Annotated in this window: 80 protein-coding genes, 6 tRNA genes, 3 pseudogenes and 1 riboswitch; of the genes and pseudogenes, 63 read left to right on the forward strand and 26 right to left on the reverse strand. The window is 66.3% G+C overall.

Features of this window, described 5'->3' with window-relative positions:
* Positions 1-258, forward strand: a pseudogene (locus AC1DR1_RS15055) (alpha/beta fold hydrolase); the annotation flags it as partial.
* Between the two features lie 33 nt (positions 259-291).
* Here AC1DR1_RS15055 and def read toward each other — a convergent pair.
* The 4 genes from def to orn form a co-directional block, all read right to left on the reverse strand.
* Positions 292-864, reverse strand: coding sequence for a peptide deformylase (def, locus tag AC1DR1_RS15060; RefSeq protein ID WP_476992826.1), 573 nt, complete (start codon positions 862-864; stop codon positions 292-294).
* Between the two features lie 39 nt (positions 865-903).
* Positions 904-2,058 carry an acyl-CoA dehydrogenase family protein gene (locus AC1DR1_RS15065; RefSeq protein WP_476992827.1) on the reverse strand — a complete coding sequence of 385 codons (1,155 nt, stop codon included), beginning with the start codon at positions 2,056-2,058 and terminating at the stop codon, positions 904-906.
* 135 nt (positions 2,059-2,193) lie between these two features.
* Positions 2,194-2,266, reverse strand: a tRNA-His gene (locus AC1DR1_RS15070).
* Positions 2,267-2,467: 201 nt separating this feature from the next.
* On the reverse strand, positions 2,468-3,100 hold the full coding sequence (gene orn, locus AC1DR1_RS15075; RefSeq protein ID WP_476966616.1) for an oligoribonuclease: 633 nt from the start codon (positions 3,098-3,100) through the stop codon (positions 2,468-2,470).
* A 169-nt stretch (positions 3,101-3,269) separates the two neighbouring features.
* On the opposite strand from orn, the gene mptB reads away from it, so the two are divergent.
* On the forward strand, positions 3,270-4,895 hold the full coding sequence (gene mptB / locus AC1DR1_RS15080; protein ID WP_229994492.1) for a polyprenol phosphomannose-dependent alpha 1,6 mannosyltransferase MptB: 1,626 nt from the start codon (positions 3,270-3,272) through the stop codon (positions 4,893-4,895).
* Here mptB and AC1DR1_RS15085 read toward each other — a convergent pair.
* Positions 4,892-5,575 (reverse strand): DNA alkylation repair protein, encoded by a 684-nt coding sequence (locus AC1DR1_RS15085; RefSeq protein WP_476992828.1) that lies wholly within the window; start codon positions 5,573-5,575, stop codon positions 4,892-4,894. The genes mptB and AC1DR1_RS15085 overlap by 4 nt on opposite strands.
* 77 nt (positions 5,576-5,652) lie before the next feature.
* Between AC1DR1_RS15085 and map the strand changes: the two genes are divergently transcribed.
* Complete coding sequence (gene map / locus AC1DR1_RS15090; RefSeq protein ID WP_229994494.1) at positions 5,653-6,420, forward strand: type I methionyl aminopeptidase; 768 nt, start codon at positions 5,653-5,655, stop codon at positions 6,418-6,420.
* Here the strand turns inward: map and AC1DR1_RS15095 are convergent.
* Together AC1DR1_RS15095 and AC1DR1_RS15100 are read right to left on the reverse strand one after the other, a co-directional pair.
* A complete protein-coding gene (locus AC1DR1_RS15095; RefSeq protein ID WP_476992829.1) occupies positions 6,383-7,066 on the reverse strand; it encodes a GNAT family N-acetyltransferase in 684 nt (227 codons plus the stop codon). The genes map and AC1DR1_RS15095 overlap by 38 nt on opposite strands.
* A gap of 25 nt (positions 7,067-7,091) precedes the next feature.
* Positions 7,092-7,550: a LapA family protein gene (locus tag AC1DR1_RS15100; RefSeq protein WP_476992830.1), complete on the reverse strand. Its 459-nt coding sequence runs from the start codon at positions 7,548-7,550 to the stop codon at positions 7,092-7,094.
* 193 nt (positions 7,551-7,743) lie between these two features.
* Here AC1DR1_RS15100 and AC1DR1_RS15105 point away from each other — a divergent pair, with 193 nt between their 5' ends.
* Positions 7,744-8,760 (forward strand): magnesium and cobalt transport protein CorA, encoded by a 1,017-nt coding sequence (locus AC1DR1_RS15105; protein WP_476992831.1) that lies wholly within the window; start codon positions 7,744-7,746, stop codon positions 8,758-8,760.
* A gap of 64 nt (positions 8,761-8,824) precedes the next feature.
* On the opposite strand, the gene AC1DR1_RS15110 is transcribed toward AC1DR1_RS15105, so the two are convergent.
* Positions 8,825-8,897, reverse strand: a tRNA-Arg gene (locus AC1DR1_RS15110).
* A gap of 243 nt (positions 8,898-9,140) precedes the next feature.
* On the opposite strand from AC1DR1_RS15110, the gene AC1DR1_RS15115 reads away from it, so the two are divergent.
* Together AC1DR1_RS15115 and ettA are read left to right on the forward strand one after the other, a co-directional pair.
* Positions 9,141-9,719: a single-stranded DNA-binding protein gene (locus tag AC1DR1_RS15115; RefSeq protein ID WP_476966622.1), complete on the forward strand. Its 579-nt coding sequence runs from the start codon at positions 9,141-9,143 to the stop codon at positions 9,717-9,719.
* A 459-nt stretch (positions 9,720-10,178) separates the two neighbouring features.
* A complete protein-coding gene (ettA, locus tag AC1DR1_RS15120) occupies positions 10,179-11,861 on the forward strand; it encodes an energy-dependent translational throttle protein EttA (protein ID WP_229993392.1) in 1,683 nt (560 codons plus the stop codon).
* A 97-nt stretch (positions 11,862-11,958) separates the two neighbouring features.
* Here ettA and AC1DR1_RS15125 read toward each other — a convergent pair whose 3' ends face one another.
* A complete protein-coding gene (locus AC1DR1_RS15125; protein ID WP_476992832.1) occupies positions 11,959-12,939 on the reverse strand; it encodes an acyl-CoA thioesterase in 981 nt (326 codons plus the stop codon).
* Positions 12,940-13,036: 97 nt separating this feature from the next.
* On the opposite strand from AC1DR1_RS15125, the gene AC1DR1_RS15130 reads away from it, so the two are divergent.
* Entirely contained in the window at positions 13,037-13,696 is a 660-nt protein-coding gene (locus AC1DR1_RS15130) for a DUF8185 domain-containing protein (protein ID WP_476966623.1), read from the forward strand.
* A gap of 22 nt (positions 13,697-13,718) precedes the next feature.
* Here the strand turns inward: AC1DR1_RS15130 and AC1DR1_RS15135 are convergent, their stop codons facing one another.
* On the reverse strand, positions 13,719-14,177 hold the full coding sequence (locus AC1DR1_RS15135) for a globin (RefSeq protein WP_476966624.1): 459 nt from the start codon (positions 14,175-14,177) through the stop codon (positions 13,719-13,721).
* A gap of 4 nt (positions 14,178-14,181) precedes the next feature.
* Entirely contained in the window at positions 14,182-14,841 is a 660-nt protein-coding gene (locus AC1DR1_RS15140) for a mechanosensitive ion channel family protein (RefSeq protein ID WP_229993389.1), read from the reverse strand.
* Between the two features lie 136 nt (positions 14,842-14,977).
* On the opposite strand from AC1DR1_RS15140, the gene AC1DR1_RS15145 reads away from it, so the two are divergent.
* Complete coding sequence (locus AC1DR1_RS15145; RefSeq protein WP_476992833.1) at positions 14,978-15,994, forward strand: NAD-dependent epimerase/dehydratase family protein; 1,017 nt, start codon at positions 14,978-14,980, stop codon at positions 15,992-15,994.
* A gap of 18 nt (positions 15,995-16,012) precedes the next feature.
* Here AC1DR1_RS15145 and AC1DR1_RS15150 read toward each other — a convergent pair whose 3' ends face one another.
* A complete protein-coding gene (locus tag AC1DR1_RS15150; protein ID WP_476992834.1) occupies positions 16,013-16,498 on the reverse strand; it encodes an OsmC family protein in 486 nt (161 codons plus the stop codon).
* Between the two features lie 85 nt (positions 16,499-16,583).
* Positions 16,584-19,139, reverse strand: coding sequence for an aminopeptidase N (gene pepN, locus AC1DR1_RS15155; protein WP_476992855.1), 2,556 nt, complete (start codon positions 19,137-19,139; stop codon positions 16,584-16,586).
* 804 nt (positions 19,140-19,943) lie between these two features.
* On the opposite strand from pepN, the gene AC1DR1_RS15160 reads away from it, so the two are divergent.
* From AC1DR1_RS15160 to AC1DR1_RS15170, 3 genes are all read left to right on the forward strand, one after another.
* Positions 19,944-20,945: a hypothetical protein gene (locus AC1DR1_RS15160; protein ID WP_229993385.1), complete on the forward strand. Its 1,002-nt coding sequence runs from the start codon at positions 19,944-19,946 to the stop codon at positions 20,943-20,945.
* A 150-nt stretch (positions 20,946-21,095) separates the two neighbouring features.
* A complete protein-coding gene (locus AC1DR1_RS15165; protein WP_364743976.1) occupies positions 21,096-21,587 on the forward strand; it encodes a ribose-5-phosphate isomerase in 492 nt (163 codons plus the stop codon).
* Positions 21,587-22,525 carry an Fpg/Nei family DNA glycosylase gene (locus AC1DR1_RS15170; protein ID WP_364743973.1) on the forward strand — a complete coding sequence of 313 codons (939 nt, stop codon included), beginning with the start codon at positions 21,587-21,589 and terminating at the stop codon, positions 22,523-22,525. Before AC1DR1_RS15165 ends, AC1DR1_RS15170 begins: the two co-directional genes overlap by 1 nt.
* A gap of 130 nt (positions 22,526-22,655) precedes the next feature.
* On the opposite strand, the gene AC1DR1_RS15175 is transcribed toward AC1DR1_RS15170, so the two are convergent.
* Positions 22,656-22,726: transfer RNA gene (locus AC1DR1_RS15175), tRNA-Gly, on the reverse strand.
* A 131-nt stretch (positions 22,727-22,857) separates the two neighbouring features.
* Here AC1DR1_RS15175 and AC1DR1_RS15180 point away from each other — a divergent pair.
* The 8 genes from AC1DR1_RS15180 to AC1DR1_RS15215 all read left to right on the forward strand — a co-directional run bounded on the left by AC1DR1_RS15180 (position 22,858) and on the right by AC1DR1_RS15215 (position 30,896).
* Positions 22,858-22,932 (forward strand) — tRNA-Pro (locus tag AC1DR1_RS15180).
* Between the two features lie 68 nt (positions 22,933-23,000).
* The gene (gene tig / locus AC1DR1_RS15185) at positions 23,001-24,392 is read left to right on the forward strand and encodes a trigger factor (RefSeq protein WP_229993383.1); all 1,392 of its coding nucleotides are present in this window, start codon (positions 23,001-23,003) and stop codon (positions 24,390-24,392) included.
* 298 nt (positions 24,393-24,690) lie between these two features.
* Entirely contained in the window at positions 24,691-25,329 is a 639-nt protein-coding gene (locus tag AC1DR1_RS15190) for an ATP-dependent Clp protease proteolytic subunit (RefSeq protein WP_229993399.1), read from the forward strand.
* A 38-nt stretch (positions 25,330-25,367) separates the two neighbouring features.
* Positions 25,368-26,027, forward strand: coding sequence for an ATP-dependent Clp protease proteolytic subunit (locus tag AC1DR1_RS15195; RefSeq protein ID WP_026266422.1), 660 nt, complete (start codon positions 25,368-25,370; stop codon positions 26,025-26,027).
* Between the two features lie 133 nt (positions 26,028-26,160).
* Positions 26,161-27,441, forward strand: a complete 1,281-nt coding sequence (clpX, locus tag AC1DR1_RS15200) for an ATP-dependent Clp protease ATP-binding subunit ClpX (RefSeq protein ID WP_229993382.1) — start codon at positions 26,161-26,163, stop codon at positions 27,439-27,441.
* Between the two features lie 127 nt (positions 27,442-27,568).
* Positions 27,569-28,174, forward strand: coding sequence for a mycothiol-dependent nitroreductase Rv2466c family protein (locus tag AC1DR1_RS15205; RefSeq protein ID WP_364744040.1), 606 nt, complete (start codon positions 27,569-27,571; stop codon positions 28,172-28,174).
* 354 nt (positions 28,175-28,528) lie between these two features.
* Positions 28,529-30,448, forward strand: coding sequence for a glycoside hydrolase family 15 protein (locus tag AC1DR1_RS15210; RefSeq protein ID WP_476992835.1), 1,920 nt, complete (start codon positions 28,529-28,531; stop codon positions 30,446-30,448).
* Positions 30,449-30,602: 154 nt separating this feature from the next.
* A complete protein-coding gene (locus AC1DR1_RS15215; protein ID WP_364743966.1) occupies positions 30,603-30,896 on the forward strand; it encodes a putative quinol monooxygenase in 294 nt (97 codons plus the stop codon).
* Positions 30,897-30,997: 101 nt separating this feature from the next.
* Here the strand turns inward: AC1DR1_RS15215 and valS are convergent, their stop codons facing one another.
* The gene (gene valS, locus AC1DR1_RS15220; protein ID WP_476992836.1) at positions 30,998-33,616 is read right to left on the reverse strand and encodes a valine--tRNA ligase; all 2,619 of its coding nucleotides are present in this window, start codon (positions 33,614-33,616) and stop codon (positions 30,998-31,000) included.
* 95 nt (positions 33,617-33,711) lie between these two features.
* Between valS and AC1DR1_RS15225 the strand changes: the two genes are divergently transcribed.
* From AC1DR1_RS15225 to AC1DR1_RS15235, 3 genes are all read left to right on the forward strand, one after another.
* Positions 33,712-34,089: a DUF488 domain-containing protein gene (locus AC1DR1_RS15225; protein WP_476992837.1), complete on the forward strand. Its 378-nt coding sequence runs from the start codon at positions 33,712-33,714 to the stop codon at positions 34,087-34,089.
* Between the two features lie 27 nt (positions 34,090-34,116).
* Positions 34,117-34,908, forward strand: coding sequence for an SDR family oxidoreductase (locus AC1DR1_RS15230; RefSeq protein WP_476966633.1), 792 nt, complete (start codon positions 34,117-34,119; stop codon positions 34,906-34,908).
* A gap of 166 nt (positions 34,909-35,074) precedes the next feature.
* Positions 35,075-36,139: a glycerophosphodiester phosphodiesterase gene (locus AC1DR1_RS15235; protein WP_476992838.1), complete on the forward strand. Its 1,065-nt coding sequence runs from the start codon at positions 35,075-35,077 to the stop codon at positions 36,137-36,139.
* On the opposite strand, the gene AC1DR1_RS15240 is transcribed toward AC1DR1_RS15235, so the two are convergent.
* Positions 36,136-37,197: an endonuclease/exonuclease/phosphatase family protein gene (locus AC1DR1_RS15240; protein WP_364743961.1), complete on the reverse strand. Its 1,062-nt coding sequence runs from the start codon at positions 37,195-37,197 to the stop codon at positions 36,136-36,138. The genes AC1DR1_RS15235 and AC1DR1_RS15240 overlap by 4 nt on opposite strands.
* A 429-nt stretch (positions 37,198-37,626) precedes the next feature.
* On the opposite strand from AC1DR1_RS15240, the gene ileS reads away from it, so the two are divergent.
* From ileS to ndk, 4 genes are all read left to right on the forward strand, one after another.
* A complete protein-coding gene (gene ileS / locus AC1DR1_RS15245; RefSeq protein WP_476992839.1) occupies positions 37,627-40,977 on the forward strand; it encodes an isoleucine--tRNA ligase in 3,351 nt (1,116 codons plus the stop codon).
* A gap of 3 nt (positions 40,978-40,980) precedes the next feature.
* Positions 40,981-42,339 (forward strand): bifunctional folylpolyglutamate synthase/dihydrofolate synthase, encoded by a 1,359-nt coding sequence (locus tag AC1DR1_RS15250; protein ID WP_229993373.1) that lies wholly within the window; start codon positions 40,981-40,983, stop codon positions 42,337-42,339.
* A gap of 3 nt (positions 42,340-42,342) precedes the next feature.
* Positions 42,343-42,798, forward strand: coding sequence for a DUF4233 domain-containing protein (locus AC1DR1_RS15255; protein ID WP_229993372.1), 456 nt, complete (start codon positions 42,343-42,345; stop codon positions 42,796-42,798).
* 83 nt (positions 42,799-42,881) lie between these two features.
* The gene (gene ndk / locus AC1DR1_RS15260; protein ID WP_090578496.1) at positions 42,882-43,295 is read left to right on the forward strand and encodes a nucleoside-diphosphate kinase; all 414 of its coding nucleotides are present in this window, start codon (positions 42,882-42,884) and stop codon (positions 43,293-43,295) included.
* A gap of 97 nt (positions 43,296-43,392) precedes the next feature.
* Here ndk and AC1DR1_RS15265 read toward each other — a convergent pair whose 3' ends face one another.
* A complete protein-coding gene (locus tag AC1DR1_RS15265; protein ID WP_229993371.1) occupies positions 43,393-44,064 on the reverse strand; it encodes a vitamin K epoxide reductase family protein in 672 nt (223 codons plus the stop codon).
* A gap of 478 nt (positions 44,065-44,542) precedes the next feature.
* Here AC1DR1_RS15265 and AC1DR1_RS15270 point away from each other — a divergent pair, with 478 nt between their 5' ends.
* The 20 genes from AC1DR1_RS15270 (at position 44,543) to AC1DR1_RS15365 (ending at position 65,067) form a co-directional block, all read left to right on the forward strand.
* A complete protein-coding gene (locus AC1DR1_RS15270) occupies positions 44,543-47,776 on the forward strand; it encodes an Rne/Rng family ribonuclease (RefSeq protein ID WP_476992840.1) in 3,234 nt (1,077 codons plus the stop codon).
* 78 nt (positions 47,777-47,854) lie between these two features.
* Positions 47,855-47,951: riboswitch (TPP riboswitch) on the forward strand.
* On the forward strand, positions 47,934-49,643 hold the full coding sequence (locus tag AC1DR1_RS15275; protein ID WP_476992841.1) for a bifunctional hydroxymethylpyrimidine kinase/phosphomethylpyrimidine kinase: 1,710 nt from the start codon (positions 47,934-47,936) through the stop codon (positions 49,641-49,643). (Overlaps the previous riboswitch by 18 nt.)
* A gap of 403 nt (positions 49,644-50,046) precedes the next feature.
* Positions 50,047-50,355: a 50S ribosomal protein L21 gene (gene rplU, locus AC1DR1_RS15280; RefSeq protein ID WP_018773353.1), complete on the forward strand. Its 309-nt coding sequence runs from the start codon at positions 50,047-50,049 to the stop codon at positions 50,353-50,355.
* 62 nt (positions 50,356-50,417) lie between these two features.
* Complete coding sequence (gene rpmA / locus AC1DR1_RS15285) at positions 50,418-50,681, forward strand: 50S ribosomal protein L27 (RefSeq protein WP_009372867.1); 264 nt, start codon at positions 50,418-50,420, stop codon at positions 50,679-50,681.
* A 117-nt stretch (positions 50,682-50,798) separates the two neighbouring features.
* Positions 50,799-52,388: a GTPase ObgE gene (gene obgE, locus AC1DR1_RS15290; protein WP_229993369.1), complete on the forward strand. Its 1,590-nt coding sequence runs from the start codon at positions 50,799-50,801 to the stop codon at positions 52,386-52,388.
* On the forward strand, positions 52,378-53,550 hold the full coding sequence (gene proB, locus AC1DR1_RS15295; RefSeq protein ID WP_229993368.1) for a glutamate 5-kinase: 1,173 nt from the start codon (positions 52,378-52,380) through the stop codon (positions 53,548-53,550). The genes obgE and proB overlap by 11 nt, the downstream gene beginning before the upstream one ends.
* 26 nt (positions 53,551-53,576) lie before the next feature.
* On the forward strand, positions 53,577-54,974 hold the full coding sequence (locus AC1DR1_RS15300) for a glutamate-5-semialdehyde dehydrogenase (RefSeq protein ID WP_476992842.1): 1,398 nt from the start codon (positions 53,577-53,579) through the stop codon (positions 54,972-54,974).
* Positions 54,975-55,054: 80 nt separating this feature from the next.
* The gene (locus AC1DR1_RS15305) at positions 55,055-55,294 is read left to right on the forward strand and encodes a hypothetical protein (protein ID WP_229993366.1); all 240 of its coding nucleotides are present in this window, start codon (positions 55,055-55,057) and stop codon (positions 55,292-55,294) included.
* Between the two features lie 55 nt (positions 55,295-55,349).
* Positions 55,350-56,033, forward strand: a complete 684-nt coding sequence (gene nadD / locus AC1DR1_RS15310; RefSeq protein WP_229993396.1) for a nicotinate-nucleotide adenylyltransferase — start codon at positions 55,350-55,352, stop codon at positions 56,031-56,033.
* A gap of 7 nt (positions 56,034-56,040) precedes the next feature.
* Entirely contained in the window at positions 56,041-57,252 is a 1,212-nt protein-coding gene (locus AC1DR1_RS15315) for a hypothetical protein (protein ID WP_229993365.1), read from the forward strand.
* A 166-nt stretch (positions 57,253-57,418) separates the two neighbouring features.
* Positions 57,419-57,820 (forward strand): ribosome silencing factor, encoded by a 402-nt coding sequence (gene rsfS / locus AC1DR1_RS15320; protein ID WP_364743944.1) that lies wholly within the window; start codon positions 57,419-57,421, stop codon positions 57,818-57,820.
* Positions 57,821-57,974: 154 nt separating this feature from the next.
* Positions 57,975-58,047: transfer RNA gene (locus tag AC1DR1_RS15325), tRNA-Ala, on the forward strand.
* Positions 58,048-58,235: 188 nt separating this feature from the next.
* Positions 58,236-58,311, forward strand: a tRNA-Ala gene (locus AC1DR1_RS15330).
* A 208-nt stretch (positions 58,312-58,519) separates the two neighbouring features.
* On the forward strand, positions 58,520-59,341 hold the full coding sequence (locus AC1DR1_RS15335; protein ID WP_229993363.1) for an amino acid ABC transporter substrate-binding protein: 822 nt from the start codon (positions 58,520-58,522) through the stop codon (positions 59,339-59,341).
* Between the two features lie 36 nt (positions 59,342-59,377).
* A complete protein-coding gene (locus AC1DR1_RS15340) occupies positions 59,378-60,043 on the forward strand; it encodes an amino acid ABC transporter permease (RefSeq protein ID WP_229993362.1) in 666 nt (221 codons plus the stop codon).
* Positions 60,030-60,866: an amino acid ABC transporter ATP-binding protein gene (locus AC1DR1_RS15345; protein ID WP_290369346.1), complete on the forward strand. Its 837-nt coding sequence runs from the start codon at positions 60,030-60,032 to the stop codon at positions 60,864-60,866. The genes AC1DR1_RS15340 and AC1DR1_RS15345 overlap by 14 nt, the downstream gene beginning before the upstream one ends.
* A 71-nt stretch (positions 60,867-60,937) precedes the next feature.
* Positions 60,938-61,303 carry a zinc ribbon domain-containing protein YjdM gene (locus AC1DR1_RS15350; protein ID WP_229993361.1) on the forward strand — a complete coding sequence of 122 codons (366 nt, stop codon included), beginning with the start codon at positions 60,938-60,940 and terminating at the stop codon, positions 61,301-61,303.
* A 13-nt stretch (positions 61,304-61,316) separates the two neighbouring features.
* Complete coding sequence (locus tag AC1DR1_RS15355; RefSeq protein ID WP_476992843.1) at positions 61,317-62,471, forward strand: NAD(P)-binding domain-containing protein; 1,155 nt, start codon at positions 61,317-61,319, stop codon at positions 62,469-62,471.
* Between the two features lie 106 nt (positions 62,472-62,577).
* Positions 62,578-63,708, forward strand: a complete 1,131-nt coding sequence (locus AC1DR1_RS15360; protein WP_229993359.1) for a class I SAM-dependent methyltransferase — start codon at positions 62,578-62,580, stop codon at positions 63,706-63,708.
* Between the two features lie 156 nt (positions 63,709-63,864).
* A complete protein-coding gene (locus AC1DR1_RS15365; protein WP_476992844.1) occupies positions 63,865-65,067 on the forward strand; it encodes an ROK family transcriptional regulator in 1,203 nt (400 codons plus the stop codon).
* Between the two features lie 52 nt (positions 65,068-65,119).
* Here the strand turns inward: AC1DR1_RS15365 and AC1DR1_RS15370 are convergent, their stop codons facing one another.
* Positions 65,120-65,323 (reverse strand): hypothetical protein, encoded by a 204-nt coding sequence (locus tag AC1DR1_RS15370; protein WP_229993357.1) that lies wholly within the window; start codon positions 65,321-65,323, stop codon positions 65,120-65,122.
* 429 nt (positions 65,324-65,752) lie between these two features.
* On the opposite strand from AC1DR1_RS15370, the gene AC1DR1_RS15375 reads away from it, so the two are divergent.
* Entirely contained in the window at positions 65,753-66,760 is a 1,008-nt protein-coding gene (locus AC1DR1_RS15375) for a methylenetetrahydrofolate reductase (RefSeq protein ID WP_364743932.1), read from the forward strand.
* Positions 66,761-66,805: 45 nt separating this feature from the next.
* Positions 66,806-69,139, forward strand: a complete 2,334-nt coding sequence (metE, locus tag AC1DR1_RS15380) for a 5-methyltetrahydropteroyltriglutamate--homocysteine S-methyltransferase (protein ID WP_476992845.1) — start codon at positions 66,806-66,808, stop codon at positions 69,137-69,139.
* A 148-nt stretch (positions 69,140-69,287) separates the two neighbouring features.
* Here the strand turns inward: metE and AC1DR1_RS15385 are convergent, their stop codons facing one another.
* Positions 69,288-69,794 carry a DUF2004 domain-containing protein gene (locus AC1DR1_RS15385; protein ID WP_476885153.1) on the reverse strand — a complete coding sequence of 169 codons (507 nt, stop codon included), beginning with the start codon at positions 69,792-69,794 and terminating at the stop codon, positions 69,288-69,290.
* Between the two features lie 98 nt (positions 69,795-69,892).
* On the opposite strand from AC1DR1_RS15385, the gene AC1DR1_RS15390 reads away from it, so the two are divergent.
* A complete protein-coding gene (locus AC1DR1_RS15390) occupies positions 69,893-71,287 on the forward strand; it encodes an aldehyde dehydrogenase family protein (protein WP_476992846.1) in 1,395 nt (464 codons plus the stop codon).
* Here the strand turns inward: AC1DR1_RS15390 and AC1DR1_RS15395 are convergent.
* Positions 71,284-71,505: a hypothetical protein gene (locus AC1DR1_RS15395; RefSeq protein WP_229994505.1), complete on the reverse strand. Its 222-nt coding sequence runs from the start codon at positions 71,503-71,505 to the stop codon at positions 71,284-71,286. The genes AC1DR1_RS15390 and AC1DR1_RS15395 overlap by 4 nt on opposite strands.
* Positions 71,506-71,589: 84 nt before the next feature.
* On the reverse strand, positions 71,590-72,510 hold the full coding sequence (locus AC1DR1_RS15400) for a LysR family transcriptional regulator (RefSeq protein ID WP_229994507.1): 921 nt from the start codon (positions 72,508-72,510) through the stop codon (positions 71,590-71,592).
* A gap of 322 nt (positions 72,511-72,832) precedes the next feature.
* Here AC1DR1_RS15400 and AC1DR1_RS15405 point away from each other — a divergent pair, with 322 nt between their 5' ends.
* The 11 genes from AC1DR1_RS15405 to AC1DR1_RS15455 all read left to right on the forward strand — a co-directional run bounded on the left by AC1DR1_RS15405 (position 72,833) and on the right by AC1DR1_RS15455 (position 84,891).
* The gene (locus AC1DR1_RS15405; protein ID WP_476992847.1) at positions 72,833-74,236 is read left to right on the forward strand and encodes an NAD(P)/FAD-dependent oxidoreductase; all 1,404 of its coding nucleotides are present in this window, start codon (positions 72,833-72,835) and stop codon (positions 74,234-74,236) included.
* Complete coding sequence (locus AC1DR1_RS15410; protein WP_476992848.1) at positions 74,233-74,979, forward strand: DUF1365 domain-containing protein; 747 nt, start codon at positions 74,233-74,235, stop codon at positions 74,977-74,979. The genes AC1DR1_RS15405 and AC1DR1_RS15410 overlap by 4 nt, the downstream gene beginning before the upstream one ends.
* Positions 74,976-76,439 (forward strand): class I SAM-dependent methyltransferase, encoded by a 1,464-nt coding sequence (locus AC1DR1_RS15415; protein ID WP_414645463.1) that lies wholly within the window; start codon positions 74,976-74,978, stop codon positions 76,437-76,439. Before AC1DR1_RS15410 ends, AC1DR1_RS15415 begins: the two co-directional genes overlap by 4 nt.
* Before the next feature lie 492 nt (positions 76,440-76,931).
* Positions 76,932-77,177: a glutaredoxin-like protein NrdH gene (gene nrdH, locus AC1DR1_RS15420; RefSeq protein ID WP_476992849.1), complete on the forward strand. Its 246-nt coding sequence runs from the start codon at positions 76,932-76,934 to the stop codon at positions 77,175-77,177.
* An 89-nt stretch (positions 77,178-77,266) separates the two neighbouring features.
* Entirely contained in the window at positions 77,267-77,764 is a 498-nt protein-coding gene (gene nrdI / locus AC1DR1_RS15425; RefSeq protein ID WP_476992850.1) for a class Ib ribonucleoside-diphosphate reductase assembly flavoprotein NrdI, read from the forward strand.
* A 62-nt stretch (positions 77,765-77,826) separates the two neighbouring features.
* Positions 77,827-79,947 (forward strand): class 1b ribonucleoside-diphosphate reductase subunit alpha, encoded by a 2,121-nt coding sequence (gene nrdE, locus AC1DR1_RS15430; RefSeq protein ID WP_364744034.1) that lies wholly within the window; start codon positions 77,827-77,829, stop codon positions 79,945-79,947.
* Between the two features lie 37 nt (positions 79,948-79,984).
* Positions 79,985-80,779, forward strand: a complete 795-nt coding sequence (locus AC1DR1_RS15435; protein WP_364743917.1) for an NUMOD3 domain-containing DNA-binding protein — start codon at positions 79,985-79,987, stop codon at positions 80,777-80,779.
* Entirely contained in the window at positions 80,776-81,750 is a 975-nt protein-coding gene (nrdF, locus tag AC1DR1_RS15440; RefSeq protein ID WP_223916933.1) for a class 1b ribonucleoside-diphosphate reductase subunit beta, read from the forward strand. Before AC1DR1_RS15435 ends, nrdF begins: the two co-directional genes overlap by 4 nt.
* Before the next feature lie 458 nt (positions 81,751-82,208).
* The gene (locus AC1DR1_RS15445) at positions 82,209-83,966 is read left to right on the forward strand and encodes a hypothetical protein (RefSeq protein ID WP_476992851.1); all 1,758 of its coding nucleotides are present in this window, start codon (positions 82,209-82,211) and stop codon (positions 83,964-83,966) included.
* Positions 83,963-84,094 (forward strand): hypothetical protein, encoded by a 132-nt coding sequence (locus AC1DR1_RS15450; protein ID WP_364743911.1) that lies wholly within the window; start codon positions 83,963-83,965, stop codon positions 84,092-84,094. The genes AC1DR1_RS15445 and AC1DR1_RS15450 overlap by 4 nt, the downstream gene beginning before the upstream one ends.
* 395 nt (positions 84,095-84,489) lie before the next feature.
* Positions 84,490-84,891 (forward strand): hypothetical protein, encoded by a 402-nt coding sequence (locus AC1DR1_RS15455; protein WP_476992852.1) that lies wholly within the window; start codon positions 84,490-84,492, stop codon positions 84,889-84,891.
* Between the two features lie 155 nt (positions 84,892-85,046).
* Here AC1DR1_RS15455 and AC1DR1_RS15460 read toward each other — a convergent pair.
* A pseudogene (locus tag AC1DR1_RS15460) lies at positions 85,047-85,771 on the reverse strand (IS1595 family transposase); the annotation flags it as partial.
* 1,631 nt (positions 85,772-87,402) lie between these two features.
* Between AC1DR1_RS15460 and AC1DR1_RS15465 the strand changes: the two are divergent.
* The 3 genes from AC1DR1_RS15465 (at position 87,403) to AC1DR1_RS15475 (ending at position 90,181) form a co-directional block, all read left to right on the forward strand.
* A complete protein-coding gene (locus AC1DR1_RS15465; protein WP_364746453.1) occupies positions 87,403-87,876 on the forward strand; it encodes a hypothetical protein in 474 nt (157 codons plus the stop codon).
* Between the two features lie 487 nt (positions 87,877-88,363).
* Entirely contained in the window at positions 88,364-88,789 is a 426-nt protein-coding gene (locus tag AC1DR1_RS15470) for a hypothetical protein (protein ID WP_364746455.1), read from the forward strand.
* Positions 88,790-89,368: 579 nt separating this feature from the next.
* Positions 89,369-90,181, forward strand: coding sequence for a hypothetical protein (locus AC1DR1_RS15475; RefSeq protein ID WP_476992853.1), 813 nt, complete (start codon positions 89,369-89,371; stop codon positions 90,179-90,181).
* Between the two features lie 225 nt (positions 90,182-90,406).
* Here the strand turns inward: AC1DR1_RS15475 and AC1DR1_RS15480 are convergent.
* From AC1DR1_RS15480 to AC1DR1_RS15495, 4 genes and pseudogenes are all read right to left on the reverse strand, one after another.
* A pseudogene (locus AC1DR1_RS15480) lies at positions 90,407-90,894 on the reverse strand (aldo/keto reductase).
* Between the two features lie 335 nt (positions 90,895-91,229).
* Positions 91,230-91,853, reverse strand: a complete 624-nt coding sequence (locus tag AC1DR1_RS15485; protein WP_364746459.1) for a G1 family glutamic endopeptidase — start codon at positions 91,851-91,853, stop codon at positions 91,230-91,232.
* Between the two features lie 370 nt (positions 91,854-92,223).
* Positions 92,224-92,421, reverse strand: a complete 198-nt coding sequence (locus tag AC1DR1_RS15490) for a zinc-binding dehydrogenase (protein WP_364746461.1) — start codon at positions 92,419-92,421, stop codon at positions 92,224-92,226.
* 3 nt (positions 92,422-92,424) lie between these two features.
* Positions 92,425-92,874, reverse strand: a 450-nt coding sequence (locus tag AC1DR1_RS15495; RefSeq protein ID WP_476992854.1) for a zinc-binding dehydrogenase, incomplete at its 5' end; no start/stop codon positions are given.

Genomic DNA, 92,874 nt, shown 5'->3' on the forward strand with positions numbered 1-92,874 from the left:
GCCCAGGACGCCCAGGACCGGCAGGAGCTCAAGGACGAACGCCGTTTCGAGGTCCCGGCCACCGTCATCGCCTGCGAATTCCCGTCCTCGATGCTGAGAGAAATGATTGCCGGGGGCCACCCGTACGTGGCGGAGCTCGCACGGATCCGCGACGTCGACTACGTGGACCTGCCCACCGGCCACTGGCCGCAGTTCACCAAGCCGGCCGAGCTCGGCGCCGCCCTCCTGGCCGCCGTCGACCGCACTTCGGGGAGCTAGCCGGCCGGGTCGCCCAGTCCGGCGGGAAATTCGTCAGTGGCCGAACGGGTCCGGGTCCACGCCCGGCATCCAGGTCAGGCCCGGAACGCCCCAGCCGCTGCGCTTGGCCTGCTTCATGGCCTTGCGCGAATAGCGGTCGATCAGCCGGTTCACGTAGAGCTTGCCGTCGAGGTGGTCGTACTCGTGCTGGATGACCCGGGCGAACCAGCCGGTTGCCTCGAATTCCACCGGCTTCCCGTCACCGTCGAAGCCCTGGACCCTGGCCCACTCTGCCCGCTTGAGCGGATACTGGCCGCCCGGGAAGGACAGGCAGCCTTCCTCTTCCTCGTCGGGGTCCGGCAGCGCGCCGGAAATCTTGGAAAGCGTCAGGACAGGATTGACCACGACGCCGGTGGGCGGGGCGCCGTCGTCGTTGTCGTACTTGTACACGAAGAGCCGCCTGCCGACCCCCACCTGGGGAGCGGCCAGCCCGACGCCGTTGGCGGCGTCGTTGGTCTCGAACATGTCGGCGATCAGTGTGCGGAGCTCGTCGTCGAAGACGTCGACTTCCGCGGCCCGGCGGTGCAGCACGGGCTCGCCCCAGATCGTAATGGGCAGGACGGTCATGTCAGGGGGTTCCTCAGGTGCTGTTCGAGACGCGGCGTCTCAGCCGGCAATGGTGCGGCCGACGACGTCGCGCATGATTTCGTTGGTGCCGCCGAAAATCGTCAGCAGCCGGGCGGCGAGGTAGGCCTGGGCCACCGGGTATTCCAGGATGTAGCCGTAACCGCCATGCAGCTGCAGGCAGCGGTCCGTAACGGACTTGGCGCGCTCGGACGCCCACAGTTTGGCGCGGGCAGCGCCCGCGGCGTCGAGTTCCCCGGCGTTGAAGGCGAGGATGGCCTGGTCCACGTAAGTTTCGGTGACCTCGACCTCTGTCAGGATGTCCGCGAGTTCGAAGCGGCTGTTCTGGAAATCGATGACCCGCTCGCCAAATGCGTTGCGGTCCTTCGTGTAGCGGACGGTTGCCTCGTAAATGGCGCGCACGACGGCGGAGCTGGCCACGGCGATCGCCAGACGGCCCTGGGGGAGCTGTTCGGCCGCGTACTGCAGGCCCTTGCCTTCCTCGCCCACCAGATCGGCGTGCGGGACGCGGACGTTGTCGAAGAACAATTCGGCCGTGTCGGAGGCTTTGAGGCCCATCTTGTCCAGCTGTTTACCGGTGTTGTAGCCCTCGCCTTTCTGGACCATGAACAGCGAGAACGAGTCGTGGTTTCCGCGTCCGGTGCCGCCGTCGGTGCGGGCCAGGACCAGGGAGGCGTCACCGGAGATGCCGTTGCCGATAAACGTCTTCTGGCCACTRATGAGCCAGTCGTCGCCGTCGCGGACGGCCTTGGTGCGGATGCCGCGCAGGTCGGAGCCGGCCCCCGGTTCGGTCCAGGCGACCGAGGTGACCTTGTCGCCGGAGACCATTCCCGGCAGCCAGCGGGCTTTGAGGTCATCGGAGCCGTAGGCCAGCAGATGGGGGAGGACCATGTCGTCGTGGAGGTGGAACGCCAGGCCGACCGCGAGGTGGTTGCTCTTGGCGAATTCTTCGTCGAGCACTGCCCGGAACCGGTAGTCGGACATCCCCATGCCGCCGAACTCTTCCGGCACGGCGAGGCCCAGCAGGCCCTGCTCGCCGGCTGCCGACCACAGTTCCCGGGACATCATGTGGTCCTCGTCCCACTGCGCGTAGTGCGGGGCAATCGCGCGCACGTTGAACTCGGCGGCCATCTCACGGAACATCTCGTGGTCTTCTTCAAAGAGCCTGCGCTTCACTGCGTTTCCTTCCAATGACAGATCCGGGATAACTGCGCCGTGCGGTCAAAAACTCGGTACAGACAACAAAGGCCGCACCGGATATCCGGTGCGGCCTTTGGAAAAGGTCGGACAATCACTGCCGTCCTTCATGAGGGTGAGCGACGGGGGTTGAACCCGCGACCTCCTGGACCACAACCAGGCGCTCTGCCAACTGAGCTACGCCCACCATGTGCCGTATCACGCCCTCCGGCGAACCGGCTGGCTGGAAAGGCAACGACAAATAGCTTACCTGTTGTTTGGGGGTGGTTTTGCCACTTTTGCGATTTTCACCAAAATTTCCGCGAAACGTGGCGCAGATTACATTCCTGCGCCACGTTTCGCGGCGGTGCCGGCGGGGTGCCGGCGGTTGGTTTCCGTCAGTGTGCCGCTACTGCGCCGGATTGGCGGCGGCTGCCTCGCCGCCCATGACGCGTTTGGCGATCCGCTGCGCCGTGGCACTGTCCGGGCCCGGCGCCGGGACAAACACGGCCTCGCGGTAATACCGGAGTTCGTCAATCGAGTCCTTGATGTCGCCGAGGGCCCGGTGCCCGCCCAGCTTGGCGGGGGACTGGAAGTAGGCCCGGGCAAACCAGCGGCGGGAGAGTTCCTTGATGGTGCTCACATCGATGACCCGGTAATGCAGGTGCTCCACAACTTCGGGCATATCGCGGACCAGGAACACGCGGTCGGTGCCCACGGAGTTGCCGCCGAGCGGGGCCTTCCGGGGGTCCGGCACCCATTTCTTGATGTAGTCGAGCACCGCTGCCTGCGCTTCGGCCATGGTCTTGCCGTGCGGGAGCTCCTCAAGGAGGCCGGACCGGGTGTGCATGTCGCGGACAAAGTCGTTCATCTGGGCCAGCGCGGCGTCGTCAGGCTTGATCACGACGTCGACGCCGTCACCCAGGATGTTGAGCTCCGAATCTGTCACCAGGGCGGCCACCTCGATGAGGGCGTCATTCTTGGTGTCCAGGCCGGTCATTTCGCAGTCAATCCAGACGATGCGTTCGTTAGTAATAGGCACCCGCCCAGCCTACCGTTCCGACGCCACAGAGCCGTCCGGTGCTAGGATTTCGGATACGCGGCCGTCGAATTATTTCGTCAACCGATTTCTTCAACGCGGCGCCCCGGGCCGGACAATGCGGCTAGCTGTGGGCGGAAATATGGCCCACAACAGATTGGACGATCCTGACATGACGGCGCCTGTGCCTGCGGCGGGGGGAACGGCTGCCGGTACGTCCCGCACGTCCACGTCCCGCCCCTCTGCGTCCGGCCGGTCTGCGCTCGGCCCGGCTGAGCTCACCCCATTGGGGGACGGTGCCGTTGGCGACGTCGACAACCCCCGGTCCCCAATCCTTGCCGGGTTCCTGGGATCGCTGTTCATGACGATCGGTTCGATGGGTGTCGGCTGGCTCGCCCCCGCGTCCGAGCTCCGGCGTGTTCCGCTGTTCATCTGGATGCGCACCGAGGCCCTTGGCGTCGCCCTGTCCATTGTCCTGTTGGCCTTCGGCGGTATGCTGCTGGTCCGCGCCTGGCTGCGGCTCGGCCAGCGCGTCCGGGTCTGGGGAGCCGGCGCCCGCAAAGCCACGCTCCAGGCGACGGTGGCCTGGGGCCTGCCGCTGATGTTCTCCGTCCCGCTGTTCAGCCGCGACGTCTACGCGTATATCGGCCAGGGCCGGCTCATGGTGGAGGGCTTCAACCCCTACGAAAACGGCATCTCTGCGCTGTCCAACTACTTCCAGCTGGGCGCCGACAGGATGTGGACCGAGGCCCCCGTCCCGTACGGCCAGCTGTTCCTGTGGATCGAACAGTTCGTGGTCTGGGCCACCAATGTGCACCCCGAAGGCAGCATCATGCTGTTCCGGCTGGCCGCACTCGTGGGCGTCGTCCTCTGCGTGATCTACGTGCCAAAACTGGCCGAGCTGCACGGCGTGAACCCGAACCGGGCCCTGTGGCTGACGGCAGCCAACCCGCTCTTCCTCACCAACTTCATCGCCAGCGTCCACAACGACGCCCTCATGATCGGCCTTGCCCTGGCCGGCCTGTATTACTGCGCCACCCGCCGGGTCATCCTTGGCATCGTGCTGGTCACGCTGTCCATCTCGGTCAAGCCGATCACGGTCGTCTTCCTGCCGTTCATCGGCCTGCTCTGGGCTGGCAAGGGCGCCAGCTGGCCGCGCAAGTTCGTCTTCTGGGCCCTCACGGCCGGCATCAGCCTGGCCCTGCTGTACCTCATGAGCCGGGTCAACGGCTTCGGTTTCGGCTGGATCAACGGGCTGTCCGCGCCGGGCAGCATCTGGATCTGGTACGCGCCCGTTGGCCTGGTGGGCCTGATCGTGGCCTCCATCTCCAACGCCTTCGGGCTCGACGGCTGGGGACTGGCCAAGTGGGTGTTCGACGCCGGCAAGCTGCTCGCCGTCGGGATCGTGGCCTGGCAGATCTTCCGCGGTGACTACGACCGGCTGATGCGCCGGCTCACCCTGGCGTTCGCCGCCGTCGTGCTCCTGTCCCCGATGATCCAGTCCTGGTACATCGTCTGGCTCATCCCGCTCTTTGCCGTCACCGGCATCCGAGATGACTGGCAGGTCAAGGCGCTCTACTTCATCGTGTCCTTCTTCATGGTGTACGCGATCTCGGACCAGCTGGACGTCTTCCCGTACCTGCAGACCGCGGACCTCGGCCTGGCCCTGGCGCTGGCCCGCAACGCCGCCGCGATCATCGCCCTGCTGTTTGCCCTGTACCTGATCTTCCTGGACCCGAAGACCAAGCTGCTGTTCAGCAAGTCGGACGAGCCGGTCACCACGCGCCCGATCATCTAGGCCGGCAGGTTCCTGAGCGCTTCCTTGCGGGAAAGCGGGCTGAGATCGTCCCAGTGCCGCTGCACGAACGCCCGCACCCAGGCCGGATCCGTCCTGGCGTACTGGCGCAGCGCCCACCCGATGGCCTTGCGGATGAAGAACTCCGGATCATCGAGGTTGGCCTCGATTACTGCGGCCAGGAGGGCCGTGTCAGTGGCCGCCTTCGCCCCCAGCTGCGCCGTAATGGAGGCCCTCCGGACCCAGAAGTCGTCGTCCCTGCTCCAGCGCCCCAGCACCGGCGTCAGCTCTGCCCGGTGCGCCTGCAACAGCGTGCCCAGCCGGTGCGCCACCCCGTCCACCAGGTCCCACCAGGCTCCGGTGCGGATGATTTCCTCGTACAGCGCCAGCATGCTCAGCTCCCCGGCGGCGAGTTTGAGCCCCGTGAGCTCGATCGCGGCATAACGTTCCTCACGGCAGCTGGCGCTCCGCCACAGCGCGAGCACGGTGGACTGCAGCTCCGCCAGGCCGCCCGGCGGATGGGCCGCCGCCTCGGCTCGGACGATCCTGCGGACCTCGGGAACGCGCACGCCCAGTGAGGGCATCTGCGATTTCATGTAGGCCTGCGCCCCCGCGGCGCGGCCAGGATCGGCCGCCGCCTGCAGCCGGCCGCGGATCGCGTCAATCAGTTCAGTGGTGACCATGCGGCCACTGTAGACATCCTGGGGCGGGCTCTAGAGTTGAACCCAGCAAGCCGCGGCTCCGCGTCGGAAGGAAACCCATGTCCATGATCAAGAGTCCTGAAGAGATCGCACTGATGCGCGAGGCCGGCCGGGTGGTCGCCAACACGCTGGGGCGGGTCCGGGAGGCCGCCGCCGTCGGCGTCTCGCTCAAGGAACTGGACGAGGTCGCCGCGGCGTCCATCGCCGACGCCGGCGCCACGCCGGCGTTCCTGAACTACCGGCCGCGGTGGGCGTCAGTGCCGTTTCCCGGGGTCATCTGCGCGTCCGTCAACGACGCCGTGGTGCACGGCATCCCCAACGAGTACCGGCTGCAGGACGGGGACCTGCTGAGCGTGGACTGCGGCGCGTTCCTGGACGGCTGGTGCGGCGATGCCGCCGTCAGCTTCATTGTGGGGACCCCGGACCCGGTGGACCAGGCCCTCATCGACGCCACCGACGCCGCCCTGGCCCGGGGGATCGAAGCGGCAAGGATCGGGAACAAGATGGGGGACCTCGCCTACGCGATCGGCGGGGCAGCGCGGCGGGCCGGCTACGGGCTGCTTGCCGATCACGGCGGCCACGGGATCGGCCGGACCATGCACGCCGAGCCGCACGTACCCAACGACGGGCGTCCCGGCCGCGGCATCAAACTGACCGAGGGCCTGGTCATCGCCATCGAGCCGATGCTGATTCTCGGCCGCAAGGACGACTACTACCATGACGACGACGAATGGACCCTCCGCTCGGCGAACGGTCGCCGCGCCGCGCACAGCGAGCACACCGTGGCCATCACCGCGGACGGGCCTGTGATCCTGACGCTGCCCTAGGGCTAGGGCTAGGGCTAGGGCCCGCGGTGGGCTCCAGTCGGGGTGCGGCCAGGCGGACGACGGCGCGTCCCGGCACCGCGTCGCTGACCACTGTGAAGCCGGCCGCCAGGAAAAGCCCCAAGGTGCCGTGATAGAGGTCTGCCGGGCCCGCCTTGGGCCGTCGCGCGGGATCAACCGGATAGCCCTCCACCACGGTGGCGCCGTGCGCGAAGGCGTGCTCGACGGCGGCTGCCAGCAGCGCCCCCGCCACACCGCTCCGGCGCTGGCCGGGGGAGACGACGAAACAACTGACTGACCACACCGGGTTCCCGCCGGGATCCCGGGCCACGTCAGGGGCCGACGTCAGGACCCTCGAGCGCAGGATCCTTGGATAGCACCCGCGGGGCTCGACGGCGCACCAGCCCACTGGATTCCCGTCGCGGAAGGCCAGGACACCGGGCGCCGGCTGGCCGCCGTCGAACTTGTCCCGCAACTGGCTCTTGCGGTCCTCCGGCGTCGACGCGGACCACTCGCTGCCGGTCACGGCGAAGAACCGGCACCAGCAGCGTGACGGTTCGCCGCGGACGCCAAAAAGACGCTCGACGTCGGGCCAGTCCGCCGCGGCGGTGGTAATGGCCGGCTGGCTCCGGGGGTCTGCTTCGCCCATGAATAGAGGGTAGCGCCCGGCGGCTTTAGCGCGTGCGCGTGCCCGGGCCGGCCTGTCGGCGGACACGATGCGCGGCGAGCCGCAGTTGAATGATGCGGGCCGCTCCGGCGATCGCGACCAGCACGCCGCCGCCGACGGCCGCGATGAACAAGGCAACGCCGAGCGGAACCGACCCCTCGAGGCCAAAGAACTTCACCTGCACATATTCCTGGTTCTGCAGGATGAAGGCGATGAGCACGATCAGCACCACCAGCGCACTGGCAACCGCGGCCCAGACCATTCCCGCGCGGGTGACCTGGCGCGTTTCCGGGGCAGGGACCGGTGCCGCGGGTGGCTGTGCCTCTGGACGGGAAGTTTCAACCTCGGAGGTCCCGGAGCCGGAGTTGGACCCGGACCCGGATGTGGCGTCGGCGGTCCCCGGGTACTGGGTGGTCAGGGCATCGTCGGGATTGTTGGGGTCGAATCTGCGGGGTGTCTCGGTCATGGCGGCCGTGCCTTTCGATTGCGGGCAGGGCGCACAGACTTTCCCTGGCGCCCTGCCGGTCCACTCAATACTAAGCGTGCTGATGGCCGGCGGGGTGTCCGGGCGGTTGGGCGCGCGGTTCGGGCTGTTGGCACCGGCCCGGGCACGGTATAACGTCACAGCCAAGGGATTGCCTTGACGAGGAGGCGCGGCCGTGACCATTATCGACATCGCCGTCTATGTGGACGGTCACCGGACCGCCGACCCGGAAGGCCTCGAGGAAACGTATTTTCTCCTGCGGCAGCGCCAGGGCATGGCTTGGATCGGGCTCTACCGGCCGGAACCTGAGGAGCTGCGCTCGGTGGCCGAGGAATTTGACCTGAGCCACCTGGCCGTGGAGGACGCGCTCGCCGGCCACCAGCGGGCCAAGCTGGAACACTACGGCGAGACATTGTTCCTGGTGCTGCGGCCCGCCCGGTACCTGGACGAAGTGGAGAAGGTCGAGTTCGGCGAGATCCATGTGTTCGCCGGCCCGGACTTTGTGGTGACTGTCCGCCGGGCAGAGTCTCCCGATCTGGCCCGGGTGCGCCGGCGCATGGAATCCGAGCCGGAGTTCCTGGCGCTCGGTCCGGACACGGTGCTGTACGCGATTCTGGACCAGGTGGTGGACGAGTACGAGCCGGTGGCCGCGGGGCTGGAAAACGACATCGATGAAATCGAAGATGACCTGTTCGCCGCCGATCCCGGCGTATCGCGCAGGATCTATGAACTCTCCCGCCAAGTCATCACGTTCCAGCGTGCGACAGCCCCGCTGGCCGGAATCCTGCAGACCCTTATGGGCAGCGGACCGGACGGGGTGCCGGACCCCGAACTGCAGGACCATTTCCGCGACGTCCTGGACCACGCCATCAGGCTGGGGGAGCGGGTGTCTGCCTTCCGGGCACTGCTGCAAAACGCGCTGGCCGTCAACGCAGCCCTCGTCGCCCAGCGGCAGAACGACGAAATGCGGCTCCTGACCGAATCGAGCTTCGCCCAAAATGAGCAGGTCAAGCGGATATCGTCGTGGGCTGCCATCCTGTTCGCCCCGACGTTGATCGCGTCGATCTACGGCATGAACTTCCGCGACATGCCCGAGCTCGACTGGATCTTCGGCTATCCGATGGCACTCGCGCTCATGATCGGCATGGGCGGTGCGCTGTTCCTGACGTTCAAACACAACAAATGGATTTGAGGATCCGGCTGAAATAGGAAGCGGCTCTGACCTTGCGTTGTCGCAGGTCAGAGCCGCTCTCTTGTGCCCCAGGAGGGAATCGAACCCCCGACCGGCGGATTAGAAGGCCGCTGCTCTATCCCCTGAGCTACTGGGGCACGGTGGCACCCGCCGGCCGCTGCCGGGGGATGCCTCAAAAAGTTTACAGTGCCGGAGCGCCGGTGGGGGTCAACGATGGCCGGTGGACGGTCCTGCGGCCCGGACCACTCCCCAACACTGCCCACGCTGCTGCCGGCAGCCGGTTTTCCACATGGCACAGCCGGGCCCTCCCCCGACGGCTGTTCGCGGCGGGATGCTGGAACTGCCCGGCAGGGCACGACAATTCGAGACAGGACATGAGAATGAGCGACAACATTACGGTCCGGGGCTTCGTCGCCTCGGAGATCAGAAGTTCGACCACCCCCGGCGGCGTGCCCACGGCGTCCTTCAGGCTCGGCGCCACCGAGCGCCGCTACGACCGCGGCTCCAGCACCTGGGTGGACGGCAACACCAACTGGTTCACCGTCCAGGGCTACCGGCAACTGGCCGGCAACATCGGCTGCAGCATCAAGAAAGGCCAGCGGGTCATCATCGTTGGCAGGCTGAAGATGCGCAGCTGGGAAAAGGACGGCAGGGTCTACCACGTCGCCGAGATTGACGCGGAGTCAGTCGGCCACGACCTCATGTGGGGCTCTGCCAACTTCACCCGCTCGGCCGCAGCAGGAAGCCAGCCGGCCGCAGGACCTGGTGCCGCTGGTGCGCCTGGCGGCGGAGACGGCGACGACGCCGGACCCCAGACCCAGTCCGGGGATACGGGCGGGGATACCGGCGGGGACGGCGACGGCGGTGCCGATGACCACACGACCTTCATCAACGACGCAAGCGGCGAGGAAGAGGAGGTGGACCAGGAGACCGGCGAACTGAAAGGGGCCGCCGCCTGAATCCCGGGCACCGGCGGGCAATGCCGGGCACCGGATTGGAGCACCACCGCGTGGCAGAATTGCCGATGCAACATGCAAGGAGCGCTGCGGGACGCGCCGCGGCCTCTGCAGGTGCGGTACCGGCGGCCGGTACTACCGCCGGGGGCGGCGCCGCCCGTCGCCGCGGCCGGGCCGTTCCGGCGGCCACAACCGTGGCGCTCCTGCTCGCAGCGTCCGCCTGTTCGATGCCGGCCGGGGGCAGCGGGGCCCAGGCCTCTGGCCCCGGGCGGCTGCCTTGTCGGCGTCCGGGACTGAACCGAACCGTCTGCGGCCGGGCACGGTTGCGGGTGCAATCGGCGCCACTGAGGCAACGCCAACTGCAAGGACAACGGCAATGGCTCCTGCAACAGGGCCTGCCAGGGGGCGCAGCGCGGCTCACGGAATGTGAGTTATCCCGGCCGAACCACTAGATTTGTAGGCATGGCGGAATTTATCTACACAATGACCAAGGCCCGTAAGGCTGTCGGCGAAAAACTCATCCTCGATGACGTAAGCATGTCCTTCTTCCCGGGGGCCAAGATTGGCGTTGTCGGCCCGAATGGTGCCGGTAAGTCCACCATTCTCAAGATCATGGCAGGCCTGGACACTCCCTCCAACGGCGAGGCCCGGCTCAGCCCCGGCTACACGGTGGGCATCCTGCTGCAGGAGCCGCCGCTGAACGAAGACAAGACCGTTCTGGGCAACGTCCAGGAAGGCGTCGGTGAAATCTACGGCAAGATCCTGCGCTTCAACGAGATCTCCGAGGAAATGGCCAGCCCCGACGCTGACTACGATGCCCTCCTCGAGGAAATGGGACAGCTGCAGGAAGCGATCGACGCGGCTGACGCCTGGGATATCGATTCCCAGCTGGAACAGGCCATGGACGCACTGCGCTGCCCGCCCGCCGATGCCGATGTCACCCTGCTCTCCGGTGGTGAGCGCCGCCGCGTCGCGCTGTGCAAGCTCCTGCTGCAGAAGCCGGACCTGCTGCTTCTCGACGAGCCCACCAACCACCTCGACGCCGAGAGCGTGCTGTGGCTCGAACAGCACCTCTCCAGCTACTCCGGCGCCGTCCTGGCCGTCACCCACGACCGTTACTTCCTTGACCACGTGGCCGAGTGGATCGCCGAAGTGGACCGCGGCCACCTCTACCCGTACGAGGGCAACTACTCAACGTACCTGGAGAAGAAGCGCGCCCGCCTGGAAGTCCAGGGCAAGAAGGACGCCAAGCAGGCCAAGCGCCTGACCGAAGAACTCGAATGGGTCCGGTCTAACGCCAAGGGACGCCAGACCAAGTCCAAGGCCCGTCTGGCCCGCTACGAGGAAATGGCTGCGGAGGCGGACCGCACCCGCAAGCTCGACTTCGAAGAGATCCAGATCCCGCCGGGACCGCGCCTGGGCGGACTCGTTCTGGAGGCCAAGGATCTCCAGAAGGGCTTCGACGATCGCACCCTGATCGACGGACTGTCCTTCACCCTGCCCCGCAACGGCATCGTTGGCGTCATCGGCCCCAACGGCGTCGGCAAGTCCACGCTCTTCAAGACCATCGTGGGCCTGGAACCGCTCGACGGCGGCGAACTGAAGATCGGCGATTCCGTCAAGATCTCCTACGCCGACCAGAGCCGCGGCGGCATCGACCCCAACAAGACCCTGTGGGAAGTCGTGTCCGACGGCCTCGACTACATCCAGGTCGGCCACGTCGAAATGCCCTCCCGCGCCTACGTGGCCGCCTTCGGCTTCAAGGGTCCGGACCAGCAGAAGAAGGCCGGGGTGCTCTCCGGTGGTGAGCGTAACCGCCTCAACCTTGCGCTGACCCTCAAGCAGGGTGGCAACCTGCTGCTGCTCGACGAACCGACTAACGACCTCGACGTCGAAACCCTCAGCAGCCTCGAAAACGCCCTGCTCGAATTCCCGGGCTGCGCCGTCGTGGTCTCGCACGACCGCTGGTTCCTGGACCGGGTGGCCACCCACATCCTGGCCTACGAAGGCGACGAGGAGAACCCCTCCAAGTGGTACTGGTTCGAGGGCAACTTCGAGTCCTACGAGGAGAACAAGGTCGAGCGACTGGGCCCGGACGCGGCCAAGCCGCACCGCGTAACGCACCGCCGCCTCACCCGCGACTAAGCCCACACGGCTTCAGCGCCACGAAAAAGCCGGCTCCCCGCGGGGAGCCGGCTTTTGTGTGCCGTGGTGTCTAAGTGCCAGCGGGCGGCCGGGCGGGCTAGCTGCGCTCGGCCTTGCGCATCTGGTGCTGCAGCACCTTGGACTGGACGGCGCCCTTGACCTTGTTCTTCAAATCGTTCGGGACGCGGACCATGCCTTCCTGGGCCACCGTCGCCACGTGCCGGCCGTCCCGGCTGAAGATCTTGCCGGTGGCGAGGCCCCGTGCGCCCTGGGCGCTGGGCGATTCCTGGACGTACAGGAGCCATTCGTCGACCCTGACCGGCCGGTGCCACCACATGGCGTGGTCCAGGCTTGCCACGGACATCCCGGGCGTAATCCAGCTCATCCCGTGCTTGCGGAGGATGGACTCCAGCAGCGTGTAGTCGCTCGCGTAGGCCAGGGCGGCCCGGTGCACGCCGGCGTCGTCGGGCATCGGACCGAAGGTCTTCATCCAGACGGCGTTGCGTGCGTCCTTGGGCCCCTTGGCCGAGACATACAGCGCCGGATCGACGTGGCGGATATCAAACGGCCGCTCGTACGCCCAGTGCCGGGCCACGGGGTGATCGAACTTGCCCAGCAGGTCGGCAGTGCTGGGCAGCGATTCGGGGTCCGGGATCCCGGCGGGCATCTCGGACTGGTGCTCGATCCCCTCGTCCTCGGCCTGGAAGGACGCGATCATCGACAGGATGGGCATGCCCTCCTGGTAGGCGTGGACCCGGCGGGCCGAGAACGACCGGCCGTCGCGCAGGCGCTGCACGCCGAACGTGATCGGCTTGTTGGCGTCTCCTGGCCGGAGGAAATAGCCGTGCATGGAGTGCACACTGCGGTCCGGATCGACGGTGCGGCTACCGGCTATCAGGGACTGCGCCAGCACCTGGCCGCCGAAGACGCGGTGCCTGGGCTGCTGCTGGGAGGGGCCCATGAAGATGTCCTCGTCCGTCCGCGCGCCCTCAAGCTCGCCGAGGTTGAGGAGTTGGATGAGCGAGGAGGTGGGATCCTGGGTCGGGAGCCCCAGCAGTCCGRCTTCGGCTTCAGTCATGGTCTGACTCTAGACGGCACAGTCACACTGCTCAAAAGGGACACTGCTCAAAAGGCGGCGCGGCTCCCGAGAGGCCGCAGCCGGTAGAGTCGGTAGTGTGTCTGATGTCCTAACCCAGCCCCTGCAGTTCTCCGATCCCCGCGACCTCGACGACCTGCGCACCTTCGCCACGCGCGCCAAGTCCATTGACGACGGCGCCATCCGGCTCCAGGCCGCGGGCCCAGTCCTGGCCGCCTACGTCTGCGTCCTGCGGCCCCGGCTCCTGGGCGAATCCACCCCCACCATCCTGGGCCTGCGGACCATGGCGCTGGCGCAGCCGGCGGACACTGACGTCACCGTGCCGCTGTCCGCCGTGCTGGACCGTTTGGCACGGGCGGGGGAGCACGACGTCGAACTTCCTGTCCCGCCGGTGACCGTCAGCGAGTCGTGGGCGGGGATCGGGGCGCCGCGGGCCGGCTGGGAACTGCTCGGCACGGTTCAGGACACCGTCCTGCGGGCCGCCGCCGAGGCCGGCATCAGGGAGATCGCCGCGATCATCCCGGACAAGCCGGGCGCGCTGATCGTCAATAACGCCCGGGCAACGGTCTGGGGCCGGGAACTGCCCGACGCCGCCGGGCTGCCGGCCGGCGCCGCGTTCGCCGCCCTCACCCTGGGCTTCCTGGCCGACGGCGAACAACGGCTCTACCGGGCCGGGCGCTGGTTCCGGCTCAGCGGCACCCGCGGCCACGTGCTGGTCCGGACCGGCACCGGGCTCTAGGAAGCTTCCCGGCACCCTCCGCTCAGGCCTCCGACGGGCTGTTCACCATGGAAAGGGCTGCCCGCTCCATGTAGTCCCAGAGCGTTCCCTCGTACAACTGCGGCAGCTCCAGGGCATCCACCGCGGCGCGCATGTGGAACAGCCAGCGTTCCTTGGCCTCCGGCGTCACCCGGAACGGCATGTGGCGCATCCGCAGCCGCGGGTGCCCGCGCTCCTCGCCGTACGTGGTGGGCCCGCCCCAGTACTGTTCCAGGAACATCAGGAAGCGCCGCTTGGCCGGGCCGAGGTCCTCTTCCGGGTACATGGCGCGCAACAGCGGATCGGTCGCGACGCCGTCGTAGAAGACGTCGATGAGCTTCACAAAAGTCTCGTGGCCGCCCACGGCGTCATAGAAGTTGTCTGTGTAGCCGGGCTGGCTGAATGGATCGTTTTGCAGCAGCTGCCTGGGCTGGCTGGGTTCGCCGGCGCTGGGAATCGTCATTTCTCTATTCTCCGGCCTTCTGCTGGGGTGCGCTGTCGGCCTCGTCCGCCGGCGGTGTCTCCGGCGGAATGTAAGTGCCCTGGGAGCGGTTGCCCACGCGCAGGATTTCGCCGTTGCGCAAGTACCAGATGGTGCCGTCGTCGGACCGGACCCGGGTGATCCGCAGGTTCATGGCCTCGACAGTGCCCACCACCTCGGAGGTCTCGATGATGTCGCCAATGCCGTACTGGTCCTCGATCGTGATGAAGATGCCGGCGAGGAAGTCGCGGATCAGCTGCTGGGCGCCGAAGCCGATGGCCACACCGAGGATGCCGACGCTGGTCAGGATCGGGGCAATGTCCACGTTCAGGTTCTTGAGCACATACACGATGGTGAGGACGGCCACCAGGACGCCGACCACGCTGCTGAGCAGTGCGCCGATTGTCTGTGCCCGCTGGACCCGGCGCTCATGGTCCAGGGCGCGGAAGGCCGGAGCCACCCAGCGGAAGTGCGGCTTCTTGAAGAGCGTGCTGCCCGAGGCGACGCGCTTGGTGATGACGGAGATCACGAAGGATGCCACCAGCCACACGGCGACGCCGATCCCCAGGCTGATCAGGGCACCCGGCAGGTTGACGGCCGCGATGTCTTGGGCGGTGATTGGTTCGATGGTGGTAAGGCTGATCATCGGCGGGGGAAAACTCCTTGTTGCTGCGTCCCTGCTGCCGGCCGGCAGCGGGGCTGGGCGTCCGGATAGGCGGCCGGCGTTCGCCGGGCGCATAACACTCTGGTCTACTTCAACATTAGCGCCGTAGCGTGGCTCCATGCGCATCCTGGTACTCGGCGGAACGGTCTTCCTGTCAGCAGAAATAGCCCGGCAGGCCCTGGCCGCCGGCCACGACGTCACCTGCCTGGCCCGCGGTAACGTCGCTGCGCCGCCCGACGGCGCTACCTGGCTGCGCGCGGACCGCTCCCAGGGGAAGGCCGCCTACGAGGAGGCCGCCGGCAGCGGCGGGTGGGACGCCGTCGTCGACGTTTCGCGGGATCCTGACCAGGCGCGGGAGGCGCTCGAGGCGCTGGCCGGCTCGGCCCGGCACTGGACCTTCATCTCCAGCTGCTCCGTCTATGCCGACCATTCGGTGGCCGGCGCCGCCGAAGACGACGCTCAGGTGCGTCCGCCGCTGGCTCCGGGCACGGAACTGAGCATCGATAACTACGGCGAGGCCAAGTCCGCGATCGAGCAATGGACCCGCCAACTGGCAGGGGACAAGGCGCACCTCTGCCGCGCCGGCCTAATCGGCGGACCCGGGGACGGCTCCGACCGCTACGGGTACTGGCCGGCCCGTTTCGCCCGGGACAACGATCCCGTCCTGGTCCCGGACATCCCCACCGACGCGACCCAGATCATCGACGTCCGCGACCTCGCGGCCTGGATCCTCACCGCCGCCGAAAAGGGGATCACCGGGGCACTGAACGCCGTCGGCGAACCGGTCCCCTTTGCCGCCTACCTTGAGGAGTCGCGTCAGCTCGCCGACGCCGACTCCGAGGCCGTTGTCGCTCCCGAGGACTGGCTGGCGTCCCACGGCGCGAACTACTGGGCCGGTCCGGACTCGCTGCCGCTGTGGCTGCCGCCCGGCCATGATGGCTTCGAGACCCGCAGCAATGACGCTGCCCGGGCAGCCGGGCTGTCCATCCGGCCCTGGATGGACACGCTGCGGGACACCCTGGCGGATGAACGCCGCCGCGGACTCGGCCGCGAGCGCAAGGCCGGGATGAGCCCGGAGACGGAACGCCGGATCGTGTCCGAGTACAAGGCAGAGGACTCAGCCGGGCCCGGCTGACGGTGCCGGCTGACCTGTTCAGTCAGTCTGGCCCTGGACCACAGCCGTGGGCTCGTGCAACACCGGGAAGTTGACGCTGCGGGCAATGAAGCAGAGTTTGTTGGCCTCGACGTGAAGCTCCTCCAGAACATCCGGGGCCGCCGCTCCCGCCACCGTCACCGTGGGCTTCAGCGTGACGGATTCGAACTGCCCGCTGCCGTCCCGGTTGGTCCGCATCAGGCCCTCGGCCCGGTCCTCATAGGCTGTCACCACCACGCCGTGCTTCACGGCCACGTGCAGGAAGGAGAGCATGTGGCACTGCGAGAGCGCGGCCAGGAGCAGCTGTTCGGGGTTGTAACGCTGCCGGTCCCCGTGAAAGGTCGGATCGGCGGAGCCGCGCAACACCGGCAGCCCGGGGATCTCGACGTCGTGGTCGCGTGAGTAACCGCGGTACGTGGACGTCCCGGACCCGAGGTTCCCAGTCCAGCGGACAGTCAGCGCGTAGCGGTGTTCGTCAAGGCTCATGCGGCCAGTCTAGAACGACGGAACCCCGGCGCCGCGCGGGGGCGGCACCGGGGTTCCAGGATCGTCGGGGCAGGCTGTTGGCGTCCTAGCCGACGTCGGCCTGGCGGGCCCGCAGGGAGCGGGCCACGCCGTCGCGGTTCTCCAGCATCATCCGGCGCAGCGCCGAGCTTTCCTCCGGCAGCGAGGCCAGGAACTCATCCGTGCGGTCCACGGTGGCCTGCGTGGTCAGCTGGGCCGGGTAGAGCCCGACGACGATCTGCGAGGCCAGCGCGTGGGTGCGGTTGGCCACGATGCCCGGGACGGCCTCGAAGTACTTCTCGGCGTACGGCTCCAGCAGGGAGGTGTCCAGGACCCGGGTAAAACCGGTCACCGCGGAGCCCTGCAGGGCGTTGGACAGATCGCCCTTGACCACAATCGATTCCCAGGCTTCGGCCTTGGCCTCCGGAGTGGGGATGGCGGCCTTGGCCAGGGCCGCTGCGTTCTGGCCGTTGGAGGTGTTGTCGTGCGCCAGTTCCTCGTCGATCCGCTCCTGCCCGGCGCGGCTGCCTGCCACGAGGGATGCCAGCAGCTCCCACCGCAGGTCCTGGTCCACGCTCAGCCCGTCGAGGGTGAGCGAGCCGTCCAGCAGCCCGGACACCGTGTCCAGCTGCCCGGCGCTGCGGGCCAGCAGGGCGTAGGACTTCACGAACTGCAGCTGTGCGTCCGAGCCGGCAGGCACCGCCGAGGCGAGCTCCCAGAGCTTGTCGGCCGCGGCTACGGCAGTGGCCGCCTGGTGCTCCTCGGCCACGTAGAAGGTCAGCGTGGTGGCAAGCTGGCGGAGCTGGACCATGATCACGGAGGAATCGGATTCCTCGGCAATGTTGGCCAGGATCAGGTCCACGTACCCGCGGGCCGGGGATTCGCCGTCGCGCGCCGCGTCCCAGGCCGAGCCCCACACGAGGGTGCGCGGGAGGCTCTGGCTGAAGTCCTTCAGGTGCGCCGTTGCGGTGGCGAGGGACTTCGGATCCAGGCGGACCTTGGCATAGGCGAGGTCGTCGTCGTTGAGCAGGATCAGGTCCGGCTGGGCCAGGCCGGCCAGGGCCGGAACTTCGGTGCGCTCGCCGTCGACGTCGAGCTCCTCGCGGTGCACCCGCTCCAGCCTGCCGGCGCCGTTGAGGTTGTAGAAGCCGACGGCGAGGCGGTGCGGCCGCAGCGTCGGTTCGCTCTCGATCGCCGACTGCACGATGGCGAAGGAGCCGATGGTGCCGTCCGCGTCCGCCGAGATCTCCGGTGTCAGGGTGTTGACGCCGGCGGTTTCCAGCCAGAGCTGGCCCCACCTTTCGAGGTCACGGCCGCTGGCCTTCTCGAGTTCGGCCATGAGGTCGCTGAGCTCGGTGTTCTGCCAGGCGTGCTTGCTGAAGTACTCGCGCACCCCGGACATGAATTCCTCCGGGCCCACCCAGGCGACGAGCTGGCGCAGCACCGAGGCGCCCTTGGCGTAGGTGATGCCGTCGAAGTTCACCTCAACGTCCTGGAGATCGTTGATCTCGGCAAAGATCGGGTGCGTGGTGGGCAGCTGGTCCTGCCGGTACGCCCAGGACTTCTCCACGGACGCGAAGGTGGTCCAGGCGTGGTCGAACTCGGTGTTCTCCACGGCGGCCAGGTGGGACATGTATTCGGCGAAGGACTCGTTGAGCCAGAGGTCGTTCCACCAGCGCATCGTCACGAGGTCACCGAACCACATGTGCGCGAGCTCGTGCAGCACGGTGATGGCGCGGCGTTCCACCTGGGCATCGGTGACCTTGCCGCGGAAGACGTAGCCTTCAAGAATGGTGACGGCCCCGGCGTTTTCCATGGCGCCGGCGTTGAACTCCGGCACGAAGAGCTGGTCGTACTTCTCGAACGGGTACGGGCAGCCGAACTGGGCCTCGAAGAACTCGAAACCCTGCCGGGTGAGCTCGAAGATGTTCTCGGCATCGAGGTACTGCATGAGCGACTTGCGGGCGAAGATGCCCAGCGGAGTGACCCGGCCTTCCGCCGACGTGACTTCGCTGCGCACCGACTGGTACGGCCCGGCGATGAGCGCGGTGACATAGGAGGAGAGCCGCGGAGTGGGGGTGAACTCCCAGACGGAGCGGGCGCCCCCGTCCGCGCCCGGGATGGTCTCCACCGGCACCGGTGTGGGGGAGTTGGACACGAGGTCCCAGTGCGAGGGGGCGGTGACGGTGAAGGTGAAGCTGGCCTTGAGGTCGGGCTGTTCGAAGACGGCGAACATGCGCCGCGAGTCCGGGACCTCGAACTGCGTGTACAGGTAGACCTCGTTGTCCACCGGATCCACGAAGCGGTGCAGGCCTTCGCCGGTGTTCATGTAGGGCGCGTCGGCGACCACGAGCAGGTGGTTCTCGGCCGCCAGGTCCGGGAGCTGGATCCGGACGCCGTCGGAGACCTCGCCCGGGTCCAGTTCGCGGCCGTTGAGGCTCACGCTGTGCACGGCGTGGGTCACGGCGTCGATGAAGGTCGAAGACCCAGGCTTGGCCCTGAACTTCACGGCCGTGGTGGACCCGAAGACTTTCTCGCCACGCGTCAGGTCAAGGCTGACCTCGTAGGAGTCGACGTCGATCAGGGCGGCGCGCTCGCGGGCTTCGGCGCGGGTCAGGTTCATACCGGGCAAAGGGGCCTCCAGAAGAAGATGGATACTGCCGGCCGGCCGCAGCCGCCGGCGATACTGTGAAATTATTCTTTCACGTCAGCGGCCTATGGCAAGTTAGCCCGATCACAATGTCCGGCGCCAACGCCCCTGCACCGAGTCCACGATTTGCCACRAATGGCCGCTAAGCCGATGCCCTTGGCGGCCATTCGTGTCAGATGAGTGCGGTGGGGCGGCGCGGCGTGGCGGGCACGTTGAGGTTGCCCCGGCTTCGGACCCGGGCACGGGCCTTCGGAACCGGGGCGTGTGGTTTGCCCGAGTGCGCTTGAACTTCGATCCGGGTGCTTCCCGGAACTCCGCCGGAGCTCTCTCCTCGATTTGCCGCAGATGGCCGCTCTGCCACCGTGCTTAGCGGCCATTCGTGTCAAGTGAGTGCACTGGGGGGCGGGTACGTTGGCGTCGCCCCGGCTTCGGTCCCGGACTTGAACCAGGGCCGGGACTCCAGCCGCGCTCCGTCAGCGCCGCGCGCACGCGGGTAAACGCGGCCGGCTCCATCCCAGGGGCGAACGGGGTCAAGTGCCATTGGGTCAATACGACGACGCGCCACCCGGCATCCCTGGCGTTCTCATCCCGGAAGATGTCGCTGCGACGCTGGGCCGGACTGGCGTGATGCCCGCCGTCGTACTGAATCGCGATCTCTTCTTGCTCGTGGGCGGGTCCTGTACAACGTGCCTGATCCCACGTTTCCCTCCCGTCGACCTCCTGACCTGCGCGCACGTCCCCAGATCCCTCAAGGTGCGGCGGGGGTAGCGTTGGGGTATGGGAAAGATCCGTTACTCAGTCGATGCCAGGGCGCTGCGCTTTGCCATCGGTTTCCCCCTGATGCTGGCGGCCGGATTCGTGGTGTGCGCGCTTCTGGTGCGCCCGGATTTGCCCGAACCGCTGGCCGTCCGCTGGACTGGTGCCGGTGCCGCCGACTTCGCGCCGTTCACCGCCGTCACGGGAGCAGGTGCCGCGCTGATCGTGGTGATCGGCTGGGCCGTGCTGCTGCAGGCCGTTCCGCTGTCCCGCCCCGTGATGATGCGCCGCATCATGATGGGCGCCGGCCTGGCCATGAGCCTCTTCGTCACCACCGTCCTGGCAGCCGTGCTCGTGGGCCAGCTGGGATTGCCCGATGCGCGGGGATCCCATGTGGACGCCTCCGTTCTGGCCCTCGGCAGCGGCGCGGCCCTCGCCCTGGGCGTCGTCATGGGTTTCGTGTTCAAGGCCGACGAACGCTGGTCTGTCGATGACGACCTCGCCGTCCGCCAGGCCCTCGAGCGTGAACAGGATCCGGAACTGGCCAGGGACCGGGTCAGCCTCTGGGTCCACGCCCGCAGCTCGATCTTCGTCATGCTCGGCATCGCGACGCTTCTGCCCGCCGCCCTCCTCACCATTGCGGTGCCGTGGCTTGCTGCCCTCCTGGTCGCCGCGGCCCTGGTGGCCGCGGCGTTCCTGGTGGCCCGGATCCGGGTTGACCGCGGCGGCCTGCACGTCTTCGCGGCAGGCTTCGTCCGGGTCATGGAAGTTCCGGCCGCGGCCATCGACGCCGCCACGCCCCGGGACGTCACGGCGGCGGACTATGGCGGGTGGGGATACCGGATCCACGGCAACACCACGGCGATGCTGGTCAGCAGCGGCCCCGCCGTGGTCATCGACCGCTCGGACGGGCGGCGGCTGGCGGTGAGCGGCGGAAGCGCCACCGCGGCGGACAACATGGCCCAAACGCTTTCCCGGGTGGCGGACAGGGCCCGGCGGAACGGCGGGACACCCGCGGTGTAACTCGTCCGTGTAAACAGCCGTGTAACACGAGAGCCCCGTGAGGCATCCGGCCAGCTAGAGCACCGCTCCGGAAGGCTCGGCCTAGTACGCTTGGACCAGACCCCAACCGCACCCGGCCGCCGCCCGGCGCCGCAACCGAACGGAACAGCCGTGACCATTTCTGACTTCCCCCGCGTGCACATCGCCACCGACCACGCCGGCATGGAGCTCAGCGCCCACCTCGTCAGCCACCTCAGTGCCAAGGGCTACGAGGTGCTGGACCACGGACCCAAGGTCTACGACGCCCTGGATGACTACCCGTCGTTCTGCATCAACGCCGCCCTCGCGGTCGTCGCGGACCAGGAAGCCGGAACCCACGCCCTGGGCATCGTCCTCGGCGGCTCTGGCAACGGCGAACAGATTGCCGCCAACAAGGTCAAGGGCGTGCGTGCCGCGCTGGCGTGGAACCTCTCCACGGCGCAGCTTGCCCGCGAACACAACGACGCCAACGTCGTCGCCGTCGGCGGCCGCCAGCACAGCGTCCAAGAGGCCACGGAAATCATCGAGGCCTTCCTGACGGAGCCGTTCAGCAACGACGAGCGCCACGTCCGCCGGATCGGCAAGATCGCCACGTACGAGCGCACCGGCGAGGTCATCGACTAGTGCCGGAAGGGCATTCCGTCCACCGGCTGGCCCGCCAGTTCGGTGACGTTTTCGCAGGCGAGAGGCTGACAGTCTCGAGCCCGCAGGGCCGGTTCGCGCCCGGCGCCGCACTGCTGGACGGCCACGTCATGACAGCCGCGACCGCGCACGGCAAGCACCTCTTCCTCGAGTTCGAGCACGGGCTGGACCTGCATGTCCACCTCGGCCTCTATGGCGCCTGGAATTTTGGCGGCGACGCCAGCTTCCGCGGCGCGTCCAGCATCGGCGCGCCCCGGAAGGTGGGGGAGCGGGAGGTCTACGACGACGACAGCGCGGCTGAGCCGGCCGACGTCGTCGCCGCCTCGTCTGCATACGCAGGGCCGCCCGCGCCGGTGGGCGCCGTCCGCGTCCGGCTGGTGAGCAGGCACGGCTGGGCCGATCTCCGCGGCGCAACCACGTGCGAGGCAATCACGGAACCGGAGGCGGCGGCCGTGCTGGCGCGGCTCGGCCCGGACCCGCTGCGCAACCGGTCAGGGGACCGGGACGCCTTCATCGCCACGGTGGCGGGCAAACGCACACCGCTGGCGGGCCTGCTCATGGACCAAAAGGTGATTGCCGGCATCGGGAACGTCTACCGGGCCGAACTGCTGTTCCGGCAGCGCCTCAACCCCTGGCTGCCCGGGGCTGAACTGTCAGTGGACGCGGCCCGCCGGCTCTGGGACGACACCGTGGCCATGATGTCCGACGGCGTCCGGGACGGACGGATCATCACGACGCCGCCGCGCTACTGGAATGGCGCCGGTGCCGGCGCGTCCCGTCGCGTGCTGCCGGAACCGGATGAGGCACACTTCGTCTACCGCCGGCACGGGCTGGACTGCCGTGACTGCGGCACGCCCGTGGCGCTCACGGAGTTGGGTGCGCGGAAGCTGTACTGGTGTCCGCAGTGCCAGCAGGCCTGAGCAGGCATAAACGCCGCAGGCATGAAGCAGGCATGAAAGACGCATGACAGAGGCATGAATCGGGCATGAAAGATGCATGAGGGCAAGAAAAAAGCCCCTCCGCAGAGGGGCTTTTTTCGTCATATTTCCGAGGGGACGACGGGAATCGAACCCGCGTAATCAGTTTGGAAGACTGAGGCTTTACCATTAAGCTACGTCCCCGGGAACTTGCTGGAACTCCAGCATAACTTCCGGTCGGCTGTGCAAGCCGGATACAACTAAACCCAATTCAGGGCCCCGGTGTCAAATGTGCAAATCGGCAGTGTATGACCGTAGACTGTTCTGTGCACTTACGGGGTGTAGCTCAGCTTGGCTAGAGCGCCTGCTTTGGGAGCAGGAAGTCGCAGGTTCAAATCCTGTCACCCCGACTCTGCAAGCACTGCCAGCACGTGGCAATGCAGAACCCCATACCCCCCAAACCAGGAGTACTTAGACTGTGAAGAGCGCTGTCGAGAACCTCACCCCCACGCGGGTCAAGCTCAATGTTGAGGTCCCCTTTGAGGAATTGAAGCCCAGCATCGCAGAGGCATACAAGACTGTTGCTTCGCAGATCCAGGTCCCCGGTTTCCGCAAGGGCAAGGTCCCCTCCAAGCTCATTGACCAGCGCGTTGGCCGCGGCTACGTCCTGGAGACGGCCATCAACGAAGGTCTCAACGGCTGGTACCAGGCCGCCGTGCAGGAAACCGGCATCCGCCCCCTGAGCCGTCCCGAGGTCGAGATCACCGAGGTTCCGGACCCGTCCGCCACCGACGGTGAGCTCAAGTTCCACGCCGAGGTTGACATCCGCCCCGAGATCGAGCTGCCTGACTACGCCGGCATCAAGGTTGAGGTCGCCGCCGCCGAGTCTTCGGACGCCGACGTCGACAAGGCCCTGGACGAGCTCCGCGGCCGCTTCGGCACGCTGAAGTCCGTAGACCGTCCGGCCGCCGATGGCGACTTCCTGACGATCGACATCGCAGCCTCGATCGACGGCGCAGACGTTGACTCCGCCTCCGGCCTGTCCTACCAGGTTGGCGCCGGCACCATGCTCGAAGGCCTCGACGAGGCCGTCACCGGCCTCAGCGCCGACGAGGACGCCATCTTCGACACCACGCTGGTTGGCGGCGAGCACGCCGGCGAGTCCGCCCAGGTCAAGGTCACCGTCAAGGCCGTCAAGGAGCGCGAACTCCCCGTCGCCGACGACGACTTCGCCCAGCTCGCCAGCGAATTCGACACCCTGGCCGAACTCCGTGAGGACCTCGCCAAGCAGGCCGCCGAGTCCAAGGTTGTGGACCAGGGCGTCGAGGCCCGCGACAAGGTCCTGGACAAGCTCGTTGAGCTCGTTGAGGTTCCCGTCCCGGCATCGATCGTTGAAGAGCAGCTTGAGCAGCACTTCAACGCCGAAAACGCCCACGGTGAAGGCGAGCACGACACCGAGGAGCACCGCGCCGAAGTCAAGGCCAACACCGAGCGCGCCTTCCAGAACGAGATCATCCTTGACGCAATCGCCGAAAAGGAAGAAGTCAACGTCAGCCAGAACGAGCTGATCGACTACATCGTCACCACCGCCAGCCAGTACGGCATGGACCCGAACCAGTTCGCCCAGATCATCGATCAGAGCGGCCAGGTTCCCATGATGGTTTCCGAGGTCCGCCGCCGCAAGGCACTGGCCGTCGTATTGGGCCAGGCCGAGGTTACCGACTCCGAGGGCAACAAGGTTGACCTGAGCGATTTCGTCCGCCCCGGCGACGAGGCAGCCCCGGCCGCCGAGCCCGTTGAGGAAGCAACCGCAGAGGATGCAGCCACCGAGGCCACGCCGAGCGATGACCCCGCAGCAGTGAAGTTCTAGCATTGCCGCTGACGGCCCCCGGATCACCGATCCGGGGGCCGTTCGTTTTAAGCCCCCCGCCTGCCGGCCGTGTCCTGTTGACGCAGCCAGTTAAGCGCCGCGAAGGCCGTGCCTCCGGGACCCGGCTTGCGCGGTCCCGGCAATCGTGCGCCGTCAGCGAACAGCCCGGCGCCAGCGAACAAAGCGGGCGTGAAAACGGTTAGTGTCGCTGTAGGAAAGTTCAGTGATGTCGTCCAATGGCGTCACCGTCGCCAGCGAGAGGTAAGTACATATGTCACAGCAAGCAGGGGCACCCCGGATGGCCACGGTCGATCCGGCAGCCCAGGATAACTACATTTACAACCGCCTGCTGAAAGAGCGCATCATCTGGCTCGGCTCCGAGGTCCGCGACGATAACGCCAACGCGATCTGCTCCCAGCTGCTGCTGCTCTCGGCGGAAAATCCTGAAAGGGACATCTACCTTTACATCAACTCACCCGGCGGCTCCGTCACCGCCGGCATGGCCATCTACGACACCATGCAGTTCATCCCGAACGATGTTGTCACGGTTGCCACCGGCCTCGCCGCGTCCATGGGCCAGTTCCTGCTCTCCTCCGGCACCAAGGGCAAACGCTACGCCACCCCCAACGCCCGCATCCTCATGCACCAGCCCTCCGGCGGCATCGGCGGCACGGCGTCGGACATCAAGATCCAGGCCGAGCTGATCCTGCACATGAAGAAGGTCATGGCCGAGCTGACCGCTGACCAGACCGGCCAGAGCGTGGACACCATCCTCAAGGACAACGACCGCGACAAGTGGTTCACGGCCCCGGAAGCCCTCGAATACGGCTTCTTCGACAAGATCGCGGCGCACGCCGGATCCGTGGCCGGCGGCGGCGGAACCAACGCCAATGGCTCCGGCAACGCCGGCGGCGCTGCGACAGCCACCGAGAACTGACCGGCAGGTAGACAGCAATGAATTCAGGAGCAATGAACATGAACTACAACTTCGGTTCGACTGCCGGCAACCTGCCGAGCAGCCGCTACGTGCTGCCCCAGTTCGAAGAGCGCACCCCCTACGGCTTCAAGCGCCAGGACCCGTACACCAAGCTGTTCGAGGACCGCATCATCTTCCTCGGCGTCCAGGTCGACGACGCCTCGGCCGACGACGTGATGGCCCAGCTGCTGGTGCTCGAGTCCACGGACCCGGACCGCGACATCACGCTCTACATCAACTCCCCGGGCGGCTCCTTCACCGCCATGACCGCGATCTACGACACCATGACGTACATCCGGCCCGAGATCCAGACCGTCTGCCTCGGCCAGGCGGCCAGCGCCGCCGCCGTGCTGCTCGCGGCCGGCACGCCGGGCAAGCGCCTCGCGCTGCCGAACGCCCGCGTGCTGATCCACCAGCCCTCACTGTCCGGCGGACAGGGCGGGCAGGCCTCGGACCTGGAGATCCAGGCCGCCGAGGTCATGCGCATGCGGTCCTGGCTTGAGGACACGCTGGCCAAGCACTCCGGCCGAACGCCGGAACAGGTCAACAACGACATCGAGCGGGACAAGATCCTCACGGCCGCCGAGGCCATGCAGTACGGCCTCATTGACCAGGTCCTCGATTCCCGCAAGATCAAGCCCCAGGCAATCGCGCGCTAATCAGCAATTCGCGACGCGCCGGTGCGGCACTTTCACTTGGCCGCACCGGCGTCCGCTTTCCACCCAACAGGCCCAAAGTGACCTAGAGTGGAACATGTCACAGGCAGCAGCAAGCTACTAAAGGGGTTCACACATGGCTCGGATTGGCGAGAGCACTGATCTGCTGAAGTGTTCTTTCTGCGGAAAGAGCCAGAAGCAGGTCCGCAAGCTCATTGCCGGGCCCGGCGTCTACATCTGCGACGAGTGCATCGAACTCTGCAACGAGATCATCGAAGAAGAACTCGCGGAAGTAGCTGACCTGGGCAGTTTCGAGCTGCCCAAGCCCCGCGAGATCTTTGATTTCCTGCAGGAATATGTGATTGGCCAGGAACCCGCCAAGCGGTCGCTTGCCGTCGCGGTGTACAACCACTACAAGCGGATCCAGGCCGGCCACGCGCCGAAGAGCGGCAGCCTCGCCGACGGCGTGCACCACGACGACGTCGAGATCGCTAAGTCCAACATCCTGCTGATCGGCCCCACCGGCTGCGGCAAGACCTACCTGGCCCAAACCCTGGCCCGCCGCCTCAACGTCCCGTTCGCCGTGGCCGACGCCACGGCCCTGACGGAGGCCGGTTACGTCGGTGAGGATGTTGAGAACATCCTCCTCAAGCTGATCCAGGCCGCCGACTATGACGTCAAGAAGGCCGAGCAGGGCATTATCTACATCGATGAGATCGACAAGATCTCACGCAAGAGCGAAAACCCGTCCATCACCCGGGATGTCTCGGGCGAGGGCGTGCAGCAGGCGCTCCTGAAAATTCTCGAAGGTACTGTGGCCTCGGTCCCGCCGCAGGGCGGACGCAAACACCCGCACCAGGAATTCATCCAGATTGACACCACCAACGTGCTGTTCATCGTGGCCGGAGCTTTCGCGGGGCTCGAGGACATCATCGGTTCGCGTTCCGGACGCAAGGGCATCGGCTTCGGCGCCCCGCTCAACGAGGTCAAGAACACCACGGATTCCTACGGCGAGGTCATGCCGGAAGACCTGCTCAAGTTCGGGCTGATCCCGGAATTCATCGGCCGGCTGCCCGTCATCACGACCGTCTCGAACCTGGACCGCGCCGCGCTCATCCAGATCCTGTCCACGCCGAAGAATGCCCTCGTCAAGCAGTACCAGAAGATGTTCCAGCTCGACGGCGTCGAGCTCATCTTCGAGGACGAGGCCCTGAACACCATTGCCGACCAGGCGCTGGAGCGCGGCACCGGAGCCCGAGGGCTCCGCGCCATCATGGAGGAAGTGCTGCTCCCGGTCATGTTCGACCTCCCCAGCCGTGACGACGTCGCGAGCGTCGTAATCACGGAAGAGGTCGTGACCAAGAAGGCAGCGCCCACGATGATCGCCCACGACGTCAAGCGCCGCAAGTCCGCCTGATCCGGACCAGGCCAGCACGGGAATAAACAACCCGTACCGGTCGCTATGATCCTTGGCGCGCCGTGTAGGTGATCTGCCTCAGCGCATCCCCCAGACTTCCTTAAGGAGAACACCTGTGCCTGAAACCATGACCAACAAAGCCGACTTCTGGTTCGACCCGATGTGCCCGTTCGCCTGGGTTACCTCCCGCTGGATCGGCGAAGTGGAAGAAGTCCGTGACATCAAGACCGAGTGGCATGTGATGAGCCTCGCCGTGCTCAATGAGGGCCGCGAGGAGCTGCCCGAGCAGTACAGGGAGTTCATGAAGAAGGCGTGGGCTCCCGTCCGCGTCATCACTGCCGCCGCTGAACAGCATGGCGCGCAGTACATCAAGCCGCTCTACGACTCCATGGGCACCAAGATCCACAACGAGGGCAACAAGGATGTCGACGAGGTCATCGCCAAGTCGCTGGCCGAGGCGGGACTGCCGGCCGAGCTTGCGGCCGCCGGCCAGAGCGACGAATTCGATGCGCAGCTCCGCACCAGCCATGAGGCAGGCATCTCCCTGGTCGGACAGGACGTGGGCACGCCCGTCGTCGCCTTCAACGGCACGGCCTTCTTCGGCCCGGTCCTGACCCGCATCCCGCGCGGCGAGGAAGCCGGACGGATCTGGGACGCCACCGTGACCCTGGCTTCCTTCCCCTACTTCTTCGAAATCAAGCGCAGCCGGACCGAAAGCCCGGTCTTCAACTAGGCCTGAAGACACCGCGCCGGGTACTCTGCCCGGCCTGCCAGGAGCCCCGGCAGAACTACTCCGATGTAGTTCTGCCGGGGCTCTTGTGTATGCCAGACGGGGGGACAACAATAGAACTTACCCACTTCGAAAGAAGAGGGACGCAGGAACCAAAGATTCAGTGACACTCATCCGACGCAGCCTTCGGCAAAGTCAGATGATGGCTACCAGTGACGAGGTAGGAAGACCTGAAAGTCTAAGGATCCCGCCAGATTGTCTAAGACGTCACGTGACAATCGAAAAGTCGAAGCCCCACCAACGGCTAAACGCTGATGGGGCTTCCCCTTTGCCCAAAAACTGGCCAGAGTGTGCCCCATGAGCAGTTTCCAGAGCGGTGAACCAATCGCGGACTACGCACTCCTGTCCGACTGCCGCTCCGGTGCTCTGGTCAGCGCGGCGGGTTCTGTGGACTGGCTTTGCTTCCCCCGCTTTGACAGCCCCTCCGTGTTCGGCCGGCTCCTCGGCCCGGACGCGGGATTCTGGTCGATCCGGCCCGCCGGCGCCCACACCTCGACAAGGCGCTACCTCGGACCCACGCTGGTCCTGGAAACCACCCACATCACCGCCGGCGGGTGCATGACCGTCACAGATGCCCTCGCCCTCGGGGACGGCCGGCGCGGCCACGAGCTCGGGGCGGACTCCCCGGGCACCCTCCTGCGCCAGGTGTCCTGCACGCAGGGTTCCGTCGACGTCGACATCGTCCTGTGCGCCCGACCCGACTACGGCCTCGCGAGGCCACTTCTCACCGCGGCCGACGGCGGTCTCCTCATCCGCGCGGGGGATGTGGTCCTGTCGGTCTCGACCCCGGCGGCGTTCCGGCCGGGCACCGACACCAGCACCGGCGCCGGCGCCGACACCAGCACCGACGCCGGCACCGACACAGTGCACGCACGACTGAGCCTCCGCGCCGGCGACGTTGCAGGCTTTGCCCTCCACTCCCGGGCCCACCACTCCGGGTCCGGAGACTTCCATCCCGGCGGGCACGGTGCCCCCGTGTTCTGGAGCCAGGATGAGATTGGGYGCAGGCTCGAGGACAGCGTGCAGGGCTGGACCAGCTGGTCCGGGATGCACCAGAACTACCGCGGCCCCTGGCAAGAGCTCGTGGCCGGCAGCGGAAGGGTCCTGCAGGCGCTGAGCTACTACCCGAGTGGCGCGATCGTCGCCGCCCCGACCACGTCGCTGCCGGAGGTGGCCGGCGGCACGCGCAACTGGGACTACCGCTACAGCTGGATCCGGGACGCCAGCATGACCCTGCAGGCCCTCTGGGTGGCGGCCTGCCCGGACGAGGCCGGGAAGTTCTTCCAATTCCTGGCCACCGCGGCGGCCAGCCAGCTGGCCGGAGGCGAGGAACTGCAGATCATGTTCGGCATCGGCGGGGAACGTGAACTCCCCGAACGCGCGCTCGGCCACCTGCCGGGGTGGCGCGCCAGCACCCCGGTCCGGGTGGGCAACGGCGCCTGGAACCAGCGCCAACTCGACGTTTACGGCGAACTTCTCGACGCCGCCGCCACCTTGCCGGAATACCTCGCGGAACTGGCACCGGAGACACGGAAGTTCCTTGCCGACGCCGCGGACACTGCCGCCGCGCGCTGGAAGTCCACCGATCACGGCATCTGGGAAGTCCGCGGGGAGCGGCGCCACTACCTGCACTCCAAGCTCATGTGCTGGGTTGCCGTGGACCGCGCCATCTCCCTCGCCGGCATCCTGCAGTCAACAGAAAAAGTTCCGCACTGGACCGAGGCGCGGGACGCGATCGCGGCGTCCATCCGCACTGAGGGATGGAGCGAAGCAGCGAACGCCTACACCCAGGCCTACGGATCCGACGATCTCGATGCTTCTGCCCTGATGCTCGCCATCGTGGGATTCCTGCCGGCGGACGATCCCGGCATGATCGCCACGATTGAGGCTATCGAGGAGCGGCTCACGGACCCCCGCGGCCTCGTGTACCGCTACCTCGCCGACGACGGCATGGCAGGGGAAGAGGGCACGTTCCTGCTGTGCACCTTCTGGCTGGCGCACGCCCTGGCCCTGGCCGGACGCACCCAACACGCCCGGGCTGTCTTCGAACGGGCGGCCGCGTTTGCCACCGACCTGGGCCTGATGGCCGAAGAGGTCGCCCCGGACAGCAGCGAGCTGCTGGGCAACTTCCCGCAGGCGTTCAGCCACATCGGCCTCGTCAACGCGGCCTGGGCGATCAGCGAAGCGGAACGGCACAGCCGGGAATCCGGCGTCTAGCAGCGGAAGCCGGCCGGCGGATCGGGACCGAAGGAACAAGCCCTGTGGCAACGGTGTTGCCTCTGTTGGCAGGCAGCGGTCCGGGTGCCGTGATGTGAAGCATCCCGCCTGGCGGCGTCCTGTGTCCTGAGCCCACCCCGATCATTGGAGCACCATGCCCATCACCGCCCATTTTGACCTGAACTTCAAAACCGAAGCCGTGTCCACGGCCGCGGCCGTGCTCCGCGACATCCTTTCCGCTACCCGGGCGTTTGACGGCTGCCTCGGCGTCGATGTGCTGGTTGACAGCACGGATCCGGCGCACGTTCTCGTGGTGGAACAGTGGGCGTCGCTGGAGCACGACGAGGCCTACCGCACCTGGCGGGCCGGCGACGGCGCGAGCGGGCTGGGAGAGCTCCTGGCCGCTCCGCCGGTGCTGACGCGCTTCGAGACGTCCTTCAAAATCTGAGGCGCCCGGACGGCAAAGACCTGGTAAACAAAAGAGAACCCTCGGCCCGGCCTGGGCCGGGCCGAGGGCCCTCTTCCTCGGTATCGATGTGGCCGCAGGCCTTACGCCTGGGCCGGCGGCTCGGCCGGAGCCAGTACGACGTCACTCACACTGAGTTCTCCCTCACCGGCGACCAGCGCCAGCTCGCGCGCGTTGGCGGCGGCCTTGAGGTCGCCGAGACCGGCCTTCAGCTGCGTCGTGAGGGATTCCGAGGCCGTGATCGTCGCTGACAGCACCTCGGTGCGCTGCTTGACCTTCGCCTCGGACTTGGCCTTGCGGATGCCGCTGAGCGCGGTGCCGACCGTGGCCAGGAGGGTCGTGTCGCCGTCGACCGCGACGGCGGACGGCCACTGGGCGCGGTGCACGGAACCGGTGCGCCACCAGCTCCAGACCTCCTCCGTGGCGAACGGAAGGAACGGCGCGAAGAGCCGCAGGAGGGTGTCCAGGCTTGTCGCCAGCGCGGCCAGCACGGACGCCTGCTGCTCCTCGCCGGCCGCACCATAGGCACGGTCCTTGATGAGCTCCACGTAGTCGTCCGTGAAGTTCCAGAAGAAACTCTCCGTGATCTGCAGGGCCCGGGCGTAGTCGTAGCCCTCGAACGCCTTGGTGGCCTGGGCGACAACATCGGCGAGCTGGGCCAGGACGGCCCGGTCCAGCGGGTTGCTCAGCACGGACACGTCGCCGGAAACGACGGAGTCCTCGGTGGCACCGAGGTTCAGGACAAACTTGGAGGCGTTGAGCAGTTTGATGGCCAGGCGGCGGCCGATCTTCATCTGCGCGATTTCGTAGGCGGTGTCCGCGCCGAGTTTGGCCGATGCCGCCCAGTAGCGCACCGCGTCCGAGCCGTACTCCTCGAGGACATCGGTGGGCACGATGACGTTGCCCTTGGACTTGGACATCTTCTTCCGGTCCGGGTCCAGGATCCAGCCGGAGATGGCCGCGTGCTTCCACGGCGCCGTGTTTTGCAGCGCATCGGCGCGGACGGCGGAGGAGAAGAGCCAGGTCCGGATGATGTCGTGCCCCTGCGGGCGCACGTCGAAGGGGTAGACCTTGGCGAACAGTGCCTCGTCGGTGCTCCAGCCGCCCACGATCTGCGGCGTCAGCGAGGACGTGGCCCAGGTGTCGAGGACGTCAGCGTCGCCGGTGAAGCCGCCCGGCACATCGCGCTGGGCTTCTTCGTAGCCCGGGGCGGCGTCCGCCGCGGGATCCACGGGGAGCTGCGCGTCGGACGGGACGATCGGGGCGTCGTATTCGGGGTTGCCGTCGGCATCCAGGGGGTACCAGACCGGTACCGGCACGCCGAAGAAGCGCTGGCGGGACACGAGCCAGTCGCCGTTGAGCCCCGAGATCCAGTTCTCGTAGCGGGAGCGCATGAAGGCGGGGTGGAACTCGATCTCGTTGCCGCGGCCGATCAGCCGTTCGCGGCGGTCCTCGTCGCGGCCGCCGTTGCGGATGTACCACTGGCGTGAGGTGACGACCTCGAGGGGCTTGTCGCCCTTCTCGAAGAAGTTCACGGGGTGCATGATCTTCTTGGGCTCGCCGTCGAGCAGTTCCGCGGCGGCCAGGAGCTCCACCACGCCTTCCTTGGCGCTGAACACCGTCTTGCCGGCGATAGCCGCGAAGTTGGCGCGGCCTTCTTCGGTGGTGATCCAGTCCGGGGTCTCGCCGATGATGCGGCCGTCGCGGCCCACGATGGCGCGGGTGGGCAGCTGCAGTTCGCGCCACCAGGTGACGTCGGTGAGGTCGCCGAAGGTGCAGACCATGGCGGCGCCGGAGCCCTTGTCCGCCTTGGCGAGCGGGTGGGCCTTGACCTCTACCTCGACGCCGAACAGGGGGGAGGTGACCTTCTTGCCGAACAGCGGCTTGTAGCGCTCGTCGTCGGGGTTCGCCACGAGCGCGGCGCAGGCGGCCAGCAGCTCGGGGCGGGTGGTCTCGATGTAAATCTTCTCGCCGTCTTCGGTGAAGAACGGGTAGCGGTAGTAGGCGCCCGCGACTTCGCGGTCCTCAAGTTCGGCCTGGGCCACCGCGGTGCGGAACGTGACATCCCACAGCGTAGGCGCCTCGGCCATGTAGGCGTCGCCGGCGGCCAGATTGGCCAGGAAGGCCCGCTGCGAGATCGCGCGGGACTTGTCATCGATGGTCCGGTAGGTCAGGTCCCAGTCCACGGACAGGCCGAGGGTCCGGAAGAGGTGCTCGAAGACCTTCTCGTCCTCGACCGCGAGCTCTTCGCACAGCTCGATGAAGTTCCGGCGCGAGATGACGTCGAAGTCGCGCTGGTTCTTGGCCGGCTCGGCCGGGGGGCGGTAGCCGGCGTCGTACGTGACGGTGGGGTCGCAGCGCACGCCGTAGTAGTTCTGCACGCGGCGCTCCGTGGGCAGGCCGTTGTCGTCCCAGCCCATGGGGTAGAACACGTTCTTGCCGGTCATGCGCTGGTAGCGCGCCAGGACGTCGGTCTGCGTGTACGAGAACATGTGTCCGACGTGAAGGGATCCCGACGCCGTGGGCGGGGGAGTGTCGATCGAGTAGACCTGCTCCCGGGTGGTGTCCGGGTTGAACTTGTAGGTCCCTTCGTCAAGCCAGCGCTGCGTGAGCGCCTCTTCCAGCCCCTCCAAGGCGGGCTTGTCCGGAACGTTGATGGGGGCGGTGGTGGGCGTGTCTGTACCCTGATTGTCTTCAGCCATGGGTCAATTCTTGCAGTTCTTTTCAGTCCCGACTGCAGTCCACTGCAATGAACCGCACTATGCGAGGGCAATCCACTGCACTAATGTCCAGCACTATGGAGAAATCTGGGGCCAGATTTGCGATCAAGCGCATCTATGATGACCCTTCCGACGACGACGGCTGCCGGGTCCTGGTGGACCGGCTCTGGCCGCGGGGAGTCAGCAAGGAACGGGCCCAACTGGAGCTCTGGCTCAAGGACGTGGCACCGTCCCCGCCGCTGCGCAAGGAGTTCGGGCACATGCAGGAACGGTTCGCGGACTTCCGGGCGGCCTACGAGGCGGAGCTGGAAACCAACCCCGCCGTGCAGACGCTCTACGGACTCGCGGCCGAGCACGGGAAAGTGACCCTGCTGTTCGGTGCGCGGGACCCGGAGACCAACCATGCCCGGGTGCTGCAGGAGTTCCTGGAGCACAGCAGCAACAGTAGGAAATGAGCCCGGCGTTGCCGTTAGGGTGGTGCCATGACTGAGGGAATCGACAACAGCGCAAAAGAAGTCAGCGCAACAGCAGCCAAAGCAGCAGTAGTCACCGGCGCCAGCACCGGAATCGGCGACGCCACGGTGCGTGCGCTCCGCAAGGAAGGCTGGACCGTCTTCGCCGTCGCCCGCCGCGCCGACCGGCTCGAGGCGCTCGCCGCCCAAACCGGTGCCATCGCGCTTCCCGCCGACGTGACCGACGACGCCGATGTGGCCCGGCTGCTCGAGGAGGTGACCCGGGCCGGCGGCATCGACACGTTGATCAACATCGCCGGCGGTGCCCGCGGCGCCGACAAGGTTGCCGGAGCCAAGACCGAGGACTGGGAATGGATGTTCCAGGTCAACGTGCTGGGCAGCATGAAGCTCATCCGCGCGTTCCTGCCCATGCTGCGTGCCTGCGGCGAGGGCACCGTGCTGAACCTGACCTCCACCGCCGGGCTCTCGGCCTACGAGGGCGGCGGCGGCTACAACGCGGCCAAGTTCGCCCAGCACGCCCTGACCGGCGCCCTGCGGCTCGAAGAGGCCGAGCACAACCTCCGCGTGATCGAGGTGGCCCCCGGCCTGGTGCAGACCGAGGAGTTCGCCCTCAACCGCCTCGGCGACCAGGACGCGGCAGCCAAGGTCTACGCGGGAGTCGAGAAGCCACTGACGGCCGCCGACGTCGCCGATGTGGTCCGCTACGCCGTCGTGGCGCCGCACCACATCAACCTGGACCAGATCGTGATCCGCCCGGTGGCCCAGGCGGCCAACTACAAGCTGATCCGCAAGAGCCAGTAGGGCAGGTCTGGGCTTAGGTCCAGCCGCGTGGGCCGGGACGTCCGGCGGCGACTCCGGCCGTTCACCGTGGCGTCGTGTGCCGGTCAGGCTGCGCTGGTCCGGAGTTGGCCGCGGCGGGGCAGGGTGGCCCGTGCAACTGCACACCACCAGAGTGGAGAACTTTCCCATGCGAACCCCGACGAAGCTCGGCGCTGCCGTACTCAGCGCAGCCCTGCTGCTCGCCACCTCGGCCCAGGCAAACGCGGTCCAGGCCCCCGCGGCCGACACCAACGCCAACGGCCAGGACAACCACTTCGATCTCCAGGCCCACCGCGGCGGCATCGGCCTGACTGTCGAGTCAACCCTGGCGTCCTTCGCCAAGGGGATCGAGACCGGCGTCTCCACCCTCGAGCTTGACCTCCAGATCACCAAGGACGGCCACGAGGTCATCACCCACGACCGCAAGATCAGCGGCCAGAAGTGCCTGGACACGGCTCCTGTCACACCGAACGACCCCCAGTTCCCCTACGTCGGCAAGTACGTCAGGGACCTGACGTTCGCGCAGGTCCGCAGCCTGGACTGCGGCAGCCTCACGCTTCCCCAGTTCCCGGGCCAGGTTGCCTCCCCGGGCGCAAAGATGCCCACGCTGGCCGAGGTCTTCGCGTTGGCGGACTCCTACCGCGCCAGCCAGGTGAAGTTCAACATCGAAACCAAGGTGGAGGCCGGCGCGCCGCAGGAAACCGCACCGCGCGAGCAGTTCGTCGACGTCGCTCTCCGCGAAATCACGGCAGCCCACATGCAGAGCCGTGTCTCGATTGAGAGCTTTGATTGGGGTGCATTGCGCCTGGTCCAGCAGCGCGATCCGCAGATCCGCACTGTGGCCCTGACCAACAAGGACTTCCTCCAGGCGGGCCAGCCCGGCAAGTCGCCGTGGCTGGGCGGAATCGACGCCGATGACTTCGGCGGTGACCTCGTCGCGGCGGCCTCTTCCCTTGGCTTCGACGCAGTCTCTCCGGTGCACGGCACGCCGCAGAACGGCGCCGTGACGGATCCGGGCTATGTCCCGTACGCCACCGCCGACATGGTCCGCCGCGCCCACGCGGCAGGCATGCAGGTCATTCCGTGGACCGTCGATGACAAGCCCACCATGCGCGCGCTCATCGGTGCGGGTGTGGATGGGCTGATCACGGATTACCCGGACCGGCTCCGGGACGTGATGGCCGAGTCCGGCATGAAACTGCCGCGCAGCTAGTCCTCCGCCGGGACGGACAGCGTGGCCAGAACCGCCGCGTGGTCCGTCCCGGCTACCGGCAGCACGGAATAGCCGCCGCTGCGAACCTGCGGGCCAGTCACGATGTGGTCGATCACCACGCCCGGCAGCGGGGGGCCATCCATGGGCCAGGTCGGAACCAGGCGGGCCAGGGCCGCTGCCCCGGCGTCGACGAGGGGGCCGCCAGGCCCGGCCCCCTCCGGCCCCTGAAGCATCTGGCGGAACTCGGCGTGGTCGAGGGTGGCGTTGAAGTCGCCCAGCAGCAGCAGGTTGCCCCGACGGGCGGCAAGGCGGCCCAGGGCGGCCAATTCGCTCCGCCACTGCCCGGCCCGGCCCCAGACCGGAGCCTTGGTGTGCACGTTGGTCACGGCAAGGGAGACCGGCCGGCCGCCGGCGTCGAGCTCCAACTGCACCGTGGGCGTGTGGAAGGCGGAACCGTCCACGGAGTCCAACGGAACGATCGGGCGGGAGGAGTACACGGCTCCGCCGCCCGCGCCGTCCCTCGAGCGGCTGATCCGGTGCGGAAGCAGCGCGCCCAGCCCCTCAGCATCCAGCCGTTTTTCCAGGGCCGGGGAGAGTTCCTGGACGGCAAGGAGCGAGACGCCGTTTTCCCGCACCAGCCGAACCACCTCCGCGGCGTCCGCCTGGCCCTTCCAGGCGTTGAGGGTCATGACCTTCAGTTCCGCCGCCGGCGGGCGTGTCGCGGCCTGTTCCTGCCCTGTGCTCTGTTGCTCTCCATGCGGCGGATCGGCCTGCCGGGCCAGGAACCGGTCCGCCACCCGGTCCGGCGGGAACAGCCAGAGCAGCTGGAGGGCCAGGAGGGCACCGGCCGGGAGGGCCGCCCAGGGACGCCGTGCCGGCAACGCCAGCAGGAGGGCGGCGCCGGCGGGGAGCACGAACCAGGGTGTGAAGGCCACGAGCTGGACCACAGGCGCCGGCCACGGCGCCGGGACCGCCCGGAACACGGACACCACCACCACGGGCGCGGCGCAGAGGGCGGAGGACAGGTGCCAGCGGCGGCTTGAGCTGCGGCTCTTCACGGGTCGGCCCGAGGCGGCGGGACGGTCATGGCACGAGTCTATGTAGTCGGGCCGCCGGCGTCGCCCCTGGCAGCGGAGTTTGCTGCGCTGTGAAAGCCCGTATTTTCTCCGGTACCATCGACTTAGCAGCTTTGACCCGGCCATCACCGGTGAGCTTCCGGAAGAACACCCCCGCGTGCGGTGCAGACTCAGTCCCACTGAGCGTGCCAGGGCCAGTAGAACCGGACGGGTAAGCCCGTCACAGCAGTAATGAGCGGCCGACGCCGGTGCAGCCCCTTTCTCGAAAAGGTGCGGTCCGGTGGCGGTAAGTGAGGTGGTACCGCGGTGCCGGTGTTGTCGAAAGACAGTTGTTGTCAAAAGACAGTGCAGGGGCCGTCCTCGCATCCTGAATGAATACATGTGTTCACCAGCTCAACCCAGGATGTCGAGATGACTTATTACCCCAAGGCCGCCGCCGCAGGCGCCGGCTCCACCACCTCCGCTTCCCACACCTCTGGTGTTCCGGCCTCCGTGAAGTTCCCGGAGATCGAAGAGCGCATCCTCAAATACTGGGACCAGGACGGCACCTTCCAGGCCAGCATCGACCAGCGCGATGCTGGCAAAGACGGCAGCAACGAATTCGTCTTCTACGACGGTCCGCCCTTCGCCAACGGCCTGCCGCACTACGGCCATCTCCTGACCGGCTACGCCAAAGACCTCGTGGGCCGCTACCAGACCCAGCGCGGCCGACGCGTCGAGCGACGCTTCGGCTGGGACACGCACGGCCTTCCCGCCGAGCTGGAAGCCATGAAGCAGCTTGGCATGACGGACAAGACCCAGATCGAGGCCATGGGCATCGACAAGTTCAACGACGCCTGCCGCGCCTCCGTCATGAAGTACGCCGACGAGTGGAAGAGCTACGTCACCCGCCAGGCGCGCTGGGTGGACTTCGAGAACGACTACAAGACGCTCAACGTCGAGTACATGGAGTCCGTGCTGTGGGCTTTCAAGCAGCTCCACGAAAAGGGCCTCACGTACAACGGCTACCGCGTCCTGCCGTACTGCTGGAAGGACGAGACGCCGCTGTCCAACCATGAGCTGCGCATGGACGACGACGTCTACAAGAACCGCCAGGACCAGACCGTCACGGTCACGTTCCCCATCACGGCGGGTGAATCGGAGCTGTCGCGGCAGCTCGCCGGGGTGCAGGCGCTCGCCTGGACCACCACGCCCTGGACGCTGCCCACGAACCTGGCGCTCGCCGTCGGGCCCGACATCAGCTACGTGGTCCTGCCGGCCGGCCCGCACGGGATCAAGGCCGCGGCAGCCGAAGCGCCCGTCACGGGCAGCTTCCTGCTCGCCGCTGACCTCCTTGGCGCCTACGCCAAGGACCTCGGCTACGGTGACGGGGCCGAGGGCGCCGCCGCCGCGGAAGCCGCCATCACCTCCCGCCACACCGGCGCCGAGCTCGACGGCCTGAGCTACGAGCCGCTCTGGGACTACTTCCACGACGCCGAAAAGTACGGCACCGAGAACGCCTGGCGCTTCCTCGAGGCCGACTACGTCACCACCACCGACGGCACCGGCATCGTCCACCAGGCACCGGCCTACGGCGAAGACGACCAGAAAATCTGTGAAGAGGCCGGCATCCCGGTGGTCCTCTCGGTCGACGAAGGCGCCAAATTCCTCCCGCTCTTCGGCCACGGCGACCTCGCCGAAATCGCCGGGCTGCAGGTGTTCGAGGCCAACAAGCCCATCACCCAGGTGCTCCGCGCCCAGGGCCGCCTGGTCCGCCAGGCCAGCTACGAGCACAGCTACCCGCACTGCTGGCGCTGCCGCAACCCGCTGATCTACCGCGCGGTGTCCTCCTGGTACGTCGAGGTCACCAAGTTCAAGGACCGCATGTCCGAGCTCAACCAGGACATCAACTGGATCCCGGGCAACGTCAAGGACGGCCAGTTCGGCAAGTGGCTCGCCAACGCCCGCGACTGGTCCATCAGCCGCAACCGCTACTGGGGCAGCCCCATCCCGGTCTGGCAGTCCACGGACCCCGACTACCCCCGCACCGACGTCTACGGCTCCCTGGCCGAGATCGAAGCCGACTTCGGCCGCCTGCCGCTGAACAAGGCCGGCCAGGTGGACCTGCACCGACCCTTCATCGATGAGCTGACCCGCCCGAACCCGGATGACCCCCGCACCCCGGAGGAGGGCCAGTCCGTCATGCGCCGGGTCGAGGACGTCCTGGACGTCTGGTTCGACTCCGGGTCCATGCCCTACGGCCAGGTGCACTACCCGTTCCAGAACGAGGAATGGTTCGACACCCACAACCCGGCGGACTTCATCGTCGAGTACATCGGCCAGACCCGCGGCTGGTTCTACATGCTGCACATCCTCTCCACCGCGCTGTTCGACCGCCCGGCCTTCCGCAACGTCATCAGCCACGGCATCGTGCTGGGCTCGGACGGGCAGAAGATGTCCAAGAGCCTGCGCAACTACCCGGACGTCTCCGAGGTCCTGGACCGCGACGGCTCCGACGCCATGCGCTGGTTCCTGATGTCCAGCCCCATCCTGCGCGGCGGCAACCTTGTGGTCACCGAGCAAGGCATCCGCGACGGCGTCCGCCAGGTCATCCTGCCGCTGTGGAACGTGTACAGCTTCTTCACGCTGTACACGAACGCTTCCAACGGCGGGACAGGGTATGACGCCAAGCTCCGCTATGACGGCTACGCCGACACCCTGGACCAGTACCTCATGGCCAACACCGGGGACCTCGTCCGGAACATGACCGCCCAGCTGGACAGCTACGACATCTCCGGCGCCTGCGACGAACTGCGCAGCTACCTTGACATGCTCACCAACTGGTACGTCCGCCGCAGCCGCCAGCGCTTCTTCGACGAGAGCGTTGATGCCTTCGACGCGCTCTACACCGCACTGGAAACCGTCTCCCGCGTGGCCGCGTCCCTGCTGCCGCTGGTTTCCGAGGAGATCTGGCGAGGCCTCACCGGGGGGCGCTCCGTGCACCTGGCCGACTGGCCGGACGCCGGACTGTTCCCGGCCAACCCGGGACTGGTCGAAGCGATGGACCGTGTGCAGCAGATCTGCTCCACCGGCTCCTCGCTGCGCAAGGCCGCGAACCTGCGCGTGCGCCTGCCGTTGCAGGAACTCACGGTCGTGGCTCCCGGCGCGGACGCGCTGGGAGGCTTTGCCGCCGTCGTCGCCGATGAACTGAACCTGCGCTCGGTCCGCCTGCTCGACGCCGATGCCGCCTCCCCGGAGGAGTTCGGCATCGAGCAGAAGCTCGTGGTCAACGCCCGGGCCGCCGGCCCGCGCCTGGGCAAGAACGTCCAGCAGGCCATCAAGGGCTCCAAGTCCGGTGACTGGTCGGTCAGCGAAGCCGGGGTGGTCACCGCCGGCGGCCTCGAGCTCGAGCCGCAGGAATACACCCTGGAAACCGTCGTGGCTGAAGCCGCGGAGGGAACCGGAGCTGGTCCTGCCACAAGGGCCGCCGCAGTGCTTCCCGGCGGCGGGTTCGTGGTCCTGAACACCGAGGTCACCCCGGAACTGGAGGCCGAGGGCCTGGCACGCGACATGGTCCGCGCCATCCAGCAGGCCCGCAAGGACGCCGGACTCAATGTCAGCGACCGGATCAGCACCTCCGTCACGGCCAAGCAGGACGTCGTCGAAGCCCTGCTGGCCAACGCGGCGCTGGTCAAGACCGAAACCCTGACCATCGAGCTGGAAACTGTGACGGCCGACATCAAGGAACCGCTGGTCAGTGTTGCAAAGAAAGTTGGGGCCTAAACCATGACCGACGAATTCTCCGTAGAAAGCGTCTACGCCGAGCTGCTGGGCCGGGCGCCGGAAAACAAGATGGAACCTCGGCTCGCCCCGCTGCACCGTGCCATGGAAATCCTGGGGGAGCCGAACAAGGCGTTCCCGATCATCCACGTCACCGGCACCAACGGCAAGACGTCCACGGCCCGGATGATCGAGGCCGGGCTGCGGGCCCACGGCCTGAGCACGGGCCGGTACACGAGCCCGCACCTGTCCAAGGTCACCGAACGGATCAGCATCGACGGCGCCCCGGTGCCGGATGAGACGTTCGTCCGGATCTGGGACGAGATCCGGCCCTACCTGCAGATCGTGGACAGCGAACTCGAGGCGGCGGGCCAGCCCCGGCTGACCTACTTCGAGTGCCTGACCATCTTGGGCTTCGCGGTCTTCGCCGACCAGCCGGTCAACGTCGCGGTGATCGAAGTGGGCCTCGGCGGCATCACCGACGCCACGAACGTCGGCGACGGCCAGGTGGCCGTGGTCACCCCGATCTCCCTGGACCACACCGATTTGCTGGGCGACACCACCGGGGACATCGCCTTTGAGAAAGCCGGCATCATCAAGCCCGGCGGCTTCCTCATCAGCGCGGCGCAGCCCGTCGACGCGGCCCAGGTCCTCCTGGAGAAGGCCAAGGAGGTCAACGTGCCGTTCCGCTTCGAGGGCGTGGAGTTCGGCGTTGAATCCCGCACCGTCGCGGTGGGCGGCCAGATGGTCACCATCCAGGGCATCGCCGGCCGCTACGAGGACCTGCTGGTGCCGCTGCACGGCGCGCACCAGGCCGAGAACGCCGCCGTCGCAATTGCCGCGCTGGAAGCGTTCTTCGGCGGGGAGAAGGCGATCGACGCCGAGATCCTGCAGGAGGCCTTTGCCTCTGTCACGTCCCCGGGGCGGCTCGAGGTGGTCCGCACCTCACCGACCATCATCGTGGACGCGGCGCACAACCCGGAGGGCATCCGGGTCTCCGCCGAGGCCATCCACGAGGCCTTCAACTTCACCAAGCTGGTGGTGGTGGTTGGCGTGCTGCGGGAAAAGGACGCCGAGGAGATCCTGCGCCAGCTCAAGGAATCCCTGGGCGGCCTGGCCACCGAATACTGCTTCACCGAGTCCAACTCGCCCCGCGCCGTCCCGGCCGAGGACCTGGCTGAGGTCGCCATTGATCTTGGCTTCGGCGAGGACAACATCCATGTCGCTGCAAAGCTCGACGACGCCATCGAATGGGCCGTGGAACGCGCCGAAGCCGATGACGAACTCGCCGGCGGCGTCCTGGTGACCGGGTCCATCACGCTCGTCGCGGACGCCCGCATCCTGCTCGGAAAGGCGGACGCGTAAGCGATGGCGAAACTCACCAAAGCCCAGCGCGAATGGCGTCCGGGCATGCCCAAGAAGCGGCGTTCCACGAAGGTCATGTTCGCCTCCACGGTCCTGTTGCTGGAAGCTTTCGTGGTGCTCTTCGGAACACTGGCCGTCTTTGGCCTGCACCGGAACGAATATCCTGCGGCCCTGGTCTTCTCCGTGGGGATCGGCCTGTGCCTGGTCTTCATCTTCACCTGCGCGGTCCTCTCCAAGCCGTGGGGAGTGGCCCTGGGCTGGATCCTGCAGCTCGTCCTGATACTGGGCGGCCTCGTGGAGCCTGCCATGTACCTCGTCGGCGCGCTCTTCGCCGTGGCCTGGTGGTACGGGGTCCGGACCGGCATCCGGATTGACCGGGAGGCCGCGCAGCGGGAGCGCGAGCAGGCTGAATGGGATGCGGCCCATCCCCAGGGCCCCGCGCCCGGCAACGGCGCCTGAACCAGCGACTGAACCTGCGCCCGGCGCTTGGGCCGCACCCCGTAGACTTGACCCGAACCCCACCCCAACACATTGGAGCAGCTGTGAGCATTGAGCGCACCCTCGTCCTGATCAAGCCCGACGGCGTCGCCCGCAACCTGTCCGGCGCCATCCTGAGCCGGATCGAAGCCAAGGGCTACACCCTGGCCGAGCTCAAGAAAGTCGATGCGAACCGCGAGCTGCTCGAGCAGCACTACGAGGAGCACGTCGGCAAGCCGTTCTACGAGCCGCTGGTTGAGTTCATGCTCAGCGGCCCGGTGGTCGCCGCAATCTTCGAGGGCCACCGCGTGATTGAGGGCTTCCGTATCCTCGCCGGGACCACGGACCCGACGACGGCGGCGCCCGGCACCATCCGCGGCGACTTCGGCCGCGACTGGGGCCTGAAGGTACAGCAGAACCTGGTCCACGGCTCGGATTCGGTGGAATCCGCCGAGCGCGAGATCAAGATCTGGTTCTAGGAATTTCCTGGACCCTCGCCTCACCGAGGTGACAGATAAGGCCAATGTTCACGCTGAACATTGGCCTTAACTGTTATCTCGCGGCGTTCGGGAGTGCTTAGTAGCCGGAGGTCCCGATGAAGACCTGGATGAAGGCGAAGAAGATTGTCGCGATGACGGCGACGTACAGCAGCGCCGTGATGATCCAGCCCGAGTCGCCGATCACCTTGGTGGGACCGGCGGGCAACGCGATCACCCCGTGGGAGATGTTGCGGACGCTCACCCAGACGAACAACGGGATCATCACGGCCCAGACGATCATGCAGAACGGGCAGAGGATGTGGATGGCGTACAGGGCCTGGGACCAGAGCCAGATAACGAACGCGAAGCCCAGCGTCACGCCCGCCTGCAGCCCCAGCCAGTACCACCGGGCGAATCTTGCGCCGGCCAGGATGCCCATGGCCGTGGTGATGATCACGGCGAAAGCCACGATGCCGATGAACATGTTCGGGAAGCCGAACACAGAACTCTGCGGCGTCTGCATGACCTGGCCGCAGGAGATCCACGGGTTCACGTCGCAGACCGTGACGTGGTTGGGGTCCTTCAGGACCTCCAGCTTCTCCAGCACCAGGGCGCCGGAAGCGAGCCAGCCAACGACGCCGGTGATCAGCAGGAGCCAGGCGAACGGGCGGTCGCGGGTCATCGTGGGAAGGGAGCGGTCCGCGGGCGCCGGGCCGGAACCCGGGTGCTGTACGGTCGCGTCACCGGCAGTGCTGGAGATGCTGGGCATGGAATATGAGTCCTTTGATCGTCTTGACCGTGTTCTTCTGGCCCGATTCTAACGCCGCAGGCTGGGCAGCGGCGGAGAACGGCCCCTGCCGCCCTGCCCAGCCGCTCCGAAAGCACTTCAGGCCCCGCCTACGCCAGCTTTGGCGGCTCCTGTGAGACAATGATCGTGGCTGGAACCCGATCCACATCCGGATTCCGGTCCGGCGATTTTGTTTCAAGACCGCCAATGATGAGCAGGGAGCTGCGGATCCTCTGATTCCAGCTGTCCCGCAATGCCATTGGACGGCACCTGGTTGTGGCGTGTAGGTCAACGGGTTCCAAAACAATCTCGCCGGCCCTCCAGGGCTGCCGCACCCCACTGCCGGTGCGAACCTGAGGGTATCCAATTGACTTCTGTCAATGCCTGCGGGTGTTGACGCATATTTGCCCCAACGGGCGCCGAATGTGGCGGCGCATCAGGGGCAGGAGTGTCGCCACAGATGGATAATGACCAGGTTGTAGCCGGTAACGAAGAACTAGTAGCCGCCGGGGAAGCAGAAGCAACTGCGGAAGCGGAAGCTCCGGCAGCGCCGAAGAGGGCCGTCCGGACCCGCCGGAAGGCGCCCGTCGCAAAGGTCAACGCCGCGGCCGCCGCGGAGGCCGTGGCTGAAGCCGCGGTGCTGGCCGAAGCGGCCGGCTCGGATGAGCCCGTCGCCGCGCGCCGCAAAGCAGCCGACGCCGAAACCGCCGTACCCGAAACTGCTGCCCCCGAAACTGCTGTAAAGGCGCCCGCACGGCGCACCCGTGCCCGCAAGCCTGTTGCCGACCCGGAACCGTTGCCTGCCTTCGCTGAAGAGCCCGAAGCCAACGCGCCTGCCGCGGCAGAGGCTCCCGAGGCGGCCGCTGCTTCCGACGACGCCGCCGTCACGGAGACGGCCACAGAGAAGGTCGCAGAGACGGCCCCAGAGAAGCCGGTCCGGCGCCGCGCCAGCCGTGCCAAGGCCGCACCGAAAGCCGAAGACGTACCCGCAGCAGCGGTCCCGGCCGAAGAAGCCGAGCCGGCAGAAGCCGCCACGGCGGCCGAACCTGCGCAAGCCCCCGCCGCGGCCCAGCCCGAAGAGCCGGAAGCCCTGCCCGAGGAAAGCCCGGCCACGTCGCTGTTCATGGAACCGGGTGCCCTCACTTCCGTGATCTTCCAGGCCCCCGACCTCAGCACCGTGGTGCGCCCGGTCCCCGTTGCCGCAGCAGCAGCGGAGCCCGAGGAGGAAGAAGGCGACGAGGACGAGGACGCCGGCAGCCGCCGTCGACGCCGCAGCCGTGGCCGGCGCGGGCGCACCCGTACGTCCGCCGAGTCCGACACCGAGTCCGAAGGCGCCGAGGACGAGGGCGACGAAGGTTCCGAGGCAACCCTTGAGGATGGCGTGACGTCGCGCCGCCGCCGCCGCCGTCGCCGCGGCGACCAGGACCTGGAACTGACCGGTGGGGAAGGCGACGATCCGCCCAACACGGTGACCCGCGTCCGTGCGCCGCGGGCCATGGCCGAGGCGCCGGTCAACAACCGCGTCACGTCCGTCAAGGGCTCCACCCGCCTGGAAGCCAAGAAGCAGCGACGCCGCGAATCCCGCGACACCGGCCGCCGCCGCACCGTCATCACCGAGGCCGAGTTCCTGGCCCGCCGCGAGTCCGTGGACCGCCAGATGATCGTCCGCCAGCGCGACGACAGAATCCAGATCGGGGTCCTCGAAGACGGCGTCCTGGCCGAACACTTTGTGTCCAAGACCCAGCAGGATTCCCTGATCGGCAACGTCTACCTGGGCAAGGTCCAGAACGTGCTGCCGTCCATGGAAGCCGCATTCGTGGACATCGGCCGCGGCCGCAACGCCGTGCTCTACGCCGGCGAAGTGAACTGGGAGTCCGTCAACCTCGAAGGCAAACAGCGCAGGATCGAGAACGCGCTGAAGTCCGGCGACTCCGTGCTGGTCCAGGTCACCAAGGACCCGGTCGGCCACAAGGGGGCCCGCCTCACCAGCCAGATCTCGCTGCCCGGCCGCTACCTTGTGTACGTGCCCGGCGGCTCCATGACCGGCATCTCCCGCAAGCTGCCCGACGTCGAGCGCAACCGCCTCAAGCGGATCCTCAAGGACCGCCTGCCTGAGGACGCGGGCGTCATTGTCCGCACCGCGGCCGAGGGTGCCTCCGAGGAAGAGCTGACGCACGACATCAACCGGCTCCGCGCGCAGTGGGAGGGCATCGAGAGCCAGTCGACGTCGACCAAAATCCTCGCCCCCGAGCTGCTCTACGGCGAACCTGACCTGACCATCAAGGTGGTCCGCGACGTCTTCAACGAGGACTTCTCCAAGCTGATCGTCTCCGGCGAGGAAGCCTGGGACACCATCGAGGCCTATGTCACCTACGTGGCACCGGACCTCGTGGGCCGGCTCGAGAAGTGGACCAAGGACACGGACATCTTCGCTGCCTGGCGCATCGACGAGCAGATCCACAAGGCCCTGGACCGGAAGGTCTTCCTGCCCTCCGGCGGTTCCCTCGTGATCGACCGCACCGAAGCCATGACCGTGGTGGACGTCAACACCGGCAAGTTCACCGGCTCCGGCGGCAACCTCGAGGAAACCGTCACCAAGAACAACCTGGAAGCGGCCGAGGAAGTCGTCCGGCAGCTGCGCCTGCGCGACATTGGCGGCATCATCGTGATCGACTTCATCGACATGGTGCTCGAATCCAACCGCGACCTCGTGCTGCGCCGCATGGTGGAGTGCCTGGGCCGGGACCGGACCAAGCACCAGGTGGCGGAGGTAACCTCGCTGGGCCTCGTGCAGATGACCCGCAAGCGGATGGGCACCGGGCTGCTGGAAGTCTTCGGCGAACAGTGCGAAACCTGCGCGGGCCGCGGCATCGTCACCCACGACGAGCCGGTGGAACACCGCCGCGCAAACACGGTTGCCGCGGAGCACTATGTGCCGCGCGCCGAGGCCCAGCCTGCTGCCCGCACGGAGCGCAAGAGCCGTCGCCGCGGCAGGGGAGGCCAAGGGCAGGAGACGGCACCGGCCGCACCCGCAGCCGTCCACGCCGAGCCCACCGAGGCCGAACGCCACGCGAAGGCTGAAGCCACCCGGGCCGCGCTGGCCAACATCGCCGCCGCGGCGCACGCCGCGCACCTGCACGACGGGGAGGCAGCCGCTGCCAGCGACGCCGGGGCCCGCAAGGCCGCCGTCGACGCCGTCACGCAGCTCGCGGCCGCCGAAGAGGCAGCCGGACGTCCCGCGACCGTGCTGACGTTTGGCGGTGAGCAGGTGGCCCTGCCGTTCGTCGAGCACGCCGAGGACACGCCGGAACCGGCCCTGACCCTGGACCTGCTGACCGAGGCCTTCGCCAACCTGGGCGACGCCGAGGCCGGCAAGCCGGCCGGGATGGACGCCGTCCAGGCCCCGCTCTCCGCGGCCACCGAGGCACCCGCAGCCGTGCGCACTGCGGAGGCACCGGCTTCGCGGACAGCGGACACCACGGCTCGTGGCCGCCGCGGGCGCCGCAACCGGAGCGCCAGCCGCGCCCAGGGCGCTGCGAACGAGACCTCCGTGGAGCATCGCGAGGCGACTAGGCCGGCCGCGGCCGGATCGGTTCACGAGGCCAAGGCACCCGCCGCGGCCAGGCCGGCGTCCATCCCGGCCGGCAACGAGCCGATCATTCTCGGCGTGGGCGTACCGGCGTCGGAGCTGTAGTCCGCCGCGACTGATCGCTTCCCCGACCGGTCCCGCTCCTGCGTTAACGGGGCAGCCCGGTGGCAACGGCTAGGCTGGAACACTGACACGGGGTGCCGCGCATCAGCCGGCTGAGATCCAGACCCGTTGAACCTGTCCGGTTAGCACCGGCGAAGGGATGTCTGACTTGTCCGCGAGATCGAATCAGTCCGAGTTTCTGCCCAGCGATTGTCAGCCGGCAGGGCCGTCCCCGTCCGTGCCGACCCCGTCCGCACCCCCGCGCATTCCCCGCGTGCTGGCCATCGCCGGCTCCGACCCCTCCGGCGGGGCCGGGATCCAGGCCGACCTGAAGAGCATCGCAGCGAACGGCGGCTACGGCATGGCCGCCATCACGGCCCTGACGGCCCAAAACACCCAGGGCGTGCGCGCCGTCCACGTGCCCCCGGCCGCGTTCCTCACGGCCCAGCTGGACGCCATCAGCGACGACATCGGCATCGACGCCGTCAAGATCGGCATGCTCGGCGACGCCGCGGTGATCGACGCCGTCCGCAGCTGGCTGGAAAAGGTGCGCCCCGACGTCGTCGTCCTGGACCCGGTGATGGTCGCCACCAGCGGCGACCGGCTCCTGCAGGAATCGGCCGAGGCCGCCCTGCAGGCCCTCCTGCCGCTGGCGGACCTCATCACGCCGAACCTCGCCGAACTCGCCATCCTGCTCAAAGAGCCCGCCGCGGCCGACTGGGCTGAGGCCTTGGCGCAGGGCAAACGACTGGCGGCCCTGACCGGCACCACCGTGCTGGTCAAAGGCGGGCACCTCAAGGACGGACACTCCCAGGGCGGCCAGCCCGGGGACGGACCCGTCGACGGCGGCGATGCCGCGGAGGGCGGGAACGGCGCGGGCGCCGGCTGCCCGGATGCATTGGTGAACACCGGGGGCCTGCTCGGCCGGGAAACGGTGGTGGTGCCGGGGGAGCGGATCGCCACGCGCAACAGCCACGGCACCGGCTGCTCCTTGTCCTCGGCCATGGCCACCGTGCAGGCCCGGGTGGGGGACTGGGAAGCGGCGTTGCGGGAGGTCAAGCCGTGGCTGCTGGGCGCGCTCCGCGAAGCCGCGGCCCTGGACGTCGGCTCCGGCAACGGTCCGGTCCATCACTTCCACCACATGCAGCAAACTGGCGATGTGCACGCCCTCAAAGACGACCAACGCGGCCAGGGCAGCCTCGACGGCCACGGTCCGGCGGAGGGCGAGTTCGCCGCTGCCTTGCGCGCAGGGGCCGCGGGCGATCTTGACGCCATCTACGCCCTGGACTTCATCCGCGGGCTGGCCGACGGGACCTTGCCCGAGCACGAGTTCGCGTACTACCTCGCCCAGGACGCCATCTACCTCAACGGCTACTCCCGGGTCCTGGCCCGTGCCGCCGCGATCGCCCCCACCGAGGCGGAGCAGCTGTTCTGGGCCCGTTCCGCACAGACCTGCCTGGAGGTCGAATCAGAGCTGCACCGTTCCTGGCTCAGCACCCGCCCCACTGCCCCCAACCTGGGCCCGGTGACGAAGTCGTACGTGGACCACTTGCTGGCCGCCTCGGTGGCCGGCAGCTACGCGATCCTCGTCGCGGCGGCGCTCCCATGCTTCTGGCTCTACGCCGAGGTCGGGGCCACCCTGCACCGGGAATTCCTTGCCGGCGGCGCCCCCGTGGCACACCCCTACGCCGACTGGCTGCGGACGTACGCCGATGAGGACTTCGCCGCCGCGACCCGGCAGGCCATCGCGTACACGGACACGGCGGCCCGACGGGCATCCGGGAGCGAGCGGGAGGCCATGGCCCTGGCTTTCCGGCAGTCATCGGGCTACGAAGTGGCCTTCTTCGACGCGCCGCGGCTGTACGCCTGACACGACCTGGCCCGCACAGCCGGTACGATGGTGGGGCACGGTTCCGGAAGTCGTTGCGGCAGCACAGCATCAAGACGGTCGAGATCACGGTCAAGAACATTGACACGGTCTTTGCTTCAAGACGTTGTGGCGCCTATCACGGACTACCAGCCGGAACCAGCCTCATTTGCGGCCGAAGGCAAAATTAGCGTATTCTAGATCTTCGGTGCTTACGCCAACACTTGGGTTATGACCCTGAGAACAGCCTGCTTGGAATTCCAAGTGGATTTGTTCCGGGGATAGCTCATGGGTTCCCCCGGGGAATCCACCGGCGTTGAGGCACAGCGTGAGCCGGTCCAAACAATTTGGCCCCAGGTTCCGCACGCAAATCTAGTAATAAACGTCGAGAGAAGTGAGTTCCCCAGTGGTGTACGCGATTGTCCGCGCAGGCGGCCGCCAAGAGAAGGTTTCCGTTGGAGACTTCGTTACCCTGAACCGCGTCCCCGGTGGAGCCGGCAGCACCTTTGAGTTGCCCGCACTGCTCCTGGTGGACGGTGACAAAGTCACGTCTGCTGCTGCGGACCTGGCCAAGGTAACGGTTACGGCTGAGATCCTCGAAGACCTTCGTGGTCCGAAGATCGTCATCCAGAAGTTCAAGAACAAGACCGGTTACAAGAAGCGTCAGGGCCACCGTCAGGAACTGACCAAGGTCAAGATCACCGGTATCAAGTAACTCTTCGTTACTGTTCAGGTTCCAGCAGATTCCCCAGAATTTTTTGAAGGCAGGCATTCCAAATGGCACATAAAAAAGGCGCGAGTTCCACTCGCAACGGTCGTGACTCCAACGCCCAGTACCTCGGCGTCAAGCGCTTCGGTGGCCAGGTAGTTTCCGCAGGCGAGATCATCGTCCGCCAGCGCGGCACCCACTTCCACCCGGGCGCCGGCGTCGGCCGCGGCGGGGACGACACCCTGTTCGCCCTGACCCCCGGTGCTGTCGAATTCGGCACCCGCCGTGGTCGCCGCGTTGTGAACATCGTGGCTGCTGCAGCTGCAGAGTAACAAAACGTTCTAAATCGGTGGGGCGGGCCATTAGGTCCGCTCCACCGGTGTTTTAACCGCATTACAATCATCTTGGGCCCCTTTGTGGGTCCGGGGAACAGCACTGAGGAGATCCACGTGGCGAGCTTTGTAGACCGGGTAGTACTGCACGTATCCGGCGGTACCGGCGGCCACGGCTGTGTCTCCGTTCACCGCGAGAAGTTCAAGCCCCTCGGCGGTCCCGACGGCGGCAACGGCGGCAACGGCGGCGACGTCATCCTGCGCGTCGATCTCCAGACCACCACCTTGCTCGACTACCACCACGCACCCCACCGGCACGCCACCAACGGCGGCCCCGGCATGGGCGACTGGCGCGGCGGCAAGAACGGCGAAACCCTGATCCTTCCGGTGCCCGTAGGTACCGTGGTGAAGTCCAAGTCCGGTGAGGTCCTCGCCGACCTCGTGGGCGAAGGCGACGAATACATCGCCGCCGCCGGCGGCATTGGCGGCCTCGGCAACGCCTCGCTGTCCTCCCAGAAGCGCCGCGCGCCCGGCTTCGCGCTGCTCGGCATCGAGGGTGAATCCAGCGACGTCGTCCTGGAGCTGAAGTCCATCGCTGACATCGCCCTCGTCGGCTTCCCCTCCGCCGGCAAGTCCAGCCTGATCGCCGCCATGTCGGCCGCGCGGCCCAAGATCGCCGACTACCCCTTCACCACCCTCATCCCGAACCTGGGCGTCGTCCAGGCCGGTGAGGTCCGCTTCACCATTGCCGACGTCCCCGGCCTGATCGAGGGCGCCAGCGAGGGCAAGGGCCTCGGCCACCACTTCCTGCGCCACGTCGAGCGCTGCGCAGCCCTCGTGCACGTACTGGACTGCGGCACGCTCGAATCGGACCGCGATCCGCTCTCCGACCTCGCCATCATCGAGGCCGAGCTGGAGAAGTACGCCGTGGACATGAGCTACAGCGGGTCCGACGGCGAAGTGGTTCCGCTGAACCACCGCCCCCGCCTGGTGGCCCTGAACAAGGTGGACCTGCCCGACGGCAAGGACATGGCCGAGTTCGTCCGCCCCGAACTGGAATCCCGCGGCTACAAAGTCTTCGAAATCTCCGCGACGAGCCACGAAGGCCTCCGCCAGCTCGGCTTCGCCATGGCCGAAATCGTCCAGGCCGCCCGCGACGCCGTCGCCGCGACCCCGCCGAAGGTGCAGGCCCCCGTGCTGCGCCCCCGCGCCGTCAACGAGACCGGCTTCACGATCCGCCGCGAAGAGAAAAACCTCGAGCCGCTCTTCCGCGTCCTCGGCGACAAGCCCGTGCGCTGGGTCAAGCAGACCGACTTCACCAATGAGGAAGCGATCGGCTACCTCGCGGACCGCCTGGCCAAGCTCGGCGTCGAAAATGAACTCTTCAAGCAGGGCGCCACACCGGGCGACACTGTGGTCATCGGCGAGGACGACGGCGTCGTCTTCGACTGGGAACCGACCATGATGGCCGGCGCCGAACTCCTCGCCTCACCGCGCGGCACCGACGTGCGCTTCGCCGACATCGGCGACCGCCCGACGCGTGGCCAGAAGCGCGACGAACAGCAGGAGCGGCGCGACGCGAAGGCCGCCGCCCGTGCGGAGCTCGAAGCCGAACGCAAGGCCGGCATCTGGACCGAGTCCGTCAGCGGACGCCGCGCGCGGCAGCCGCTCAAGGAGAGTGGACTGGGCGCAACAGATGACGAGTAAGACCGTCGTCGAGCACCGGTCGCAGCCCCTCAAGGCCCACACCCTCAGCGCCCCGGACCGCAGTGCGCTGTCCGGGGCCCGCCGGATCGTCGTCAAGGTGGGCTCGTCCTCGCTGACGTCCATCAAGGGCGGGATCTCCGAAGAGGCCCTGACCGGCCTCGCCGACGCCTTGGCGCACCAGCGCAACGCCGGCACCGAGATCATCCTGGTGTCCTCGGGCGCGATCGCAGCCGGCCTCGCCCCGCTGGGACTCGAGAAGCGCCCCCGCGACCTCGCCACCCAGCAGGCCGCTGCCAGCGTGGGCCAGGGCCTGCTGATGGCCCGGTACACCCACGCCTTCGGCGCGCACGGCGTCACCGTCAGCCAGGTGCTGCTGACCGCGGATGACCTCATGCGCCGCAGCCAGCACACCAACGCGTTCCGCGCGCTGAACCGGCTCCTGAACCTCGGCGTCGTCCCGGTGGTCAACGAAAACGACACCGTGGCCACCCACGAAATCCGCTTTGGCGACAACGACCGGCTCGCCGCCCTGGTGGCCCACCTGGTCCGCGCCGACGCACTCCTGCTGCTCTCCGACGTCGACTCCCTGTACGACGGCCCGCCGTCGCACGGCGCCAAACGGATTGCGCACGTCTCCGGCCCGCACGACCTCGACGGTGTCTCGATCGGCAGCACCGGCAAGGCCGGCGTGGGCACAGGCGGCATGGCCACCAAGGTCGAAGCCGCCAGCATGGCCGCCGGTTCCGGCATCCACGCCTTGGTCACGTCCACGCCGAATGCGGCTGCGGCACTGGCCGGCGAGGACGTGGGCACGTGGTTCTCCGTCAATGGCGCGCGCAAGCCGATCCGGCTCCTGTGGCTGGCCCACCTGGCCACCGTGCACGGCACCCTGGTGCTCGACGACGGCGCGGTCAAGGCCGTCCGCGACCGCCGCACCTCGCTGCTGCCTGCCGGGATCGCCGCGGTGAAAGGCCACTTCGAGGCCGGCGACGCCGTGGAGATGGTGTCTGTCGACAACACCGTGATTGCGCGCGGGCTGGTCAACTATTCCGCCGCCGAGCTGCCCCAAATGCTGGGCCGCTCCACGCGGGAATTGGGCAAGGCGCTGGGCCGCGGATATGACCGCGAAGTTGTTCATGTTGACGACCTGGTGCTGGTCTAGGTCCACTGGACGCCTAAACTGGAAGCATGACTGAGGCCCTGACTTCCGCCGCCGTGCCCGCCGCCGTGTCTGACGTGCCTGCCGGCACCGTTCCCGCCGGCACTGCCGTACCCACCCAGGGTTTCGGCGCGGCGCCGGATCCGGCAGGGACGCCGGCCACGGCAACGGACATCGAAGCTGCCGTCCACGCGATCGCTGACCGCTCGCGCCACGCTGCCCGCAAGATGGCGCACGCCAACCGGGCCTGGAAGGACCGGGGCCTGCGCGCCATCGGCAAGGCGCTGGTGGAACACAAACACCAGATCCTGGCCGCCAACGCCAAAGATGTCGCGGCAGGCCGGGCCGCCGGCACGAGCGCCGCCCTGCTGGACCGCCTGACGCTGACCGAATCACGCATCACGGCCCTCGCCGCGGCGCTGGAAAACCTCGCCACGCTGCCCGATCCCGTTGGAAACGTCGTGCGTGGCCAGACCCTCCCCAACGGGCTGCGCCTGCGCCAGATCAACGTACCCATGGGTGTGGTGGCCGCGATCTATGAGGCCCGCCCGAATGTCACGGTCGACATTGCCGGACTGGCCCTTAAGAGCGGCAACGCCGTCATCCTGCGCGGCGGGTCCGCCGCTGCCGCCACCAACGCCGCCCTGATCACCATCCTCCGGGATGCGCTGGAATCGGTGGGCCTGCCCGCCGACGCCGTCCAGACTGTGGACCAGTACGGCCGCGACGGCGCCAACGCCCTCATGCGGGCGCGCGGCCGGGTGGACGTGCTCATTCCCCGCGGCGGCCGCGAGCTGATCCAGGCCGTTGTGACGAACTCGTCCGTAGCGGTCATCGAGACCGGTGAGGGCAATGTCCACATTTACCTGGACGCTTCCGCCGGCGAGGAAATGGCCGTCGACATCCTCCTCAACGCCAAGACCCAGCGGCCCAGCGTCTGCAACACGGTCGAAACGCTCCTGGTGCACTCCAAGTCAACCGTCCTTCCCGCCGTCGCTTCGGCATTGCGGGCAGCCGGGGTCACCCTGCACGTGGACCAGCGCATCCGCGCCGCACTGCCGGCCTCGATCCAGACGGTGCCTGCCACGGAGGAAGACTGGGCCACCGAATACATGAACCTGGACCTGGCAGTGGCCATGGTGGACAGCCTGGACGAGGCCGTCAGGCACATCCGGAAGTGGACCACCGGCCACACCGAAGCGATCCTGACCAACGACCTCGCCAACGCCGAGCGCTTCATCTCCGAGGTCGATTCGGCCGCCGTGATCGTGAACGCCTCCACCCGCTTCACCGACGGCGGCGAGCTCGGCCTCGGCGCCGAGGTGGGGATTTCCACCCAAAAACTGCATGCCCGCGGCCCCATGGGACTGACGGAACTGACCACCACGAAGTGGATCGTGCAGGGCGAGGGCCAGGTCCGGGGCTAACAACGCTGTAACATGGAACGGAAGACCGGAACGGCGGACACCTCCGCCGTCGTCAAATTTTGAACTCACTAGGGGAGAACATGCTGTCGCAGCAGATCGCCACTTTCGTCGCCGCCGTCGGCGAATCGGGCCACGAGGAACTCGCACCGCTCATCGCACCGCCGTTTGTCATTGGCGGCTCCCTGTTCGTGATTCTGGTCGTCTTGCTGTTGATCACGCTGTCCTACTCCAACCTGGGCAGGCGCCACGTGGCTGTCGAGGAGCACTCGGATCCGCACCGCCAGCACCCGAACAAGCACGATCACAGCCAAGGTCACTAATATTTCCGCCACCATGAGGCAGCGCGGCGCCCAGCGCCGCCTGCGTCTGGGTGTGATGGGCGGCACGTTCGATCCCATCCACCACGGACACCTTGTCGCGGCCAGTGAGGTCGCGGCCAAGTTCGACCTCGACGAAGTCGTGTTTGTGCCCACCGGCCAGCCCTGGCAGAAGATGGCCAAGAAAGTCAGCGAAGCCGAGCACCGGTATCTCATGACAGTCATCGCCACGGCCTCGAACCCCCGCTTCACCGTCAGCCGGGTGGACGTGGACCGTCCGGGACCGACTTACACGATCGACACCCTGCGTGACCTGCACACCCTGCGACCGGACGCCGACCTGTTCTTCATCACCGGCGCGGACGCCCTGGCCCAGATTTTGTCCTGGAAAGACATCGATGAACTCTGGTCCCTCGCTCACTTCGTGGGCGTAACCCGGCCTGGCCACGTTTTGGACGGCATGGGCCGCAAAGACGTCAGCCTCCTGGAGGTCCCGGCCATGGCCATCTCCTCCACGGACTGCCGCACGAGGGTGGCCGAAGGCAATCCGGTCTGGTACCTCGTGCCGGACGGGGTGGTCCAGTACATCGCCAAGTACGGCCTGTACCACGCCAGCACCGACTCAGTCCGCCCCGATTCCGAACACGCTGAGGCCACCAACGCCGGCAACGGCGCGGCAGGGGTCGACCCCGCACAGCACGATCCCACCTTCGAGATAACCCAACCAGCCAGCACTGAATGAGTTTGCCATGAGTCAGGAACAGCCTCCCATCCGCAGCCGCCGCGAAATGCGACAGGCCAGAGATGAACGTCTGGACACTCAGGGACCGGGCGAACCGACCGAGGCCGAAATCACCGGCCGGAGCCGTCGCGTTGCCGACGCTCCCGTGGACTCTGTGCGTGGCGGTGCCGAACGGTCCTCTCAGGTCCGGGCACGGGACCGTGCCGCCTTGCGGACCATCAAGGAACTGGCTGAGAAAGAAGGCCAGCTGGCGCAGGGAGGGCCGCCCACCCGGCGCCAGCTGCGGCTTTTGGAGCTGGCGACCGAAACCGCCCCGGCCACCCAGGCCAACACCATCGTCCCGGTGTCGCCGCGGACCCGGGCCACCCCCGTGGTTTCCCCCGCTCAGAAGGACGCTGCCCCAAAGGATGCCGCCCAGAAGGGCGCGGTTCCGGCTGTGTCAGCATCCCCGGCTCCCAATGCTCCCGCGCCGGACAGCGCCGGACCCGGCCGGCAGACGCCCGAGGGGATGACCGTGGAGCAGGCGCTAGCCGCGCGCGAACTCCTCGCGGAGCAGGCCAAGAACCAAGTGGCCAAGATGGAGCACATCGCGGCCACGGATCCCGACGCCGTTGATCCGGCCGTCCTGGCCGAGCAGATCGCCCTGGCTGAGCGCGCCGCGATACTGAACCGCCGTGCCGCCGCCAAGCAGAAGCTCGCGGAACAAAACAGCCAGCCGGCGGTGCCCCGCAACGATCCGACCACGGCCAACAACCTGGCAATGGTCACGCCCTTGGAATTTGAGAAGGTTCCCGGCGTGGAGCGGCCCGTCATGAAGCGCCCTGCCACGTCGTATGTTCCGGTTGTCACCAACCCGGGTCCCCGGGTGGACGCGCCACGGAAACCCGGCGCGCGGCGTCCGGGCGTGTCCCGCCAGCGGCCCGCAGGCCCGGCTGGCAGCCGGGCAGGCGTCCTGGCCCGCGCAGAAGAAGCCGCCAAGGCCGGAACGGCGCGGCCGGCAAGCGCCGCGGCGAATTCCGCGGGGGAGACGGACGAGCGGTTGGTGGGCGGGGAGCCCGTGGCCGCGAATTCGGCCTACGGACTGGAACCCCTGGATGCCGCTACCGCCGGGCTGGGCCGGGCGCGGCGCCTCCGTCTGCTCCAGCTCGGCGTCCTGGCCCTGGGGATCGTCGCCCTCATCGCCGGCATCACCCTGATCGTCACCGGTCTGGCCCGCTAGGCCGGGGGCCCGTCCAATGGCACCCCACTAAGAACGGCACCGCGGCTGTTCTGCTGTTTCCCGCCGCAGCGTTCGCCCGACGGCCACCCAAGTTCAGCTTTTGACCCCACAGTTTTCATTCCAAGCATTTTTCTTCACCATAAATTTCATCACTACAAGGAGTCCCGTGTCTGCAACCGATTCATCCATCATTACCGCCCGCCACGCAGCCCGCGCTGCCTCGGAGAAGCTTGCCGAGGACATCGTGGCCCTGGACGTCAGCGAACGGTTGGCCCTGGCCGACGTGTTCCTGATCGCCTCGGCCCCGAGCGAACGCCAGGTCAATGCGATCGTGGACGGCATCGAGGACGAGCTCGCCAAGTTTGACCAGAAGCCCGTCCGCCGCGAGGGCCGCTCCGGCGGTCGCTGGGTCCTGCTGGACTACTCCAACGTCGTCATCCACGTCCAGCACGAGGAAGACCGCATTTTCTACGCCCTCGAGCGCCTGTGGAAGGACTGCCCCGTCGTCGATCTGCAGCTGGGCGAGGACGCCTCCGCCAAGGCAGCCGCCGCCACGGACACGGAGTAGCAACCCGCGCACCGGCCACGCCCATTGGGGCGAATATGCCCGATTTGGAATTTTCCGAAGGGCTGGTCTAAGATATTTGAGTTGCTTCGGAGAGATCCGGACAAAGAACCGGAACTTTGCGCGTCAGCAGGCGTGCTCGGAGCAGCGAAAATTCGGGGCTGTGGCGCAGCTGGTAGCGCACCTGCATGGCATGCAGGGGGTCAGGGGTTCGAGTCCCCTCAGCTCCACCGGATAATCCGCCGGAATCGAAAGATTCCGGCGGATTTTTTTCTGCCCGGATCCAGGGTGCGGGGCTGCTCCAGGGCGTGCCGGGCGAGCAAATTCACGGGCCGGGGTGCCGATTAGCGCGAACGCGATTTGTGGTTTAAGCTAATCAGGTTGCTTCAGGGAAGAYAAGAACTTCCARGGCAAATGAGGGGCTGTGGCGCAGCTGGTAGCGCACCTGCATGGCATGCAGGGGGTCAGGGGTTCGAGTCCCCTCAGCTCCACCAACCAAGGGAACCACCGTCAGACGGTGGTTCCCTTTTTCGTACCCCCCGCAGGTGTGCAGCCGGTCAGAAAGCGCGTCCGTCAAGACCGGACGTCACAAACTGTCATTTAAGCTCTCCACCCTGAGCTGGACCTTGCTATCGTCGCTAGGAGACGGCCGCCATGCGGCCAGCTGGAAGGCCATTTCCGGCTCCACGACTAAGGACCATCATGAAGCGCACACGACTTTCCGTTATCGGCCTCATTGCAGCAGCTGGACTCGCCCTGGCTGGCTGCGGCTCGGCGTCCACCACTCCGGCCAGCTCGGCGCCGGCCGCCGGTGCGGACACCTCCCTCAGCGACGTCAAGAGCTCGGGCGTGCTCAAGGTCGGCACGGAAGGCACCTACAGGCCGTTCACGTTCCACGCCAACGGCAGCGGTGAACTGACGGGCTACGACGTCGAGATCATGAACGCCGTCGCCGAGAAGCTGGGCGTCAAGCCGGCCTACCAGGAGACGCAGTTCGACGCCATCTTCGCCGGCCTCGACGCCAAACGGTTCGACGTCGTCGCCAACCAGGTTTCCATCACGGACGAGCGCAAGGCCAAGTACGATTTCTCCACGCCCTACACGGTGAGCACCGGCGTCGTCGTCACCAAATCGGACAACAACAGCATCAATTCCTTCGAGGACCTGAACGGCAAGACCACGGCGCAGTCGTTGACGAGCAACTGGTACAAACTGGCGCAGCAGAGCGGTGCGAACGTCGAGGCCGTGGAGGGATGGGCGCAGGCGATCACGCTGCTCAAGCAGGGCCGCGTCGATGCGACCATCAACGACAAGCTGACGTATCTGGACTACCAGAAGACCGACAACGACACCGCCATCAAGGTTGCCGCCGAGACCACTGACAAGTCACTGAGCGCCTTCGCCCTGCGCAAGGGATCGACCAGCCTGACCGACGCCATCAACAAGGCCCTCGGCGAGCTGGCGGCCGACGGCACCCTGACGAAGATCTCCCAGAAGTACTTCGACGCCGACGTCACGAAGTAGCCCTGTGACAGCCGCCGAGAAACGCCGCGTCCGGGTATGAGCATCAACTGGGAACTCGTGTGGTCATCGCTGGGCCCCCTCCTGTCGGGTGCAATCTTTGGCACTATTCCCTTGGCGCTGGCGTCGTTCAGCCTGGGCCTCCTACTGGCCCTGGTAGTTGCCCTCATGCGGCTGAGCCGCAACCGGCTCATCTCCGCGGTGGCGAGGATCTACATCTCCGTCATCCGCGGAACCCCGCTCCTGGTCCAGCTGTTCGTCATTTTCTACGGGCTCCCGTCCGTCGGAATCACCATCAGCCCCTGGCCCAGCGCCATCATCGCGTTCTCCCTGAACGTCGGCGGCTATGCCGCGGAGGTCATCCGGGCGGCCATCCTGTCCGTTCCCAAGGGCCAGTGGGAGGCCGGCCACACCATCGGAATGTCGCGCCACCAGACACTGGTGCGGATCATCCTGCCGCAGGCGGCGCGGGTCTCGGTCCCGCCGCTGTCCAACACCTTCATCAGCCTGGTCAAGGACACCTCGCTGGCGTCGCTGATCCTCGTCACCGAACTGTTCCGCGTGGCGCAGCAGGTGGCGGCTTTCAGCCAGGAGTTCATGCTGCTGTATCTGGAGGCGGCCGTGATCTACTGGATCATCTGCCTCGTCCTCGCCAGCGGACAGTCCGCCCTGGAGAAGAGATTGGACCGCTATGTCGCCCACTGAACCGCTTCCCCCGGAACCGCTTGAACCGCCGCCCCCTGGGAATACGCTTCCGGACGCCGCTGTCCCGGTGGACGCCCTGCTGACCGTCACGGGCCTGCGCAAGGCGTTCGGCCACCATGTTGTGCTGAAATCCATCGACCTTGAAGTCCGCCGCGGCGAAGTGGTTACGTTGATCGGGCCGTCCGGGTCGGGCAAGACGACAGTGCTCCGGTGCCTGAACGGCCTCGAAATGCCCGACGCCGGCGTTGCCGAGTTCGCGGGGCAACTGACCGTCGACTTTTCCACTCCGGTGGCGAAGAAGCAGGTGCTCGCCTTACGGGACCGCAGCGCCATGGTGTTCCAGCACTACAACCTCTTCCCGCACAAGACCGTCTTGGAGAACGTGATCGAGGGCCCGGTCCAGGTGCAGAAGCGGCCCAAGGCTGAGGCGATCCAGGAGGCACGGGAACTGCTGGAGCGCGTCGGCCTGGCCGGCAAGGAGAACAGCTATCCGTTCGAGCTCTCCGGCGGCCAGCAGCAGCGTGTCGGGATTGTGCGTGCCCTCGCCCTGCGCCCGCAGCTGCTGCTCTTCGACGAGCCGACCTCGGCGCTGGACCCCGAACTCGTGGGCGAGGTGCTGACCGTCATCAAGGAACTCGCGGACGAAGGCTGGACCATGGTGGTGGTCACCCACGAGCTCGCGTTCGCCCGCCAGGTGGCCGACGAAGTCATCTTCATGGACGGCGGCGTGGTGGTCGAGCGCGGCCACCCCGACACCGTCCTGCGGGACCCGCGGGAGGAACGCACGCGGCAGTTCGTGGATCGCCTGCTGAACCCGTTCTGAGGCAACCAGCCAGCGGCGGCCAATAGCGGCCAGCAAAGCGGCGACCCAAAGCGGCGACTAAACTTGGACGCGTGAACGATACCCTGCCCCCGTGCCCCGAATGCTCCAGCGAATACACCTATGAAATGGGGGCGCTCCTGGTCTGCCCGGAGTGCGCGCACGAATGGTCCGCGTCCGCGGAAACTGACACAGACGCCGGCGGCGCCGCCCCTGCCGACGCCGTCGTCAAGGACGCGGTGGGCAACGTCCTCGCCGACGGCGACACCGTCACAGTGGTCAAGGACCTGAAAATCAAGGGCAGCTCCACGGTCATCAAGGTCGGCACTAAGGTCCGCGGTATCCGTCTGGTCAACGGTGTGGGCGACCACGACATCGACTGCAAGGTGGACGGCGTGGGCCCCATGCAGCTCAAGTCCAGCGTCGTCAAAAAGATCTGACCGGGGCCGGAGCGTGACTGTGGAGACGGCGCGCCGGGCCGACGTCGTCGTGGTCGGCGCCGGGCAGGCGGGGCTGTCGGCGGCCTACCACCTTCAGCGCCGCGGCTTCATCCCGGCCGGCCCTGCCGGGGCCGGCACGGGGCAGACCGCGGCAGAAGGACCAGCAGCGGCGGAGGCCCCGCCTGCGGGGACGTATGTCGTGCTCGACGCCGAGGACGGGCCCGGCGGCGCCTGGCGGCACCGCTGGAAGAGCCTGCTCATGGCCACGGTGAACGGCATCAGCGACCTCCCGGGAATCCCACAGCCCGACGTGGATCCCGCCGAGGCCAGCTCCAGTTTCCTCACCCGCTATTTCGGCGGGTACGAACACGACCTCGGCCTCGCGATCGAGCGGCCCGTTAAAGTGCAGTCGGTGACCCGGGAAGACGCTGATCCCGCCGGACGGTTGACCATCACCACTTCCAGCGGCGGGTTCTCTGCCCGCGCCGTGATCAACGCGACCGGCACCTGGACCCGGCCGTTCTGGCCCATCTATCCGGGCAAGGCCAGCTTCCGCGGCCGGCAATTGCACGTTGCCGACTACGTTTCCGCCGGCGAATTCCGCGGCCAGCATGTCATCGTGGTCGGCGGCGGGATCTCGGCTGTCGGGCTGCTCGATGAAATCTCCAAGTTCACCAGCACCACGTGGTTCACGCGCCGGGTACCTCTCTGGCGCGAGGCCGCCTTCGACCGGCAGGCGGGCCACGACGCCGTCGCCCTCGTTGAGGAGCGGGTGCGCCAGGGCCTCCCGCCGCAGAGCGTCGTCTCCGTGACGGGCCTGATCTGGACCCCGGCCCTGCGCGCCGCCGCGGCGCGCGGCGTCCTTGACCGGCACCCCATGTTCACCGCGATCGAGCCCGACGGCGTGCGGATGGCTGACGGCAGCTTCCTGGCCGCCGGGGTAATCCTGTGGGCCACGGGATTCCGGGCCGAACTCGAACACCTCGCCCCGTTGCACCTGCGCGGACCTGGCGGCGGCATCGCGATGGACGGCACCCAGGTCGCGGCCGAGCCGCGGGTCCACCTCGTCGGCTACGGGCCGTCCTCGTCCACGATAGGCGCCAACCGTGCCGGCCGGGCCGCCGTGGCGGGCATCGTCACACTGCTGGCCCGGACCGGTATAACGTAAAACGTAAAACGTAAAACACTGCAGTGCAGTACCCAGGGCCCACGTACCGGGTCCCGGCACCCCAGCCAAATTCCCAAGCCCAAGTAGAAACGGCGGCACAACGCGCGTGACGGACAACAACTTCGAATCGCTCTTTGCCCGGCTGGGACGATTCCCCGACGTCGAGGCCGCCAACCTGCAGGCCTGGGATGCCACGGACAAGCTCCTGCTGGAGGCCGCCGCCGGCCTGCTGCAGCCCGGGGGACGGCTCACGGTCATGGGGGACCGGTACGGCGCCCTGACACTCGGGGCGCTGACGCTCGGGGCGCACCCTGTCCGGGTCCACCAGGACCTCATCACCGGTGAACGGGCGCTGCGGGCGAACGCCGAGGCCCTGGAGATCGACGCCGGCTTCGAACACCTCCCGTTGGGCGCCGGCCTGTTGGAGGGCGCGTCACTGGTCCTGCTCCAGTTGCCCCGGTCCCTGGCGGAACTCGAGGAGATCGCCGACGCCGTCGCCCGCTACGCCGCTCCCGACGTCGTGCTGCTGGCGGGCGGACGCGTCAAACACATGAGCCTGGGCATGAACGCCGTGCTGGCGCGCTACTTCGAGGACGTCCAGCCCCAACTGGCCCGGCAGAAATCACGGCTCCTGCTGGCCCGGCGCCCCAAGCCGGTCCCGGCCGCGCTGCCCTTCCCGGTCACTGAGGTCAATGACGAACTGGGCCTCACGGTCTGCGCACGCGGCGCCGTGTTTGCCGGCACCGGGCTGGACATCGGAACCAGGTTCCTGCTGGACTTCCTGCCCCGGATGCCGCACGCCACCCGTGCCGTTGACCTTGGCTGCGGCACCGGAATCCTCGCCGCGATGTACGCCCGTGCCAACCCCGGCGCCCGCGTCACCGCCACGGACCGGTCCGCGGCCGCCGTCGACTCTGCCCTCGCCACGTCCCGGGCGAACGGCCTGGACGGCCGGATCGACGTGCTCCAGGACGACGCCATGAGCTCTCTGCCGGACGCCGGCGCGGACCTGGTCCTGCTCAACCCGCCTTTCCATCTTGAAGCGGCCGTCCACTCCGGCGCAGGGATCAAGCTGATCGAAGCGGCAGGCAGGGTGCTCGCCCCGGGCGGGGAGCTCTGGACCGTGTTCAACAGCCACCTGCACTACCGGCCGGCACTCGAACGCCTGATCGGGCCCACCCGCGAGGTCGGCAGGAATCCGAAGTTCACCGTGACGGCAAGCACCCGGCGGCCGTAGCGGCAGAAACATTGTGTCTGAAAAGCGCAAGTGTGGGCGCAGGCCTGCACGTAACGTACGATTCTGACAACTGCTGTGCGTGGCCAAAGACGTTTAGAGGTATCAGTGACCGAGTTCCGGCAACCCTCTCCGAGGCGAGGGACCAACCTACCGAAGATGGGTGACTTCAACCTCACGGTCATCTTGGACGCCATCCGCCGCGCGCCGGGCGGCTTGAGCCGGGTGGAGCTCGCCCAGATAGTCGGACTCTCGCCGCAGACCATCTCCAATATTTCCCGCCGCCTGCTGGACCAGCACCTGATCGTCGAGGCAGGCAAGGAGGGCACCGGACCGGGCAAGCCAAGGACCATGCTCCGGCTCAATCCCGCAGGAATGTATGCGGTGGGCGTGCACCTGGACCCCGCCGTACTCACGTTCGTCGTGCTGGACCTGCTCGGCGCCGTCGTCAGGCACTCACGGATCATCACCCCGCCCGGCACCGACCCCCGGGCGGTCATTGACACCATCTCGGACGAAATCAAGCGGCTCATCATGGACTCCGGGGTGGACCCGGAACGGATCGCCGGGCTCGGGGTTGCCTCACCGGGCCCCATCGACCTCAACGACGGCGCCGTCGTGGACCCGCCGCTGCTGCCGGGCTGGGACCACGTGGGGCTGCGGGATGCCCTGGCCGAAGCCACAGGCCTGTCCACGATCATGGACAAAGATGTGACCGCCGCAGCCGTGGCCGAAACCTGGGCCGGCGGCCCCAGCGGCGAGGGCAGCTTTGTCTTCATGTACATGGGGACCGGGATCGGCTGCGGGATCGTCCTCAACGACGAAGTGGTCCGCGGAACCTCGGGCAACGCCGGGGAAATCGGACACATCATCGTGGACCCGGGCGGCGCCCTTTGCGACTGCGGACAGCGCGGCTGCGTGAAATCCTCCGCCATTCCGCAGGTCCTCGTGGCGCAGGCCGAGGCGGCCGGCGTACTGGATGGATCGCTCCAGGAAAGGAGCGCGCCGGCGGTCCAGGAGCGGTTTGCCCAGTTGTGCGCGATCGCCGACGCCGGCAACGAAGAGGCCAAGGAAATCATTCGACGGTCCGCCGTGCTTGTGGCCCGTGCCGTCTCGGCCATCACCAACGCCCTGGACGTGGACCGCGTGGTCTTTGGGGGCCCGTTCTGGACGTGCCTCTCAGCGGCCTATCTGGAGCTAATCCCGGCCCTGGTGGACGCGAACAGCGCCACCCGGAAGATCCACGGGATCGAAGTGGTGGGCACAGGAGTGGGCGAGGACGTCGGCGCCGTCGGTGCCGCCTGCCTGGTGCTGGAACACACGCTTGCCCCGCGCTCCCAGCGCCTCCTCCTCGAAGGATAGACGTCGCTGGTGGGCTGACCCGGCCCGGCCGCCTCAGCGGGCCAGCCGGGCGTCAGTCGATGTCCTCAACGACCGTCCCATAAGGAATAGTGTCGTCCAGATGCGCCTGGTGGCCGGTGGGGCCGCGGTTGTAGGAGACCCGCACCCCGTGCGACTTATCTGCGGCCGACTGCATGAGGACGGGCCGGACCGTGTTGATGAAGCTCTCGCTCTTGCCGGCGAGGTACTCCTTGTAGCTGGCTGGAAGCTGAATCATGGCAACAGGATAGTCCTGACCGCGTGCGTTGGGGAGAGCGGCCGTGCCGGCCGGAAACCGCCCCTTCGGCGAACATAATTCTGCCCGGCACCGCAAACGGCCGTAAAGGTGCGTCTTAATTCGGACGCCGACTTGAAGGGCCCCGCTGCCCGGCCTTAGAGTTCTATACAAGTTACCTCAGTAACGTGTCAGCGATCCTCCGCTGAAGGCTGCCCCCAAGGCAGCCCAGGAGGGTGTGGGTGCCCCCATGTGGGCCTGACATTTGCTCACGGACAACTTCGTATCAGGCGTAACAGTCGCGGCTGCGCCCTGCTGAAGTTCCCTCCGTGTTCCCCAAACTCAATTCACTGCCGACGGTGTTTCCGTATCTGTATCCGGTCATCCGGGTTTCCGGTCTCCTGACGGCAGTGTTCACAGCCAAGGACGCAAATGTCACCACCAAGCCTTATCGACACCCATCCCAATCTTGGCGGCGCAGCCCCTGTTGCGCTGTCCTACGAGCTGTTTCCGCCGCGGTCGCCCGCGGCCGCCGAATCCCTCTGGACCACCATCGGCGAACTGGAAGCCACGGACCCGGACTACGTCTCCGTGACCTACGGCGCCAGCGGCTCCAACCGCAGCACCGCCGTCGAACTCATCAACCGGCTCGTGCAGGAAACGACGCTCCGGCCCCTGGCCCACCTGACCTGCGTCGGGAACTCCCCGCAGGAACTGGCGGAGATCATCGGCGAACTGCTCGACGTCGGTGTCCGCGGCATCCTCGCCCTGCGCGGTGACCGGCCCAAAGACGGCGCAACCCCGCCGCCGGGATCGCTCCGGTACGCCCAGGACCTGATCGAACTCATCCGCCGCGTGGAGCAGCGCCGCTCGGCACTGCTGTGCGCCGGCAAGGTGGCGGTCGGCGTCGCCGCCTACCCGACCCGGCACCCGGAATCCCCGAGTGAGGCGCACGACATCGAGGTGCTGCTGGCCAAGCAGCGCTCCGGCGCCGACTTCGCAATTACCCAGGTCTTCTTCCACACCGAGCAGTACGCCGACCTCCTGACCCGGGCACGCCGGGCCGGGGTCACCATACCGATCATTCCCGGGGTCATGCCGCTGACCAGCCTCCGGCGGCTCGCCCGCCTCGGCGAGCTGACCGGCGTGGAACCGGCCCCGGAACTCATCGAACGCCTCGCGGCCGCCGATACCGACGCCGAACGGACCCGGATCGGGGTCAGCGCCACGGTGGATCTCGCCAACGCGGCCCTGGCCGCCGGGGCCCCCGGCATCCACCTTTACACGTTCAATGAGCACGCCGCCGCCCTGGACGTGCTGGACAAACTCGCCCTGCCCCGGCCGCGAAGCGGCAACCGCGGCAACCGGCAGGGCGGCAACCGGCACGGCGCCGGCCGCATCAGCGCCTCCCGGCGTGCCGCCAGCCAGCTCGCCAGCTGAGCACCCACCTCCGTCATCTGTCAACGACAACTTCAAGGACTTCCCATGACTGAACTTCTCACCACCCCCTTCCCGTCCGCCTCGATCCTCGGCTACCCGCGAATCGGCCGCCGCCGCGAACTCAAGAAAGCCGTCGAGGCCTACTGGGCCGGCAAGATCGACGCCGCAGCCCTGGACGCCGCCGCCAAGGAAATCCAGCTCGGCACCGCCAAGCGCCTCCAGGGCCTTGGCCTGACTGAAGCCGCGGCCGTCCCCGGCACCTTCTCCTACTACGACCAGGTGCTCGACGCCGCCGCCCACCTCGGCGCCGTGCCGGCCCGGTTCGGGAACCTCCTCAACGCTGAGGGACAGCTCGACATTGACGGCTACTTCACCCTGGCCCGCGGCAACAAGGAACAGCAGCCGCTGGAAATGACCAAGTGGTTCGACACCAACTACCACTACCTCGTGCCGGAAATCGGCCCGGAGACCAACTTCGCGCTGACCTCCAACCGGATCGTCGAGGAATTCGAGTACGCCCTCGCCAACGGCGTGGAAACCCGCCCGTACATCGTCGGCCCGGTCACGTTCCTGCTGCTGAGCAAGGCCTCCGACGACGCCCCGGCCGGCTTCAGCCCGCTGTCCCGCCTCGAGGACATCCTCCCCGTGTACGCCGCACTGCTTCAGAAGCTTGCCGCCGCCGGCGCCAGCTGGGTCCAGCTCGACGAGCCCGCCCTCGTGGTGGACCAGGACACCCCGGCCGTGGAAATCCAGGCCGCCGTCGCCCGTTCCTACGAGGCCCTCGCCGCCACGGCCCAGCGCCCGCAGCTTTTCGTCTCCACCCCGTACGGCGCGCTCAACGGCCAGCTCGGCACGCTCGCCGCCACCGGCATCGACGCCCTGCACCTGGACGTCTTCAAGGGCGAGGTCCCGTCCGCCGCGGCCCTGGCCGCGCTGGGCAACAAGACCCTCGTCGCCGGCGTCGTGGACGGCCACAACATCTGGCGCAACGATCTCGCCGCCTCCGCGAAGAAGATCGCCGAACTGAAGAAGTCGGTGGCCAAGCTCGCCGTCAGCACCTCCACCTCCGCCCAGCACGTCCCGCACGACGTCGACGAGGAAGTCCAGCTGTCCGAGCAGCTGCGCAGCTGGCTGGCCTTCGCCGACCAGAAGGCCGTTGAAGTTGTCACCCTCGCCGGTCTGCTGAGCGACCCCGAAGCCGTCCAGCCCGCCATCGACGAGGCCACCCGCGTCATCGCCTCCCGCGCCGAGGCCGAGGGCGTCCGCCGCGGCGACGTCCGGGCCCGCACCTCCGCCCTGACCGACGCCGACTTCAACCGCTCCGCCTACGCGGTCCGCGAGGCAGCCCAGGAGAAGGCGCTGCACCTGCCGCCGCTGCCCACCACCACCATCGGATCCTTCCCGCAGACCTCGGAAATCCGCACCGCCCGCGCCCGCGCCAACCGTGGCGACCTCACCACGGAGCAGTACGAGCAGCTCATGAAGGAAGAGATCAAGCGCGTCGTGGAGCTGCAGGAAGAGCTCGGCTTCGACGTCCTGGTCCACGGCGAGCCCGAGCGCAACGACATGGTCCAGTACTTCGCCGAGAACCTCGAAGGCTTCGACGTCACGGTGCACGGCTGGGTCCAGTCCTACGGCTCGCGCTGCACCCGCCCGTCCATCCTGTGGGGCGATGTCACCCGCAGCGCCCCGATCACGGTGGAATGGGCCAAGTACGCGCAGTCCCTGACCAACAAGCCGATGAAGGGCATGCTCACCGGCCCGGTCACCATCCTCGCCTGGTCCTTCGTCCGCGATGACCAGCCGCTCGGCGAGACCGCCAACCAGGTGGCCCTGGCCCTCCGCGACGAGATCGCCGACCTCGAAGCGGCCGGCATCAAGGTCATCCAGGTGGACGAGCCGGCCCTCCGCGAACTCCTGCCGCTGCGCAAGGCCGACCAGGCCGCGTACCTGGACTGGTCCGTGAAGTCCTTCCGCCTCTCCACGGCCGGTGCCGCGGACGCCACCCAGGTCCACACCCACCTGTGCTACTCCGAGTTCGGCGCCATCATCGACGCGATCGACGGCCTCGACGCCGACGTCACCTCGATCGAGGCCGCCCGCTCCCGCATGGAGGTTGTGCACGACCTCGAGTCCCACGGCTTCGGCCGCGGCGTGGGCCCGGGTGTCTACGACATCCACTCGCCCCGCGTCCCGGGCGAGCAGGAAGTCACCGAGCTGCTGAGCACCGCGGTCAAGCACGTCCCGTCCCGCCAGCTCTGGGTCAACCCGGACTGCGGCCTGAAGACCCGCGGCTACGCCGAGACCGAAGAGTCCCTGCGCAACCTGGTCACGGCCACCAAGACGGTCCGCGCCGAACTGCTCCAAGCCGCCAAGTAACCCGCTCCAGCCAAAACGACGCCGGCCGGYCACCTYGCRAGGTGGCCGGCCGGCGTCGTACGTTCTTGGTCATCGATTGCTGAGCAGTCGCCCTTTTGGGCGCTCAAAAGGGCACCTGCGGAGCAGTGGATCCAAGTTCGCCGGCGATTCAGGATTCCCAGAGGATTTCGTCGTCGACGACGCCGTCCTCATCCGCGGAGGCGACGAGGACCTCGTCGGTGAAATGCTGGCCCAGCGTGAAGTCGAGGACGAAGTAGCGTTCCGGCTGGCCGGGGTAGATGCCCACGTGGCCGAGCTTGAGCGCCTTGAGGAAGACCTCGTCGGTCAGCTGGCTCTTGTTCTCGACGCCGAAAACCTTCTTGAGGTGTTCGTCCTTGATCGCGTTGCAGTGGAAGTGGCGGTACTCCTGGGGGCTGGTGCCTTCCTGGTCCAGTTCCTCGGCGATCATTTCGCGGACCTGGTCCACGAGCTCGGGCAGGAAGCGCAAGCGGTAGTCAACTTTGTGCATGGCCGCTTCATCGAAATGGTCATGCGCGTTGACATTCAGGTCAAGCTCCACGGTCTGGCCAGCCAGCTCATGCGTGGCGGTGAGATTATGGTCCCTTCCGTGGTTGAGCTCGACCTCGCCGAAGTGCTTGCTCGCTACCTTGTTCATATGTTCAACATAGTCCTGAAAACCGGACCATTCCAGCGTTGGCAGGGTTTTATCGGGTGCCGGACCGGCGGATGGCCGTGTGACTGTACATTGATCGGATGCAGCATGTAATCTCGCCCGTCGTCCGTGCCCGTGCCGTGTTCGACGCCGGGACCACGCGTCCACTCACCTGGCGGCTGGATCAACTGCGCGGGCTGCGGCGCATGCTGGCGGAACGGCAGGCGGACTTCGCCGAATCCCTCGCCCACGATGTGGGCAGGCACCACACCGAGGCGCAGCTGGCGGAGATCGGATTCGTTGACGCAGAGGCGGCACATCTGGAGCGGCACCTGGAAAACTGGCTGCGGCCCCGCCGCGTGCAGGTGCCTCCCGCAGTGCAGCCGGCCCGTGCCTGGACCGAACTCACTCCGCTGGGCGTGGTGCTGGTGATCGGGCCGTGGAATTACCCACTGCAACTGCTGCTCGCCCCGCTGGCCGGAGCCCTGGCCGCGGGAAACACAGTAGTGCTCAAGCCGAGCGAACACGCCCCGGCCACCTCGGCCGCGCTGGCCCGCTGGATTCCCGAATACCTGGCCGGCGCCGCCGAGGTGGTTGAGGGCGGCATCCCGGAGACCACAGCGCTGCTGGCCGAACGCTTCGACCACATCTTCTTCACCGGGGGAGAGGCCGCGGCCAAGGTGGTGATGCGCGCGGCCGCCGAACACCTGACTCCCGTGACGCTGGAGCTCGGCGGCAAGTGCCCGGCCTATGTCGATGCGTCCACGGACCTGGCCACGGCGGCCAAACGGATCGCCTGGGGCCGGTTCATGAACGCCGGGCAGACGTGCGTCGCCCCGGACTACGTCCTGGCCCGCGAGGAGGTCCTGGAGCCGCTGCAGGCCGAGCTGATCAAGGCCATCACGGCGCTCTTCGGAACGGACCCGGCGGCGAGCCCGTCCTACGGCCGGATTGTCGATGACCGCCACTTCGCACGGCTCGCCGCCCTGGCCGACGCCAGCACAGTGGTGCACGGCGGACAGCGCGACGCCGCCAGCCGCTACCTAGCGCCGACCCTGCTGCGGCCGGCGCCCGGCGACGCCGTCATGGCCGAAGAAATCTTCGGCCCGCTGCTGCCGCTGGTGCCCGTGCGCGGGCTCGACGCGGCCATCGGGGAAGTCAACGGGCGCGCCAAACCGCTGGCCCTCTACGTCTTCAGCAAGGATCCCGCGACGCGCCGTGCCTTCGCCGAGCGGACCTCGTCCGGGGCGTTGTGTTTCGACGTTCCGGCGGCCCACCTCTCCGTCCCCGGGCTTCCGTTTGGCGGGGTAGGCGGCAGCGGCATGGGCGCGTACCACGGGGAACATTCGGTGCGGACGTTCTCGCATGAGCGCTCCACCCTGGACAAGCCGCTGTGGCCGGACACGCTGGAACTCATCTACCCGCCGTACACCCGGACCAGGCACCGGATCATCGACGCGCTGGTGGCGCCGGTCGGAAAGCGGGTCAGGCCCTAACCGGCTTCCACACCGTCCCATTCGACCTCGACCCAACGCGTCCCCTCGTCGTCCCAGGACTCCGAGTGCCCCAGCAGGGCTATGTCCTCGAAGCTCGCCTCGATGCCATGGCGCTGCAGCGTGTCCCGGAGTTCCTCAGTGGCCGCCCGGATGGCCGCGGCGATTACCTCGGGGTTGTCGGAGGAGACGGGCCGGGAGGCTGAATAGCTTTTGTTCATGGCCCCATCCTTCTTGATCGGGCGCCGGAGGGAAACCCCTCCGCAGTTCTTTGAGGTGTGGTCTTTCAGCTCGGCCCTTCGGGCTCAATCCTTTCGCACGGTGCTGAGCCTGTGCATCGTCTCGGCCAGCAGTTCCACGAACAGCTGGACCTGGGCGGTCCGCTTCTCGTTGATCAGCAGGGCGAAAACATTGCGGGCCAGCCTGATCTCCGGAACATCGAGGACCACGACGCCGGCAGGCCGGTGCCGCAGGGCCAGCTCGGGGACCAGGGCGGCGCCGAGCCCGGCGGCCGCCATTTCCAGGCTGGCATGGAAGTCATCGCTGTAGGCCACCACACGGGGGTGCAGGTTGCAGCTCGCGAAGAGGCGTTCGATCACCGTGGCATCGGATGTGCCCGGGTGATGCATGATCCAGGGCATGTCCGAGAGATGCGGGGCGGCCACCTTGGAATCCGTGCCGATGCCCCAGGCCGCGGGCAGCACCACCCGGAAGTCGTCGTCGCCGATCCACTGCCGGTCCACGGTGTGCGGCCAGGCGAGGCCGGACTGTCCCACCTGGTACACCAGGGCAACGTCGAGTTCGCCGCCGGTCCGCAGCCCCTGGATGGTCTGGGCCGGTTCCGCGACCGAGACCCGCAGATCGATGCCAAGCTTCTTCCAGGCCGGGTTCTGCAGGATCGGCGGCAGCACATAGGTGGCGAGGCTCGGGAAGATGCCCAGCCGCAGCTCCTGGCTGGGGCTCTCCTGCGCCCGTGAGGCGGCGGCCATGAGCGTCTCGATGTCGGTGAGCACCTTGGCTGCGTGCCGTGTCATGACGACGGCGGCTTCCGTCGGCTGGATGCTGCGCGCCGCCCGCTGGAACAGGGTGACGCCGGTGTCACGCTCCAGTGCCGACATTTGCTGGGAGACGGCCGAGGCCGTGTAGCCGAGCCGGGCCGCGGCGGCCGCAAACGATCCAAGCCGGATCACTTCGACAAGGGTCCGCAGATGGACGGGGTTGATCAAGGGCTGCCCTTCGCCTGGTAGCGGGTCCAATGTGGCGGGTCCACGGGACGGGACCGGAAATCCCGCTTCATTGTGGCATATCCGGCCTACCCCGGGCGGCCAGGGTTGGCTGCACGGAATGTCTGCACGGCACGGCCATGCCCATGCATGAGACTTCGAGGGGCCCCAACCGAGCGACGGTTGCCGGCGCCGCAGGCGGTGAACTGAAAGCCGACCTGAAAAATGCGGAATCCATACTCATCCGGCCGCCCGACGGCAACGAATAGCCCACAAGAGACTTCGGGCTAGAGAAGTATTTGGGCTAAACAACAGGAGCAGACCAGTGTCGCAAGCAGCAGGGATTCCGGGAGGACGGCGGGTCGCCGTCATCGGCAGCGGAGTGGCGGGGCTGACCGCCGCCTACGTGCTGAACGGGCGGGACCGGGTGACCCTCTTCGAGGCGGACGCCCGGCTCGGCGGCCACGCCCACACCCACGATGTGCCGCAGCAGAACGGGCCCACCCTGGGCGTGGACACCGGCTTCATCGTGCACAACGAGCGGACCTACCCCACACTCCTGCGCCTGTTCGCCGAGCTCGGCGTCGAAACCCAGGACTCCGAGATGAGCATGTCCGTCCGCTGCGACGGCTGCGGCCTGGAATACGCCGGCGCACGGCCCAACGGGAGCGGCATCATTCCCCGGCCGTCCACCCTGCTGCGCGGCCGCTACCTGCGGATGCTCTTGGAAGTCACCCGGTTCCACCGCCGGGCCCGCGCCCTGCTGGCGGAACCCTTCACGGGAACAGGCACCGGCACAGGACACGAGCTCACCCTGGGCGAGTTCCTGGCCCGGGAAAAATTCAGCAGCTACTTCATCTCGCACTTCATGACCCCTGTGGTCAGCGCCGTCTGGTCCTGCGACCCCACCACCGCGCTGGCCTACCCAGCCCGCTACCTGTTCACCTTCCTGGGCCACCATGGCCTGCTCGGCGTCAAAGGCTCGCCGCAGTGGCGGACGGTCACCGGCGGCTCGCGCAGCTACGTTGACAAGGTGGCCAAGACCCTGCCGGACATCCGGCTCGCCAGCCCTGTCACCACGGTGCACCGGCACGCCGACGGCGTGGACGTCACGTCCGCGCTGGGTGCCGGGACTGTGCGCGAGACCTTTGACGCCGTCGTGATCGCCACCCACCCGGCACAGGCCCTGCGCATGCTCACCGGGGCCTCGGCCGCCGAGAGGGATGCCCTTGGCGGCATGCCGTACTCGGTGAACCAGACCATTTTTCACCGCGACGAAGCCGTGCTGCCGGCCAGCCCCAACGCCCAGGCATCCTGGAACTACCGGCTGCCGTCCTGCGATGCCCGGCCGGACAAGGTCCTGGTCAGCTACGACATGACCCGGCTGCAGCGGCTGGAACCCGCGGACGGCGGCCGGTACATCGTCAGCCTCGGCGAATCCGAACTGATCGACGGCGCTGCGGTGCTGGACCGGATGGTCTACGAGCACCCGCAGTACACCCCGGAGTCGCTGAAGGCGCAGCAGCGGATCCTCGGACTCGGCGACGAGCGCCTGGCCTTCGCCGGCGCCTACCACGGCTGGGGATTCCACGAGGACGGCGCCTTGTCCGGCCTCAAGGCCGCCGCCCGGCTGGGCCGTGACTGGGACGATGCCGCCGCCCTGAACGAGGAGTACCGTTCCGTGGCCGTAGATCCTGACCTGCAGGCCGTCTCCGCGGAGGGCTCATGAGCGCAATTGCAGCCATCTACCGCGCCGCCATCTATCGCACAGTCATCTCCCATGTGCGGCGCACCCCGCTGCGCAATGCCTTCACGTACCGCAGCTACAGCTGGTATGTGGACGTCGACCACCTTCCGCAGTTGCCGCGGCTGCTCCGGCCGCTAGCCGGCTTCCGGGTGGAGGACCATCTCGGCGATCCGGACGGCACGCTGCGCGGCAATGTGGAACGCTACCTCGCCACCCAGGGGATCGGGCTCGACGGCGGTCGCATCACCATGCTGGCCAGCGCCCGGGTGTTCGGGCACGTGTTCAACCCGCTAAGCGTGTTCTGGTGCCATGACAGCGCCGGTGAGTTGCGCTGCGTCGTCGTCGAGGTCCACAACACGTACGGGGAGCGGCACTGCTACCTCCTCGAAACCGACGCCACTGGCCGGGCGAGCGTCCCGAAGGCGTTTTACGTCTCCCCGTTCAACGACGTCGACGGCGAGTACCGCATGAAGCTCCCCGAACCCGGTGAACGGCTTGCCGTATCGATCGTCCTGGAGCGGGAGGGCCAGCAGCCCTTCATCGCCACCATGGACGGCGTCCGCCACGAAGCGACGCTGCGGAACATCGTGTCCGCGGCGCTCGCGGTACCTCTGGCCCCGCTGCGTGTTGCGGCGCAGATCCGCTGGCAGGGCATCAGGCTGTGGGCACGCCGCCTGCCCATCATCAAGAAACCACACCACCCTTCACAGGAGGCAGTTCAGTGACTATGACCGAAGCGACCGGATCCGGCGCGGGACGGGCCCAGGGCGCCACGCGCAGCGGAGCCGTCAGCAGCAGGGTGCCTTACACCGTTCCCCAGCCGCCCGTCGCCATCGACGCCGCCATCTGGCCCAGCATCGCGACGGTGCCCTCGAGCCTGAAGGCCCGTGTGGCCGGACGCGCTGCGGACGCCATCTTCAAGGCGGCCGTGCGCAGGCTGCCGCTGGAAGTCCGGTACGCGGACGGCACGATATTGGGCAAGACGGCACTGGGAAAGGCGCCGGGCAATGCCGTTCTGGAGCGGGCTGCCTCGGACCAGGCACCCGCCGAGCAGACGCCCGCCGGCACCGCCTACCCCGTCATGACCATCAACCGGCCCGACGACTTCGCCGCCCGGCTCGGCGACGGCGGCCTGATCGGCCTGGGCGAGTCCTTCATGGCCGGCGACTGGGACGCCGATGACCTCACCGCCGTCATGGAGGTGTTTGCCTCCCGCGTCGGCACGCTCGTGCCCGAGCCGCTGCAGAAGCTGCGCGGCCTGTACCTCCCGCGCCAGCCGCGCAGGGAACGGAACACCGAGAAAAACACCCGCTCCAACATCTCGCGGCACTACGACCTCTCCAACGAGCTCTTCGCCTCGTTCCTGGACAGCACCATGACGTACTCCAGCGCCCTCTTCCCGGAAAACGGCGACGCCCTGCGGAGCGTGGCCTGGGACGGGCTGGCCGCCGCGCAGCAGGCCAAGATTGACCGCCTCCTGGACAAGGCCGGCGTGAAGGAAGGCACCCGCGTCCTGGAAATCGGCACCGGCTGGGGCGAGCTCGCCCTGCGCGCCGCCTCCCGCGGCGCCACCGTCTACTCCGTCACGCTCTCCAGCGAACAGCAGGAACTCGCCCGCCGGCGCGTGGCCGAGGCCGGCTACGCCGACGCCGTCACGATCGAGCTGAAGGACTACCGCGCTGTGGAGGGCGAGTACGACGCCGTCGTCTCGGTCGAAATGATCGAGGCCGTCGGCTTCGAATACTGGGCCACGTACTTCCAGACAATCGAGCGGGTCCTGGCCCCGGGCGGCAAGGTGGCCGTCCAGGCCATCACGATCGCCCACGACCGCCTCATGGCCACCCGCACCAGCTACACCTGGGTGCACAAGTACATCTTCCCTGGCGGGGTCATTCCGTCCGTCCGCGCCATCGAAGACATCACCGCGAAGCAGACCGGACTGCGGGTGCGCGAACGCCTCGCCATGGGCGACCACTATGCCCAGACCCTGAGGCTCTGGGAGGAGCGGTTCATGGCCCGCGAAGACGAGGTGGGGGCCATGGGCTTCGACGCGGTCTTCCAGCGGATGTGGCTGTTCTACCTGTGCTACTCCCGGGCCGGGTTTGAAACGGGCTATCTCGACGTGCAGCAGATCGTGCTCGACAGTGCCCTTACGAACGGTGCCGCCACCAAGGGCGCGGCCTAGACCGAGCACCAGCCGAGGTCCTGAATAGGTCCTGAATAGGTCCCCGTGGCGCCGGTCACGGCATGACGGCGCAGGGTATGACGACTCGGGTGTTAGAACAATCACGATCCAATGAGGCGGGCACCACGGTGCCCGCCTCTTTCGTGTGCCCGGACACCAGATGTAGTGGCCGGCGCCACCATGCCGCGCCCGTCCGGAGGGGCGCGACACGCCGTCTGCGGTGCGACACGCGGGGGTGATTAATGTGGGTAACTACTGCACAGGGTGTGGATTTCGTCCGCCAAAATGGCGGAAATCCGGACATTTGGAAGGCCCCCTCCTGTGGATTAACGGTGGGTTAAATGACATACTTGTAATACATCATCTTGGGGTCCACATGAGGCTCTTGCACTACATGTAGTATCGAACTACAGTTCCAGCAGAGCATCAGCGCGGGACAGTCGGAGCCGGGGAAGCGCTCCGAAGAAGACTTCAACAAAGGGGACTAGGACCATGACCRTTACGGTTTACACGAAGCCGGCCTGCGTTCAGTGCAACGCGACCTACCGCGCGCTGGACAAGAAGGGCATCGCCTACCAGAGCGTCGACATCTCCCAGGATGCGGAGGCCCTTGAGCGCCTGAAGTCCCTGGGCTACATGCAGGCCCCCGTCGTCGTCACCGACCAGGATCACTGGTCCGGTTTCCGCCCGGACAAGATCGAAGAACTGGCGCAGGCCGCAGCCGTCGCTGTAGCCTGAATCGCTCCGTAGCCGGAAGCGCCCAATCGCCTGAAACACTCAGGGACGCCGCTACCAGGCACGAATTCACGGTAGATGAGGTGACCACCGTGGTTGTAACAACTGAAGATCTGGTAGCTGCCACGGCTGACAGCGGGGAAGCGGTCAGCACAGCAGCTCCCGAACTAACACACTGCCGCCTCATCTACTTTTCCTCCACCTCCGAAAACACGGCACGCTTCGTTGCGAAGCTCGGCCTCGACGCCGCCAGGATCCCCCTCTACCCGAGGGACGCTCCGCTGGTGGCCCGGGAGCCCTACGTGCTGGTGGTGCCGACCTACGGCGGCACCGGGGGAGAGGGATCTGTTCCAAAGCAGGTCATCAGGTTTTTGAACGACCCGGGCAACCGGAAGCTGATCCGCGGAGTGATCGGCGCAGGAAACACGAATTTCGGGGACAACTACTGCATGGCCGGCGACATCATCGCCGCCAAGTGCAAGGTCCCGCACCTATATCGCTTCGAACTCATGGGGACGCCGGAAGACGTCAACCGCGTACAACAAGGATTGGAAGAGTTTTGGACACGACTGTCGCAGACACAGCAGTAACTGAGGGCGCAGGCACCCACGCGGCCACCGCCACCGCAGCTGAGAAGCAGGAAAAGCACGAGATGCCGGCCGCCTACAAGGGCCTGGGCTACCACGAACTCAACGCCATGCTGAACCTCTACGGCCCCAACGGAGAGATCCAGTTCGAGGCCGACCGCGAGGCCGCGCACCAGTACTTCCTGCAGCACGTGAACAACAACACCGTGTTCTTCCACGACCTCGAGGAAAAGCTCGACTACCTCGTCAAGAACGAGTACTACGAGCGCGAAACCCTCGACCAGTACACGATGAACTTCATCCGCGAGCTCTACAACCGCGCGTACAAGAAGAAGTTCCGCTTCGAGACCTTCCTCGGCGCGTTCAAGTTCTACACCTCCTACACGCTGAAGACGTTCGACGGAAAGCGCTTCCTGGAGCGCTACGAGGACCGCGTCTGCATGGTTGCCCTGCACCTGGCCCGCGGCGACGAGAAGCTCGCCACCCAGATGGTGGACGAGATCATCGAGGGCCGCTTCCAGCCGGCCACCCCGACGTTCCTGAACGCCGGCAAGAAGCAGCGCGGCGAGCTGGTCTCCTGCTTCCTGCTGCGCATCGAAGACAACATGGAGTCGATCGGCCGGTCCATCAACTCCGCGCTGCAGCTCTCCAAGCGAGGCGGCGGCGTGGCCTTCGCGCTGACCAACATCCGCGAAGTCGGCGCGCCGATCAAGCAGATCGAGAACCAGTCCTCCGGCGTCATCCCGGTGATGAAGCTCCTCGAGGACAGCTTCTCCTACGCCAACCAGCTCGGGGCCCGCCAGGGTGCCGGCGCGGTGTACCTGCACGCGCACCACCCGGACATCTACCGCTTCCTGGACACCAAGCGCGAGAACGCGGACGAGAAGATCCGCATCAAGACCCTCTCGCTCGGCGTTGTCATCCCGGACATCACCTTTGAGCTGGCCAAGCGGGACGAGGACATGTACCTGTTCTCCCCGTACGACGTCGAAAAGGTCTACGGCATGCCGTTCTCCGACGTCTCGGTCACCGAGAAGTACTACGAGATGGTGGACGATTCCCGGATCAAGAAGACCAAGATCAAGGCGCGCGAGTTCTTCCAGACGCTCGCCGAGATCCAGTTCGAATCCGGCTACCCGTACATCATGTTCGAGGACACCGTGAACCGGGAAAACCCGATCGACGGCAAGATCATCATGTCCAACCTGTGCTCCGAGATCCTCCAGGTCTCCCAGCCCACGACGTACCACGATGACCTGTCCTACGACCAGACCGGCAAGGACATCTCCTGTAACCTGGGTTCGCTGAACATCGCCAAGACGATGGACTCGCCGGACTTCGGCCTGACCATCGAGACGGCCATCCGGTCCCTCTCGGCAGTGTCTGACATGTCCAACATCACCTCGGTGCCCTCGATTGCCCGCGGTAACGACCAGAGCCACGCGATCGGCCTCGGCCAGATGAACCTGCACGGCTACCTGGCCCGCGAGCGGGTCCACTACGGCTCCGAAGAGGGCCTGGACTTCACCAACATCTATTTCTACTCGGTGGTGTACCACGCAGTCCGCGCCTCCAACCTGCTGTCCATCCAGACCGGCCAGACGTTCGGCGGCTTCGAGAAGTCCAAGTACGCCTCCGGCGAGTTCTTCGACAAGTACACCGAGCAGGAATGGGTCCCGCAGACCGAGAAGGTCGCCGAGCTGTTCAAGAACATCCACATCCCCACGCAGGATGACTGGCGCGAGCTGAAGGCCTCTGTCATGGAGCACGGCATCTACAACCAGAACCTGCAGGCTGTGCCGCCCACCGGCTCGATCTCCTACATCAACAACTCCACCTCCTCGATCCACCCGGTGGCATCCAAGATCGAGATCCGCAAGGAAGGCAAGCTGGGCCGCGTGTACTACCCGGCGCCGTACCTGACGAACGACAACCTGGAGTACTACCAGGACGCGTACGAGATCGGCTACGAGAAGGTCATCGACACTTACGCCGCAGCCACGCAGCACGTGGACCAGGGCCTGTCCCTGACACTGTTCTTCAAGGACACCGCCACCACGCGCGACATCAACAAGGCCCAGATCTATGCCTGGAAGAAGGGCATCAAGACCATCTACTACATCCGTCTCCGCCAGCTCGCGCTGGAAGGGACCGAGGTGGAAAATTGTGTCTCGTGCATGCTTTGATCAACTGAAATCGGTAGATTTTGAGTGATCGGTTGAAATGATGGAAACGACGACGGCGATGGGCGGCTTGGTCTACGGCATCCGGCTTCGGCGGGAGGTCGAGTACCGCTACGTCGGTATCACGACCAAGACGGCCAGTCGTCGTTTCCATCAGCACCTGCGAGTGGCTGCTGAGGGTCGTAAGACGCCGTTCTACGATTGGCTCCGAAAACACGATCCGGCTGATCTCATCGCGGGCGAGCTGGATTGGATTGAAGGTCTGCCCGAGTTGGGGCAGGCGGAGATCGAGTGGATCAGCTATCTGCGACGCGAAGGGGATCGTCTTCTGAACATTGCGGATGGCGGCCTAGGCCCGACCGGCGTCGTCTGGACTGAAGAACAGCGCGAAACCGCCCGCATCAGGAGCACGGGCCGTAAGGGACTTAGCCGGCCAGGAGCCGAGAACCCGTTTTATGGCGGCAAGCACAGCCTGGAACAGCGGACGAAGTGGGCGGAGGACCGCAAGGGAACTAACTCCGGACCGGAGAACCCGAACTTTGGGAAGTTCGGCGCGGAGCATCCAAGTTTTGGGCATTCGGTCAGTGAAGAAACCCGCAAAGCACTTTCAGAAGCCAAGAAAGGTGCCGGCAACCCGAACTTTGGGAAGCAGGCCAGTGCCGAAACCCGTGCGAAAATGTCAGCAGTAAGGAAGGGCCGTCCCATGCCTTCCAGTCAGCGAAACGCCCATACCAGACATCACACCAACAAAGGCATAGAGAAAGCCGACTGCAAGTATTGCGTCGAGGACTCAGCCAAACCCAGTCTCTCTTCAGAAAGCGAGTCGGAGTCATGACAGAAAAAGTAAAGCTTCTCAGCCATGTTGAGGCGATCAACTGGAACCGCATCCAGGACGACAAGGACGTGGATGTCTGGAACCGCCTGGTCAACAACTTCTGGCTGCCGGAGAAGGTGCCGCTGTCCAACGACGTGCAGTCGTGGGCCACGCTGACCCCGGACGAGCAGCAGCTCACCATGCGCGTGTTCACGGGCCTGACCCTGCTGGACACCATCCAGGGCACCGTCGGCGCCGTGTCGCTGATTCCGGACGCCCTCACCCCGCATGAAGAGGCTGTCTACACGAACATCGCGTTCATGGAGTCCGTGCACGCCAAGAGCTACTCCTCGATCTTCTCCACGCTGGCCTCCACCAAGGAGATCGACGAGGCGTTCCGCTGGTCCACCGAGAACGAGAACCTTCAGAAGAAGGCCCAGATCGTCATGGACTACTACCAGGGCGACGACCCCCTCAAGCGCAAGGTGGCCTCCACGCTGCTGGAGAGCTTCCTGTTCTACTCCGGCTTCTACCTGCCGATGTACTGGTCCTCGCGGGCCAAGCTGACGAACACGGCCGACCTCATCCGCCTGATCATCCGCGACGAGGCTGTGCATGGCTACTACATCGGCTACAAGTTCCAGAAGGGCCTGGAGAAGGTCTCCGAGGAGCGCCGGCAGGAGATCAAGGACTACACGTTCGAGCTGCTCTTCGAGCTGTACGAGAACGAGGTCCAGTACACGCACGACCTCTACGACTCCGTCGGCCTGGCCGAGGACGTCAAGAAGTTCCTGCACTACAACGCCAACAAGGCCCTGATGAACCTGGGCTACGAGGCCATGTTCCCGGCCTCCGTCACCGACGTGAACCCGGCGATCCTGTCGGCCCTGTCGCCGAACGCGGACGAGAACCACGACTTCTTCTCGGGTTCGGGTTCGTCCTATGTGATTGGCAAGGCTGTCAATACTGAGGACGACGACTGGGACTTCTAGTCCTCTGAGAGATGTCACCCTAATTGGAAGTACGGCACCCTATTTGGAAGAAACGCATCGTCTAGTTGGAAGTTGTGAGGTTCCACGCTACGTGGCCATTTCCCAACTTAGATGGCCACGTTTCACGGTAGTTGGCCAACTGATTCCCTCAGCTGGCCAACTACCGGGCCCCTTTCAAGCGTTCCCTGACGAGTTCGGGCTGATGCCCACAGCATGAGCCGGGCTTCTTCACTCAATGACCGCTGCGCCGGGCTTCATATCGCCCACAGGTAGACCCCAGCCAACGATTGCTTGAACGTGTGCCGGCGAGCCGAGACCCCGATTTCCAAGGACGTGGAACGTCCTTTAGATGGAGCGAACACAACGAGGGCGAGATATATCCATCGTGCGGAAAAGCTCCCCGGCGGTCGACGCCTCAAAGACAGCTGAACAGCACGGGCCGGTGAATGGAGGGCAGCATGGCGCCTAAAGGGCTGAGCCAGAGCAGGATCAACTGGTCCCAAATCAGTGAAGTTGACTTCAACCAAGTCGTAGAAGTCCTGCTTCTCAAAATGTATGACAAGAAGCCGTACAAGGCGGAGGTCCTCAGAGGCGCCGGTGGTGATGGCGGCATCGATGTTGCGGTGCGGCTGGAAGACCGGGTGGTCAAGATCTTCCAGCTTAAATACTTTCCTGAAGGTTTCACTGGTGGGTTCCGGGATTCACGCCGCCCCCAGGTGCGGAAGTCATTCGAGACCGCCTGGAAAAACCATGCCCCGGATGAGTGGATTCTAGTGATGCCGCCAGATCCACATAAGAATGAACGCGACTTCGTTGACGGGTTTGCAGCGAGCAAGGACGTGGATGTTGATATCTGGGGACAGGAAAAGCTGGCAGCGGCATTGACCGATCATCCGGAGGTTGAACGTGCCTTCCTTAGGGACGAGCTAGTAGATGTGCTGCGGATGATCAACCAGGAGAAAGCCGGCCTGGTAGGCAACGCGGATCTCTCTGAACGAATTGGCGCTCTTCTATCGCTCGCCAATACGCGAAGTAGGTACTGGGACACAACTTTGATCACCAGTGGCAACGTTGTCTTTGAGGACTACGTCGCCAAGCACCCAGAGGCCATGGAGAAGGAGCCGATCCACACCCAACTTACGCTTAGCTTCGGACCAGAGCACAAGGATGTGGCAGAACAGCTCCAAGAGAACTTGGCTTACGGGCTGCTGAATGATTTTGATCTGCCTGGCAGTGCGGCCTCTTTTACTCGTATCGGACCAGCGTGGGTTGCACCTCTACCTCAGATGAACATCGAGAAAGTGCGACTATCTCCAGCTGCATTTGAAAAGTCTGAGGGTTCGCATGCGCCACCCATAACACTTAACGTCCTAGATCAGCATGGTTTCATCAGAGGACGATATGAAGGCCGTATAGCGCAACGAGCCAAAGGTGGCGTCGGAGCGACCTTCAAATGTCAGTTCATGAATGTAGTAACGCTCATCTTCAAGCTGCCGTGGTCCGAGAATGCGGGTGAAGGCAGCTGCAATCTCACATTCAACGCGCCCGGTGGTTCTGTACGAGATGTGCACGCGGCCATCAGAATGCTTCGTATCCTTCGATCAGGGAACAAGATCGAGATGTATGCCGGCGGGGGGCGTCTTGCATCTCTGGTGTTGCACGCCCTTCAGGATTCCGGAGGCAGCAGCGATGAGTGGACCGAATCGTTGGTGGATGACCTGTATGTCATTGAGCAAGCCCTCGGAGACGTCTGCTTCGCCGTTCCGGATCAAACAACGCGCACCGAGCGCGTTGAAATTCGCATTGCCCGGCTTCTTCTTGAGGGCTACCAGACGGTTATGCCTCCTGGGCGGAGCTTGACGATGACTCTGTCTGGCGGAACCGATGATGGACTAGAGAGGCTCCTGCTGGAGGGTGGCGCAWTCTGGGCTCAACAGCCCACGACCGCTGTTGAAATCCTGGGAGGTAAATACAATCTGGGAGCGGGATATACCTATCACCCCAACGTGAAGGCCGTGGATGGTGAGCGTATTTGGCAAGACCTCAAAGCCGGGGAAGGGGCCGGCGAGAAGGTCAGGCTGAAAGCTGCCGATGGCACGCCTTTCCGGGTTTGGCTCCAGACTGTCACCGGATCAGAAGAGGGCAGCCAGCCTCTATACAAGCCTTGGGGCATACCGACGATTGATGATCCGATACTAGAGGGCGTACATAAGTGACCGCGGATCACGAGAAGGTCAAGCGGGCGCATGAACTGAAGGCGCGGGGTCTCAAACCATCGGACATCGGCAAGATCATCGGAGCCAGCCGCGCTACCGTCTACCGGTACCTGAGCATGCAGTCCTGAGCAACGACGGCGTCTATCCCGAAAGCCATATTCGAACTCACGTATTGGGTATCTGCTTAGCTGAAGTAGTTTCTGCGAGGATGTGAGGCTGCGTTGGGCCGCACCCGCGCCGTTGCCGCCGTCATTCGCGTCGGTCCGGCTCCCCGCGGGAGCGCCGCGGCCATCGAGGAGAGGTCCTCTGGGTGGAAGRCGCGGTGTGATGCCGGGCTGCCGCGGATTAGGGGAGCGAGTCGGTCGCCGATGGGGCACCGGGTCCATCATCCGAACTGTCGGAAACGGGCACCGGACAGACGTCGACCTCGAGCGGTCTCCTGCCTACGATTGGAGCGTCACGCCCCAGTCGACGTGGCATTAGTTCCGGTCCATGCACCGATCCAATTGGCAAGGAGATCATGATGCTCGGAGAACAAATCGGGGAACTCAACGGACAAACCATCAGCACGCGGGTTCTGGAAGACATTGGTCTCGGTCCGCGCACCGAACTGACCGACCATCAGGTCGGCACGCTCTGCGGTGTCCAAGTTGACGCCACGGTCACCTACCTCGGCACGATTCGTCCCGGTGGCACGGTCGCCGGCGCCGGAAACGGTTTCGTCGTCACCGCAAGCGGGCAGACTGCGACCTTCACCGGCCACGGCGTCGGTAGATTCACCGGTCCGGGCCAACTCACCTGGCGGGGTGCACTGTTCTACGAAACCACGTCAGACGAGTTGAGCAGCCTCAACGGGATCGCGGTCTTGTTCGAGTACCAGGTGGCCGACGGCAAGTCCGAAGGCCGCCTGTTCGAGTGGAAGTAGCGCTGCACGACTCGGAAACCGACCTGATGCCCCCCTGTCCCGGTGAAGGATCCCTCGCCGGGCGGGCAGTTAGTTGCCCCGACCGCCTTGGTCACCAGGTCCCGATGGCGATCGATTCACTCGGGGGCTCGGTGAGGGTCCGCCTCGTGGGGAATGACTAGGTCCTTCAACGGCGCCGGGTCTGTGTTCGTTGCCTGCTGGAGGAGCCGATAGAACAGCAGCCCGCGGTTCTTGGCGGTGCGGCGGTTGAAGCGGAAGGTGAACTCGTCCAGGTAGTAGGCCAGCTGCTCCCTCGAGATGCCCTGGTGCAGGGTGCCGTCGATCCAGCGTTTGAGCTGGGAGGCGGCCATGTGGACGGCGGGCATGTTGACGTGCGCGGGGATGACCGATCCGAGCTGGGTGAAGTACTCGTGCTTGTAGCCGAGGTCGGCGAAGCGCCTCAGCTGTCTTGCCCCGTCGGTGGGATGGTGGAACCGGGGGCGACGACGCGCTGGCCGAACTTCACCAGGGCGAGYCTGCGGTCGGCCGGTCCGGGCTCGAGGCGGATCCGTCCGATCCGGTTGTGGTCCAGGTGCTCCGCGGCGACCAGGACCGAGATCTTGTCGGGGCCGACGCCGGGCATGCCGCGGTGGACCCCACCGATGAAGCTCTCGTCGACCTCGACAAGCCCGGAGAGCATCTCGCGGTCGGGCCGGACCATGGCCCGGCGCAGCTTGTGCATCCACGCCCACGCCGTCTCATACGATCTCATCCCCAGGACCCGCTGGAGGCCGAGAGCGGACACGCCGTTCTTCTGAGACGTCACGAACCACACCGCCGCGAACCACGTGCGCAGCGGAGTGCGGGTGCGGGCGAAGATCGTCCCGGCCGTCACCGACGTGGCCGGCGCCGGGCAGGTGGATGCACCAAGTGCCCGCCAAGTATCAGGGCCATACCCAAAGAGGTGAAGTATCACCTGCACGCCTGGGACGGGCACTAACACCTTCTCCTGGGCTGATGAGTCTGTGCACATTTGTTGAAGAGTAATACCCAAAGCCTGCTGCGGATGCGCCAGAGCGAGACCGGGCCGGTACCTCAACGGCATTGGGCAGCCCTCTGTGGGCGCTTCGGACGGAGCTTGGGAGGAATACTGGCGCCGTACGGAAGAGGCAGTGGAAGAAGCCCCCAAAAGATTCCTCCAAGGATGCTCGTACCAAAGTCCATCCGGACCTAATCGGACGAGACTGAATACTCCACCGGTCGAAGAACGGGCGACAGCAAGAGTGCGTTCATGTGCATCTTGTGACGGCGGGGCGTCGGCCCAGATCAGGCCAAGTCAGCCCTGGTCTGACTCGCAGGACGGCAGTTCAGCGTTCGATTCTGACAGCTTCCACGACGTCTTCCGCGTGCAGTGTGTTGGCCTGCCAGGACTCGAAACGACCATAGTTCCTCGGGTCAAGGATGTTCTCCCATCCCTGCTCGACTGCGGCCCTCAAATCCGCTGGCCGTTGCGCGATTCCTGCACCCCAGGCTCCCGCCCCCTGAGCCTGGCCCAGAAATCGTCGAACACGCGATTCATGCGGGCGATGTAGCCTTCATCGCTTTCGTCCGGGAGTGCGGGGATATGGGGGAACTTGTTCAGGACCGCATGCCAATCGCCATGGTGCGAGGGCAGCACCCGTTCCCGTGGCACCTTGCAGGTCAGCAGAACTTGCCCGATGGATTGCTTGCAGATGTCCGCTAGATCCTGGCGCGTGATCCGTGCCTAGAACCAGACGGCACCGTCACTCCCGGTGCTAAGTCGTGCTGCCATCTGCCGGAGCATCCAGTCATAGGCGCCGGCATGCAATGGCTCGACCAGGGAAGGTTCGGGCACAAGCACACCGGTTGAACGGAGGGCATCGAAAGCTTCGTCGCTCTGGATGGTGTGGAGAAGGAGCTGGTCTGCGGAGGTGTCGTAGCCAATCCGGCCCGGCAGGACGGCGTCCGCAGGGCCTCGCCGGTGAGATCCTTTCTGCTTACGCGTGGAACTTGACCACCTCGACCACTCCCCGCCAACTCGCGGCCGACTTTCTGGATGCGCTCCGGGACGGTTCTGATGGTCTTGATGCGCGATCCCGGATGAAGTCTTCGATCTGGGCGCCGTGGCGTTCCAGGTGGATATCGCGGCTGCCGTCGGAGCGGAGAGGTCGCTCGCGCACATCATGTCCCGGATGTTCAGGGTCTTGCCGGCGGTCACGGCCGGGCGGCCGGTTCGACCAGGGTGACGCCGGTGGCTTCGGGAAAGGAGTGGGCTTCGAATTCTCCGCTGGACGGGACGCCGGGCTGGACACGGTTCTGGTTGCTCATGCCCTCCTGTGTGCGGCTGGCCGCCCGCAGTGGCAGCTGCATGCGGACAGGGGCCATTGGACTCATCCGTGGCCGACGTTGGCGCGCCATGCTTGGGGCACGTCCCGGTGGCCCATGCTGGTGCAACGCGATGGTCCTATCAAGATGGCATGCGACATGCTCGATCCGAGAGGCAGGCACAAAATGGCAAACGTTACGCGCATCGACTGGACGATCCAGACCGGACAAGAGTTCTGGAGTGGCACGGACGACACAGTCATACTTGAGATCTACCGTGATGAGACGCTGCTGAAGCGCGGCAGTCTCGAGCCGGGACGCACGCCTCGCCTCGATCGCGGCTCGGTCGCGACATACTACTGGGTGTTCCAGAATCCGGATGGCCTAGGCGTCTCCGTTTCAGGAACTGCTGTGCCGTACTACGAGGTGTTCCGCGATGGGGTTGCGGGGCATCTGCGCGTGAAGCTAGTTGCCACGGGCGATGACGCATGGGAAAAGGTATCCATCGACAGCACCGTTTACACTGGCAATCTCCGCTCGGTACCCGGGACGATAGACAGCGTTAAGTGGGTCGAGGACTACGAGCCCTTTTTCTTTGGACAGGATGTGGTGATTACCACGACCCCACCGGGTTACGCCGAATGGAACCTCTACTATTGACCGGACCTCGGTGCTCACGCAGCAGCCCCTTCCTGCTCGGCGCGCGCGAGTGGGCCGTCAACCTCGAAGAGCGGCCTGCGGTATTTATAGATGACACCCGAGTCGCGTCCTCACTGCATCGCCCGCGGGGCCACATTCCCTTGACGAATGCCGGCCGGGCGGGTAGGACGGAGTCAATTGCGGGTATTCCGATCACAATCCGCAGATGAGCGTAACCCCAGAATTCGGGGCACCCGTTGCCTGTTCCTCTGGAACTTAGTCGCCGAGCAGATCGAAATTATCATGTCGTAAACGGGCAAATGGGGGCCAGGGAATAGCCCGGTGAAGGACTTTCGCGGGTGCCGCACAACTGCTTCATCGGAGTCAGGAGTCTCAGTAGGGCGGATATAGAACAACCTGTAGTCGGGGTGGAGTCTAGATCCCCTACGCGACGCTAAATCAAGCCAGGCCACGCTTATTTGATGGGTGAGAAGCTATGAATGAGTCAATGCTTACGGAGATCGACGCTATCGCTGCCACGGGCAACGCAGTGTTGGCTGGTGGGGACGATGGCGTGGTTGAAGTCGTGAAGGCGGCTATCCTAGCCGATGTTTCCGCCGCGTTCTACCTTACGCAAGAGCAGTCACGGGCGGTCAAGGATTGGTACTGGACTCCAGAAAGAATCCGAAGCAGGGGACTTAGGGAAGTATCCGAAGAGGAAAGTGAGCGCATCAAATTGGAACTGGGCCTGGACCTCCCCAACTTTCGATTCACACCGAAAAAGTGCGAATGCGGGCATCTGTATGGTGCTTTCGATTTCCTGCAACAGGGCATCAAGCAGCACGGCCTGGAAACCGTACGGTCTGTGTTCACTTTGAAGTACGCCACCCTGTTGCAGGTGAACCCCACATTTAAAGCAGTTTGCCCCCATTGACAACCGGCCAATCAACGAACGGCCAAGTGACGAACAGCCAAGTGTCAACAGAATGACGATTGAACTCGGTGGCATCGAGTACGAAGGTCCCACGTATGGTGGATGCTGCTGTTGTGCGTAGAGCCCGTGAGTAAAAAGCCTCGTCTACACGGACGTTTCGTCACCCGGTGCATGGTGTTCAACCGGGTCTAGGTCTCGTCCTTCGGGCTAGTGGTGATCGGGGCCGTTGAGCCTGCTGTGCATCTCCGGCAGGGTGTACTCGGCGGGCGGGCGCATCTTCTCGGCGCGGAAAGGGGACGACGACCAGGGCGGTGCGCGGCATCAGCAGCGCCCGGCCTCGGCCCTCGTGCGAGTGGCGGCGGCGGGGCAGCAGCGCGCAGTAGTCGTTCGTGGAGATGTCGTCGGCGCGGGGATCAGGTTCACGGGTCATGCCCGTCATGTGTGCGGAACGCGGCCTCACCGGTAACGGCAAGGCCCTCACTGGGGTAACAAGTATGCGTTGACAGTCCGGACGGTGACGGAGCACCCTAGTGCCTGTTGGGCTGGGGCGCCGGAGAATCAACGACGATGGGGGACCCCATGATCACTGTCCGGTTCACTTACATCACAGGCATCAAGCGGGGCCTTTTCCGTAGTGCCAAACTGTCGGGCACGTGGAACAGCTGGGGCGATATACCGATGCAGGAGATCGTCGCGGATGACGGCTGCCCGGCTTTCGAAGCGACCGTGAATTTCGACGACACTCTGGCCGGCCAGGAGATCCGGTGGGGCGTCCGGCTGGACGGGCCAGCGGGCGCGAACCAATGGGGGATCGTCACCGAGGACCCGGACCTGGCGGTGATCAGACCGGAATGCCACACCATCCTGCCGGCGGCCGAAGGACAGGCGACGGCCCGCTACTTTCTGACGCTCAGTCGGTTCCTGGGCGCCCAGAAGTTCTACCAGGGCGGCGCGGAACAACTCAGGTTCGCGGTCTGGGCGCCCAACGCGCAGAACGTTGAAGTTGTCTTCGGAGCGAAGGACAACGGCTACATCGACGACGGCGGGACCGGCATCGACGCGAACCGTCCCGTGGTGCCGCTCAAGAAGATCGGTGCCGGCATCTGGGCCAGCGATCCGCTGCTGGACTTCCAGTCCTATGTCGGCTTGCCATACATGTACCGCGTCCAAAACGCCCAAGGCGCCACACGGATTCGCACGGACATCCACTCCCGCTGGCAGATCGGCCGCGGCGATATAAATCCGAAGGACAAGCCGTGGGACGGGAGCCCGGATACCCTGGACGGCGGCGTCAGCTGCAGCGTCGTCATCGACCAGGACGTGGTGCGCGAAGAGTTCGAACCGACCACCGACCCGCCGAAGCAGATCAACGACGACGAGTTCTGGTCCTAGGAGTTCACCGCGGGGTTGCCGGTGCCAGTACGGCTCACAGACCTGGTGATTTACGAACTCCACATCGGGTCATTGGGATTCGGCAAAACGGGCCCGGGCACCTTGCAAAAATTGCAGCCGAGTACCGGCTGGGCTGAAGCCTGCAACGAAGTCGAAAGGTGTGGCGGTTCCCTGTTGGGAGGGAACCGCCACACCTGTCTACGGATGAGTGAGCAATAGCCTTGCTCAGTAGCCGACGGGCATCCTGAGCGTATAGGGCTCTTCCATGGCTTTGATCTCGTCGTCTGTCAGCTTCACGGCGAGGGCGGCGACCGCGTCGGGGAGGTGGTGCTCCTTGGTGGCCCCGACAATCGGCGCGGACACGACAGGGTTTTTCAGCACCCACGCAAGGCCACGTGCGCCATGGGAATTCCCCGCGCTTCTGCATTCTTTTGAACGGCGTCGGCAATGGGCTTGTCCGCTTCGCTGAAGCTCCGCTCGGCGACGGGGTCATTGGCCGCCCGTGCGGTGGCACCGCCCCACGGGCGGGCGAGCCGTCCCTTCGCGAGCGGGCTGTAGGGGATGCCTCCCACGCCTTGGTCAGAGAGGAGGCCGAACATTTCGCGCTCCTCTTCACGGTGCATCAGGCTGTACTGGTCCTGCATCGACACGAAGCGCGTCCACCCGTGCAGATCCGCGGCGTGCTGCATCTTGGCGAACTGCCAGGCCCACATCGCGGATGCGCCGATGTAGCGGTCCCAGGCGTCATCAAGGCTGGACCAGTACACATTGCACCGCTCAGTGGTCTGGTACTTCTTCTTATCCACGGGGGCCTGGCGCTGGACCACGGCGTCGACGGTGAACGTCTGATACGTCCGGCTGCTGCCCACCGTCCTGAGGGACAGAACCTTAAATCCCGCGCCGTCGTCGTAGAGATCCCGCAACCACCGCTCGCACTTTGCGACTGCCGTCTGTTCCGTGGCGACGTTGTCGAGGGGGGCGGAATCCTTGGCGGCGTCGGTTTTCGCGTTCTCGCCAATGGAGTAGGTGACGACTCCCACTTGGCAGGTCAGGCAACACGCACGATCTTGAACGCGTAGTCATTGAGGCGGACCGGCTTGGCCAGGGTGGAGCCGTCAAGGTCCACCATCGTAACGGCTTCGCCGCCGGTGAGTGAGCGGCTCCCCGCTGTCGTATAGGCGGATATCTCGTCGAAGTAGACGACGCCAAAGTGTGCCAGGGGGTTTGACGACGGGTGGTCGACGGTGCTCCGGCTGATCCCGGCGTTGACGGTTACGGCGGGCGGGAACCCGGAATTGAAACTGAAGTTCACCGTCTGCGACCTGGTCTCGTTCGCCAGGACGTAAGTGGCCCTACCGGGAGGGGACGTGCTAAGACATATCCCCGCGCTAATCACGTCGCCGGGTTGGACCGGGAGCCCGACCGTATCGACATTGAGGGCGGTGATCGTGGCTGTGACGTTATTCGTGGAGTCGACGGTCATTTCGACGTGTACGTCAAGGAATCCGAGACCCACGAACGTACGAAACTTATTGAGGCCTTGAGCGTTGGGAGTGTGCCGCAAATTAGGCACGGTCCAGGTGACCGCCAGGGTCGTAAACGGGTCACCGAAGCTGTCGAGCGTGTAGCCACAGGTTCCGACGGGGTACAGCAGCAACGCTTCGGGCGCCATATCGGACCCCGTCTGCGGTGGTCGAGGCACTTCCGCCTGCAGGTGTTCGAACGTGCGATAGCGGCGTGCCTGCCGATCCCACAGGGCGGACAGCCCAGGCTGGCTCTGACGATCGGGTCGCCGGGGGAGACCGTATCTGGCCAAGCTCTTCGGGTCGGCGGTTAACGGGTCGAAGTCCGCCGGTGGCGGTGTGGCCCCTGCCTCTTCGCGGCTGAAGCGTACCTCATTGCTCACGCCGTTCTCCCTTCCCGCGCTCCGGCACTACAGCCTTGGAGATGGTGCTGGCCATGCTAGCTCAGCCCGTGTACAGGCACCAGAGTCATTCGTGTCTCGCGAAAGATGCTCGCGGAACTCGGATCCGATAGGCGCCCTAGGCGACGGTGTTTGGGATGGTGACCACGACTTTGCCGAACTGGCTGTTGGACGCGAGGTACCTGTAGGCGTCGGCGATGTTGGCCAGGTCAAAGACCGCGTCGATGGTTGGTGTGAGGACCCTTTTTTCGAGGCCTTCGCTGATGAAGGCGACAGCCTTGTGGAGGTGGCTGTCATCTGCGTCCACTTCGTTCATGTCTTAGCCGCGGATGGTGATGCGTTTTTCCAGCATTGACAGGACCGGCAGCGATGTCGGGTCGCTGCTGAGGGCGCCGTAGATGACAACAGTGGCATAGGTGGCTACTGCATCAATAAGTTGAGCCAGCGGTGGCCCTGCCACCGGGTCGAAGATGACCTGCACACCGGCGCCGCCGGTAATTTGGTCCAGGCGGGCGGTGACGTCTTCACTCTCCGTGGCGATAACCGCTGACGCGCCGGCATCGAGGAGTTGTTGGCGCTTCGCTCCGGTCCGCGTCACGGCCACCGGCTTGGCGCCCACAATGTTGGCGATCTGGATGGCCGCGAGACCCACGCTGCTGGACGCGGCAGGGATCAGTTGTTTTCGTATACTCAGGCCAGATAGGCCAGATAGGCCAGATAGGCCAGATAGGCCAGATAGGCCAGATAGGCCAGATAGGCCAGATAGGCC

The organism is Arthrobacter sp. P4_F10 (genome assembly GCF_056401435.1).

What these genes read in the sequence shown, in the direction of transcription:
- ileS (WP_476992839.1), top strand. Translation starts at nt 37,627, where the DNA reads ATGACTTATTACCCCAAGGCCGCCGCCGCAGGCGCCGGCTCCACCACC.
- AC1DR1_RS15340 (WP_229993362.1), top strand. Translation starts at nt 59,378, where the DNA reads ATGAGCATCAACTGGGAACTCGTGTGGTCATCGCTGGGCCCCCTCCTG.
- AC1DR1_RS15160 (WP_229993385.1), top strand. Translation starts at nt 19,944, where the DNA reads ATGGGAAAGATCCGTTACTCAGTCGATGCCAGGGCGCTGCGCTTTGCC.
- AC1DR1_RS15255 (WP_229993372.1), top strand. Translation starts at nt 42,343, where the DNA reads ATGGCGAAACTCACCAAAGCCCAGCGCGAATGGCGTCCGGGCATGCCC.
- AC1DR1_RS15205 (WP_364744040.1), top strand. Translation starts at nt 27,569, where the DNA reads ATGACCAACAAAGCCGACTTCTGGTTCGACCCGATGTGCCCGTTCGCC.
- AC1DR1_RS15085 (WP_476992828.1), bottom strand. Translation starts at nt 5,575, where the DNA reads ATGGTCACCACTGAACTGATTGACGCGATCCGCGGCCGGCTGCAGGCG.
- AC1DR1_RS15250 (WP_229993373.1), top strand. Translation starts at nt 40,981, where the DNA reads ATGACCGACGAATTCTCCGTAGAAAGCGTCTACGCCGAGCTGCTGGGC.
- AC1DR1_RS15435 (WP_364743917.1), top strand. Translation starts at nt 79,985, where the DNA reads ATGATGGAAACGACGACGGCGATGGGCGGCTTGGTCTACGGCATCCGG.
- clpX (WP_229993382.1), top strand. Translation starts at nt 26,161, where the DNA reads ATGGCTCGGATTGGCGAGAGCACTGATCTGCTGAAGTGTTCTTTCTGC.
- AC1DR1_RS15470 (WP_364746455.1), top strand. Translation starts at nt 88,364, where the DNA reads ATGCTTACGGAGATCGACGCTATCGCTGCCACGGGCAACGCAGTGTTG.
- pepN (WP_476992855.1), bottom strand. Translation starts at nt 19,139, where the DNA reads ATGAACCTGACCCGCGCCGAAGCCCGCGAGCGCGCCGCCCTGATCGAC.
- AC1DR1_RS15115 (WP_476966622.1), top strand. Translation starts at nt 9,141, where the DNA reads ATGAGCGACAACATTACGGTCCGGGGCTTCGTCGCCTCGGAGATCAGA.
- AC1DR1_RS15365 (WP_476992844.1), top strand. Translation starts at nt 63,865, where the DNA reads ATGGGTGACTTCAACCTCACGGTCATCTTGGACGCCATCCGCCGCGCG.
- AC1DR1_RS15465 (WP_364746453.1), top strand. Translation starts at nt 87,403, where the DNA reads ATGGCAAACGTTACGCGCATCGACTGGACGATCCAGACCGGACAAGAG.
- AC1DR1_RS15475 (WP_476992853.1), top strand. Translation starts at nt 89,369, where the DNA reads ATGATCACTGTCCGGTTCACTTACATCACAGGCATCAAGCGGGGCCTT.
- AC1DR1_RS15300 (WP_476992842.1), top strand. Translation starts at nt 53,577, where the DNA reads ATGACTGAGGCCCTGACTTCCGCCGCCGTGCCCGCCGCCGTGTCTGAC.
- AC1DR1_RS15235 (WP_476992838.1), top strand. Translation starts at nt 35,075, where the DNA reads ATGCGAACCCCGACGAAGCTCGGCGCTGCCGTACTCAGCGCAGCCCTG.
- AC1DR1_RS15095 (WP_476992829.1), bottom strand. Translation starts at nt 7,066, where the DNA reads ATGGGCGAAGCAGACCCCCGGAGCCAGCCGGCCATTACCACCGCCGCG.
- AC1DR1_RS15145 (WP_476992833.1), top strand. Translation starts at nt 14,978, where the DNA reads ATGCGCATCCTGGTACTCGGCGGAACGGTCTTCCTGTCAGCAGAAATA.
- def (WP_476992826.1), bottom strand. Translation starts at nt 864, where the DNA reads ATGACCGTCCTGCCCATTACGATCTGGGGCGAGCCCGTGCTGCACCGC.
- AC1DR1_RS15335 (WP_229993363.1), top strand. Translation starts at nt 58,520, where the DNA reads ATGAAGCGCACACGACTTTCCGTTATCGGCCTCATTGCAGCAGCTGGA.
- metE (WP_476992845.1), top strand. Translation starts at nt 66,806, where the DNA reads ATGACTGAACTTCTCACCACCCCCTTCCCGTCCGCCTCGATCCTCGGC.
- mptB (WP_229994492.1), top strand. Translation starts at nt 3,270, where the DNA reads ATGACGGCGCCTGTGCCTGCGGCGGGGGGAACGGCTGCCGGTACGTCC.
- AC1DR1_RS15315 (WP_229993365.1), top strand. Translation starts at nt 56,041, where the DNA reads ATGAGTCAGGAACAGCCTCCCATCCGCAGCCGCCGCGAAATGCGACAG.
- AC1DR1_RS15370 (WP_229993357.1), bottom strand. Translation starts at nt 65,323, where the DNA reads ATGATTCAGCTTCCAGCCAGCTACAAGGAGTACCTCGCCGGCAAGAGC.
- nrdE (WP_364744034.1), top strand. Translation starts at nt 77,827, where the DNA reads ATGCCGGCCGCCTACAAGGGCCTGGGCTACCACGAACTCAACGCCATG.
- AC1DR1_RS15345 (WP_290369346.1), top strand. Translation starts at nt 60,030, where the DNA reads ATGTCGCCCACTGAACCGCTTCCCCCGGAACCGCTTGAACCGCCGCCC.
- AC1DR1_RS15305 (WP_229993366.1), top strand. Translation starts at nt 55,055, where the DNA reads ATGCTGTCGCAGCAGATCGCCACTTTCGTCGCCGCCGTCGGCGAATCG.
- AC1DR1_RS15490 (WP_364746461.1), bottom strand. Translation starts at nt 92,421, where the DNA reads ATGAACGAAGTGGACGCAGATGACAGCCACCTCCACAAGGCTGTCGCC.
- AC1DR1_RS15270 (WP_476992840.1), top strand. Translation starts at nt 44,543, where the DNA reads ATGGATAATGACCAGGTTGTAGCCGGTAACGAAGAACTAGTAGCCGCC.
- AC1DR1_RS15195 (WP_026266422.1), top strand. Translation starts at nt 25,368, where the DNA reads ATGAACTACAACTTCGGTTCGACTGCCGGCAACCTGCCGAGCAGCCGC.
- AC1DR1_RS15375 (WP_364743932.1), top strand. Translation starts at nt 65,753, where the DNA reads ATGTCACCACCAAGCCTTATCGACACCCATCCCAATCTTGGCGGCGCA.
- nadD (WP_229993396.1), top strand. Translation starts at nt 55,350, where the DNA reads ATGGGCGGCACGTTCGATCCCATCCACCACGGACACCTTGTCGCGGCC.
- AC1DR1_RS15455 (WP_476992852.1), top strand. Translation starts at nt 84,490, where the DNA reads ATGCTCGGAGAACAAATCGGGGAACTCAACGGACAAACCATCAGCACG.
- AC1DR1_RS15410 (WP_476992848.1), top strand. Translation starts at nt 74,233, where the DNA reads ATGAGCGCAATTGCAGCCATCTACCGCGCCGCCATCTATCGCACAGTC.
- AC1DR1_RS15275 (WP_476992841.1), top strand. Translation starts at nt 47,934, where the DNA reads ATGTCTGACTTGTCCGCGAGATCGAATCAGTCCGAGTTTCTGCCCAGC.
- AC1DR1_RS15265 (WP_229993371.1), bottom strand. Translation starts at nt 44,064, where the DNA reads ATGCCCAGCATCTCCAGCACTGCCGGTGACGCGACCGTACAGCACCCG.
- AC1DR1_RS15140 (WP_229993389.1), bottom strand. Translation starts at nt 14,841, where the DNA reads ATGATCAGCCTTACCACCATCGAACCAATCACCGCCCAAGACATCGCG.
- AC1DR1_RS15225 (WP_476992837.1), top strand. Translation starts at nt 33,712, where the DNA reads ATGGAGAAATCTGGGGCCAGATTTGCGATCAAGCGCATCTATGATGAC.
- nrdF (WP_223916933.1), top strand. Translation starts at nt 80,776, where the DNA reads ATGACAGAAAAAGTAAAGCTTCTCAGCCATGTTGAGGCGATCAACTGG.
- AC1DR1_RS15485 (WP_364746459.1), bottom strand. Translation starts at nt 91,853, where the DNA reads ATGGCGCCCGAAGCGTTGCTGCTGTACCCCGTCGGAACCTGTGGCTAC.
- AC1DR1_RS15190 (WP_229993399.1), top strand. Translation starts at nt 24,691, where the DNA reads ATGGCCACGGTCGATCCGGCAGCCCAGGATAACTACATTTACAACCGC.
- AC1DR1_RS15230 (WP_476966633.1), top strand. Translation starts at nt 34,117, where the DNA reads ATGACTGAGGGAATCGACAACAGCGCAAAAGAAGTCAGCGCAACAGCA.
- AC1DR1_RS15215 (WP_364743966.1), top strand. Translation starts at nt 30,603, where the DNA reads ATGCCCATCACCGCCCATTTTGACCTGAACTTCAAAACCGAAGCCGTG.
- AC1DR1_RS15150 (WP_476992834.1), bottom strand. Translation starts at nt 16,498, where the DNA reads ATGAGCCTTGACGAACACCGCTACGCGCTGACTGTCCGCTGGACTGGG.
- valS (WP_476992836.1), bottom strand. Translation starts at nt 33,616, where the DNA reads ATGGCTGAAGACAATCAGGGTACAGACACGCCCACCACCGCCCCCATC.
- AC1DR1_RS15395 (WP_229994505.1), bottom strand. Translation starts at nt 71,505, where the DNA reads ATGAACAAAAGCTATTCAGCCTCCCGGCCCGTCTCCTCCGACAACCCC.
- AC1DR1_RS15385 (WP_476885153.1), bottom strand. Translation starts at nt 69,794, where the DNA reads ATGAACAAGGTAGCGAGCAAGCACTTCGGCGAGGTCGAGCTCAACCAC.
- rpmA (WP_009372867.1), top strand. Translation starts at nt 50,418, where the DNA reads ATGGCACATAAAAAAGGCGCGAGTTCCACTCGCAACGGTCGTGACTCC.
- AC1DR1_RS15135 (WP_476966624.1), bottom strand. Translation starts at nt 14,177, where the DNA reads ATGACGATTCCCAGCGCCGGCGAACCCAGCCAGCCCAGGCAGCTGCTG.
- AC1DR1_RS15390 (WP_476992846.1), top strand. Translation starts at nt 69,893, where the DNA reads ATGCAGCATGTAATCTCGCCCGTCGTCCGTGCCCGTGCCGTGTTCGAC.
- AC1DR1_RS15100 (WP_476992830.1), bottom strand. Translation starts at nt 7,550, where the DNA reads ATGACCGAGACACCCCGCAGATTCGACCCCAACAATCCCGACGATGCC.
- proB (WP_229993368.1), top strand. Translation starts at nt 52,378, where the DNA reads ATGACGAGTAAGACCGTCGTCGAGCACCGGTCGCAGCCCCTCAAGGCC.
- ettA (WP_229993392.1), top strand. Translation starts at nt 10,179, where the DNA reads ATGGCGGAATTTATCTACACAATGACCAAGGCCCGTAAGGCTGTCGGC.
- map (WP_229994494.1), top strand. Translation starts at nt 5,653, where the DNA reads ATGTCCATGATCAAGAGTCCTGAAGAGATCGCACTGATGCGCGAGGCC.